Annotated in this window: 116 protein-coding genes and 1 tRNA gene (1 of these 117 only partly in view); 60 read left to right on the top strand and 57 right to left on the bottom strand. The window is 69.5% G+C overall.

Annotated elements, in window-relative coordinates:
- Window positions 1-150 precede the first annotated feature (150 nt).
- Both glgP and G6N60_RS19940 read left to right on the top strand, forming a co-directional pair.
- Window positions 151-2730, top strand: coding sequence for an alpha-glucan family phosphorylase (gene glgP / locus G6N60_RS19945; RefSeq protein ID WP_163740499.1), 2580 nt, complete (start codon window positions 151-153; stop codon window positions 2728-2730).
- A complete protein-coding gene (locus G6N60_RS19940; RefSeq protein WP_163740497.1) occupies window positions 2727-3575 on the top strand; it encodes a virginiamycin B lyase family protein in 849 nt (282 codons plus the stop codon). The genes glgP and G6N60_RS19940 overlap by 4 nt, the downstream gene beginning before the upstream one ends.
- Before the next feature lie 55 nt (window positions 3576-3630).
- On the opposite strand, the gene G6N60_RS19935 is transcribed toward G6N60_RS19940, so the two are convergent.
- Together G6N60_RS19935 and G6N60_RS19930 are read right to left on the bottom strand one after the other, a co-directional pair.
- A complete protein-coding gene (locus G6N60_RS19935; protein ID WP_276027851.1) occupies window positions 3631-5526 on the bottom strand; it encodes an ATP-dependent DNA helicase in 1896 nt (631 codons plus the stop codon).
- A gap of 84 nt (window positions 5527-5610) precedes the next feature.
- Window positions 5611-7422 (bottom strand): nicotinate phosphoribosyltransferase, encoded by a 1812-nt coding sequence (locus G6N60_RS19930; RefSeq protein ID WP_281355748.1) that lies wholly within the window; start codon window positions 7420-7422, stop codon window positions 5611-5613.
- Between G6N60_RS19930 and clpS the strand changes: the two genes are divergently transcribed.
- From clpS to rdgB, 7 genes are all read left to right on the top strand, one after another.
- A complete protein-coding gene (clpS, locus tag G6N60_RS19925) occupies window positions 7421-7723 on the top strand; it encodes an ATP-dependent Clp protease adapter ClpS (protein WP_163740495.1) in 303 nt (100 codons plus the stop codon). The genes G6N60_RS19930 and clpS overlap by 2 nt on opposite strands.
- Window positions 7724-7736: 13 nt before the next feature.
- The gene (aosR, locus tag G6N60_RS19920; RefSeq protein ID WP_163740493.1) at window positions 7737-8318 is read left to right on the top strand and encodes an oxidative stress transcriptional regulator AosR; all 582 of its coding nucleotides are present in this window, start codon (window positions 7737-7739) and stop codon (window positions 8316-8318) included.
- 5 nt (window positions 8319-8323) lie between these two features.
- Window positions 8324-9373 carry a P1 family peptidase gene (locus G6N60_RS19915; RefSeq protein ID WP_163740491.1) on the top strand — a complete coding sequence of 350 codons (1050 nt, stop codon included), beginning with the start codon at window positions 8324-8326 and terminating at the stop codon, window positions 9371-9373.
- A gap of 78 nt (window positions 9374-9451) precedes the next feature.
- Complete coding sequence (locus G6N60_RS19910) at window positions 9452-10102, top strand: rhomboid family intramembrane serine protease (protein ID WP_163740489.1); 651 nt, start codon at window positions 9452-9454, stop codon at window positions 10100-10102.
- A 159-nt stretch (window positions 10103-10261) separates the two neighbouring features.
- Window positions 10262-11035: a cyclic nucleotide-degrading phosphodiesterase gene (locus tag G6N60_RS19905; protein ID WP_163740487.1), complete on the top strand. Its 774-nt coding sequence runs from the start codon at window positions 10262-10264 to the stop codon at window positions 11033-11035.
- Between the two features lie 31 nt (window positions 11036-11066).
- Window positions 11067-11849, top strand: coding sequence for a ribonuclease PH (rph, locus tag G6N60_RS19900; RefSeq protein ID WP_163740485.1), 783 nt, complete (start codon window positions 11067-11069; stop codon window positions 11847-11849).
- On the top strand, window positions 11846-12445 hold the full coding sequence (rdgB, locus tag G6N60_RS19895; protein WP_163744257.1) for an RdgB/HAM1 family non-canonical purine NTP pyrophosphatase: 600 nt from the start codon (window positions 11846-11848) through the stop codon (window positions 12443-12445). The genes rph and rdgB overlap by 4 nt, the downstream gene beginning before the upstream one ends.
- A gap of 13 nt (window positions 12446-12458) precedes the next feature.
- On the opposite strand, the gene G6N60_RS19890 is transcribed toward rdgB, so the two are convergent.
- The 3 genes from G6N60_RS19890 to G6N60_RS19880 are packed head-to-tail and all read right to left on the bottom strand — an operon-like array spanning window position 12459 to window position 13958.
- Window positions 12459-12821: a DUF3817 domain-containing protein gene (locus G6N60_RS19890; protein WP_163740483.1), complete on the bottom strand. Its 363-nt coding sequence runs from the start codon at window positions 12819-12821 to the stop codon at window positions 12459-12461.
- Complete coding sequence (locus tag G6N60_RS19885; protein ID WP_163740481.1) at window positions 12818-13201, bottom strand: hypothetical protein; 384 nt, start codon at window positions 13199-13201, stop codon at window positions 12818-12820. Before G6N60_RS19885 ends, G6N60_RS19890 begins: the two co-directional genes overlap by 4 nt.
- Entirely contained in the window at window positions 13182-13958 is a 777-nt protein-coding gene (locus G6N60_RS19880) for a helix-turn-helix domain-containing protein (RefSeq protein WP_246240866.1), read from the bottom strand. Before G6N60_RS19880 ends, G6N60_RS19885 begins: the two co-directional genes overlap by 20 nt.
- A 72-nt stretch (window positions 13959-14030) precedes the next feature.
- Here G6N60_RS19880 and G6N60_RS19875 point away from each other — a divergent pair.
- Together G6N60_RS19875 and G6N60_RS19870 are read left to right on the top strand one after the other, a co-directional pair.
- A tRNA-Leu gene (locus G6N60_RS19875) sits at window positions 14031-14114 on the top strand.
- Between the two features lie 134 nt (window positions 14115-14248).
- Window positions 14249-15187 carry an NmrA family NAD(P)-binding protein gene (locus G6N60_RS19870; RefSeq protein ID WP_163740479.1) on the top strand — a complete coding sequence of 313 codons (939 nt, stop codon included), beginning with the start codon at window positions 14249-14251 and terminating at the stop codon, window positions 15185-15187.
- Here the strand turns inward: G6N60_RS19870 and G6N60_RS19865 are convergent.
- Window positions 15168-16160: a GlxA family transcriptional regulator gene (locus G6N60_RS19865; protein WP_197746955.1), complete on the bottom strand. Its 993-nt coding sequence runs from the start codon at window positions 16158-16160 to the stop codon at window positions 15168-15170. The two genes, G6N60_RS19870 and G6N60_RS19865, sit on opposite strands and share 20 nt — an antisense overlap.
- Before the next feature lie 77 nt (window positions 16161-16237).
- Between G6N60_RS19865 and G6N60_RS19860 the strand changes: the two genes are divergently transcribed.
- Window positions 16238-16876, top strand: a complete 639-nt coding sequence (locus G6N60_RS19860) for an HD domain-containing protein (RefSeq protein WP_163740477.1) — start codon at window positions 16238-16240, stop codon at window positions 16874-16876.
- Window positions 16877-16897: 21 nt separating this feature from the next.
- Here G6N60_RS19860 and G6N60_RS29115 read toward each other — a convergent pair whose 3' ends face one another.
- The 6 genes from G6N60_RS29115 to G6N60_RS19830 all read right to left on the bottom strand — a co-directional run bounded on the left by G6N60_RS29115 (window position 16898) and on the right by G6N60_RS19830 (window position 24693).
- Entirely contained in the window at window positions 16898-18673 is a 1776-nt protein-coding gene (locus G6N60_RS29115) for a sulfatase-like hydrolase/transferase (protein WP_163740475.1), read from the bottom strand.
- Complete coding sequence (locus G6N60_RS19850) at window positions 18666-19133, bottom strand: SRPBCC family protein (RefSeq protein ID WP_163740473.1); 468 nt, start codon at window positions 19131-19133, stop codon at window positions 18666-18668. Before G6N60_RS19850 ends, G6N60_RS29115 begins: the two co-directional genes overlap by 8 nt.
- Entirely contained in the window at window positions 19120-19860 is a 741-nt protein-coding gene (locus G6N60_RS19845) for a potassium channel family protein (RefSeq protein WP_163744251.1), read from the bottom strand. Before G6N60_RS19845 ends, G6N60_RS19850 begins: the two co-directional genes overlap by 14 nt.
- A 125-nt stretch (window positions 19861-19985) precedes the next feature.
- Window positions 19986-22406: a lysylphosphatidylglycerol synthase transmembrane domain-containing protein gene (locus G6N60_RS19840; RefSeq protein ID WP_163740471.1), complete on the bottom strand. Its 2421-nt coding sequence runs from the start codon at window positions 22404-22406 to the stop codon at window positions 19986-19988.
- 99 nt (window positions 22407-22505) lie between these two features.
- Entirely contained in the window at window positions 22506-23312 is an 807-nt protein-coding gene (locus G6N60_RS19835; RefSeq protein ID WP_163740469.1) for an SDR family NAD(P)-dependent oxidoreductase, read from the bottom strand.
- A gap of 76 nt (window positions 23313-23388) precedes the next feature.
- On the bottom strand, window positions 23389-24693 hold the full coding sequence (locus G6N60_RS19830) for a hypothetical protein (RefSeq protein ID WP_246241279.1): 1305 nt from the start codon (window positions 24691-24693) through the stop codon (window positions 23389-23391).
- Between the two features lie 355 nt (window positions 24694-25048).
- On the opposite strand from G6N60_RS19830, the gene G6N60_RS19825 reads away from it, so the two are divergent.
- Window positions 25049-26125: a YncE family protein gene (locus G6N60_RS19825; protein ID WP_246240864.1), complete on the top strand. Its 1077-nt coding sequence runs from the start codon at window positions 25049-25051 to the stop codon at window positions 26123-26125.
- A gap of 63 nt (window positions 26126-26188) precedes the next feature.
- Here G6N60_RS19825 and G6N60_RS19820 read toward each other — a convergent pair whose 3' ends face one another.
- Window positions 26189-26632, bottom strand: a complete 444-nt coding sequence (locus G6N60_RS19820) for a nuclear transport factor 2 family protein (protein WP_163740466.1) — start codon at window positions 26630-26632, stop codon at window positions 26189-26191.
- Window positions 26633-26705: 73 nt separating this feature from the next.
- Here G6N60_RS19820 and G6N60_RS19815 point away from each other — a divergent pair, with 73 nt between their 5' ends.
- Window positions 26706-27596 carry an SDR family NAD(P)-dependent oxidoreductase gene (locus tag G6N60_RS19815; RefSeq protein WP_163740463.1) on the top strand — a complete coding sequence of 297 codons (891 nt, stop codon included), beginning with the start codon at window positions 26706-26708 and terminating at the stop codon, window positions 27594-27596.
- 3 nt (window positions 27597-27599) lie between these two features.
- On the opposite strand, the gene G6N60_RS19810 is transcribed toward G6N60_RS19815, so the two are convergent.
- The 5 genes from G6N60_RS19810 to G6N60_RS19790 form a co-directional block, all read right to left on the bottom strand.
- Complete coding sequence (locus tag G6N60_RS19810) at window positions 27600-28397, bottom strand: oxygenase MpaB family protein (RefSeq protein ID WP_163744243.1); 798 nt, start codon at window positions 28395-28397, stop codon at window positions 27600-27602.
- 127 nt (window positions 28398-28524) lie between these two features.
- Complete coding sequence (locus G6N60_RS19805) at window positions 28525-29484, bottom strand: acyl-CoA dehydrogenase family protein (protein WP_163744242.1); 960 nt, start codon at window positions 29482-29484, stop codon at window positions 28525-28527.
- A gap of 26 nt (window positions 29485-29510) precedes the next feature.
- Window positions 29511-30701 carry an acyl-CoA dehydrogenase family protein gene (locus G6N60_RS19800; RefSeq protein WP_163740461.1) on the bottom strand — a complete coding sequence of 397 codons (1191 nt, stop codon included), beginning with the start codon at window positions 30699-30701 and terminating at the stop codon, window positions 29511-29513.
- Window positions 30698-31630, bottom strand: a complete 933-nt coding sequence (locus tag G6N60_RS19795; protein ID WP_163740459.1) for an acyl-CoA dehydrogenase family protein — start codon at window positions 31628-31630, stop codon at window positions 30698-30700. The genes G6N60_RS19800 and G6N60_RS19795 overlap by 4 nt, the downstream gene beginning before the upstream one ends.
- Window positions 31627-32757, bottom strand: a complete 1131-nt coding sequence (locus G6N60_RS19790; protein WP_179969805.1) for an acyl-CoA dehydrogenase family protein — start codon at window positions 32755-32757, stop codon at window positions 31627-31629. Before G6N60_RS19790 ends, G6N60_RS19795 begins: the two co-directional genes overlap by 4 nt.
- Before the next feature lie 59 nt (window positions 32758-32816).
- Here G6N60_RS19790 and G6N60_RS19785 point away from each other — a divergent pair, with 59 nt between their 5' ends.
- Window positions 32817-33599 (top strand): FadR/GntR family transcriptional regulator, encoded by a 783-nt coding sequence (locus G6N60_RS19785; protein WP_163740455.1) that lies wholly within the window; start codon window positions 32817-32819, stop codon window positions 33597-33599.
- Here G6N60_RS19785 and G6N60_RS19780 read toward each other — a convergent pair.
- From G6N60_RS19780 to G6N60_RS19765, 4 genes are all read right to left on the bottom strand, one after another.
- Window positions 33586-34239, bottom strand: a complete 654-nt coding sequence (locus tag G6N60_RS19780) for a DedA family protein (RefSeq protein WP_163740453.1) — start codon at window positions 34237-34239, stop codon at window positions 33586-33588. The genes G6N60_RS19785 and G6N60_RS19780 overlap by 14 nt on opposite strands.
- A gap of 114 nt (window positions 34240-34353) precedes the next feature.
- Window positions 34354-34656 (bottom strand): hypothetical protein, encoded by a 303-nt coding sequence (locus G6N60_RS19775; protein ID WP_163740451.1) that lies wholly within the window; start codon window positions 34654-34656, stop codon window positions 34354-34356.
- Complete coding sequence (locus tag G6N60_RS19770) at window positions 34653-36152, bottom strand: class I adenylate-forming enzyme family protein (protein WP_163740449.1); 1500 nt, start codon at window positions 36150-36152, stop codon at window positions 34653-34655. The genes G6N60_RS19775 and G6N60_RS19770 overlap by 4 nt, the downstream gene beginning before the upstream one ends.
- Window positions 36149-37000 carry an SDR family oxidoreductase gene (locus G6N60_RS19765; RefSeq protein WP_163740447.1) on the bottom strand — a complete coding sequence of 284 codons (852 nt, stop codon included), beginning with the start codon at window positions 36998-37000 and terminating at the stop codon, window positions 36149-36151. The genes G6N60_RS19770 and G6N60_RS19765 overlap by 4 nt, the downstream gene beginning before the upstream one ends.
- A gap of 217 nt (window positions 37001-37217) precedes the next feature.
- Here G6N60_RS19765 and G6N60_RS19760 point away from each other — a divergent pair, with 217 nt between their 5' ends.
- From G6N60_RS19760 to G6N60_RS19745, 4 genes are read left to right on the top strand one after another with little or no spacing between them, the layout of a single operon-like run.
- Window positions 37218-38807, top strand: coding sequence for a methylmalonyl-CoA mutase family protein (locus G6N60_RS19760; protein WP_163740445.1), 1590 nt, complete (start codon window positions 37218-37220; stop codon window positions 38805-38807).
- On the top strand, window positions 38807-39205 hold the full coding sequence (locus tag G6N60_RS19755) for a cobalamin B12-binding domain-containing protein (RefSeq protein ID WP_163740443.1): 399 nt from the start codon (window positions 38807-38809) through the stop codon (window positions 39203-39205). Before G6N60_RS19760 ends, G6N60_RS19755 begins: the two co-directional genes overlap by 1 nt.
- Complete coding sequence (locus G6N60_RS19750) at window positions 39202-40194, top strand: LLM class F420-dependent oxidoreductase (protein ID WP_163740440.1); 993 nt, start codon at window positions 39202-39204, stop codon at window positions 40192-40194. Before G6N60_RS19755 ends, G6N60_RS19750 begins: the two co-directional genes overlap by 4 nt.
- Before the next feature lie 29 nt (window positions 40195-40223).
- Window positions 40224-41282: a CaiB/BaiF CoA transferase family protein gene (locus tag G6N60_RS19745; RefSeq protein ID WP_163744240.1), complete on the top strand. Its 1059-nt coding sequence runs from the start codon at window positions 40224-40226 to the stop codon at window positions 41280-41282.
- On the opposite strand, the gene G6N60_RS19740 is transcribed toward G6N60_RS19745, so the two are convergent.
- The gene (locus G6N60_RS19740) at window positions 41270-41578 is read right to left on the bottom strand and encodes a 2Fe-2S iron-sulfur cluster-binding protein (RefSeq protein WP_163740438.1); all 309 of its coding nucleotides are present in this window, start codon (window positions 41576-41578) and stop codon (window positions 41270-41272) included. The two genes, G6N60_RS19745 and G6N60_RS19740, sit on opposite strands and share 13 nt — an antisense overlap.
- Before the next feature lie 100 nt (window positions 41579-41678).
- On the opposite strand from G6N60_RS19740, the gene G6N60_RS19735 reads away from it, so the two are divergent.
- From G6N60_RS19735 to G6N60_RS19720, 4 genes are read left to right on the top strand one after another with little or no spacing between them, the layout of a single operon-like run.
- Window positions 41679-43076: a class I adenylate-forming enzyme family protein gene (locus tag G6N60_RS19735; RefSeq protein WP_163740436.1), complete on the top strand. Its 1398-nt coding sequence runs from the start codon at window positions 41679-41681 to the stop codon at window positions 43074-43076.
- Window positions 43061-43876 carry an acyl-CoA dehydrogenase family protein gene (locus G6N60_RS19730; RefSeq protein ID WP_163740434.1) on the top strand — a complete coding sequence of 272 codons (816 nt, stop codon included), beginning with the start codon at window positions 43061-43063 and terminating at the stop codon, window positions 43874-43876. Before G6N60_RS19735 ends, G6N60_RS19730 begins: the two co-directional genes overlap by 16 nt.
- On the top strand, window positions 43863-44951 hold the full coding sequence (locus tag G6N60_RS19725) for an acyl-CoA dehydrogenase family protein (RefSeq protein ID WP_163740432.1): 1089 nt from the start codon (window positions 43863-43865) through the stop codon (window positions 44949-44951). Before G6N60_RS19730 ends, G6N60_RS19725 begins: the two co-directional genes overlap by 14 nt.
- Before the next feature lies 1 nt (window position 44952).
- On the top strand, window positions 44953-45717 hold the full coding sequence (locus G6N60_RS19720; protein WP_163740430.1) for an enoyl-CoA hydratase/isomerase family protein: 765 nt from the start codon (window positions 44953-44955) through the stop codon (window positions 45715-45717).
- A gap of 55 nt (window positions 45718-45772) precedes the next feature.
- On the opposite strand, the gene G6N60_RS19715 is transcribed toward G6N60_RS19720, so the two are convergent.
- Both G6N60_RS19715 and G6N60_RS19710 read right to left on the bottom strand, forming a co-directional pair.
- The gene (locus G6N60_RS19715; RefSeq protein ID WP_163740428.1) at window positions 45773-46531 is read right to left on the bottom strand and encodes an SDR family NAD(P)-dependent oxidoreductase; all 759 of its coding nucleotides are present in this window, start codon (window positions 46529-46531) and stop codon (window positions 45773-45775) included.
- Window positions 46528-47292, bottom strand: coding sequence for an SDR family NAD(P)-dependent oxidoreductase (locus G6N60_RS19710; RefSeq protein ID WP_163740426.1), 765 nt, complete (start codon window positions 47290-47292; stop codon window positions 46528-46530). Before G6N60_RS19710 ends, G6N60_RS19715 begins: the two co-directional genes overlap by 4 nt.
- 130 nt (window positions 47293-47422) lie before the next feature.
- Here G6N60_RS19710 and G6N60_RS19705 point away from each other — a divergent pair, with 130 nt between their 5' ends.
- The 4 genes from G6N60_RS19705 (at window position 47423) to G6N60_RS19690 (ending at window position 50962) form a co-directional block, all read left to right on the top strand.
- Window positions 47423-48295 carry an ArgK/MeaB family GTPase gene (locus tag G6N60_RS19705; protein WP_163740424.1) on the top strand — a complete coding sequence of 291 codons (873 nt, stop codon included), beginning with the start codon at window positions 47423-47425 and terminating at the stop codon, window positions 48293-48295.
- Window positions 48296-48370: 75 nt separating this feature from the next.
- Complete coding sequence (locus G6N60_RS19700; protein ID WP_179969713.1) at window positions 48371-48802, top strand: Zn-ribbon domain-containing OB-fold protein; 432 nt, start codon at window positions 48371-48373, stop codon at window positions 48800-48802.
- Window positions 48799-49944, top strand: coding sequence for a thiolase family protein (locus tag G6N60_RS19695; protein WP_163740421.1), 1146 nt, complete (start codon window positions 48799-48801; stop codon window positions 49942-49944). Before G6N60_RS19700 ends, G6N60_RS19695 begins: the two co-directional genes overlap by 4 nt.
- 121 nt (window positions 49945-50065) lie before the next feature.
- Window positions 50066-50962 (top strand): enoyl-CoA hydratase, encoded by an 897-nt coding sequence (locus tag G6N60_RS19690; protein WP_163740419.1) that lies wholly within the window; start codon window positions 50066-50068, stop codon window positions 50960-50962.
- Between the two features lie 46 nt (window positions 50963-51008).
- On the opposite strand, the gene G6N60_RS19685 is transcribed toward G6N60_RS19690, so the two are convergent.
- Together G6N60_RS19685 and G6N60_RS19680 are read right to left on the bottom strand one after the other, a co-directional pair.
- Window positions 51009-52622 (bottom strand): FAD-dependent oxidoreductase, encoded by a 1614-nt coding sequence (locus tag G6N60_RS19685; protein WP_372510962.1) that lies wholly within the window; start codon window positions 52620-52622, stop codon window positions 51009-51011.
- Window positions 52623-52636: 14 nt separating this feature from the next.
- Window positions 52637-53344, bottom strand: a complete 708-nt coding sequence (locus G6N60_RS19680; RefSeq protein WP_163740417.1) for an IclR family transcriptional regulator — start codon at window positions 53342-53344, stop codon at window positions 52637-52639.
- Window positions 53345-53451: 107 nt separating this feature from the next.
- Here G6N60_RS19680 and G6N60_RS19675 point away from each other — a divergent pair, with 107 nt between their 5' ends.
- The 16 genes from G6N60_RS19675 to G6N60_RS19600 all read left to right on the top strand — a co-directional run bounded on the left by G6N60_RS19675 (window position 53452) and on the right by G6N60_RS19600 (window position 71620).
- On the top strand, window positions 53452-54315 hold the full coding sequence (locus tag G6N60_RS19675) for an alpha/beta fold hydrolase (RefSeq protein ID WP_163740416.1): 864 nt from the start codon (window positions 53452-53454) through the stop codon (window positions 54313-54315).
- A complete protein-coding gene (locus G6N60_RS19670) occupies window positions 54315-55991 on the top strand; it encodes a bifunctional 3-(3-hydroxy-phenyl)propionate/3-hydroxycinnamic acid hydroxylase (RefSeq protein ID WP_163740414.1) in 1677 nt (558 codons plus the stop codon). Before G6N60_RS19675 ends, G6N60_RS19670 begins: the two co-directional genes overlap by 1 nt.
- Window positions 55948-56865, top strand: a complete 918-nt coding sequence (locus G6N60_RS19665) for a 3-carboxyethylcatechol 2,3-dioxygenase (protein ID WP_246241277.1) — start codon at window positions 55948-55950, stop codon at window positions 56863-56865. Before G6N60_RS19670 ends, G6N60_RS19665 begins: the two co-directional genes overlap by 44 nt.
- Window positions 56862-58604 carry an FAD-binding protein gene (locus G6N60_RS19660; protein ID WP_163740410.1) on the top strand — a complete coding sequence of 581 codons (1743 nt, stop codon included), beginning with the start codon at window positions 56862-56864 and terminating at the stop codon, window positions 58602-58604. The genes G6N60_RS19665 and G6N60_RS19660 overlap by 4 nt, the downstream gene beginning before the upstream one ends.
- 2 nt (window positions 58605-58606) lie before the next feature.
- Entirely contained in the window at window positions 58607-59917 is a 1311-nt protein-coding gene (locus tag G6N60_RS19655) for an LLM class flavin-dependent oxidoreductase (protein WP_163740408.1), read from the top strand.
- Between the two features lie 15 nt (window positions 59918-59932).
- Window positions 59933-60760, top strand: coding sequence for a coniferyl-alcohol dehydrogenase (locus G6N60_RS19650; protein WP_163740406.1), 828 nt, complete (start codon window positions 59933-59935; stop codon window positions 60758-60760).
- Complete coding sequence (locus G6N60_RS19645) at window positions 60748-61740, top strand: cyclase family protein (RefSeq protein WP_163740404.1); 993 nt, start codon at window positions 60748-60750, stop codon at window positions 61738-61740. Before G6N60_RS19650 ends, G6N60_RS19645 begins: the two co-directional genes overlap by 13 nt.
- 77 nt (window positions 61741-61817) lie before the next feature.
- The gene (locus G6N60_RS19640) at window positions 61818-62642 is read left to right on the top strand and encodes an alpha/beta fold hydrolase (protein WP_163740402.1); all 825 of its coding nucleotides are present in this window, start codon (window positions 61818-61820) and stop codon (window positions 62640-62642) included.
- Window positions 62635-63444 carry an SDR family NAD(P)-dependent oxidoreductase gene (locus G6N60_RS19635; protein WP_163740400.1) on the top strand — a complete coding sequence of 270 codons (810 nt, stop codon included), beginning with the start codon at window positions 62635-62637 and terminating at the stop codon, window positions 63442-63444. The genes G6N60_RS19640 and G6N60_RS19635 overlap by 8 nt, the downstream gene beginning before the upstream one ends.
- A 44-nt stretch (window positions 63445-63488) precedes the next feature.
- Window positions 63489-64151 (top strand): TetR/AcrR family transcriptional regulator, encoded by a 663-nt coding sequence (locus G6N60_RS19630; RefSeq protein ID WP_163740398.1) that lies wholly within the window; start codon window positions 63489-63491, stop codon window positions 64149-64151.
- On the top strand, window positions 64148-64348 hold the full coding sequence (locus G6N60_RS19625; protein WP_163740395.1) for a ferredoxin: 201 nt from the start codon (window positions 64148-64150) through the stop codon (window positions 64346-64348). Before G6N60_RS19630 ends, G6N60_RS19625 begins: the two co-directional genes overlap by 4 nt.
- Entirely contained in the window at window positions 64345-65571 is a 1227-nt protein-coding gene (locus G6N60_RS19620) for a cytochrome P450 (RefSeq protein WP_163740393.1), read from the top strand. The genes G6N60_RS19625 and G6N60_RS19620 overlap by 4 nt, the downstream gene beginning before the upstream one ends.
- Before the next feature lie 49 nt (window positions 65572-65620).
- Entirely contained in the window at window positions 65621-66805 is a 1185-nt protein-coding gene (locus G6N60_RS19615; protein ID WP_163740391.1) for an amidohydrolase family protein, read from the top strand.
- A 53-nt stretch (window positions 66806-66858) separates the two neighbouring features.
- Window positions 66859-68037, top strand: a complete 1179-nt coding sequence (locus G6N60_RS19610) for a M24 family metallopeptidase (protein ID WP_163744234.1) — start codon at window positions 66859-66861, stop codon at window positions 68035-68037.
- Entirely contained in the window at window positions 68034-69167 is a 1134-nt protein-coding gene (locus G6N60_RS19605) for a M24 family metallopeptidase (protein WP_163740389.1), read from the top strand. The genes G6N60_RS19610 and G6N60_RS19605 overlap by 4 nt, the downstream gene beginning before the upstream one ends.
- A gap of 32 nt (window positions 69168-69199) precedes the next feature.
- A complete protein-coding gene (locus tag G6N60_RS19600) occupies window positions 69200-71620 on the top strand; it encodes a CaiB/BaiF CoA transferase family protein (protein WP_163744232.1) in 2421 nt (806 codons plus the stop codon).
- Between the two features lie 179 nt (window positions 71621-71799).
- On the opposite strand, the gene G6N60_RS19595 is transcribed toward G6N60_RS19600, so the two are convergent.
- Window positions 71800-72639, bottom strand: a complete 840-nt coding sequence (locus G6N60_RS19595; protein WP_163740387.1) for a mycofactocin-coupled SDR family oxidoreductase — start codon at window positions 72637-72639, stop codon at window positions 71800-71802.
- Window positions 72640-72820: 181 nt separating this feature from the next.
- Window positions 72821-73540, bottom strand: a complete 720-nt coding sequence (locus tag G6N60_RS19590) for a TetR/AcrR family transcriptional regulator (RefSeq protein WP_163744230.1) — start codon at window positions 73538-73540, stop codon at window positions 72821-72823.
- Between the two features lie 108 nt (window positions 73541-73648).
- Here G6N60_RS19590 and G6N60_RS19585 point away from each other — a divergent pair, with 108 nt between their 5' ends.
- Window positions 73649-74824 carry an acyl-CoA dehydrogenase family protein gene (locus G6N60_RS19585; protein ID WP_163740385.1) on the top strand — a complete coding sequence of 392 codons (1176 nt, stop codon included), beginning with the start codon at window positions 73649-73651 and terminating at the stop codon, window positions 74822-74824.
- A gap of 95 nt (window positions 74825-74919) precedes the next feature.
- Here the strand turns inward: G6N60_RS19585 and G6N60_RS19580 are convergent, their stop codons facing one another.
- Genes G6N60_RS19580 through G6N60_RS19550 form a run of 7 tightly spaced genes read right to left on the bottom strand, consistent with a single transcriptional unit; the run spans window position 74920 to window position 80648 of the window.
- On the bottom strand, window positions 74920-75711 hold the full coding sequence (locus G6N60_RS19580; protein ID WP_246240861.1) for an acyl-CoA dehydrogenase family protein: 792 nt from the start codon (window positions 75709-75711) through the stop codon (window positions 74920-74922).
- 2 nt (window positions 75712-75713) lie between these two features.
- Window positions 75714-76835 carry an acyl-CoA dehydrogenase family protein gene (locus G6N60_RS19575; protein WP_163740383.1) on the bottom strand — a complete coding sequence of 374 codons (1122 nt, stop codon included), beginning with the start codon at window positions 76833-76835 and terminating at the stop codon, window positions 75714-75716.
- Window positions 76832-77260 carry a nuclear transport factor 2 family protein gene (locus tag G6N60_RS19570; protein WP_163740380.1) on the bottom strand — a complete coding sequence of 143 codons (429 nt, stop codon included), beginning with the start codon at window positions 77258-77260 and terminating at the stop codon, window positions 76832-76834. Before G6N60_RS19570 ends, G6N60_RS19575 begins: the two co-directional genes overlap by 4 nt.
- On the bottom strand, window positions 77247-78470 hold the full coding sequence (locus G6N60_RS19565; RefSeq protein WP_163740379.1) for a metal-dependent hydrolase family protein: 1224 nt from the start codon (window positions 78468-78470) through the stop codon (window positions 77247-77249). Before G6N60_RS19565 ends, G6N60_RS19570 begins: the two co-directional genes overlap by 14 nt.
- Before the next feature lies 1 nt (window position 78471).
- On the bottom strand, window positions 78472-78801 hold the full coding sequence (locus G6N60_RS19560) for a hypothetical protein (RefSeq protein WP_163740377.1): 330 nt from the start codon (window positions 78799-78801) through the stop codon (window positions 78472-78474).
- Complete coding sequence (locus G6N60_RS19555) at window positions 78794-80116, bottom strand: SRPBCC family protein (RefSeq protein WP_163740375.1); 1323 nt, start codon at window positions 80114-80116, stop codon at window positions 78794-78796. The genes G6N60_RS19560 and G6N60_RS19555 overlap by 8 nt, the downstream gene beginning before the upstream one ends.
- A gap of 4 nt (window positions 80117-80120) precedes the next feature.
- Window positions 80121-80648 (bottom strand): carboxymuconolactone decarboxylase family protein, encoded by a 528-nt coding sequence (locus G6N60_RS19550; RefSeq protein ID WP_163740373.1) that lies wholly within the window; start codon window positions 80646-80648, stop codon window positions 80121-80123.
- 247 nt (window positions 80649-80895) lie between these two features.
- On the opposite strand from G6N60_RS19550, the gene G6N60_RS19545 reads away from it, so the two are divergent.
- The 8 genes from G6N60_RS19545 (at window position 80896) to G6N60_RS19510 (ending at window position 88528) form a co-directional block, all read left to right on the top strand.
- Window positions 80896-82188 (top strand): amidohydrolase family protein, encoded by a 1293-nt coding sequence (locus G6N60_RS19545; RefSeq protein ID WP_163740371.1) that lies wholly within the window; start codon window positions 80896-80898, stop codon window positions 82186-82188.
- Between the two features lie 53 nt (window positions 82189-82241).
- On the top strand, window positions 82242-83408 hold the full coding sequence (locus tag G6N60_RS19540; protein ID WP_163744226.1) for an acyl-CoA dehydrogenase family protein: 1167 nt from the start codon (window positions 82242-82244) through the stop codon (window positions 83406-83408).
- Window positions 83408-84166 carry an SDR family NAD(P)-dependent oxidoreductase gene (locus G6N60_RS19535; RefSeq protein WP_163740368.1) on the top strand — a complete coding sequence of 253 codons (759 nt, stop codon included), beginning with the start codon at window positions 83408-83410 and terminating at the stop codon, window positions 84164-84166. Before G6N60_RS19540 ends, G6N60_RS19535 begins: the two co-directional genes overlap by 1 nt.
- On the top strand, window positions 84166-85374 hold the full coding sequence (locus G6N60_RS19530) for a CaiB/BaiF CoA transferase family protein (protein ID WP_163740367.1): 1209 nt from the start codon (window positions 84166-84168) through the stop codon (window positions 85372-85374). Before G6N60_RS19535 ends, G6N60_RS19530 begins: the two co-directional genes overlap by 1 nt.
- Window positions 85371-86168, top strand: a complete 798-nt coding sequence (locus G6N60_RS19525) for an enoyl-CoA hydratase/isomerase family protein (protein ID WP_163740364.1) — start codon at window positions 85371-85373, stop codon at window positions 86166-86168. The genes G6N60_RS19530 and G6N60_RS19525 overlap by 4 nt, the downstream gene beginning before the upstream one ends.
- A complete protein-coding gene (locus G6N60_RS19520; protein WP_163740362.1) occupies window positions 86168-87313 on the top strand; it encodes a thiolase family protein in 1146 nt (381 codons plus the stop codon). The genes G6N60_RS19525 and G6N60_RS19520 overlap by 1 nt, the downstream gene beginning before the upstream one ends.
- Before the next feature lie 82 nt (window positions 87314-87395).
- A complete protein-coding gene (locus tag G6N60_RS19515) occupies window positions 87396-88019 on the top strand; it encodes a TetR/AcrR family transcriptional regulator (protein ID WP_163740360.1) in 624 nt (207 codons plus the stop codon).
- Window positions 88016-88528 (top strand): hypothetical protein, encoded by a 513-nt coding sequence (locus G6N60_RS19510; protein ID WP_163740358.1) that lies wholly within the window; start codon window positions 88016-88018, stop codon window positions 88526-88528. The genes G6N60_RS19515 and G6N60_RS19510 overlap by 4 nt, the downstream gene beginning before the upstream one ends.
- On the opposite strand, the gene G6N60_RS19505 is transcribed toward G6N60_RS19510, so the two are convergent.
- From G6N60_RS19505 to G6N60_RS19490, 4 genes are read right to left on the bottom strand one after another with little or no spacing between them, the layout of a single operon-like run.
- Complete coding sequence (locus G6N60_RS19505; RefSeq protein ID WP_163740356.1) at window positions 88525-89487, bottom strand: NADPH:quinone oxidoreductase family protein; 963 nt, start codon at window positions 89485-89487, stop codon at window positions 88525-88527. The two genes, G6N60_RS19510 and G6N60_RS19505, sit on opposite strands and share 4 nt — an antisense overlap.
- Window positions 89487-90473 carry a phosphotransferase family protein gene (locus tag G6N60_RS19500; RefSeq protein WP_163744224.1) on the bottom strand — a complete coding sequence of 329 codons (987 nt, stop codon included), beginning with the start codon at window positions 90471-90473 and terminating at the stop codon, window positions 89487-89489. Before G6N60_RS19500 ends, G6N60_RS19505 begins: the two co-directional genes overlap by 1 nt.
- 35 nt (window positions 90474-90508) lie before the next feature.
- On the bottom strand, window positions 90509-91810 hold the full coding sequence (locus G6N60_RS19495) for an acyl-CoA dehydrogenase family protein (protein ID WP_163740354.1): 1302 nt from the start codon (window positions 91808-91810) through the stop codon (window positions 90509-90511).
- Entirely contained in the window at window positions 91810-92475 is a 666-nt protein-coding gene (locus G6N60_RS19490; RefSeq protein ID WP_163740351.1) for a TetR/AcrR family transcriptional regulator, read from the bottom strand. The genes G6N60_RS19495 and G6N60_RS19490 overlap by 1 nt, the downstream gene beginning before the upstream one ends.
- A gap of 82 nt (window positions 92476-92557) precedes the next feature.
- Here G6N60_RS19490 and G6N60_RS19485 point away from each other — a divergent pair, with 82 nt between their 5' ends.
- Complete coding sequence (locus G6N60_RS19485) at window positions 92558-92749, top strand: hypothetical protein (RefSeq protein ID WP_246240859.1); 192 nt, start codon at window positions 92558-92560, stop codon at window positions 92747-92749.
- Here the strand turns inward: G6N60_RS19485 and G6N60_RS19480 are convergent, their stop codons facing one another.
- Entirely contained in the window at window positions 92750-93550 is an 801-nt protein-coding gene (locus tag G6N60_RS19480; RefSeq protein ID WP_163740347.1) for an emopamil-binding protein, read from the bottom strand.
- A gap of 196 nt (window positions 93551-93746) precedes the next feature.
- On the opposite strand from G6N60_RS19480, the gene G6N60_RS19475 reads away from it, so the two are divergent.
- Genes G6N60_RS19475 through G6N60_RS19465 form a run of 3 tightly spaced genes read left to right on the top strand, consistent with a single transcriptional unit; the run spans window position 93747 to window position 95510 of the window.
- Complete coding sequence (locus G6N60_RS19475) at window positions 93747-95021, top strand: cytochrome P450 (protein ID WP_163740345.1); 1275 nt, start codon at window positions 93747-93749, stop codon at window positions 95019-95021.
- A complete protein-coding gene (locus G6N60_RS19470) occupies window positions 95018-95209 on the top strand; it encodes a ferredoxin (RefSeq protein ID WP_163740343.1) in 192 nt (63 codons plus the stop codon). The genes G6N60_RS19475 and G6N60_RS19470 overlap by 4 nt, the downstream gene beginning before the upstream one ends.
- Window positions 95210-95225: 16 nt before the next feature.
- Window positions 95226-95510, top strand: coding sequence for a DUF1330 domain-containing protein (locus G6N60_RS19465; protein WP_163740340.1), 285 nt, complete (start codon window positions 95226-95228; stop codon window positions 95508-95510).
- A 148-nt stretch (window positions 95511-95658) separates the two neighbouring features.
- Here G6N60_RS19465 and G6N60_RS19460 read toward each other — a convergent pair whose 3' ends face one another.
- The 8 genes from G6N60_RS19460 to G6N60_RS19425 all read right to left on the bottom strand — a co-directional run bounded on the left by G6N60_RS19460 (window position 95659) and on the right by G6N60_RS19425 (window position 102848).
- Window positions 95659-95859, bottom strand: a complete 201-nt coding sequence (locus tag G6N60_RS19460) for a ferredoxin (RefSeq protein WP_163740338.1) — start codon at window positions 95857-95859, stop codon at window positions 95659-95661.
- Window positions 95856-97058, bottom strand: coding sequence for a cytochrome P450 (locus G6N60_RS19455; RefSeq protein ID WP_163740336.1), 1203 nt, complete (start codon window positions 97056-97058; stop codon window positions 95856-95858). Before G6N60_RS19455 ends, G6N60_RS19460 begins: the two co-directional genes overlap by 4 nt.
- A 129-nt stretch (window positions 97059-97187) precedes the next feature.
- Window positions 97188-97985 carry an NAD(P)-dependent oxidoreductase gene (locus G6N60_RS19450; protein WP_163740335.1) on the bottom strand — a complete coding sequence of 266 codons (798 nt, stop codon included), beginning with the start codon at window positions 97983-97985 and terminating at the stop codon, window positions 97188-97190.
- On the bottom strand, window positions 97982-98803 hold the full coding sequence (locus G6N60_RS19445) for an NAD(P)-dependent oxidoreductase (protein WP_163740333.1): 822 nt from the start codon (window positions 98801-98803) through the stop codon (window positions 97982-97984). Before G6N60_RS19445 ends, G6N60_RS19450 begins: the two co-directional genes overlap by 4 nt.
- A complete protein-coding gene (locus tag G6N60_RS19440) occupies window positions 98803-99645 on the bottom strand; it encodes an alpha/beta hydrolase (protein ID WP_163744221.1) in 843 nt (280 codons plus the stop codon). The genes G6N60_RS19445 and G6N60_RS19440 overlap by 1 nt, the downstream gene beginning before the upstream one ends.
- Before the next feature lie 26 nt (window positions 99646-99671).
- Complete coding sequence (locus tag G6N60_RS19435; RefSeq protein ID WP_163740331.1) at window positions 99672-101330, bottom strand: thiolase C-terminal domain-containing protein; 1659 nt, start codon at window positions 101328-101330, stop codon at window positions 99672-99674.
- Between the two features lies 1 nt (window position 101331).
- A complete protein-coding gene (locus G6N60_RS19430) occupies window positions 101332-101559 on the bottom strand; it encodes a ferredoxin (RefSeq protein WP_163740329.1) in 228 nt (75 codons plus the stop codon).
- A complete protein-coding gene (locus G6N60_RS19425; protein ID WP_163740327.1) occupies window positions 101556-102848 on the bottom strand; it encodes an NADH-ubiquinone oxidoreductase-F iron-sulfur binding region domain-containing protein in 1293 nt (430 codons plus the stop codon). Before G6N60_RS19425 ends, G6N60_RS19430 begins: the two co-directional genes overlap by 4 nt.
- Window positions 102849-102887: 39 nt before the next feature.
- On the opposite strand from G6N60_RS19425, the gene G6N60_RS19420 reads away from it, so the two are divergent.
- Window positions 102888-103370 (top strand): hypothetical protein, encoded by a 483-nt coding sequence (locus G6N60_RS19420; RefSeq protein ID WP_163740326.1) that lies wholly within the window; start codon window positions 102888-102890, stop codon window positions 103368-103370.
- A 10-nt stretch (window positions 103371-103380) separates the two neighbouring features.
- On the opposite strand, the gene G6N60_RS19415 is transcribed toward G6N60_RS19420, so the two are convergent.
- From G6N60_RS19415 to G6N60_RS19400, 4 genes are read right to left on the bottom strand one after another with little or no spacing between them, the layout of a single operon-like run.
- Window positions 103381-104253, bottom strand: coding sequence for an alpha/beta fold hydrolase (locus tag G6N60_RS19415; RefSeq protein WP_163740324.1), 873 nt, complete (start codon window positions 104251-104253; stop codon window positions 103381-103383).
- A gap of 19 nt (window positions 104254-104272) precedes the next feature.
- Window positions 104273-104662, bottom strand: coding sequence for a Rieske (2Fe-2S) protein (locus tag G6N60_RS19410; RefSeq protein WP_163740322.1), 390 nt, complete (start codon window positions 104660-104662; stop codon window positions 104273-104275).
- Between the two features lie 3 nt (window positions 104663-104665).
- Window positions 104666-105808, bottom strand: coding sequence for an amidohydrolase family protein (locus tag G6N60_RS19405; RefSeq protein ID WP_163740320.1), 1143 nt, complete (start codon window positions 105806-105808; stop codon window positions 104666-104668).
- A gap of 12 nt (window positions 105809-105820) precedes the next feature.
- Window positions 105821-106921 (bottom strand): amidohydrolase family protein, encoded by a 1101-nt coding sequence (locus G6N60_RS19400; protein ID WP_163740317.1) that lies wholly within the window; start codon window positions 106919-106921, stop codon window positions 105821-105823.
- A 244-nt stretch (window positions 106922-107165) separates the two neighbouring features.
- Between G6N60_RS19400 and G6N60_RS19395 the strand changes: the two genes are divergently transcribed.
- The 3 genes from G6N60_RS19395 to G6N60_RS19385 all read left to right on the top strand — a co-directional run bounded on the left by G6N60_RS19395 (window position 107166) and on the right by G6N60_RS19385 (window position 110635).
- A complete protein-coding gene (locus tag G6N60_RS19395) occupies window positions 107166-108164 on the top strand; it encodes an acyl-CoA dehydrogenase family protein (RefSeq protein ID WP_163740315.1) in 999 nt (332 codons plus the stop codon).
- Entirely contained in the window at window positions 108148-109329 is a 1182-nt protein-coding gene (locus G6N60_RS19390; protein WP_163740313.1) for an acyl-CoA dehydrogenase family protein, read from the top strand. Before G6N60_RS19395 ends, G6N60_RS19390 begins: the two co-directional genes overlap by 17 nt.
- A 259-nt stretch (window positions 109330-109588) precedes the next feature.
- Window positions 109589-110635, top strand: a complete 1047-nt coding sequence (locus tag G6N60_RS19385) for a hypothetical protein (protein ID WP_163740311.1) — start codon at window positions 109589-109591, stop codon at window positions 110633-110635.
- Window positions 110636-110724: 89 nt separating this feature from the next.
- Here the strand turns inward: G6N60_RS19385 and G6N60_RS19380 are convergent, their stop codons facing one another.
- The 4 genes in view from G6N60_RS19380 to G6N60_RS19365 are tightly spaced (at most 41 nt apart) and all read right to left on the bottom strand, a layout consistent with a single transcriptional unit that may run on beyond the window.
- A complete protein-coding gene (locus G6N60_RS19380) occupies window positions 110725-112122 on the bottom strand; it encodes a cytochrome P450 (RefSeq protein WP_163740309.1) in 1398 nt (465 codons plus the stop codon).
- A complete protein-coding gene (locus G6N60_RS19375; RefSeq protein WP_163740307.1) occupies window positions 112119-112310 on the bottom strand; it encodes a ferredoxin in 192 nt (63 codons plus the stop codon). The genes G6N60_RS19380 and G6N60_RS19375 overlap by 4 nt, the downstream gene beginning before the upstream one ends.
- A 41-nt stretch (window positions 112311-112351) precedes the next feature.
- Complete coding sequence (locus G6N60_RS19370; RefSeq protein ID WP_163740305.1) at window positions 112352-113212, bottom strand: mycofactocin-coupled SDR family oxidoreductase; 861 nt, start codon at window positions 113210-113212, stop codon at window positions 112352-112354.
- Window positions 113213-113243: 31 nt separating this feature from the next.
- Window positions 113244-113303: the 3' end of an SDR family NAD(P)-dependent oxidoreductase gene (locus tag G6N60_RS19365; protein WP_163740303.1), read on the bottom strand. Its footprint extends 642 nt past the window's final position; only the last 60 of its 702 coding nucleotides appear in the window; its start codon lies beyond the right edge, outside the window; the stop codon is at window positions 113244-113246.

Below are 113303 nucleotides of genomic sequence, written 5' to 3'. Positions count from 1 at the left end.
GCTCCTTACGCCCGTGGCTGACCACGGACCGTCGTGCTTGATTACCGTCTGCTCTTCCCCTGCCGCGACCTATACCCACCGTAGTGCGCGACTCAACCCCATGGGCACGATGCAGTCGCCGGGGTCGGCGCGACAGTAAGGTGAATCCACGTGAAGGCCCTTCGTCGATTCACCGTCCGTGCCCACCTGCCCGATCGTCTCTCAGCCCTGGAGAGACTGTCGACGAACCTGCGGTGGTCATGGGACGAACCGACGCAAGAACTGTTCGCCACAATCGATTCCGCGCTCTGGGAACAGCTGGGACGGGACCCGGTCGCCCTGCTCGGTGGCGTGAGTCCCCGCCGCCTCGACGAGCTCGCCGTCGACGACGGGTTCCTGGCCAGGCTCGATGCGCTCGCCGATGCGCTCGACACCTACCTCACCCAGCCGATGTGGTATCAGGAGCAACGCGAGGCCCAGCCCTCGTGGCCCACCGGCATCGCCTACTTCTCCATGGAATTCGGTGTGGCGGAGGTGCTGCCGAACTACTCGGGCGGTCTCGGCATCCTGGCCGGTGACCACCTCAAGTCCGCCTCCGACCTGGGCCTGCCCCTGATCGCCGTCGGGTTGTACTACCGGTCGGGGTACTTTCGGCAGTCGCTGACCGCCGATGGCTGGCAGCACGAGGACTACCCCTCCCTCGATCCGCAGGGTCTGCCGTTGCGACTGCTGACCGACTCCGCGGGTGACCCCGTGCTGGTGAGCCTGGACATGCCCGACGACGCGCGGCTCAACGCGCAGGTGTGGATCGCCCAGGTGGGCCGAATTCCGTTGCTGCTCTTGGATTCCGACATACCGGACAACGACCACGACATGCGCTCGGTGACCGACCGGCTCTACGGCGGCGACCAGGAGCACCGCATTCGACAGGAACTCCTGGCCGGCATCGGCGGAGTGCGCGCGATCCGTGCGTTCACCGCCGTCGAGGGACTGCCGGAGCCGCAGGTGTTCCACATGAACGAGGGCCACGCCGGGTTCCTCGGCGTCGAGCGGATTCGCGAATTGGTCACCGACGGTGGTCTGGAGTTCGACACGGCCCTGACGGTGGTGCGTTCGAGCACGGTGTTCACCACGCACACGCCCGTGCCGGCGGGCATCGACCGGTTCCCGGTGGAGATGGTCGAGCGCTACCTCGGGTCCTCCCGATTGCTGCCGGGCGTCCCGCTGGAACGCATCCTCGGCTTCGGCGCCGAGGACGACCCCACCAAGTTCAACATGGCCCACATGGGTCTGCGCCTGGCCCAGCGCGCCAACGGGGTGTCGCTGCTGCACGGCCAGGTCAGCCGGGGCATGTTCAACGACCTATGGAAGGGCTTCGACCAGGACGAGGTGCCGATCGGGTCGATCACCAACGGCGTGCACGCGCCGACGTGGGCGGCCCCGCAGTGGGTGCAGCTGGCCCGCGAACTCGTCGGAGAGGACCTCGGCTCCCTCAGCGAGGCCGACACCTGGCAGCGGCTGCAGCAGGTCGATCCCGGCCACCTGTGGTGGATCCGTTCGCAACTGCGTGACCTGCTCGTCGCCGACGTGCGTCGCCGGCTCCGGCGATCCTGGCTCGAGCGGGGTGCGGCCGAGGCCGAATTGGGTTGGATCGCAAACGCTTTCGACCCCGGCGTCTTGACCGTCGGATTCGCGCGACGGGTGCCGACCTACAAGCGCCTCACCCTGATGCTGCGCGACCCCGACCGGTTGGAGAAGTTGCTCCTCGACGACGAGCGCCCCGTGCAGCTGATCGTGGCCGGCAAGTCTCATCCCGCCGACGACGGCGGCAAGGCGCTGATCCAGCAGATCGTCCGGTTCGCCGACCGGCCCGCGGTGCGGCACCGCATCGCGTTCCTTCCCGACTACGACATGTCGATGGCGCGCCTGCTGTACTGGGGCTGCGATGTCTGGCTGAACAACCCGCTGCGGCCGTTGGAGGCCTGCGGCACGTCGGGCATGAAGAGCGCGCTGAACGGCGGACTCAACCTGTCGATCCGCGACGGGTGGTGGGACGAGTGGTACGACGGGGAGAACGGCTGGGAGATCCCCACCGCCGACGGTCTGGCCGACGAGGCTCGTCGCGACGACCTGGAGGCCACCGCCCTCTACGACCTGCTCGAGAAGTCGGTGACGACGAGCTTCTACGAGCGCGACGAGAACGGCGTCCCGCAGCGATGGGTCGAGATGGTGCGGCACACGCTGCAGGTGCTCGGGCCCAAGGTGCTGGCCTCGCGGATGGTGCGTGACTACACCGAGAAGTACTACGCCCCTGCCGCACAGTCGCTGCACCGCACGATCGAGGAGGTCGACGGCGTGCCGTTCGGTGCGGCCATCGAACTCGCCGCGTACTGCGAACGGGCGCGACGGTCCTGGCCGCGGGTCGAGATCACCGACGTCGACAGCTACGGGCTGCCGGACACCCCGCTCCTGGGCTCGGAGCTGACCCTGACCGCGACGGTGCAGCTCGACGAGCTGGGGCCCGACGAGGTGGTGGTGGAGGCCGTCGTCGGCCGGGTCGACGCCAGCGACGTGCTGCTGGATCCGGTCACGGTGCGGATGGCCCATGCCGGGTCACCGGACGGCATCGAGCTCTTCACGGCGACGATCCCGCTGCCCGTCGCCGGTCCGGTCGGGTACACCGTGCGGGTCCTGCCGCATCACCGGTTGCTGGCCGCCGACAGCGAGCTGGGTCTCGTCGCACTCGCGTGAGCCGCATCTTCGAGGTCGCCGTCGACGGCGGGCCGTATGCGCTCGCAGCCGGTGCCGACGGCGCCATGTGGGTGACGCTGGTGCACCGCGGCGCGATCGCCCGGGTGACCGCGCCCGGTGACGTCGAGATCTACCCGGTGGCGCAGGACAGCAGGCCGTCGATCATCACCGCGGGGCCCGACGGCGCCCTGTGGTTCACCCGCGCGGGGGACGACCGCATCGGCAGGATCTCGACCGCCGGCCGGCTCGACGCGTTCGAACTCGGGTCGGGCAGCGCGCCGTACGGCATCACCGCCGGGCCCGACGGGGCGCTGTGGTTCACCGCTACGGGCACCGGCGTGATCGGCCGCATCGACGTCGACGGCGTGGTCAGCGAGGAGGCCGCCCCGGGCGGCATGCCGTCGATGATCACGACGGGACCCGATGGCGCGCTGTGGTTCACGTTGAATCGGGCGAACGCCATCGGGCGCCTGGACCGCGGCGCGGTCACCCTGCGCACGGTGCCGACCCCGGGTGCGGGTCCCGTCGGCATCGCCGGCACGCACGACGACGCGGTGTGGTTCACCGCGATCACCGCGGACAAGGTCGGCCGCATCCCGATGGACGAGGCGCTGCAGGAACTCGACCTGCCCGGCAAGCCGCACGCGGTCGTCGCCGACCCGGCGGGCGGGGTGTGGGTCAGCCTGTGGGGCGCCGACCAGATCGCGCGCGTGCACGCCGACGGCGAGGTCGCGACCATCGACCTGCCCGCGGGCAGCGAGCCCCACGGCCTGGCGATCGGGCCCGACGGCGCGCTGTGGGTGGCGCTCGAGGCGGGGTTCGTGATGCGCCTCCCCACCGTCTGAACGCGCGCGATTCGTGTCGTTCTAGGAGCGCCGGGCGCTCCGAGAACGACGCGAATCACGGGGTGCGGAGGCGTTCGAGGGCCTGGCGGACGCGGGCGGTGTCGGTGGTCGCCCAGAACGGCGGCAGGGAGGACCGCAGAAAGCCCGCGTAGCGCGCGGTCGCCATCCGCGAGTCGAGGACGGCGACGACACCGCGATCGTCGACGCTGCGCAACAGCCGGCCGGCGCCCTGGGCGAGCAGGAGCGCGGCGTGGGTCGCCGCCACGGCCATGAAGCCGTTGCCGCCGTGCGCCGTCACGGCCCGCTGCCTGGCCGTCACCAGCGGATCGTCGGGGCGGGGGAACGGGATGCGGTCGATCAGGACCAGCGACAGCGACGGGCCGGGCACGTCGACGCCCTGCCACAGCGACAGCGTGCCGAACAGCGTGGTCTCGTCGTCCTCGGCGAACCGCCGGACCAGTGCCGACGTGGTGTCCTCGCCCTGGCAGAGCACCGGCGTGTCCAGGCGCGCCCGCATCGCCTCGGCCGCCGCCCTGGCCGCGCGCATGGACGAGAAGAGTCCGAGGGTCCGCCCGCCCGCCGCGGCGACGAGGCCCTCGATCTCGTCGAGCTGCTCCGCCGAGCCGGTGCCGTCGCGCCCCGGCGGCGGTAGGTGCGCCGCGACGTAGAGGATGCCGGACTTGGCGTGCGCGAAGGGCGATCCGACGTCGATGCCCCGCCAGCCGGGTGCGTCGTCGCCGAGCAGCGTCAGGCCCCACGACCGGGCCATGGCGTCGAACGTGCCGCCGATGGTCAGCGTCGCCGAGGTCAGGATCACGGTCGACTGCTCGAAGAGCCTGTTGCGCAACAGGTTCGACACCGACAGCGGCGCGACGCGCAGAATCGCGCGCTTGGCGCCGCGGACCTCCTCGTGGTCGAGCCACACGACGTCGGTGCGGTCGGGGATGGCGGGGCCGTAGGAGTTGAGGATGCGCGATGCGGTGTCGCTGACGTCGTTGAGGGCGGTCACCGCCTCGTTGCGGGCGGCCGCCGCCTTCGGGTCGCCGGGCGCGGTGTCGATGGCCGCGCGCACCCGGTCCGCCGAGTCCCGCAGCACGGTCAGGTAGGTGGCGAGCTCGTCGTCGAGGACGTCCTTGCGGCCCGGCGGCTCGTCGTAGATCGCGGAGGTGAACACCGCGGTCGCGGCCTCGAACCGCTCGGCGAGTTCGGGGTCCACCAGCCGCGCCGAGCGGCGGTGCGCGACGCCGAGCATGGTGGCCGACAGCTCGCCGGTCGCCACGCTGGTCACCCGGTCGACCAGTTCGTGGGCCTCGTCGACCACCAGCAGCTGGTGCTCGGGCAGCACGTTGACGTCGGAGATCGCGTCGATGGCCAGCAGCGCGTGGTTGGTCACGACGACGTCCGCCGACCCGGCGCGCCCGCGTGCCTTCTCGGCGAAGCAATCGGTGCCGTAGGGGCACCGCGCGGCGCCGAGACACTCCCGTGCGGACACGCTGATCTGACTCCAGGATCGGTCGGGCACCCCGGGTGAGACCTCGTCGCGATCGCCGGTCTCGGTCTCCGACGACCACGCCAACAGGCGCTTGACGTCGCGCCCCAGCGCCGTCGATGCGACCGCGTCGAACAGCTCGTCCTGGGGCAGGTCGTCGGACTCGGCGGCGCCGTTGTGAATCTTGTTGAGGCACAAGTAGTTTCCGCGCCCCTTGAGGAGGGCGAACTCGGGGCGACGCGGCATCTCACCGGTGAGAGCGTCGGCCAGCCGCGGCAGATCCCGGTCGAAGAGCTGGCGCTGCAGGGCGATCGTCGCCGTCGAGATCACCACGGGCTCGGCGCGTTCCATGGCGCGCTTGATCGACGGCACCAGGTAGGCCAGGGACTTCCCCGTGCCGGTACCGGCCTGCACGGCGAGGTGCTCACCGGTCTCGAAGGCGTGGTCGACCGCCTCGGCCATCTCGATCTGACCGCTGCGCTCGGTCCCGCCGAGTGCGGTGACCGCCCTGTCCAGAAGATCCTTGACGCCGCCCGTGGCTCCTCCTCAGGCCTGGACCATGCGGGTGGGGATCGCCGGCTCGCCGCGCGAGAGCTTCAGCCCGTCCCACGGCAGACTGTGCAGACCCGCCGCGACGCGGGCCCGCGCCGACGCCAGGTCGAACTCGACGACGGGTCGACCGTCGCGCACCAACGGGTGGGACAGCGCCGTCGCGGTCAGGCCCGCGGTCTCCGGCGGCGGCCGATCGGCGGGGTGCACGATCTCCTCGACGACGGTGCCGGTCGGCTTGGCCAACCGGTGCGCCTGCTTGCGCCCGCCGTGAGACTCCTTGTGGCTGCTGCGTTTGGCGACGGGAACGCCGTCGACCTCGACGAGCTTGTAGACCATGCCCGCCGTCGGCGCGCCGGAGCCCGTGACGAGCGAGGTGCCGACGCCGTAGGAATCGACGGGCTCGGCGCGCAGGGCGGCGATGGCGAACTCGTCGAGGTCACTGGTCACGACGATGCGGGTGTCCGGCGCCCCCAGTCCGTCGAGCTGATCGCGCACCTGGCGGGCCAGCACGCCGAGATCACCGGAGTCGATGCGCACGGCCCCCAGCCCCGGGCCCGCGACGGCGACGGCGTTGGCGACGCCCGCGGTGATGTCGTAGGTGTCGACCAGCAGGGTGGTCCCCACGCCGAGCGCGTCCACCTGTGCCTGGAACGCGGCCCGCTCGTCGGGACCGTCCGCCGAGGTGTGCAGCAGCGTGAAGGCGTGCGCGCTGGTGCCCAGGGCGGGCACGCCGTACCGGCGCTGCGCCTCGAGGTTCGACGAGCCCGAGAACCCGGCGATGTACGCCGCCCGCGCCGCAGCGACCGCGGCCCGCTCGTGGGTGCGGCGCGACCCCATCTCGATGAGGGGCCGACCCTCCGCGGCGCTCACCATGCGCGCGGCCGCCGAGGCGATCGCGCAGTCGTGGTTGAGGATCGACAGCGCCAGGGTCTCCAGCAGCACGCACTCGGCGAACGTGCCGTGTACCGAGAGCACGGGGGAGCCGGGGAAGTAGAGCTCGCCCTCGGCATAACCGTCGACGTCCCCGGAGAACGCGTAGTCGGCGAGGTAGTGCAGGACGTCGGGGTCGAGGAAGTCGGCGAGCAGGGCCAGCGCGGTGTCGTCGAACCGGAACTGCGCCAACGCTTCCACGAAGCGGGCCGTGCCTGCGACGACGCCGTAGCGTCTGCCCTCGGGCAGGCGGCGCGCGAAGACCTCGAACGTCGTGCGCCGGTGCGCGGTGCCGTCCCGCAGCGCGGCCGCGAGCATCGTCAGCTCGTATTTGTCGGTGAGCAGTGCGGTACGTGCTTGCTCCTCGCGCAAGCGCTCGTCGGTGCTCGCCGGCTCCTCGCGCAAGCGCTCGTCGGTGCTCGCCGGCTCCTCGCGCAAGCGCTCGTCGGTGCTCGCCGGCTCCTCGCGCAAGCGCTCGTCGGTGCTCGCCGGCTCCTCGCGCAAGCGCTCGTCGGTGCTCGCCGGCTCCTCGCGCAAGCGCTCGTCGGTGCTCGCCGGCTCCTCGCGCAAGCGCTCGTCGGTGCTCGCCGGCTCCTCGCGCAAGCGCTCGTCGGTGCTCGCCGGCTCCTCGCGCAAGCGCTCGTCGGTGCTCGCCGGCTCCACGCGCAAGCGCTCGTCGGTGCTCGCCGGCTCCTCGCGCAAGCGCTCGTCGGTGCTCGCCGGCTCGATGCGCAAGCGCTCGTCGGTGCTCGCCGGCTCCTCGCGCAAGCGCTCGTCGGTGCTCGCCGGCTCCTCGCGTAAGCGCTCGTCGGTCCCCACAGCGCCAACCGTAGCGGTTCCCACCCCCCAACCCCGCCCGTCTATTCTTGGCGGCATGGTTACGCCGGCGCGGACCCAGCCAGGGACTCGCGAGGAACGCGATGTCGAAGTCACCGAGGCCACCGAGAGTCCGTGGGTGACGCTGGTGTGGGACGATCCGGTGAACCTCATGTCCTACGTCACCTACGTGTTCCAGAAGCTGTTCGGCTACAGCGAACCGCACGCCACCAAGCTCATGATGCAGGTCCACGAGGAGGGCAAGGCCGTGGTGTCCGCGGGAAGTCGGGAGTCGATGGAGATCGACGTGACGAAGCTGCACGCGGCGGGTCTATGGGCCACCATGCAGCAGGACCGCTGACCCGGTAGCCGGCGTGCGCAAATGGAAGCGAGTGGACACCGCTGAGGGAACCCGGTTTCGGTCTGCCCTGGCAGCTCACGAGGCGACGCTGCTGAAGAGCCTGGTCAACTCACTGGTGGACATGCTGGTCGACCGCGAAAGTTCTTCTCCCACAGACGAACTCGAAGAGTTGACGGGGATGCGCACGGGGCACACGGCACCCCCGGACGACGACACGATGGCGCGACTGCTGCCCGACTTCTTCCGGCCCCAGCACGATCATCCGGCCGGCTCGCGCACCGCCGAGAGCCTCAACAGTGCGCTGCGCAGCCTGCACGAGCCGGAGATCATCGACGCCAAACGCCATGCGTGCCAACGATTGCTGGACACGCTGCCGGCGGGCGGCGGCCGATTCGAGATCGCCGAGGACGACGCACACTGCTGGGCTGCGTGCGTCAACGACATCCGCCTGGCGCTGGGCACGATGCTCGAGATCGGCCCCGACGGGCCCGACCACCTGCCCGCCGAGCACCCGATGGCCGGACACCTCGACGTGTACCAGTGGCTGACCGTGCTGCAGGAGTACCTGGTGCTCGGGTTGATGGGCAAGCGGTAGCAGCGGTGTCGACGCGCGGGTCGATCACCGACGTGTCGGGCATCCTCGTGGGCAACCACCACCGGCTCGATCCCGACGCGACGCTGGGCACCGGATGGGCCTGCGGCACCACCGTCGTGCTGCTGCCCCCGGGCACCACCGGCGCCGTCGACGTCCGCGGCGGCGCCCCCGGCACGCGGGAGACCGATCTGCTGGACCCGGCGAACAGCGTGCGCTTCGTCGACGCCGTCGTGCTGACCGGAGGCAGCGCCTACGGCCTGGCCGCGGCGGACGGCGTGATGCAGTGGCTCGAGCAGCACGACCGCGGCCTCGCGATGGACGGCGGCCTGGTGCCGATCGTGCCCGCCGCGGTGATCTTCGACCTGCCCGTCGGCGGCTGGCACCTGCGGCCCACCGCCGAGTTCGGATTCGCCGCGGCCGAGGCGGCGGGTCTCGACGTGGCCGTCGGCACCGTCGGCGCGGGGGTCGGCGCCAGGGCGGGCGCGCTCAAGGGCGGACTCGGCACGGCGTCGGTGTCGCTGCCCGACATCGGGGTGACGGTCGGCGCCGTCGTGGCGGTCAACGCGGCGGGCAACGTCGTCGACCCCGCCACCGGGCTGCCGTGGATGGCCGACGCGATCGCCGAGCACGGGCTGACCGCGCCGCCCGGCGAGCAGATCGCCGCGCTGGCCGAACGCGATGCCGACCTGTCACCGCTGAACACGACGATCGCCGTCGTCGCCACCGACGCCGCGCTGAGCAAGGCGGCCTGCCGGCGAGTCGCCGTGGCCGCGCAGGACGGTCTCGCCCGCACCATCCGGCCGTCGCACACCCCGGTCGACGGCGACGCCGTGTTCGCCCTGTCGACCGGCGCGATCGAGATCTCGCCCGCCACGTGGAACAAGGCCACCCCGGCGGGAATGTCGCCGGAGACCAAGCTCGCGACCGTCGTCGGAGAGGCCGCGGCGGACTGTCTGGCGCGCGCGGTGCTGGTCGCGGTCCTCGCGGCGCAGCCCATCGCGGCGATACCCACCTACCGCGAGCTGCTGCCGGGGGCCTTCGCGGCAGTGCCGTAGGCGCATCGGGCCCCGCGGGGACGCGCCGCCCGCCGGTAGCCTCGACGGGGTGGCAGTCGTGTTGGAAGCGCAGCAGCGATGAGCAACGGCCTCGCGCCCACCCCCGCCGGCAAGAAGCGGCCGACGTGGGTCGTCGGCGGTGCCACGATCATCTGCTTCGTCGTGCTGCTCTACGTCGTCGAGGCGTGGGACGCGCTGCACCATCAGGAGCTCGACGCCGACGGCATCCGGCCGTGGACGGTCGACGGGCTGTGGGGAATCCTGTGGGCCCCGCTGCTGCACGCGAACTGGGAGCACCTCAACGGGAACGCGGGCTTCGCGCTCGTGCTGGGCTTCCTGATGACGTTGATCGGGATGGGGCGCTTCGTCTACGCGACCGCCATCGTGTGGGTGCTCGGCGGATTCGGCACGTGGCTCATCGGCAACGTCGGCTCGTCGTACGAGACCACCCACATCGGGGCGTCCGGCCTGATCTTCGGGTGGCTGACGTTCCTCGTCGTGTTCGGCTTCTTCACCCGCCACGCGTGGCAGATCGTCGTCGGCGTGGTGGTCCTGTTCCTGTACGGCGGGGTGCTGTGGGGCGCGCTGCCCGGCACGTTCGGGGTGTCCTGGCAGGGGCACCTCTGCGGCGGGATCGCCGGCGTCCTCGCGGCGTACGTCGTCTCCGGACCCGAACGCAAGGCTCGCGCCAAGCGTCCCGTCGGCACCGCTCCGCGGCTCTCGAGCTAAGCGTCGGCCTGATTTGCTAGCCCTGCTCCCGCGCGACGGTTTGGCGCGGTGGCGTGGGGTGATGGGGCACCAGTGCGGGGAACTGTCGCGGCCCGATCGGGAAACGCCGCGCAAAAGCGGTGATGTTTTCGTCACACCGGTATCGGGCATGGCAAGCTGGTGAGCGTGCGAATCACCGTACTGGGCTGTTCCGGTAGCGTCACCGGTCCGGATTCGCCTGCGTCGGGGTACCTGGTGACCGCTCCCGACACGCCACCGCTGGCGGTCGACTTCGGAGGCGGGGTGCTCGGCGCACTGCAGCGCCACGCCGATCCCGGCACGGTGAGCGTCCTGCTGTCGCACCTGCACGCCGACCACTGCCTCGACCTTCCGGGGCTGTTCGTGTGGCGCCGCTACCATCCGTCGCCACCCAAGGGGCGCGCGCTGATGTTCGGTCCCACCGACACCTGGGCTCGACTCGGTGCGGCGTCCTCGCCCGAGGGCGGCGAGATCGACGACTTCTCCGACATCTTCGACATCCACCGGTGGGTCGACCGCGAGGCCGTGCAGATCGGTGCGCTCACCGTGCTGCCACGGCTGGTGTGCCATCCGACCGAGTCCTACGGCATGCGCTTCACCGATCCGTCCGGGGCGACGCTGGTGTACAGCGGGGACACGGGCTACTGCGAGGAACTGGTCGAACTCGCCAGCGGGGCCGACGCCTTCCTGTGCGAGGCGTCGTGGACGGACGCGCCGGACCGTCCGCCCAACCTGCACATGTCGGGTGCCGAGGCGGGCCGCGTCGCCGCCAAGGCGGGCGTGCACGAGCTGCTGCTGACCCACATCCCGCCGTGGACGTCGCGCGAGGACGTCATCAGCGAGGCCAAGACCGAGTTCGACGGACCGGTGCACGCGGTGGTGTGCAACGAGACCTTCGAGGTCACGGCCCACTAGCCCGGTCGACCCCACCGGTTAGGGTTGGCGGGTGTCCAGACGAGAAGACGGACGGCTCGACGACGAGCTGCGACCGGTAGCCATCACCCGCGGTTTCACTCGGCATCCGGCGGGGTCCGTATTGGTCGAGTTCGGCCAGACCCGCGTGCTCTGCACGGCCAGCGTCACCGAGGGCGTGCCGCGCTGGCGGAAGGGTTCGGGGCTGGGGTGGCTGACCGCCGAGTACGCCATGCTGCCGTCGGCCACCCACACCCGCTCGGACCGCGAGTCGGTCAAGGGGCGCGTCGGTGGCCGCACGCAGGAGATCAGTCGGCTCGTCGGGCGGTCGCTGCGCGCCTGCATCGACCTCGGCGCGCTCGGCGAGAACACCATCGCCATTGACTGCGACGTCCTGCAGGCCGACGGCGGCACCCGCACCGCGGCGATCACCGGGGCGTACGTGGCGTTGGCCGACGCCGTGACGTATTTGTCTGCGGCACAACGGCTTTCGGACCCCAGGCCGCTCTCGTGTGCCATCGCGGCGGTGTCGGTCGGCGTCGTCGACGGACGGGTCCGCACCGACCTGCCCTACGAGGAGGACTCCCGCGCCGAGGTCGACATGAACGTCGTCGCCACCGACACCGGGACGCTGGTCGAGATTCAGGGCACCGGTGAGGGGGCGACGTTCCCGCGGTCGACGTTGGACAAGATGCTCGATGCCGCGCTGGCCGCGTGCGAGCAACTGTTCGTCCTGCAGCGCGAGGCGCTCGAACTGCCCTACCCCGGTGTGCTGCCGGAGCCGACCACGCCGCCCAAGAAGGCGTTCGGAAGCTGACGTCGATCCTGGTCGCCAGCCGCAACCCCAAGAAGCTGGCCGAACTGCGCCGCGTGCTCGACGGGGCGGGGGTGTCCGGGCTGCGGCTGCTGTCACTCGACGACGTCGCCCCGTTCGACGAGGCACCCGAGACGGGCGCGACGTTCGAGCAGAACGCGCTGGCCAAGGCGCGCGACGCGTTCACCGCGACGGGTCTGCCCGCGGTCGCCGACGACTCCGGCCTCGCGGTCGACGCGCTGAACGGCATGCCGGGCGTGCTGTCCGCGCGCTGGGCGGGGGCGCACGGCGACGACGACGCCAACCTCCGGCTGCTGCTGGGTCAGCTGGGCGACGTGCCCGACGAGCGGCGCGGGGCGGCGTTCGTGTCGGCGTGCGCGCTGGTGTCGGGGGCGGGGGAGACCGTGGTGCGCGGGGAGTGGGCGGGCCGCGTCATTCGCGCGCCGCGGGGCGACGGCGGGTTCGGCTACGACCCGATCTTCGTGCCCGAGGGGTCGGACCGGTCGGCCGCCGAACTCAGCCCGGCCGAGAAGGACGCCGCGTCGCATCGCGGGCGAGCGCTGGCACTGCTCGTACCTGCGCTGCGCGCGCTGGTCTAGATGGCGCGTTGGTCTAAATGCCGTAGGCGGCCTTGATCTGCTTGGTCTGGAAGTGCTCGACGATGACGCCCAGCAATGGAATGGTGCCCGCCAGCAAGACGCCGATGGTCTTGGCGATCGGCCAGCGCACCTTGGTCGCCAGGTTCGCCGCCGACAGCAGGTAGACGAAGTACACCCAGCCGTGGACGACGCCGATCCAGCTCGGCGGATTCTCGACCTGCACGACGTACTTCAGCACCACCTCGTAGCAGAGCGCGATCAGCCAGATGCCCGTCGTCCACGCCAGCAGCCGATAGGCGAAGAGAGCCTTGCGAATCGACTCCACGGGGGTGGCCCGTGGCGCGGCGGCGGGTGCCTCGTGGTCGGGACTGCTCATGTCGTGGTCCTGTCGTCGGTGTCGGGGCGACCGTCGGCCTTGGCGAGTTCGGCCAGGTAGGCGTTGTACTCGCGCAGGGTCGGATCGGCGTCGGGGGCGGCGGGCTTCGGTCGCTCGGGCAGCAGGCCCTCGGGGATCTCGGTGAGAGCGTTCTGGTTCGGCGTGGGCGGCGGCGCATCCTCGTAGCGGACGAACTTGTAGTACGCGTAGAAGCAGAAGCCGGCGAACATCGGCCACTGCAGGGCGTAGCCGAGGTTCTGGAACGAGCCCGTCGCGGACTCGAACCGGTTCCACTGCCACCACGCCAGGCCGAGGCAACCCACCGCAGCGACGGACACCAGCGCGATCAGCGCCGGCCTCCTACGCCGTGTAGTGGACATTCGTCCACGGTACCGCGACGGACTTGGGTCCGATGAACTTGTCCAGGCGCGCGGTGGCGGCCTTTCGATAGACGGAGACGATGTACTTCGTCGACCGGGTCCACGGGATGCCCAGGCTGTCGAGAGCGGTGGTGAACAGCCCGATGATGTCCTCCGACCGGTTGGAGAAGTGGTAGCGGATGCTCTCCACGCCGCGGTCGTTAGCGATGACGCGGCAGCCGTCGCTGTGGATCAGGCCGCAGACGAACTCCTCCGTAGCCTGGTCGACGAGCTTCTGCTGCCAGGGCTCTAGGACGATGCGTCTGTGGTGTTTTCGGCCGGGGCCGTGCTGGGGGAGGAGGCAGGGCCAGTGCTTCGAATAGAGACCGACCTCGAAGCAGTTGGAGGACTGTTTCGTGGCGGATGCACGCTGGCCGGGCATGACAGCGTCGATCGCTTGGCGGCAGCGATCGATGATTGCCGGGTATTTGGCGTCCAGCACGATTCGTAGGCGCCAGACGCGACGATCGCGCGAGAGACATCCATCGCCGAGATAGAGACCGAGAAGGTAGGAGTATTCCGCCGCCCCCAGGGCCGCAAAATCGTGAACGAATCCGCACCTAGACGATCGGCTCGGGCGGGGACGGCGACTGGGTGGTCTGCTGCGCCACTCACGCACGGTGGGTCTGGGTATGCCGGTCACGCGCGCAATTTGGCAGTCATTCATGCCGGCAGCGATCAGTCGCTGAACCTCGTCGAAGTCCTCCTGTGAGCGCACGATTGACAACGTAGAACGGCCGGACGACAGGTTTATCTCGCCAAGTTGTCGGGCGGTATCATCGAACGCGCTGCGGGCGTGGCGCAACTGGCTGACGCGATGGCTTTAGGTGCCATTGTTCGAAAGAACGTGTGGGTTCGAATCCCATCGCCCGCACTCAATGTGATCCCGGCGAGTGGCCAGTTGTTCTACCCCTCGAGGGTTCAGGCGCGCGGTAAGTGGCCAGTCGTCGCGGACGTGTTAGCTTGTCCACCTAGGTATACCAATGACTACTCAGGCGTGGAGGTCGCATGTCCGACGGCTCGAAGCCCACCGTTCTGGTGATCGGCGCGGGAGGCCACGGCGGGACCGGTGCCCGCGTCGTCGAGCAGCTCTTGGCGCACGACCGCGACGTCCGCCTGTTCCTCAGGTCCCGCGGCGCCCACGTCGACCGGCTCGTCGAGCAGGGCGTGCAGGTGGTGATCGGCGATCTGATGGACCGCCGGACGCTGGTCGAGGCGGTCCGTGGCGTCGACGCCGTGTACTTCGCCTATCCGATCGCCGCGGGAGCGGTCCCGGCGGCGGCGAACTTGGCGTCTGCGTTGCGCTCCGAGGGGGTCTCGCCGCACCTCGTGGTGATGTCGATGGGCCCCAGCGCCGCCGGGAGCCCCAGCGCACTGGGACGCGCCCAGTGGGTCGCCGAAGAGATATTCACCTGGGCCGGTTTCGAACCCACCATCCTGCGGGTGGCGGCGCTGTTCTATGAGAACGTCCTCGTCCTGCATGGGCACGAGATCCGGCAGACGGGACGCTTCGCCAACAGCTTCGGCACGGGCCCGGCGCCATGGATCAGTGGCCGCGATGCCGCCGACCTCGCGGTCGCGGCACTGGTGGACCCCGATCGTTTCGCCGACGCCAAGGTCAGCTATCCGCCGGGCTCGACGCTGCTGAGCCACGTGGAGGTCGCCGAGGTGATCAGCGCCGAGACGGGCCGGGCGGTCGAGTTCGAACCCGTCTCGCAACGGGATTGGCAGGCTCGACTCGAAGCCACGGCAAACGACTCACCCGGAGTGGTCAATACTGCCATGGCGCAACATATCTCGGCCGTCGGCGCCATGGCCGCCTCGCGTGCCGGTGCGGCGATCATGCCGAATCCCCAATGGCTGGAGGGAATCATCGGCCACCCACCGGTGTCGTTCGCCGACTTCGTCCGCGAGCACCGCGAGGAGTTCACCCCGTTGCAGGCGTGACCGTCTTGAACCGGTGTCGGTAGGCGCCGGGCGTGATGCCGAGTTCGCGTTGGAACAGCCGCCGCAGGGATTCACTCGAGCCGAGGCCCGTCTGCTCGGCGATCTGATCGAGCGTCGCGGAGCCTCCGGTCAGCCTGGCGCAGGCGGCTTCCAGGCGGGTGCGGTCGATGAAATGTTGTGGCGTATGGCCGGTTTCGGTGAGGAACAGCCGCGACAGGTGCCGCGCGCTGACACCGGCCTCGGCGGCCAGGCCGGTCAGGGTGAGGTGGCGACCGGGGTCGGCGGTGATGGCGTCCATGACGCCGCGTACGACCGAGTGGGTGGTCGGCAGCGCGTCGAGTCGCACGCTGAACTGTGACTGATCGCCCGGCCGCGCCATGAAGACGACGAGGTCGCGCGCGACGTCGAGTGCCAGCGCCGACCCGTGGTCGTGCTCGATGAGCGACAGCGTCAGGTCGATGCCCGCGGTCACCCCCGCCGACGTCGTGAAGGGGCCGTCGGTGACGAACAGCGACGCCGAGTCGACCACGACGTCGGGGAAGCGTGCGGCGAGCTGGCGCGCCAGCTTCCAGTGCGTGGCCACCCGGCGGCCGTCGAGCAGCCCCGTCGCCGCCAGCGGGAAGGCGCCCGCGCAGATCGACACCGTGCGGCTGCTGCGCTGGGCGAGCGTGCGGATCGCGTCGACGAGGTCGGCGTCGCCGATGGCGGCCTGCCAGTTCGGGGACCCGGGCACCAGCAGCGTGCCGACGTGCTCGGGCAGATCGGCGACGGCGGCGTCGGCTCCGTGGCGGGCACCCGAGCTGGCCACCACGTCGGCGCCGGTCAGCGACGCATGGGTGATGCGGTAGTCCGCACCGGAGGCGTTCGCGGAGGCGAACGCGTCGATCGGACCGGTGACGTCGAGCATCTGAACGCCGTCGTAGAGCAGCACGACGACGGTATGCGGTGCGATGTCCACATCTGAGGGTTTCACGTCCGCGACCGCAGCGCGACGCACAGGCCCGTCGGTCGATAGTCGAAGGAGCCACCCACGACGAGAGGACCACGGACATGGCCGAGAACATTGCAGGAGTGAGCATCCCCGACAGCGCGCTGGCGACGGCCGCGACGGAGCTGATCCGCGACACCACCAACGAGTTGATCTTTCACCACTCGCGGCGGGTGTTCCTCTTCGGCAGTCTGCAGTCGCGACAGCTCGATCTCGTGCCGGACGCCGAATTGCTCTACGTCGCCGCACTGTTCCACGACACCGGCCTGGTGCCGCCCTACCGGGGGACGGCGCAGCGGTTCGAGATGGACGGTGCCGACGCGGCGCGTAACTTCCTTGTCGCGCAGGGCTTTTCGCGCGCCGAGACCGACGTCGTGTGGACGGCGATCGCGCTGCACACCACCCCCGAAGTTCCCTACGGGATGGATGCCGTCATCGCGGCGACCACGGCCGGCGTGGAGACCGACGTGCTGGGCCTGCGGCTGGACGCGATCGCGCAGGCCGACCTCGACGCCGTGGTCACCGCGCATCCGCGACCGAACTTCAAGACCGAGATCCTGCAGGCCTTCACCCACGGTTTCAAGGACCGCCCGGACACCACCTTCGGGACGGTCAATGCCGATGTGCTGCAGCACTTCAGCCCGGGCTTCCGGCGCACCGACTTCGTCGACGTGATCAAGAATTCGGCGTGGCCGGAATGACGGCCCGCGGCGCATGGCCGGTCACGACCGCCCGCGGCCGAACGGTCGCCGCGCACCGGCCGGCGGCTGGCGGTCGGCATACGGCCAGGGGCGGTTGCGCTCGGGCACCGCGGCCGCGCGGGCCTGCTTGAGTCGAATCCGCAGGTGGGCCCGCAGGTCGTGCAGATCGGGGTCGTCCCAGCGGTTGTCGGCCTCGACGGGATCGGCCGTCAGGTCGTAGAGCTCCCACTGGTCGTCCAGCGGATCGGTGCGGTAGGTCTCACCGCCGAGGCCGTTGCTCGCCAGCTGGCGTATGCCGGGCTCGGTCCACGTCGACGGGTCGTCGAACGTGCGGACGAGCTTCCACAGGTGCTCGTCGACGCGCACGACGAGCCCCTCGAAGTTGGAGGCGACGTGGGCGGGCACCGTGATCCGAAGGGGGACGGGCGGATTGGCTGCGAAGCCGAGGCGTCTGGCTGCCGCCGACGCTCCGGTGTCGCCTTCGAGGACGTTGTCGCGGGTCATCAGATAGACGGCGCGGTCCTCGTCGGCGGCCGCTCCGTCGACGACGGGCATGAGGTCGCGACCGGGCAGCGGGTGCACCTCGGAGAACGCGTCCGTCAGCGCGTCCGCGACGACGTCCACGTCGACACCCGCGGCGCCGAGCAGCGTCGGCACCAGATCCACGTGCGACGTCGGGGCCGTGACGACGCGCGCCGCGGTGGCATCGGGTCCGATGCGGGCGATCACGAACGGCACGCGGGTGGCCTCGTCGTACAGGTTGAACCACTTCTGGTGCAGCCCGCCGTGGGCGCCGAGCAGGTCGCCGTGATCGGACGTGCGCACCAGGACGGCGTTGTCGGACCCGCCCTCGGTGACGGCGCGCCGCACCCGGTCCAGCGGTCCATCGACCTCGGCGTGCAGGCGGTAGTACAGGTCACGGTACTGCTGGGCATTGCGGGTGTAGCTGCGGCCGATCACCGGAGCCGGGCCGTAGCCGGAGTAGTACGCCTCGCGAAAGGCGATCTGCGCGGCGGGTTTCGAGCGCAGATCCTCCCGCGCGGTGGGCGCGGCGGGCACGTGCGGCGGGTCGAGGGACGGCGAGGGCCGCAGCGGACTGCGGCGCTGCCAGGCCGGGAAGAGCACGATGTCGTGCGGGTTGACGAAGCTGGCTACCAGCAGGAACGGGCGCAGCGCGGCCTCGTCGCCCGCGCGGCGACGGGCGTACCGGTCCAGCAGCCACGAGACGACCCGGTCGGCGACCAGCGGATCGCGGCGAAAGCCGCTGTTGGACATGGCCGCACCGTGCGGCTCGGGTCCCACCCAGCCGGAGAAGCCGTACGGGTCCAGGGGGTTGGCATCCAGATAGCGTTGCACCGCAACCGGATTCACGACGCCGTCGTCGTCGTTGGTGGCCAGCGGCTCGCCGGTGGCGGGGTCTTCGAGGTCGGCGTGGGAGATGTGCCACTTGCCGTCGTAGTGCGTGTCGTACCCCGCGGCGCGGAACCAGTTGCCCAGCGTCGGTACCTCGCCGGCGCGCAGCCACCGCAGCCGGGAGTCGTCGTAGCGCTTGCCGATGCCGTCGGTCTGGGTGACGCCGTGCAGATCCGGGTAGTGCCCGGTGAAGAGCGTCGGTCGGCTCGGCACGCACGCCAGCGACCCGGTGTAGTGGCGCGTGAAGCTCGTGCCGTGGTCGTCGAACCAGCGGCGACCGTCCAGGGCGCGTCGGCGCCAGGCCAGCACGTCGGCGGATTCGTAGGGCGGTATGGCACGCTCCTCGTCGGTCACGAGGATGACGATGTCGGGTCGTTCAGTCATGGGTGTCCTCCGTCGCTCGGGCCAGCCCGTCGAGCATCGAGTCCGACGCCGCGGCCATGCGGCGGCACACGACCCACTCCGCCGCCAGGGCGACCGGACCGCCGCCGATGTCGACCGTGCTCGTCAGGGTGACCGCGGTGGTCTCTCCGCGCGGTCGCAGCGTCCACCTGTTGGCGACGGTGCGCAGCCGCGGGGGAAGCCCCTCGACGTCGTAGCCGAGCGTCACGGGCGGAGTGCATTCGGTGATGCGCTCCACCAGCGCGCGGCGGCCCAGTTGGACTCGACGTGTGGTGCCGACCGCGGCACCGTCGGGTCCGTGGTGGAGCAGGCAGGAGTGATCGACGCCGTCGGCCCACGAACTCAAGGTGCCGAAGTCGGCGAGGACGTCCCAGATCGCCTGCGGCTGGGCCATGATCGTGCGGCTGCGGCTGATCTCTGCCACGGCCTCATCCAACACCATGACGGTCGGTGGCGTGGGGTGTCTCGGTGAGCGTGGCCAGTTGCTCCTGCAGTGCGGCCAGCCGCTGCTCGAGGTCGACGCGCAGGGCATCGATCTGCGCCGCCGTCGCGGCCTGCTGTGCGTCGTCCTCCTCGCTGACCCGCTGAACGATCCACGACGCCAGCGTCGCGGTGACGACACCCACCAGGCTGATCCCGCCGATCATCAGCGCGACGGCGATCAGCCGGCCCCGACCGGTCACCGGCGCGGCGTCTCCGTAGCCGACGGTGGTGACGGTCTCGATCGACGACCACACCGCGTCACCGAAGCTGTTGATGTGCGAATTCGGTTGGTGGCGTTCGGCTTCCAGCAGCGCGAGCGACGCCGCGTAGATGAGGAGGATGGCACCGGAGGCGGTGTAGACGATGATGCGGCCGCGGATGGCGCCGCCGATCGCCTTCTGGAACGCGATGATCAGCACGATCAACCGCAGCAGACGCAGCGGCCGCAGCAGCGGAAGCGCGACGACGGCCAGGTCGACGAGGTGTCGGAGGAACCAGCGGGCGCGATCCTCGGCGAGCATCAGACGCACGACGTAGTCGACGACGAACACCGCCCACGTGACGTTCATGACGACGTCCATCGCGGTGTCGAAGCGCGGGTGAGCCAGCACCTCGACGGAGTAGCCGGCGAGGAAGACGAGGGCGGCGATGGCCAGCGGCCACTCGGTGCGCTTCTCGAAGCGCATCAGCCGGGGCGACGGCGGCGGCGGTGCGAAGGCGCTCGCGACCGCGGCGCGCGCTCGCCGGACCCGCGCGTCGGCGACGGTCGATTCTGACGTCACTGGCCCCCCATGGCTATCGGTTCACTCCGTCAGATCATGTCGTTCTTGGTCAGCCAGCGCATCACGGGCCATCCGACGAACACCGGCAGCCAGCAGGTCAGCACGCGGTAGAGCAGCACCGAGGGGACGGCGACCGCGGCGGGCACCCCGAACGCCGCGAGTCCACCGATGAGGGCGGCCTCCACCGCGCCGACGCCGCCGGGGGTCGGCGCGGCCGACGCCAGCGTGCCGCCGATCATCGTGACGACCGTGACCGTGACGAACGTGGTGCCCCCGCCGAAGGCCTCGACGCTGGCCCACAGCGCCAGGGCGGCTCCGAGAGTCGTTGCGGCACAACCGGCGACGATGATCGCCAGGCGCTTGGGCTCGCGCATCAGCTCGACGAGTTCACCGCCGAGTTCCTTCAGCCGCGGCCGCACCGCGGTGCCGAGCCAGTGGCGCAGCGCGGGCACGAAGGTCACGATGCCGATGCTGCCGAGGGCGATGCCGCCGATGAGATACAGCACGGTGGTCTTCGGGACGAAGTGCGACAGGTTGGTGGAGGTGCCCGCGATGACGCTGAAGAAGATCAGCAGTGCGACGTGCGTGATGACCTGAACCGACTGCTGCAGTGCCACCGCGGCGGTGGCGCGCAGCGAGCCGAGGCCACCCTTCTGCAGGAACCGCGTGCTCAGCGCGAGACCGCCGACGCCGGCCGGCGTCGTGGTGGCGGCGAAGGTGTTGGCCACCTGCATGATCGCCAGGTGCGAGAACGAGACCAGACCCGACGCGCACGCCCAGAGTGCCGCTGCCGCACCGACGTACGTCAACGCCGACACCGTCAGGCCGAGCAGGGCCCACCACCAGTTCGCGGTGCGCAGCTCGGAGAAGAACGCGGGCACGGTGCTGATGAACGGGTAGGCGACGTACACCAGCGCCACCAGCAGGACGAGCTGGATGACCTGCGTCCTGGTGAACCGGGTGATGGTCTCGGCCTTGATGCGGTCGGTGCCCGTCTGGTGCATGACCTCGTCCCTGGCCGCCGTCATGACGACGCTCGCATCGGGGACCGAGTCGCGAATGTGCTTGGGCAGGGCCGCCTTCGTGAGACGGCGGGAGGCGTTGAGCACCGTCGTCTCGTCGAACTCCGCGATGGCCGCACCGACGGAGGCCTCCGCGCCGAAGATCGCCGTCGTCGACACCAGCAGAGCCGCGATGTCGGCCTGCAAAAGGACGTCGGTGGCGCCGTACTCGGCACTGCCGAACCCGCCGAAGAGGGCGGCCCCGTCGTCGATCGTGATCTCCTTGGCGCGCAGGTCGCCATGGGAGATCTGATGGCGGTGCAGCACGCCGAGCGCCTGCCAGACGGGGCCCACCAGGGAGACGTCGGCCGACGTCGCGTCGAGCGTCACGCCGCGGGGTTGGGTGTGCGCGTAGAGCGTCCACCCCCGTTCGAGCGCGGCGAGCGCGATCGTCGTGCTGTTGGCGACGCCCAGCTCGCCGATGGCGATCGCCATCAGCCCGCGATGCTCCACCGCGCGGCGCATCGACGCGTGCAGCGGCGCGGTCTCGCTGTTGCGCAACCGGACTCGTCGCCAGACCTGGCTCACGATGCCGCCGCTGCGCTGATTGGGCCCGTACATCTCGACGATCGCCTGGGGTGGTTCGGTGACAACCCTGGGGACGTGGGAGACGTCCGGGTCGTCGGCCACCTCGCAGGCCGCCCACAGCACCAGCGGACCGGCGCCGGCGGGCCGCACCACCGTCAGCGCCGTCACCGCGAAACCGCGTCGGATCAGCGCCCGCACGGCGCCGTCCAGCGGCACCTCCAGCGCGGGCGTCCCGACGACGAGCACCGTCAGCGCGCCGACGAACCAGCCGACGGACAACCCGAGCAGCGATCGCGCCGGCACGACGGCGCTGACCACGAGGTGAATCGGCACGAACGCCAGCAGCAGGGCCCACCACCAGCGCCGCCACCGCGCCTCCAGCCACGGCCCCGACACCGTGAGCACCGCCGCCAGCATGGCGATCCACCGCGGGTCGTCGAGGAACTGCGACAGCAGGGTGCGCAGACGGTCGTCGAGGTCGAAGTGCCAGCGCGGTGCGGAGAAGCCGCTGGAGTTGATCGACAGCGCCAGCACGGCGATCACGCCCGCCGCGGCGTAGGCGGCCAGCAGTCGCCACTGGCGCGCGGTGATCAACCCGATCAGGATCGCGAACGGCAGCGCCAGGATGGCCACGCCGTAGGCCAGGTAGACCAGGTTGGACTGGGTCGGGGTGAGCAGGGCGACGACCCCGGAGATCGACCGCTCCAGCGCCACCCAGTCCCGTCGCGTGACCAGCGAGCTGGTGACGACGGCGGCCAGGAACACGGTCGCCATCGAGAGCCGGAAGATGTCGTTGGTGCGGCGGACGAGCGGTTGCAGCAAGTTGCCGGAGACGGTGATCTCCCGCCCGTCTACTCGCATGCCCCAGATCTCTCGATTGGCCCAGTGCCGCGCGGTCGACGGCCCGGGGTCAACCTATCCCAGCCCGCCGCGACCACCTGGGATTGTCGCCGCCCGCGACTACATGTGGGTGCCGCCGTCGACGCGCACCTCGGTGCCGGTGATCCAGTACGCGTCGGGGGAGCCGAGCAGCGCGACCACGCTGGCCACCGCGTCGGGTTGGGCAAACATGGCGCCGCCGTCGAGGGGGAGCATCGAGGTGATCTTGCCGAGCAGGGAGAAGTCCATGTCGGCGGGCAGGCCGGGACCGATGCTCTGGCGCGACGCCCCGACGCCGTCGGTCATGCCGGAGGAGATCGAGCCCGGCTGGACGCTGTTGAACCGGATGCGCTCCTTGCTGAACTCCAGCGCGAGGGCGTGGGTCATCGCCTGGATGCCACCCTTGGAGGCGGCGTAGGCCGACATGTAGGGGTGGGCGAACGACGCCGACGTCGAGCTGAAGTTGACGACGGCGGCCGAATTGCCCTGGCGCAGAGCGGGTATCGACTCGCGCGTGACGAGGAACGTGCCGATCAGGTTGATGCGGACGATGGTCTCGAAGTCGGCGAGCGTGGTGTCGACGAAGTGCGCCGAACGCAGGATGCCCGCGGCGTTGACCAGTGTGTCGAGCCCGCCCGCGGCCGCGACCGCCTCGGCGACGCCGTCGCGGACCGACGCCTCGTCGCCGACGTCCATGCGCACCGTCGACAGGTGCTGGTGGCCGCCGGCCTTGGCCACGGTGTCCCGCAGCCCTGCGTCGCTGATGTCGGCGGCGACGACCCGGCCGCCCTCGGCGAGGATGCGCAGGACCGTGGCCTGCCCGATGCCGGAACCACCGCCGGTGATCAGGACGCGACGGTCGGTGTAGCGCGCAAGTGTCGACGACATGGCGCGAATGATGCCCCTCGGGTGCGGCCGTGTCCGGCGATCGGGTCAGGAACCGGCGCGCGAAGGACGTCGCGGCTCACCAGTTGGTGAGGATCAGGTGGTTGATGGCCAGCGCTCCGACGGCTTGCACGGCCAGCCAGAACCGGTGGTGGGCGGGCGGCAGCAGGGCGGGGGCCGCAACGATCCACGTCGCGAAGGGCAGCCAGATCCGTTCGGTCTCCGCCTTGCTCAACCCGGACAGGTCGGCGATCAGCACGGTGAGTAGGAACGCCACCACGATGACGTGCAGCGGGGCCAGGGCGCGCAGTTTCGGCCAGGAGAACACCCGCGCCAGGGCCGCCGAGGAGGCCAGCCCGACGGCGCACAGCAGCGAGCCGTAGTTGGCCCAGACCCAGTACGCGTAGGGCCGGTCGGCGGCGACTCCCTGGCCGTAGCGCACCTTGACCGCGGCGTAGCCGTCCAGCCACCAGAAGCCCCCCAGCGTGAACGCCACCGCCACCGCGAGCGCGCCGGCGACGACACCATAGAGCGGTGTGGCGGTGCGGGCGATCAGCAGCACGCCGACGGCGGGCACGACCATCAGGATCATGCCGTAGCTGAGGTACGTGCCGAACCCCAGCAGGGCCCCGGCGGCGACGGCCGTCGGCCACCGGGTGGCGGCGTTGCTCGCCACCGCCAGCAGCGCCACGCCCCAGCCGACCACGCCGGTGATGATCGCGTCGGCGGAGACCGCGATCCAGATCGCGGCCGGAGCCAGCGCCAGGAAGGGGGCGGCTCGGCGGGCCAGGTCGGCAGCGCGCAGGGCCCGCAGGGTGACCAGGACGGCGACGACGGTGCTCGTCCCGACCAGGGTGCTGACGATCGCGGCCCACGTCGGCCCCCCGAGACCGATGCGGTCGAGCGCTACGAACACCAGTGCCGCGCCGGGCGGATGACCCGCGACCTGGACGTTCCACGAGTCGGGTTGGTGGTCGGGGACGCGTCGGGCGAATTCGTGCAGCGCACGGGAGACGTCGGCGAAGGCGGGGACCTCGTGGGGGATCTCGTCGGGGCTGCGGAACTTGGAGGCGAAACCGCGATCCCACCCGTCGACCATGGCCAGCGCGAACGCCCACCCGAGCGCGGTCAGCCAGGTGCTCGCGAGCAGGGCGCGCCACGGGAGCCGCCGCGCGAGGGCGGGGCCCCACGTCACCGCGGCGATGGCGATCACCACCGCGCACGGGGTGCCCCACCCGAGATGCGGTAGCCGCCACCCGAATAGCGGTGCGGCGTCGGCGAAGTCGTAGTACCCCCACCGGTCGGGATCGACCACCGGCGTCACGGTGTCGTCGTGCAGGTGCGGCACCAGGAACGCCGCGGCCACCAGGACGGCACCCAGCAGAGCGCCGACCGCGTCGCGTCGGGCATCGGCGAGCGGACCGAGCCAGCGGCGCCGTACCGGCCCGGCCGGGCGCGCCGGGTCGTGGCGGTCGACGTCAGTCGGGAGCACGGTCACCCCTGAGCCGGTGCGTCGAAGGGGCTGTCATTCAACGTCTTTCACACCGCTGCTCCACGGTCCGACCCTAGCGCCGCCGCCCGGCCCGGCTGCGGGGGTTCGATCTGACCGAACGGTGACGGAGCCGCGCGCCGGCCGACGGCGCAAGGGCACCGCTGACCTGCGCGTTCACGCCGTTCAGCGGGTCCGGACAGCGCACGTCCGCTGGTTCGCGAGACGCCTCGGCGGGCACAGCTGGGAGATGAGTTCACCGAAGATGCCGGCGTTGGCACTGGCGTCGATGGTGCTGGTCGCCGGTTGTTCCAGTGCGTCGACACCGTCGCCGGCCGGCTCGTCGGCGCCCTCGACGGTGTCGACGGCGCCGATCACCCACGCCCCGGCCGCGGAGCCGGGGGTGGCCGGCGTGCCTGCCGTGCCCCCGGCGGGGCGGGTGGTGCCCCTGGGCAACGCACCCGAGGGCGTCGTCGTCGGCACCTCGGGGATCGGGGCGGCCGCGGTGCGCAGCCCCGATGGCGTGGTGCTGTTCGACGCCACCACCGGTGCGGTACGCCAGACCGTCGCCACTACGGGAGCTGCCCGTCATCTCGATCTGGCCGGTCCCGACGGTCCGGTGCTCGTCCCGCTGGAGCAGTCCAGTGAGTTGCTGCAGATGAATCTGGCCGACGGCACCGTGTCATCGACCGTCACCGGGGTCGGGCGCGGCCCGCACGACGCGGCCGCGACGGCCGACGGGACGATCGCGGTCACCAACGAACAGGGCGGCGGGGTGGTGTTCGTCCGGGACGGCGCGATCGCCGGTGCGCTGCCCGCGCCACCGCCGCAACCCGGCGGCGTGGCCGCGGTCGGCACGTACGCCGCGGTCGCCGACGTCCAGGGCAACGGGGTGTGGGTGTATGACGCCAGCACCCTGCAATTGGTGGCTCAGGCCCCGGTGGGACGGAAGCTGACGCACGCGGTCGCCCTGTCCGGAGACCTGGCCGCGTTCGCCGACACCGACGGGGGCGCGGTGTTCCTCGATCGCATCGATCCGCAGGTGACCCAGGTCGCGAGGATCGACGCGCCCGGCAACCCGATCGGCCTGGCCTACGACGGTCCCCGCCACCGGCTCTACGTCACCCTGACCGCATCGAACACGTTGCGCGTCGTCGACGTCTCCGATCCGAGCAAGCCCCGCACCCTGGGTGACCTGCCGACCGTGCAGCAGCCCAATTCCCTGGCGGTGGATCCGCGTTCGGGCGCGGTCCTCGTCACCGGAAGCGATCCCGGGGCCGCCAGCAGCCTGCAGATCATCACCCCCGATCTGCTGCCCCACGGCTGAGGGCCCAAAGCCCGTGTGCGCCTCCGTGTTTCGTTCGGTGAACCCGCGTCGTCGGGCGGCTCGTCAGAACTTCAGGTGGTGGCTGGTGTCCCCGGTCTGGTCGACGTACATGATCCTGGTGTCGAACCACCACGACCCGTCGACGCGGTGGAAGGTGTCGCGGTAGCGGCCCGTGACCACGACCTGCAGCGGCAGGTCGGGCGTAGCCTGCGTGACCAGGTAGTTCGCGGTGCTCGACGCGGTGCCCGCCGCATCGTCGACGTCGACGCGGACATTGGTGGTGAGGTGCTTGGTCTTGGGGGTGCCGTCGGCGTAGAGGTGGATCGCCATGTCGTACATCGCGCGGACGCCGGCGGCACCGGTGAACACCGTCTCGGGCGGGCCGTCCTCCATGCCGCGGATCCGGCCGTGGGCGAAGAGCGCAGCCACCCCGTCCAGGTCGCCGGCGTCGATGCGTTCGGCGTAGGTGTAGATGAGGTTCTCGATCTCGCGGGTGCTGTCGACCATGGCAGCAGCTTGGCTTCTCGGCGCGCCGAAGTCGATGGTTCCGACCGGGTGTCGACGTGGTAAATGTCAGACCGTGACGACACACTGGTCGCCGACCCGACTCGGCAATCTCACCGGCCAGCGCATCATCGTGACCGGAGCGACCAACGGCGTCGGGCTGGCGACCGCCGGTGCCCTGGCCCGCGCCGGCGCGCACGTGATCCTCGCGGTGCGCAACCTCGAGCTGGGTGCGCAGCGGGCCGCCGAGATCGGCGGTGACACCTCGGTCGTGAAGCTCGACCTCGCCGACCAGTCGTCGGTGCGCGCGTTCCCCGACCTCTTCGACGGCGACGTGGACGTCCTGATCAACAACGCGGGCGTCGTCGCGCAGCACCGGACCGAGACCGTCGACGGGTTCGAGTCGACGCTGGGCACGAACTTCCTCGGCCCGTTCGCGCTGACCAATCTGCTGTTCGACCGGGTGCGGTCGAAGATCGTCAACGTCGGCTCCGATGCGCACAAGGCGGCCACGTTCCCGCTCGACGATCCCCACCTGCGCTCCCGCGCGTGGCGGTCGTTCCCCGCCTACGGGAGGTCCAAGCTCGCGGTCATGCTGTGGGGTCTGGAACTCGATCGCCGGCTACGGGCCGCGAATTCGCCCGTGACGACCTACCTGACCCATCCCGGCTGGGTCGCGTCGAATCTGTCGAACGTGTCCGACACCCGCGTGATGTCGGCGTTCCACACCGTGGTGAAGGCGGCGGCCGGCGTGCTCGCCAACGACACCGACGCGGGCGCCGCGCCGACGCTGTACTGCCTGAGCGAACCGATTCCCCCGGGCAGCTACGTGGGCATCGACAGCAGGCTCGGGCTCAAGGGTGCGCCGACGCTGAGCGGTCGGTCCGCCGAGGCCAGCGACTACGGCATCGCCGCGCGGCTGATGGCCTTCGCGGAGAAGGAGACGGGCACGACGATCCCGGTCTGACCGTCAGGCCCGGTCCATCACCCAGCGGATGCCGCTGACCAGCGTCCCGCCGGCGAGGCGGACCGCGGTGGCCTCCAGCGGCGGGAGGTAGGGCAACCGCAGCGGCAGCCGAGCCCACGCCGGCAGCATGGCGACCGACGCCGACGAGAGCACCGCGTAGGGCGGTCTGGCCAGCAGCGGCAGCGGGGGAGTCAGCAACAGGAACCTGGCGGCCTCGCGCGCGGCGGCGGTGCCCATCAGCTCGGGCCGGTAGTCGGCGAGACGCTGCTTGAGTTCGGCTTCGGTGCGCGGCGGGTCGACGACGCCGAGGGCGCCGGCCACGCGGGCGGTGTCGGCGACGTAGCCGTCGCGGCCCTGCTGATCCAGCGGCCGGGCGCCGTAACGCTGGTGTGCCAGAAGGAAACTGTCGACCTCGGCGATGTGCACCCACTCCAGCAGATGCGGGTCGGACGCGGCGTAGGGCCGACCGTCGGGCGCGATGCCCTTCACCCGACGATGGATGCCGCGGACCTGATCGACCGCGCGCTGCGCGTCGTCGGCGGGGCCGAACGTCGTCACGGCGAGGAAGGTACTGGTGCGCTGCAGCCGCCCCCACGGATCGCCGCGGTAGTCCGAGTGCCCCGCGACGCCGGCCATCGCCAGCGGATGCAGCGACTGCAGCAGCAGGGCGCGCAGACCGCCGACGAACATCGACGCGTCGCCGTGCACGCGCCGGATGGGGCGGTCCTCGGCAAACCAGCGGGGGCCGGGGGTGTCATGGATGCGCGAACGGTTGGCCGGACCCTCGGGCCCCGCGACCATGCCGAACAGGCGATCGCCGATGCCGTCGCGAACGGTGGTCAATCCTGGTAGTGCCACGTTTTCGACCCTACGCCGGGGTACCGACGCGCCGAGACTACGGTTTCTGACGGATTCGTGGCCTCTGACGTCACATACCGTGGTCTCGGCGGTAGCGGGCGGCCAGCGACCGACGGTGCTGCGCCGGTGAGCCGTACAGCGCACGGTTCAGCATCGCGCGCTTGAGGTACACGTGCACGCCGCTCTCCCACGTGTAGCCGATGCCGCCGTGCAACTGCATGGCCTTGCCGACGACGTCGACCGCCGCGGCCGTGGCATGGGACTTGGCCATCGCGGCCACGACCCCGGCGTCCTCGCCGGCGGCGATCGCCTCGACGGCCGCGACGACCAGCTGCCGGGACACCGACAGCTGCACCAGCATGTCCGCGCACGCGTGCTTGACGGCCTGGAACGATCCGATCGGCCGGTCGAACTGCCTGCGCACCGAGGCGTAGTCGACGGTCGCGGCGAGCATCGCCTCCGCGGCGCCGAGACTGTCGCAGGCGATCGAGACGGCGGCGCGGTGCGTAAGTGCCGCCACACCGCTTGGCAGCGGCCAGGATTGGGCGACGTCGAGACCGTCGGCCATCACGGTGGCGAGCGATCGCGTCTCGTCGAGCACCGGTTGCGCGGCGACGAGGAGCCCCGGTGCCACGGCGACGACGGGCGTGCCGGCGGCCTCGGCGAGGAGCAGGACGACGTCGGCCCCGCCGGCGTCGGGCACGAACTCGGCGCACCCCGACACCCGACCGGCCGAGACGGTGAAGCCGGTGGCCACCGCCGCCGTCGCACCCGCACCGATGCGCTGCAGCAGCGCGTCGCGGGAATCGTTGGGCGCCAACGCCGTCAGGGCCCCGACGGCCAGCGTCGTGCCGAGGTAGGGGGTGGCCGCCGCGGCCCGGCCGAGCTCCTCGAGCACGATGGCCGTCTCGACGAAGGAGGCCCCCGCGCCGCCGAGTGCGTCGGGCACCTCCAGCGCCGACCAACCGGCGTCGACCACCTGCTGCCAGTGGGCGCCCTTGGCCAACACGTCGCGGGCCACCCCGCGCATGTCGTCGTGGAACTCCCGCAGATCGCTCACGCGCCCACCGGTTCCCGCGGCAGCCCCAGGCCCCGCTCGCCGATGATGGTGCGCTGGATCTCGCTGCTCCCACCGGGAATCGTCCACTCCCACGACCCGACGAAGTCCAGCGCCCACGCGCCGGACTCCCAGCCGCTGGACATCGGCTTGGCGAGCACGGTGTGGGCCCGCGGGCCGGAGACGTCGGTCGCGAAGTCCGTAAGTCGTTGCAGCAGTTCGCTGTAGAAGAGCTTGACGATCGACGGGTCCGCGGGCCCCACCGCACCCGAGTCATGACCCTCGACCACGTTGCGGCACAGCGCCCGCAGGCCCTCGATCTCGATCTCGAACTGGGCCAGCCGATCGGTGACCGCGGAGTCGTCGAGCGGGCGGGACCCGTCCGGCCGCGGGCGGGCGCACTCGCCCACCAGCCGGCGGAAGCCGACGTTGCGCAGTCGCTCGGCCAGTTCGAGCATCGTCATGCCGCGCTCGGCGCCGAGGGTCGACTGGGCCACCTGCCACCCCGCGTTCTCGGCGCCGATGAGGTGATCGGGAGGAATGACGACGTCGTTGAGGAACACCTCGCAGAAGTGGGATTCGCCGACGGCGTTGCGGATGGGGCGCACGTCGATGCCCGGCGAGGTCATGTCCAGCAGGAAGTAGGAGATGCCCTTGCGCTTCGGCGCGGTGGGGTCGGTGCGGGCCAGCAGCAGACACCAGTCGGCGTAGAGTCCGCCACTGGCCCAGAGCTTTTGGCCGTTGACGAGGTATCCGTCGTCGATCCTGCGGGCGGTCGTGCGCAGCGAGGCGAGATCGGAGCCCGCCTCGGGTTCGGAGAAGCCCTGCACCCAGATCTCCCCGTCGAGGATCGCCGGCAGGTGTCGTCGGCGCTGCGCCTCGGTGCCCGCGGCCAGCAGGGTCGACGCCGCGTGGTGGATGCCCACGAACGCCAGCACCAGTCGTGGCGCATCGTGGGCGGCGAGCTCCTGGTAGAGGACGATCTGCTCGGCCACCGACAGGCCGCCGCCCCACTCGCGCGGCCAGTGCGGCACCGCGAAGCCCGCGGAGTGCAGTTCGGCGAACCACGCCTTCTGGAAGGCGACGAACTCGTCGTCGGTCACCCCGGTCTGCTGGTCGCGCCAGTCGGCCGGGACGTGCTCCCCGCACCAGGCGCGCACGCGGTCGCGAAAGGCGGCGAGGTCCGTCACGACACGGCCTCGCGCGCCGCGCCGAAGAGGCCCGTCAACCCCTGGGCGCCAACGCCTTCGGTGAGCAGGGCCCGGGTCGCCGAGAGCCCGAGCGGCAGCCGTCGCAGCGGCTGGCTGTAGCGCGACAGCCACGACAGCGTGGTCTCGTCGCAGAAGCCGATCGCCCCGTGCAGCTGGTGGGTCACCCTGAAGACGAGCTCCGCTGCCTCCAGCGCGGCCATCCGCAGTGCCAGCGCGTCGTTCAGTGCGTCGTCGCTGCCCTGCGCCACGCTCCACGTCGTGTACTTGGCCAGCATCTCCAGTCCCGCCCGCTCGACTTCGCCGTCGGTCAGCTGGAACTGGACGCTCTGGAAGGCCGACAGCGGTTGACCGAACTGCTGGCGCATCCGCACGTGGGCGATGGTGAGTTCCATGGCCCGGTCCAGCATTCCGAGCAGCGTCCAGCACGGCAGTAGGAGCGCGAGTGGAAGGTCTGCGGTGCCGTCGCCGGCGGCAGGCGTCAGGTCGAGCCGCGTGACGAAGGCGGCGCCCGGCGCCCCGCTCGCGACCGCGGTGCTGCGACGACCCGCCAATGACACTGCGCCCCAGGCGATCTCGATTCCCGCGACGGCGGCCGACGGGCGTGTGTCGGCGACGACGAGCAACCCGTCGTCGGAAGCCGTGCGGGACAGGCGTTCGGCGACGGGGTAGGGCAGGGCCCAGTAGCCCGCGCTGCGGCACAGCGCGGCCGCCGCCTCGAGTTGGTCGGCGTCCCCGCGGGGTTCGAGCTCCCATGCCCCGAGGCCGGCGAGGACCGGGCCGACGAGCGCCTCGCGGGCGGCCGGATCGGCTTGCGCCTGCTGCACCAGCGCATCACCCCCGGCGGCCTCGAACGCCCGACGTGCCTGGCGCCCGAACTCCGTCGCCTCGGCGCCCAGATCGGTGATCACGTCGCCGCCAGCAGGGCGCGCGACAGCAGGATGCGCTGCATCTCGATGCTGCCCGAGGAGACGGTCGCGGCCTGCGAGTACCGCCAGTGGTCGTCGACCTCGCGGCGAAAGAGCTCCGTGCCGTCCTCGGGCGCCTCGGCCGCGATCTCCATCAACACCTCCGCGCTGTCCTGGTCGAGCTTGGTGACGGCGATGCGGTAGGCGGCGACGTCGGTGGGCCGGACGCGCCCCTCGCTCTGCAGCGACACCAGCCGATACGCGAGCAGCCGGGCGCGCCGGCAGTGGGTCAGCATGCGGGCCCAGCGGCCGCGCAGTTCGGCGGGCAGTTCGGCCCACCGCTCGCCGAGTTGATCGGGCGCCAGCTGCAGCAGCCGCTCGCAGCGGGCGTAGCGCGCGATGCCGAGCCGCTCGAAGGACAGCACGTCCGCGACGATCGACCACCCGTCGTCGACCGTGCCGAGCACGTCGGCCTCGGTGACGCGCAGGTCGTCGAGGAACACCTCGTTGAGATGGTGTGGGCCCAGCATCGTGCCGATCGGTCGCACGGTGATGGCGGGATCGTCCATCGGCACCAGGAAGATCGTCAGGCCGGCCTGCTTCTTGCCGCCGCGCGTCGTTCTGGCCAGCAGGAAGCACCACTGCGCCATCGTCGCGTAGGACGTCCAAATCTTCTGGCCGCTGATGCGCCAGCCGTCGCCGTCGCGCGTCGCGGTCGTGCGCAGCGACGCCAGGTCCGAACCCGCCTCGGGCTCGCTGAACCCCTGACACCAGATGACCTCGCCGCGCGCGATCGGGGGCAGGTGCGTGCGCTGCTGGGCGGGCGTGCCGTGGCGCATCAGCGTCGGCCCGACCCAATTGACGCCCATGTACTGCGCGCCGCGCGGTTCGTGGTGGGCCCACATCTCCTCGCGCACCACGGTCTGCTCCCAGACCGACGAGCCGCGCCCGCCGAACTCCTCGGGCCACGACATGCACAGCAGGCCACGCTCGGCCAGCAGGCGGCAGAAGCCCTGGGCGACCTCGAGATCGGCGGGGTCGGACGTGAAGGCACCCAGGAAGTCCTCTGGCACATGCGATTTCACCAGGTCGCGCAGCTCGTGGCGCAGCTCCGTCGCCGCATGACCCATCTCGAAGTCCACGCCACGATCGTAGAGCAATCCTTATAAGGATTGCTAGTATTCATTTCGTGCCTACCGGACGGACCCCGCAGCGCCGCATCGCCGAGACCGTCGCGGCCGAGCTGCGCGAGCGCATCCTGTCCGGCCGCGCCGCGGACCGACTGCCCACGCAGGACCAACTGGTGAACGACTTCGGCGTCAGCTACCCCTCGGTGCGGGAGGCGTTGCGCATCCTGGAGACCGAGGGACTGGTGACGGTGCGGCGGGGCAGTGTCGGGGGTGCCGAGGTGCATCGGCCCGATCAGGCCACCGGCGCCTACCACCTGGGGTTGCTGCTCCAGGGTTCGGGCGTCACGCTCGGCGATCTGGCCGGGGGATTGCTGCTGCTGGAGCCGATGTGCGCGGCCGAGGTGGCCCGGCGAGCGGACCGCGAGCGCACCGTCGTGCCCGCGCTGACCGCCAACGTCGACGCCTCGGCGGACGCGGTGTCCGACGGTGTCGCGTTCACCAGGATCGCCAGGGAGTTCCACGACCTCGTCGTCGCGTTCACCCCGAACGACACCATTCGCTACGTCGTGCGCAGCCTCGTTGCGCTGTGGTCGGCGCAGGAGCAGCAGTGGGCGGCGATCCGCACGACGCGCGGGGAGTACCCGTCGCCGAGTGGCGCGCGGGCCGCGGTGCGCACGCACCGCAGACTCGTCGAGGTGATCGCCGCGGGCCGGGCCGAGGAGGCCGCCGACATCACCCGGCGACACCTCAAGGCCACGCAGGCGCTGGTGCTGCAGCGCTTCACCGACGACGTCGTCAACGCGACGCCCGCACGCACGGGCCGCGTCGTCAGGACTCCTTGAGCGAGTCCCAGTCGTGTTCGTCGGAGAGCTCGGCGATGGCCTTGGACGTGCGGTCGCGCATGACCAGCGTGACGATCACGCCGACGACGACCGCGAGGACCAGGCCGATCCAGGAGAAGCGCGACAGCCACTTCTCCGCGGCCAGGCCGAGGTAGTAGACGATCGCGGTGGTGCCGCCCGCCCAGATCAGGCCACCGGATGCGTTGGCGGCCAGGAAGTGTGAGTACGGCATCTTGAGTGCGCCCGCGAGCGGACCCGCGAAGATCCGCAGCAGCGCGATGAAGCGTCCGAAGAACACCGCCCACATGCCCCAGCGCGTGAAGAAGCGCTTGGCCAGCGCGACGTGCCCCGGCCCGAAGTGGTTGGGGAAGCGGCGGCCGAGACGTTCGAAGAGGGTCATGCCGTAGCGACGGCCGATGGTGTAGCCAATCGAATCGCCGACGACGGCGCCGATGGTTGCTGCGGCGCCGACGCCGATCGGGTCGATGGCGAGGGTGTGGTGCGACGCCAGCAGGGCCGCGCTGACGAGCGCGATCTCACCCGGCAGCGGGACCCCGAGGCTCTCCAGCCCGATCACCAGACCGACGACCACGTACACCGCGAAGGGCGGGATGGTCTGCAGCAGCGCGTCGACGTTCACGCGCCAAGGATGCCTGATGCGGTTCGCCCGCGCGCCCAACCCTGGCGAGACTGCTGCCAGATCGCTCGTCGGCGGAAGATCGCGATCTCCCCGCAGTCTCGGCGGGGGCGTGGGCTAGTCGCTGGCGGGCAGCGGCTTGGCCTCCTTGATCGACAGCGGGGTGGCACCGATGCTGAGCGTGCCCTGGCCGGCCTTGGTGACGAGCACCTCGGCGCCGGCGTCGTCGACGTAGCGTTTGCCCATCAGGGTGCCGTCGGCGAGCGCGGGGTCGAGCGTCAGATCGGCGGCGGCGTCGGAGCCGACCGGCACCATGGGAGCCCCGCCCGCGCGCAGGTCGTCGAGGCTGTCGGCACTGCGCACGACGATGACCTGGGTGTCGCAGACCTGGCTCTGCAGGCGGGTGCCGTTCTTGATCATGCTGACTCCTTGCTCGATTCGTTCAGCTCGGCGACGAGTTCCCGGCGCAGGACCTTGCCGGTGGCGTTGCTGGGGAGTTCGTCGCGGAACACTACGCGGTCGGGCGTGCGCGATCCGCGAAGCTGCGCGCGCACGTAGGCGCGCAGGTCTTCGGCGTCGGGTTCGGTGCCGGGGGTGGGGACCACGACGGCCACGATGATCTGCCCCCATTCGGGGTCCTCCGGTCCGACGACGGCGCAGTCGCGCACGTGCGGATGTTCGACGAGGACGTCCTCGATCTCGGCGGGGGCGATGTTCTCGCCACCGCGGATGATGGTGTCGTCGGAGCGTCCGCCGAGGAAGAGGTAGCCGTCCTCGTCGAGCATGGCGACGTCGCGGGTGGGAAACCAGCCCTGGTCGTCGAGCACCGAGCCGATGTCGGTGTAGCGGCCCGACACCTGTTCGCCCCGGACGAACAGCTCGCCGATCTCGCCGGGGGAGAGGACGGTGCCGTCCTCCGCGCGGATCTGCACCTCGATGCCCGGGACGGGTTGGCCGACCGACCCGAGTCGGCGCAGGCCCGCGGCGTCGGTGGCGGCCAGCGCGGCGCGGTGGTCGTCGGGGGTGAGGACGGCGATCGTCGAGCTGGTCTCGGTGAGGCCGTAGGCGTTGACGAAGCCGACGTCCGGCAGCAGGGACAGCGCCCGCCGCACCAGCGGCAGGGCCACCTTCGACCCGCCGTAGGCCAGTGTCCGAAGCGACGGCAGCGTGGCCTTGGTGTCGTCGAGCACGCCGACGATGCGGTCGAGCATCGTCGGCACGACCGTGGCCGAGGTGACGTTCTCGGTGCCGACCAGCCTGACCCACTCACCGGCGTCGAAATTGGTCAGGTACACCATCTTTCGGCCCGCATAGAGGTTGGACAGCGCGGCCGACACCCCGGCGATGTGATAGGGCGGAACGCAGATCAACGCGGCGTCACCGGGTTCGGCGGACGCGTACTCCACGGTGCCGGTGATGTAGCTCGTCAGGTTGTTGTGCGTCAGCTCGACGGCCTTGGGCTTCGACGTGGTGCCCGAGGTGAACAGCACGACCGCCACCGCGTCCGGGTCGGCGAACTCGGCGACCGGATCGGCCGTGCGCGCGGCGGCGACGAACTCGCCCGACTCCATGACGCGGTAGCCGGTTCCGACGGCGTCGCGGTACTCGTCGTCGACGACGACGAGCGGATCGGGCAACCGGTCGAGCAGGGCGCGCAGTCCGTCGGCGGAGAGCCGGTAGTTCAGCGGCGTCAGGGGCACCGCGGCGCGCGCGGCGGAGAACAGCAGCAGCGGCAGCAGTGCCCCGCCCGTGCCGACGTAGGCGACGTGCTGGGCGCCGGAGGCCGCGATCACGCCGGCCCCGCCGTCGGCGAGCGCGCTCAATTCCGTTGCGGTGAGTCGCATCTCGCCGGAGACCACCGCCGTCCTGTCGGGTTCGCCCGACACCGCCATCTCCAGCAGCAGCGAGATGCTCACGATGCGACCACCGGAGCGTCGACGAAGATGTCCCACGTGGGGTGGTCCCCGCCGCCGTAGCGCGACGCCAGGTCGGTGACACCGGACTCGGCGAGGACGTCGGCGTCGATGAGGCACTTCCCGTTGACCTCGGCCGCCGATCTGGTGAGGATGGCGACCGCGGCGTCGGCCATGATCTGCGGACTGCGCGACGTCGAGAGGAGGGCGGCGCCGTCGGCGAGGTTCGTCACCGCCGACGTCGCGATGTAAGTCTGGGGCCACAGGCAGCTGAATCCGATTCCGGCGTCGGCATATTCGGCCGCCCAGCCCAGTGACAGCAGCGTCATGCCGTACTTGGACAGGGTGTACGACGGGTGCGCGCCCAGCCACCGCGGGGTCAGGTTGAGCGGCGGCGCCAGGGTCACGACGTGGGCGTTGGGCGAGTTTCGCAGGTGCGGCAGCGCGGCCTTGGTCAGCAGGAACGTGCCCCGGACGTTGACGTCCATCATCAGGCCGAACTTCTTGGCCGACAGCCGTTCGGTCGGGTCCGTGGCGATGGCGCTGGCGTTGTTGACGACGACGTCGATGCCACCGAAGCGCTCGACGGCCGCGTCCACCGCGCGTTGCACGTCCTCTTCGTTGCGGACGTCGCCCACGACCGCCAGGCCCTTGCCGCCGGCGGCCTCGACCTCGGCGACCGCGGTGTGCACCGTGCCGGGCAGCTTCGGGTGTGGCTCGCTCGTCTTGGCCAGGAGGACGGCATTGGCGCCGAGCCTGGCCGCCCCGACGGCGATCGCGAGCCCGATGCCGCGGCTACCGCCCGACACCACCAGCGTGCGGTCGGCGAGCGGGTGCTGCTGGCCTGCCATGGTCTCTCCTCGTGATTGCTGCCCCGATGGTAGTCGAACGATAGGGCCATTCTCCTTTTATGCAAGTGTCATGCTCGCACATCGCCGAACCGGCCTGGCGAGCGTCGACGGCGCGGCCGGAGGCACCGCGGGTGACATGCTGCGGGACGTGGAACCCGTTGTCGATTTCCATTAAGCGGTATTGGCATTCTCATTTTCAGCAAGTACGTTATCCTCGATGAGCGACGACGTCACAACGCGGGTGCAGACCCCCTCGGGCATACCGTTGGAGCCGGTGTACGGACCGGGCGACCGCGCGACCGAACCGCCGCCGCCCGGCCACTACCCGTTCACGCGCGGCAACTTCGCCTCCGGTTACCGCGGCAAGACCTGGACGTTCCGGCAGTACTCTGGCTTCGGCACCGCTGAGGAATCCAACCAGCGCTACCGCTACCTGCTGGGCCAGGGCGGCACCGGCCTGTCGGTCGCACTCGATCTGCCGACCCAGTGCGGGTATGACTCCGACGACGCCGAGTACGGCGACGAGGTCGGTCGCGTCGGCGTGGCCGTCGACACGCTCGCCGACGCCGAGATCCTCTTCGACGGCATCGCGCTGGACCAGATCAGCACCAGCTTCACCATCAACGGCACCGCGGCGATCCTGCTGGCCTTTTACGTCGCGGCCGCCGAGAAGAAGGGCGTACCGCGGGAGAAGCTCAGGGGCACCATTCAGAACGACATCCTCAAGGAGTACGCGTCGCGCGGCACGTGGATCTGGCCGCCCGAGCCGTCGCTGCGGCTGATCGCCGACACCATCGAGTTCTGTGCGGCCGAGGTGCCGCGGTTCAACGCAATCTCCGTGGCGGGCGCGCACTTTCGCGATGCCGGCGCCAATGCGGTGCAGGAGATGGCCTTCACCCTCGCCGACGGAGTGACCTACTGCGACACCGTCGTCGAGCGCGGCAGGATGACCATCGACGAGTTCGCACCGCAGATCTCGTTCTTCTTCTACACCCACGGCGACTTCTTCGAGGAGATCGCCAAGTACCGGGCGGGCCGACGCCGCTGGGCGACGATCGTGCGCGAGCGCTACGGCGCCGCGACCGACAAGGCGTCGATGTTCCGCTTCGGCTGCGTCGCCGGCGGTGCGTCCCTGTATGCGCCACAGGCCCAGAACAACCTGGTGCGCGTGGCGTATGAATCCATGGCCGCCGTCCTCGGGGGCGTGCAGTCGATGTTCACCGCGGCGTGGGACGAGCCCTTCGCGCTGCCGAGCGAGGAGTCCGCCACGCTCGCGCTGCGCACCCAGCAGATCCTCGCCTACGAGACCGGCGTGACCAAGGTGGCCGACCCGCTCGGCGGCTCGTACTTCGTCGAGGCGCTCACCGACGCGACCGAGGCCAGGATCGTCGAGATCATGGACGACCTCGACGCGCACGGCGGCATGGTCGCCGCGATCGAGGACGGCTACCTGCAGGGCCTGATCGCCGACGAGGCCTTCAAGATCCACCACGAGGTGGAGTCCGGCGAGCGCCCCGTCGTCGGCGTCAACAGGTTCGTCACCGACGAACCGGCACCCGACATCGACACCTACGAGCTGAACGCCGAGGGCCGTGACGTCCAACTGAAACGCCTGGCCAGGGTGAAGGCCGACCGCAACGACCTGGCGGTCGAGGAGAGTCTGGCGGCGCTGTCCTCGGCGGCGGAGGGGGACGAGAACCTGATGCACCGACTGATCGACTGCGCCAACGCCTACTGCACCGTGGGGGAGATGGTCAGTGCCCTGAAGGCCGTGTGGGGCGAATTCCAGCAGCCGGTGGTGTTCTGATGGGCACGCGCGTGCTGGTGGCCAAGCCCGGCCTCGACGGTCACGACCGCGGCGCCAAGATCGTCGCCCGCACCCTGCGCGACGCGGGCTTCGAGGTCGTCTACACCGGCATCCGCCAGCGCATCGAGGACATCGTCTCGATCGCCCTGCAGGAAGACGTCAGTCTCGTGGGTCTTTCGATTCTGTCCGGCGCCCACGTCGCCCTGACGGCTCGCGTGGTGGACGCCCTGCGCGCCGCCGACGCGGGTGACATCGCCGTGGTGGTGGGGGGCACCATCCCGCAGGCCGACGTGGCGAAACTGCTGAACGTCGGTGCGGCCGCGGTCTTTCCGACGGGCACGCCGCTGGAGGACCTGGTGACCGGGGTACGGGCGCTGACGGACGAGGTGGACGCATGAGACTCGGCGTGATGATCGGGGCCGAGCGCGGGGACTCGGCCAAGAAGGTCGCCAAGCTGGTCAAGGACGTCGAGTGGGCCGAGTCGGCCGGGCTGGACACCGCGTGGATGCCGCAGGTGCCCAACGACTTCGACTGCCTGACGATGGTCGCGCTGATGGCCGCGCACACGTCGCGGATCGAACTCGGCACGGCCGTGGTGCCCCTGCAGGCACAGCATCCCATCGCGCTGGCCCGTCAGGCGTTGTCGGTGCACGCCGTCGCGAACGGCCGATTGGCGCTCGGGGTCGGACCGTCGCACCACTGGATCATCGAGGACATGCTGGGCCTGCCCTATGAGAAGCCGGCGGCCTACACGCGCGATTACCTGGAGGTGCTGCACGTTGCGCTGGGGAACCCGGGACCCTCGGAGGGCAGGAGCGGAGCGACCCGGGAAATCATGATCGACGTGGAGAACGACAGCTTCACCGTGCACAATCCGCTGGACCTGCCGCCGGTGGCGCCGCTGCCGATCCTGGTGGCCGCGCTCGGTCCGGTCATGCTCAAGCTGGCCGGCGAGCACGCCGACGGCACCGTGCTGTGGATGGCCGACGAGCGCGCCATCGGCGAGCACATCGCACCGCGCATCACCAAGGCCGCCGCCGACGCGGGACGGCCGGCGCCGCGCATCGTGGCGGGCATCCCGGTCTGCCTGTGCGCCAACTCCGAGATCGACGCTGCCAAGGAGCGCGCCAATCGCATTCTCGCCGAAGCGGAGACGTCGCCGAACTACCAGAAGCTGCTCGACCGCGGCGATGCCCGCAACGTCGGGGACCTCCTGGCCGCGGGTGACGTCGAATCGATCCTGCGGCGTTTCCGGGGTTTCGCCGATGCGGGGGTGACGGATCTGTCGGTGCGGCTGCTGCCGATCGGCGACACCCGCGACGAGCTCATCGCCTCGAAGTACCGGACGCGGGAGATCATCGGGGAGCTCGCCAAGGCGGTGCGGTGACCCGGCCGGAGCCCCCGGTCGCTCCGCTGCTGCCCGCCGGTCCGCTGGCGGGGATCCGCGTCCTCGAGGTCGGGCACATGCTGGCGGGGCCGTACGCCACCATGATGTTGGCCGATCTCGGCGCCGAGGTGACGAAGATCGAGCCACCCGGCGGCGACATCTCCCGACAGGTCAGCGCCAGCTACTTCGCGAGCCTGAACCGCGGAAAGCGCAGTGTGGTAATGGAACTCGCGACGCCGGAGGGTCAGCGTCGGCTCGGCGAGCTGGTGGCGCAGTCACACGCGCTGCTGGTGAACCTGAAGCCGTCGGGCATCCACCGGCTCGGCCTGACCTATCAGGCGCTGCGGAAGCACAACGAGAAGATCGTCTGCGTGGCGCTGACGGGATACGGCCTGGAGGCCGGCGATGACCCCGCGTTCGACTACGTCATCCAGGCGGCCACCGGAATCGCCGCGCTGACGGGCGATCCCGACGCGGCGCCGACGCTTCCGGGGTACTCGTCGGCCGACAACTCGACCGGATTGACCGCGGCCATCGGGCTGTTGGCGATGATCGTCTCCGGCCGCGGTGGTCAAGTCGACGTCTCGCTGCGCGACGTCATGCTCTCGCAGTTGAACTACCGGGCGTCGGCCTACCTCAACGACGGCGTCGAGCCGCGGCGCTACCCGAACGGCGCGCACTCGTATTACGTTCCTGCGCAACTGTTTTCGACCGGAGACGGGTATCTGGCGCTGTTCATCACCCACGACGGGTTCTGGCGGTCGTTCTGCGCCGAGGCGGGCGTCACCGGCTGGCCGACGATGGCCGAGCGGGCCGCCCACCGCGACGACGTGCTCGCGACGGTGTCGGCGGTGCTGGCCGGGGACACCGCGCTGGGGTGGGAGGCGCGGTTGCGTCCGCTCGGCATCCCGGCGGCCGCGGTGCGGACGCTGCCCGAGGCGCTGGCCGACACCCCGGAGGTCGTGGTGTCGGCAGGGGACTACCGGCTGGTGCGCAGCTCGATCCGCGTCGTCGGCGCCCGGCCCGCCTACGGGGCGCCGCCGTCGCTCGGCGAGCACTCCCTCGCCGCGGAGGTTCAGTCCTCGTAGTCGACGACCACGTTCCCCGCATCCGGAACCGCTTGGCAGGTCAGCACGTAACCCTCGTCGACCTCATCGTCCATCAGGGCGTCGTTGACGCGCATCGTCGCGGTACCCTCGGTGAGCTTGGCCATGCACGTGCCGCAGTTGCCCGCCTCGCAGGAGAACGGCGGCGTCAGACCGGCCCGACGCGCGGTCTCCAGGATGGTCTCCCCGGCGCGGCGCGGGACGGTCGTCGTCGCGCGGTCGAGGAGAATCGTCACGTCGGCGCCGGCCTCGGTGGTCGGACGGGGTGCGGCGGTCATCGAATCTCCTGGCATAGGCATTCTGTCTTGAAGAGAATACTATTCTCCATAAGCGATAGGATATTCTCAACCGGTCGAGGGAAGGCGGGGGTTCGGTGTCATGACTGACGTACCCGTCCTCGCCTTCGACGACCGGCAGTACACGCGGGCCGAACTCGACGCACTGATCAGCGGCATGGCGACCGCGCTCGAACACCGCGGTGTGCGTGCGGGTGGCCGCGTCGCCCTCGGCTCGTCGAACCGGCCGGAGTTCGTCGTTGCGGTACACGCCATCTGGGCGCTCGGGGCCGCGGTCGTCCTGGTGAGTACGGCGTGGAAGCGCGCCGAGGTCGAGCACGCGCTGGCGTTGACGGCACCGACGCACGCGGTCGGGGACAGCCCGGTCCTCGCCGAGTCGATGCCGATGCTGCACCTCGACGAGCCCGTCACCCCCGGCCGTCGGGAGTTCGCGCCCGTCGATCCGGCCGCCGACGCGGTGTTCGTGTTCAGCTCCGGTACGACGGGAATGCCGAAGGCGGTCAGGCACACCCACGGCGCATTCGCGACGGCGATCACGCATTGGCGTGCGGCGCTGGCACTCTCGTCGAGTGACCGCTTGCAAATCATGACCCCGCCGTCGCACATCCTCGGCCTGCTCAACATCGCCACCGCGCTCGACGCCGGTGCCTGGGTGCGGCTGCACCCCCGCTTCGACGTCGAGAAGATGCTGCGCCACGTGGAATCCGATCGCATCACCATCGAGATGGCCGTCGCGCCGATCGCACTGGCGCTGGCCGCGCACCCGTCCCTGGAGTCCTACGACCTGTCCTCGCTGCGGTACGTCATGTGGTGCGCCACGCCGGTGACCCAGAGCGTCGCCGCCGAGGTGACGCGGCGGTCGGGGGTGAGGTGGGCGAGTGCGTACGGCGCCAGTGAGCTGCCGGTGATCGCGTGCACCGCGCTGGACGGCAGCCATCTGGACACCGTGGGCCGCGCCGTGCCCGGTGTCGAGATCCGCGTCGTGTCCCTCGACGACGGACGACCGTTGGCCGCCAACGCTTCCGGTGAAGTTCAGGTCCGGTCCGCGTCGGCGATGGCGGGATATCTGCCCGAAGAGGCGACGGGGGACGCGTTCGACGACGGGTGGTACCGCACGGGCGACGTCGGCCACCTCGACGACGAGGGCTGGCTCCGCATCACCGACCGCGCGAAGGAGATGATCAAGGTCCGCGGGTTCCAGGTGGCGCCTGCCGAGATCGAGGCGGTGCTGCACGGGCACCCGGCGGTCGCCGACTGCGCGGTGTTCGGGGTGCCGGACCATGCCGACGGCGAGGCCATCGTCGCGGCGGTCGCTTGCCGCAGCGGGGTGGCGGCCGAGGAACTCATCGGCCTCGTCGCCGACCGGCTGGCCACCTACAAGAGGCCGAGCCACGTGGTGTTCGTCCCCGAAATCCCCCGTCTGCCTTCCGGAAAGGTGTTGCGCCGAGTGCTCAAGGAGCGACTGTGGACGTCCGTCTGACCTCCGAACAACGACAACTGCGCGAGGCCGCGGCCAAACTGGCCGACGACCTCGGGCCGGGATCGGTCGCCGATCTCGACGACGACGGGCGCTTGGCGCGTCTGGAGAAGACCGTCGACTCGACGGGCTGGCGGTCGCTGCGCTCCGACGACGCGTCGGGCGTCGACGTCGCCCTCGTCGCCGAGGAATTCGCCCGCGGGCTCGTCGACGTGCCCTTCCTCGGGCCCGTCCTGCACGACGACCTGACCCGTCGCCTCGGTCGCGCGGTGGCCGCGCCCGACGTGGAGCCGCAGTCGGTCGACCTGACCAGAAGCCTTGCCGGAGTGGTCGAGTCACCCGCCGAGCTGACGGAGCTGTCCCACGACGACGCCGCGCGCTGGTATGCGCTCGCGCTGACCGCGACGACGGCAGACGTCGTCGGCGCCGCTCGCGGCACGCTGACCCTGGCCACCGAGTACGCCAAGATACGCGAGCAGTACGGCGCCTCGATCGGCTCCTATCAGGCGGTGCGACACCTGCTGGCCGAAGGTCTCGCGCTCGTCGAAGGGTGCGTCAGCGTGCTGCGGCACGCCGCGTGGGCCGTCGACGAGCTGCCGCCCGCCGAGGCCGTCGAGGCCGCCCGCATCGCGAAGATCTACTGCGCCAGGTCGGCCCGGACGGTGTGCGAGACGTCGATTCAGGTGCACGGTGGCATCGGCAATACCTGGGAATGCCTCGCGCACGTGTACCTGCGCCGGGTGCTCGCGGCCACCGAGGCGTGGCCGGTCACGTTGGAGGAGTTGACCATTGGACTTTCGTGATTCTCCAGAGGAAGCCGACTTCCGCAGCAGACTGCGCGGCTGGCTGCTCGAACAGAAGGGCCGGTTCCCCACCTCCGGTGACGAGTACTGGGCGAAGGCGGGGGAGTGGCACCAGGCGCTCTACGCCGCCGGCTTCTTCGGCACGTCGTGGCCCAAGGCCTATGGGGGACAGGATCTTCCACCGGTGTACGACGTCATCGTCGACGAGGAGATCGCCAAGGCGGGCGCCCCCGCTCGGCCCAGCCTCGGGTATCTCGTCGTCGGCCTCAGCCACCACGGTGACGCGGCCCTCGCACAGAAGTTCCTGCCCGGCATGATCAACGGGACCGAACGCTGGTGTCAGGGGTTCAGCGAGCCCGGCGCCGGGTCCGATCTGGCGTCGCTGACGACGACGGCCGTCCGCGACGGGGACGCGTACGTGATCCACGGCCACAAGATCTGGACGAGTTACTCCGACGTCGCCGACTGGTGTCTGCTGTTGGCGCGCACCGACAGGGACGTGCCCAAGCACAGGGGGATCTCGGCGTTCATCGTGCCCATGCATCAGGACGGCGTCGTGCAGCGGCCGCTGAAGATGATCAGCGGGGTCACCAAGGAATTCGGCCAGGTCGAGTTCGACGGGGCGCGGGTGCCGGCCGATCACATGGTCGGGGCGCCCGGCGACGGCTGGAAGCTGGCGATGACGGTGGTCAGCCACGAACGCGAGCCGTCGACGCTGGGCTTCTCGGCCCGGTACGGAAAGCTGGTGCGGCAGTTGGCGGCTCGCGTCGACGGACCCCCACCGGAGGAGTTGTCATGGGCGTGGGTGCAGACCGAGATGCTGCGGTTGCACGTGCGGCGGCGACTGTCCGAACAACTCGACGGACTCGTGCACGGACCGCAGGGGTCGTTGGACAAGTTGTTGATGACGTGGGTCGAGCAGTCCGTCGGGCACGCCGCGCTCGCCACCGCGGGCACCGGTGACAAAGACCTGTTCGAGGCCTACATGTACAGCCGCGCCCAGAGCGTCATGGGCGGCACCAGCCAAATTCAGAAGAACATCATCGCGCAGCGGATCCTGGGACTGGGGGCCTGAAATGTATGACATGCCAGCCGAAATCGACGTCAGGGCCGAGGGCGGTCTGCGGATCATCACCCTCAACCGACCCGATGCGCTGAATGCCGTCAACGATGCCCTGCACGTCGGGCTGGCCACGATCTGGGCCGCGCTCGACGAGGACGCCGATGCGCGCGCCGCCGTGATCACCGGTGCGGGCCGGGCGTTCTCGGCGGGCGGGGACTTCACCTACCTCGACGAGCTGCGGCACGACGAGGCGTTGCGGCAGAAGACGATCAAGCACGGCAGGGAACTCGTCATCGGGATGGTGCGCTGCCGCATCCCGGTGATCGCCGCGGTCAATGGTCCCGCGGTCGGGTTGGGCTGCAGCCTCGCTGCGCTCTCAGACGTGGTCTACATCGCCGAGACCGCGCACTTCGCCGACCCGCACGTGCAGATCGGTCTGGTCGCCGCCGACGGCGGCCCGCTGGTGTGGCCGTCGCAGATCAGCCTGTTGCAGGCCAAGGAGTTCGCGCTGACCGGCGTTCGGATCAAGGCGCATCGGGCCGTCGAGCTGGGGTTGGCCAACCACGTCGTCGCCGATCCGCTCGCCGAGGCCATCGCGTGCGCGAAGAAGATGATGGCCCTGCCGCAGCAGGCCGTCGAGGCCACCAAGCGGCTGATGAACATTCAGCTGGAGAAGAACGTCATGGCGTCGCTGGACTACGCCAATCTCGCGGAGTACGTGTCGTTCGGCACGCCGGACTTCAACCGGATCGTCGACGGCCTGGTGGCCAAGCGCTGACTTCTTCCCCGCGAACAGACGCAAATGGCCCTCAATGACGGCAATTCAGGGCCCTTTACGTCTGCTCGCCGGAGAGATCGAGGGATTCGGAGCGCTGAACGGTGCCCGTGACGCCCGTCGCGTCCTGCCGGGCCAACCACACCGCCGCGTTCGCCATCGCCTCGGGCGGCTCGACCATGTCGGGGGGGATCTCGACGCCACCGCCACTGGCCTGCCAGCCCTCGGTCAGCACCACCCGCGACGGGCTCAGGCAGTTGACGGCGACGTTGTCCGGTCGCAGGTCGGCCGCCAGTCCGAGGTAGAGCCGTTCGGCGGCGGCCTTGGACACCCAGTAGGCGTTGGCTCCGTGGTCGACCATCGTCACGCCGGTGGTCGTCACGGCGATCAGCGAGCCGCCGCCGCGGGCGCGCACGTGCGGGATGACGGCCCTGGTGACGAGGAAGACGCCCGTGAGGTTGACGTCGAGACACAGCTGCCATCGCTTCAGCGGCGTGGATTCGATTGCGCCGAGCCACAATACGCCCGCATTGGCGACGAGCACGTCGATGCCGCCGAATTCGGTGACCGCGGCGTCGACCGCGTGGTTCACCGACGCTTCGCTGGTGACGTCGCACGCGACGGGCAGCGCCCGGCCGCCCGCGGCGACGATCCGGTCGGCCACCGCGCCGATGGTGCCGGGCAGCCTGCCCTGCCGTTCGGAGCGCGCCGCGACGACGACGGCGGCCCCCGCGGCGGCAAGCGCCTCGGCGACCGTCGCGCCGATGCCGCGGCTGGCCCCGGCGACGAACGCGACCTTGCCGTCGAGCGCCGTCATCTGGGTGGGAAGCGCAGGGCACCGTCCAGGCGGATGATCTCGCCGTTGAGGTAGTCGTTCTCGATGATGCTCTGCGCCAGCTGGGCGTACTCGGTGGAGCGGCCCATGCGCTTGGGGAACGGCACCTGCGGGCCCCAATACTGCTCGAGCTGGTCGGCGGCCTTGCCGTAGGCGGGCGTGTTGATGGTGCCGGGGGCGATGGTCACCACGCGGATGCCGAGCGGCGACAGGTCGCGCGCGGCGACCAGCGTCATGCCCAACACGCCACCCTTGGCGGCCGCGTAGGGAAGCTGGCCGACCTGGCCCTCGTAGCCGGCGATCGACGCGGTGTTGACGATGACGCCGCGACCGCCCTCCTCCAGGGGGTCGGACTGTGCGATCGCCGCCGCGGACAGCCGCATGACGTTGAAGACGGCCGTCAGGTAGAACTCGATCGTGGTCTTGAACCCGTCGAGCGCCAGCGCGGAGCCGTCCTTGCCGACGAGGCGGCCACCGCTGGCAGGCCCACCGTGCGTGTCCACCGAGATGCGCAGTGGCCCAAGGGCTACCGCCTCGGCGATGGCCGCCTGCACCGATTCCTCGGACGTGGCGTCGGTTTGGACGTAGCGGACGCCCAGCTCGCTCTCGAGGGCCTTGCCCTTGTCGTCGGCCATGTCGGCGACGACGACCTTGGCGCCCGCGGCGTGCAGGCGGCGCACGGTCGCCTCGCCCAATCCGCCGGCACCGCCGACGACGATGGCGGAATTGCCCTCGATATCCACGTAGCTCCCCTTCGTGCGACTATTCCTCTCGGATCTGGAGAATAACATTCTCCGCAGCGGTCGTCGGAAGGTCCAGCCGTGGTCCCGATGCGGGGATACAGTCGCCGCGACGCGAGGAGCTGATCAGTCGATGACCATCGAGGAGCTCGTCGCCGCGGCGCGCAACGGATCGACTCGCGCGGTGGGTCGGCTGCTGAGCCTGATCGAGAGTGACCGGCGCAGCGAGGTTCTCGCGGTCGTCGGCCACCACCCGGTGCGCACGATCGGCATCACGGGTCCGCCGGGGGCGGGCAAGTCGACGACGATCGCCGTGCTGGTGGCGGCCTACCGCGGACAGGGCAAACGGGTGGCCGTGCTGGCGGTGGATCCTTCGTCGCCGTACAGCGGCGGCGCGCTCCTCGGTGATCGCATCCGGATGGCCGCGCACGTCGACGACCCCGACGTGCTGATCCGGTCGGTCGCGACCCGCGGCCATCTCGGTGGCCTGGCCGAGGGCGTGCCCGCCGCGATCCGGGTGCTCGGCGCGCTGTCCTACGACGTCGTCCTCATCGAGACCGTCGGGGTCGGACAGTCCGAGATCGAGATCGCGGCCGTCGCGGATCCTGCCGTCGTCGTGCTCAATCCCGGTGCCGGCGATGCCATCCAGGCGGCCAAGGCCGGGCTTCTGGAGGTCGCCGACATCGTCGCGATCAACAAGGCCGACCGCGACGGCGCCGACCAAACCGCGCGCGATCTGCACGCCGAGACCAGCGCGCCGATCCTCAAGATCGTGGCCACGCGCAACGAGGGCATCGCCGAACTCGTCGAGGCCATCGACGCCCACCTGCGTGCCGACGACCCCGAACGACGGGCCGCGCGGGCCCGCGCGCAGGTGCTCTCACTGGCGCAGAGCGCGCTGCGCGTCCATCCCGGTCTCGACGGGCTGGCGAAGCGGGTGGCCGACGGCGAACTCGACGTCTACTCCGCGACGAGGGCGCTGCTGGGCGGGCCCGACCCCGGATGAGAACGGGCTTACCGCTTTGCGGAAAGCGTGTTGTACGATCTCGCCAACGTATTCTTCCCGCGTTGAGGAGGCCGTGTGCAGAAGGCGATGGATGCCAGCATCTCGACGTGGCCGGAGGAGGACGCTCGGCTCGTCGGCAGCGGATGCGGCGCGTGCGGGGCAACGGTGTTCCCCCGGCAGTCGCACTGCCCCAAGTGCAGTAGGGCGCAGATGAGCGATGTGCTGCTGCCGCGGCGGGGCACCGTGATCGCGTGGACGACGCAGGGCTTCGCGCCCGGGGCACCCTACATCGGCCCCACCGGCAAGGACTTCGTGCCGTTCGGCGTCGGCCTGGTGCAACTCGACGACGTCGTGCGCGTCGAGGGTCGGCTGACGGAGAACGACCCGGCCAAGCTGTCGTTCGGAATGGAGGTCGAGCTGACGTTCATCCCGTTCGCCACCGACGCCGAGGGCAACGAGATCGTCACCTTTGCGTTCCAGCCGGTTCAGACAGGGAGCCCGCAATGAGCAATGACGTAGCCATCATCGGCGTCGGCATCCACCCGTTCGGCCGCTTCGACACGTCGGCCGTGGAGATGGGCGCGCAGGCCATCCGCGCCGCGCTCGGCGATGCCGGAATCGCCTGGGAAGACGTGCAGTTCGGCTTCGGCGGGAGTTACGAGGTGTCCAACCCCGACTCCGTGACGCGGCTCGTCGGCCTCACCGGCATCACCTTCACCAACGTCTTCAACGCCTGCGCGACCTCGGCCAGCGCCATCCAGCAGACCGCCGACACCATCCGGCTGGGCAAGTACGACATCGGCGTCGCGGTCGGCCTGGACAAGCACCCCCGCGGTGCGTTCACCGACGACCCGGCCAAACTCGCCCTGCCGCAGTGGTATGCGCAGAACGGGCAGTTCGTCACCACCAAGTTCTTCGGCATGAAGGCCAATCACTACCTGCACCAGCACGGTATCTCCGAGGAGACCCTGGCGCGGGTGGCCAACAAGAACTTCCGCAACGGCGTGAAGAATCCCAACGCCTTTCGCCGCAAGGAGATCTCGGTCGAGGAGATCATGGCGTCCCCGGTGCTCAACTACCCGTTGCGCCAGTACATGTTCTGCGCGCCCGACGAGGGTGCGGCGGCGGTGATCATGTGCCGCGCCGACATCGCGCACCGCTACACCGACAAGCCGGTGTTCGTGCGCGCCAGCGAGATTCGCACCCGTCGCTTCGGCGCGTACGAGGTCCACGCCACGTCGGCGCCGCTCGACGAGGATCTCTCGCCGACGGTGTACGCCGCGCGCGCCGCCTACGAGATCGCCGGCATCGGACCCGAGGACGTCGACGTCGCGCAGCTGCAGGACACCGACGCCGGCGCCGAGGTCATCCACATGGCCGAGACGGGACTGTGCGCCCACGGCGACCAGGAGAAGCTGATCGCCGACGGCGCCACCGAGATCGGCGGCTCGATACCGGTCAACACCGACGGCGGCCTGATCGCCAACGGCGAACCCATCGGCGCATCGGGACTGCGACAGATGCACGAGCTGGTGCGCCAGCTGCGCGGCGAAGCCGGTGAACGCCAGGTGCCGGGTGCGCCCCGGGTCGGCCTGGCCCAGGTCTACGGCGCGCCGGGCACGGCGTCGGCCACCCTCCTGTCGCTCTGACACCCCGCGAGCAGCCGTGAACATGCCCCTGATACGGCGTGTCGCGGCACGTGTGCGGCTGCTCGCGAGGGCGACGCGACCCCCGGCGGTAACGCCCTTCTCAGAGGAATAGAGTCCGAACATGGCCGACTACCGCTACGTCACGTACGAGACCCTCGACGAGGGCACGATCGCCAGGATCATGCTCAATCGCCCCGACCAGCGCAACGCCCAACAGCGCGGTCTGCTCGTCGAATTGAACGAGGCCTTCCTCGAGGCGGAGGCCGACGACAGGGTCCGCGTCGTCATCCTCGGTGGCAACGGGCCGATGTTCTCCTCCGGCCACGACCTCGGGTCCAAGACCATGATGTCGGAGTATCAGCCTGGGCCCGACCAGCATCCGAGCTTCAGCGTCAACGGCGCGACGCGCGCGGGCGCCGAGAAACTCATGCTGCAGGAGTGGCACTACTTCTTCGAGAACACCCGCCGCTGGCGCAATCTCCGCAAGATCACCGTCGCCCAGGTGCACGGTGACGTCTATGCGGCCGCGCTGATGCTGATGTGGGCGTGTGACCTGATCGTCGCCGCCGACGACACCACCTTCGCCGACGTCGTCGGGACGCGGTTGGGCATGTGCGGTGTCGAGTACTTCGCCCACCCGTGGGAGTTCGGCGCGCGAAAGACCAAGGAGCTCATGCTCACTGGCGATTCGCTGTCGGTGGAGGAGGCCTACGCGCTCGGCATGGTGTCCAAGGTGTTCCCGGCCGATGAACTCGCAGACAAGACGCTGGAGTTCGCCAGGCGCATCGCCAAGGTGCCGACGATGGCCGCGCTGCTGATCAAGGAGTCGGTCAACCAGACGCAGGACAACCAGGGCTTCTACAACTCCCTCAACGCGTGCTTCACCATGCACCAGCTCAACCACGGCCACTGGGTCCAGGTGCACAACGGGGGCTTCCCCGTCGCCAACGAAACCGACGGCCTACCCAACTGGCGAGAGGCCCCGCCGGTTCAGCCGACGGCCAAGACCGAACCGTAGGCGCAAGACGGCGCGAATCCCTCATCGCCGCCGTGTCGGCGCACGGTCACCGGCTGAGCGCCAGCCCCGCGCGGTAGCCGAACACCATGGCGGGGCCGATGGTTCCGCCCGCGCCGCCGTAGGCCTTGCCCGTCACGCCCGCCATCGCATTGCCCACGGCGTAGAGACCCGGGATCGTGTCGCCGTCGACGTGCAACACCCGAGCGTCGGCATCGGTGCGCGGGCCACCCTTGGTGCCCATGGCACCGACGGTGACGGGGACGGCGAAGAACGGCGCGGTGTCGACCGGACCCAGCGTCTTCGATGCGGGCGTCGCGGCCGAGTCGTCACCCCAGTACCCGTCGTACGCGCTCGAGCCGCGGCCGAAGTCGGGATCGGTCTCGTTCTCCACGTTGGCATTCCACGCGTCGACGGTGCGGGCCAGCCCGTCGGGGTCGATGCCCGTCTTCTCGCCGAGCTCGGCGAGATCGGCGGACTGGCAGAACCATTCGGGCACGACGCCGTCGGGATCGATGCCGAGGAAGCCGTACTTCTTCAGGTGCAGCGAGTCGAACACGATCCACGCCGGATCGTTGAGGTAACCGAACCGCGGATCCAGGTGGTGGAATGGACCCGCCATCGAGTTGTACTCACCCGCCTCGTTGAGGAACCGCTTGCCCGCCCGGTTGACGATGATGCTGCGGGGACGCGTGCGCTCCAGGCGCACGCTGCGGCTGCGCTGATGCCCGTCGATGGTGTCGCCGGGGATCTGGACGATGGGCACCCACCACGCCTCGCCCATGTTGGCCAGATCGGCGCCGTGGGCCATCGCCATGCGCAGGCCGTCGCCCGTGTTGTTCGGTGGCGAGACGGGACCGTGCATGGGGCCGCGCAGATAGGCGTCGACGAGCGTGGGGTCCCATTCGAAGCCCCCGGTGCCGAGCACCACGCCACGGCGGGCGCCGACGCGAACGTCCATGCCGTCCATGCTGATTCGCACTCCGACGATCCTGCCGTCACGGGCGACCAGCTCGCGTGCGCGGGCCCCGGTGGTCGGCACGACGCCGAGGTCGAGCAGTCCCTTCAGCAAGCCGGCGACCAGTGCGGTGCCCGCGACGCAGAAGTCGCCGTCGACGTCGTCGACCGAGGCGTGGATCCTGGCCCGCGTCTCGGCGTCGATGCCCACGTTGCTCCAGTCGGCGGGAAACGACGTGATGCGATCGCTCCACTCCCCGAGCCGGGCGAGGTCGAACGGCTTGGCGTTGAGCGACCTGCCGCCCGAGGGCCTGCCGCCGGGCAGTTCGGGCTTGTAGTCGGGAAAGCCTGCGGCGACCTCGAATTGGAGCTCACTGTGGGCCTCGACGAAGTCGAGCATCTCGGGTCCGGTGCGCACGAACGTCTCGACGAGCGCGGTGTCCATCGCGCCGAGGGACTGCGCCTCCAGATACCGCATGGCGTCGTCCACCGTGAGTTCGCCGTCGGGGGAGCGATCGTGGGCGGGGATCCAGACGATGCCGCCGGAGACCGCGGTGGTGCCCCCGACGGTGTCGGCCTTCTCGTACACCGCAACCGAGGCGCCGCCGGCCGCTGCGGTCAGCGCCGCCGTCAGGCCGGCACCGCCGGTGCCGAGCACGACGACGTCGGTCTCGACGTCGAATTCCAGGTCCGCTCCGCTACTCACCACTCACTCCTTCGTCAGCCCAGGATTTCCGAAAGCCGTTGGGCGGCTTCGATGACCGCGTCGCGCCCGCCGATCAGCGCATCCTCGCGGTGGGAGATCAGATTGATGCACGTGGGCGGTGACGGCGGTCGACGCCTGACCGGCACGGCGAGTCCGTAGGTGTCGGGCTCGACCTCGCCGTGGGTCATGACCCAACCCCGCTCGCGGGTCAGCGGCACCAGATCCCGCTCGCCGGGCCGCGGCGGCATGCTCGACAGCAGCGCGATGCCCGCGGCGCCGCGGTCCAGCGGGTGACGGCTGCCCTCGTGGAACGACAGTTGGTAGAAGACCAGGGTCGGCACGATGACCGCCACGGCCACCTGCTGATCGCCCTCGGCGACGAGCAACGACACCGTCGTGCCGAGGTCGTCGGCGAGCGTGCGCAGGGTCGGCACGCTCAGCTGCCGGAGGTTGTTGTCGAACGACGCGCCGAGCGCGGCCAGCATCGCCGCCGGACGGTAGCGGCCGTCCTCACCCTTCACCAGGTAGCGGTTCTGCGACAGCGTGGACAGCAGTCGATAGGCGATCGTCCGGTGCACGCCCACGTGGTCGGCCACTTGCTGGGCGGTCATCCCGGCGGGTGAGTTCGCGACCGCCTGCAGCGCGGTGAGGCCCCTGGCCAGCGTTTGCGAGCCGGCGGCGAGTCGATCGGCGGCCAGGCCCGGTTGCTTGACAGACGTCATCGCGAGAGTGATGCTCTATGGATAGTGCACGTCACTGTGCGATATTAGCACAGAATGATTGCAATAAAAGAGAACGGCATTTCCATCCGAACGTGGGGAGAGATCACGTGAGCGAGTTCGAGAGCATCTGGAGTGACCTCCAGGGTGTCCCGTTCTCCCAGGGCTATCTCGACGCGGGCGGGGTGCGCACGCGCTACCTCCATGCCGGCGACACGAATCAGCGAACGCTGGTGCTGCTGCACGGCTCCGGTGGCCACGCCGAGGCCTACGTGCGCAACCTCGAGGCCCACGCCGAACACTTCTCGACGTGGTCGATCGACATGCTCGGCCACGGCTACACCGACAAACCGGGTCACCCACTGGAGATCTCGCACTACGTCGAGCACCTGTTGGCGGTGCTCGACGCCATCGACGTCGAGCGCGTCCACCTCTCGGGGGAGTCCCTCGGCGGTTGGGTCGCCGCGCGCGCCGCCTCCGATCATCCCGACCGCTTCGACCGACTGGTCCTCAACACCGCGGGCGGATCGCAGGCCGACCCCGAGGTCATGAAGCGCATCATCACGCTGTCCATGGCCGCGGCCGAGAACCCCTCCTGGGAGACGGTGCAGGCCAGGATCAAGTGGTTGATGGCCGACAAGTCCAAGGACTACGACGACATCGTCGCCAGCCGGCAGCGCATCTACCGTCAGCCCGGATTCGTCGCCGCGATGAGCGACATCATGGCGCTGCAGGACCCGGAGATCAGGGCGCGAAACCTGCTGGGCCCCAAGGAGTACGGCGCCATCACCGCACCCACGATGGTGCTGTGGACCAGCGACGACCCGACCGCCGACGTCAGCGAGGGCAGCCGCATCGCCTCGATGATCCCCGGCGCACGGTTCGACGTGATGGCCGGCTGTGGCCACTGGCCGCAGTACGAGGACGCCAAGACGTTCAACGCCTTGCACATCGACTTCCTGCTGGGGCGTTGATGGCAGACGACGCCGACGTCCTGATCGTCGGGGCGGGGCCCGTCGGCCTCACCCTGGCCAACATCCTTGGACAGCAGGGGGTCCGGACCCTCGTCGTCGACGAGCGTGCCACCCTCATCGACTACCCGCGCGGTGTCGGACTCGACGACGAGGCGCTGCGGACGTTCCAGTCGATCGGCGTCGTCGAGCACGTCCTGCCGCACACGGTGCCCAACCAGATCCTGCGGTTCTACGACGGTCGCCGCCGCCTGCTGGCCGAGATGGCGCCGCCCGACGCGAGATTCGGCTGGCCCAAGCGCAATGGCTTCGTCCAGCCGATGGTCGACGCGGAACTGCTTAGGGGTATCGACCGCTTCGACTGCGTCGAGGTGGGCTGGGGTCGTGCCATGGAGTCGTGCGAGGAGACGCGCGACGGCGTGCGGGTCGCCATCGCCGGTGAGGCCGATCCCGTCACCGCGCGCTACGTCGTCGGGTGCGATGGCGGCCGCAGTGCGACGCGCCGGCTGATGGGCGTGACGTTCGAGGGCACCACCTCGGCGACGCGCTGGCTCGTCGTCGATCTGGCCAGCGATCCGCTCGGACACCCCAACAGCGAGGTCGGCGCCGACCCGGTGCGGCCCTACGCCTCGATCTCGATCGCACACGGAATTCGCCGCTTCGAGTTCATGATTCACGCCGACGAGACCGACGAGCAGGTCGAGCGCCCGGAGTTCATCACGCGCATGCTCGCCCCGTTCGTGCCCCATCCCGACCGCGTCGAGGTGATCCGGCACCGCGTGTACACGCACCACTCGCGCATCGCCGACGCCTTCCGCAAGGGTCGGATGCTGATCGCCGGTGACGCCGCCCACCTCATGCCCGTGTGGCAGGGGCAGGGCTACAACAGCGGCATCCGTGACGCGGCCAACCTGGGCTGGAAGTTGGCGGCCGTCGTCAAGGGCGAGGCCGGGGACGGGCTGCTGGACACCTACGACGCCGAGAGACGCAAGCATGCGCGCGCGATGATCGACCTGTCGACCATGGTCGGCCGGGTCATCTCGCCGACCAACGCGCGCGTTGCGAGCCTGCGCGACGGGCTGATTCGGGCCGCGTCGGCGGTGCCGACCCTCAAGCGCTACGTCCTGGAGATGCGGTTCAAGCCGATGCCGCGCTACGAGTCCGGCGCCATCGCCCATCTCGCGGCGCCGTCGGACACCTCGCCCACCGGCACGCTGTTCATCCAGCCGCGCGTCGACACCCGCGACGCGCAGAACGTCCTCCTCGACGACGTGATCGGTCCCGGGTTCGCCGTGCTCGCGTGGAACAACGATCCGCGCGCGCTCCTCGGTGACGAGGCGATCGCGCAGTGGAAGGCGCTCGGCGCAACGTTTCTCGCGCTGCGGCCGTCGACCCAGCTGCACTGGACCGGCCACGACGACTCCGAGGTCACCGTCGTCGGGGACCGCACCGGTGCGCTCAAGGGCTTCTTCGACGCCCACGCCGAGTCGGTGCTGTTCCTACGGCCCGACCGGTGCATCGCCGGTGCCTGCATCGCCCAACTGGCGCCCGAGCTGAGTGCTGCACTGTTCGACGTCCTCCACCTCGTGAAGGGAGGCAAGGAAGTTCATGACCACGTCACTCGCCCTGTGCTGCATGTCGCACAGCCCGCTGCTGAATCTGCCAGGACCGCCACCTGAACTGCTCGACGACATCGACTCCGCGGTCGCAGCGGCGGCCGAGTTCGTCCGGGCCTTCGATCCCGAACTGGTCGTGACGTTCTCACCGGATCACTACAACGGGTTCTTCTACCGGCTCATGCCACCGTTCTGCATCGGCACTGCGGCCGTCGGCGTCGGTGACTACGGCACCTACGCGGGTCCGCTCAACGTGCCCGCCGACGTCGCCACCGCGTGCGCCGAAGCACTGTGGGACGCCGGCGTCGACATCGCGGTCTCGGCGAGCATGGACGTCGACCATGGCACCGTCCAACCGCTGCAGGCCCTCTTCGGCGACGTCGCCGACGTGCCGGTGCTGCCGGTCTTCGTCAACTCCGTCGCCACGCCGCTCGGTCCGCTCAGGCGGACGAGGGCACTGGGCACGGCCATCGGCCACTTCGCGGCCTCCCTCGGAAGGCGGGTCCTCGTCGTGGGTTCGGGTGGGCTGTCGCATGATCCGCCGGTGCCGACCTTGGCGACCGCACCGCCGGCGGCGCTGGCCCGCATCGTGCACGGCGAGCCGATGACCGCCGAGCAGCGCAGCGCGCGACAGAGCGCGGTGATGACGGCTGCGCACGACTTCGCCGCCGGCGGCAGCGCGCTGCGACCGCTGAACCCCGACTGGGACAGGGCGCTGCTCGAGCTGCTCGACACCAACCGGGGCGCGGAGGTCGACGCCTGGTCCAACGCGTGGGTCGCCGCCGAGGCGGGCAACTCCGCACACGAAGTCCGTACGTGGTTGGCCGCTTTCGCGGCGATGGCGAGCCAGGGCCCCTACGAGACCCGGCTGCGCTACTACCGCGCCGCGCCCGAGTTGATCGCCGGCTTCGCGATCCGGACGGCGGTGACCGCATGACCACCCCCGGCTTCGACCACGAGGTCGACGTGCTCGTCGTCGGTTCCGGTGGGGGCGGCATGACCGCCGCACTCGCGGCCACGGCGGAGGGTCTCGACACCCTCGTCGTCGAGAAGTCCGCGCAGTTCGGTGGTTCCACGGCGCTATCGGGCGGCGGCATCTGGGTCCCCGGCGCCCCGTCGCAGCGTCGCGCCGGCTACGAGCCCTCGCCCGACGACGTGTTCACCTACCTCAAGGAGATCACCGGCGGCCTCGTCAGCGACGCGCGCCTGCGCCAGTACGTCGACGCGGCCCCGGAGATGATGGAATTCCTGGAGAAGTCGAGCCGGTGGTTCGAATTCGTCTGGAAGCCCGGGTATGCCGACTACTACCCCGAACTGCCCGGCGGTTCGGAACGCGGGAGCACGATCAACGTGCCCGAGATCGACCTGCGCGTGCTGGGCGACGAGGAGCGCAACCTGTTGACGCCGCTGGCCCTGGCACCGAGGGGAATCTGGTTCGCGCCCAAGGACTTGCGGCTGTTCTATCAGGTGCGGCAGAACTGGCGCGGCAAGGCGGTGCTGCTGAAGCTCATCTGGCGGATGGTCCGGGCCCACGTGTTCGGTGACCGGATGGCCGCCATCGGACAGTCCCTGATGGCGCGGATGCGCCTGGCGCTGGCCGAGCACGACGTCCCGCTGTGGCTGGACGCACCCATGACCGAGCTGATCACCGACCTCGACGGTCACGTCGTCGGAGCCGTCGTGGAACGCCACGGCGTCGCGCAGCGCATCGGCACCCGCCGCGGCGTGATCCTGGCCTCCGGCGGTTTCGATCACGACATGGAATGGCGTCGCGAACACCTCCCCGAACTCGAGAAGGACTGGAGCTTCGGCAATCCCGCCGCCATGGGTGACGGCATCCGCGCGGGGGAGAAGGTCGGCGGGTCACTGGACCTGCTCGACGAGGCGTGGTGGTTTCCCGCCATCTGCTGGCCGGATGGACGTCTGCAGTTCATGCTCAACGAACGGATGATGCCGTCGCAGTTCGTCGTCAACGGCGACGGGAAGCGGTTCGTCAACGAGGCCGCGCCGTACATGGACTTCGCCCACGCGATGATCGACGGCCAGCGCACCGGCGTCGCACACGTGCCGTGCTGGCTCGTCACCGACATCGGCTCCTTCCACCGCTACGTCGTCGCGGGCCATCTCCCCATCCCGAAGGTGCCGTTCGCGCCGGTACCGACCGGACGCAAGGTACCGCAGGCCTGGCTGGATTCGGGTGTCGTCAGGACGGGCAACACCTTCGAGGAGCTGGCCCGCGAGATCGGCGTCCCGCCGGCGCAGTTGCGTCAGACCGCCGAACGCTTCAACGCCCTCGCCCGCACCGGCCACGACGACGACTTCCGTCGCGGTGACAGCGCCTACGACAACTACTACGGCGATCCGACACTGCCCAATCCCAACCTGCGCCCGCTGGGGAAGGGGCCGTACTACGCCTTCCAGATCATCCTCGGCGACCTGGGCACCTCCGGCGGACTGCGCACCGACGAGTTCGCCCGCGTCCTGCGCGAGGACGACACCGTCATCGCCGGGCTCTACGCCACCGGCAATGCGACCGCCGCGGTGATGGGACGCAGTTACGCGGGGGCCGGCGCGACCATCGGCCCGGCGATGACGTTCGGCTACGTGGCCGCCAAACACCTTGCCTCGCACGACCGCACACCAAGCCAATCCACGATCGAAAGCCCTCGGAGGTAACCATGAAGATCTCACTGTTCTACGAGTTCGCCCTGCCACGGCCCTGGGTGCAGGACGACGAGCACCAGATGTTCATCGACGGTCTCGACGAAGTCGAAGCGGCCGACAAGGCGGGGTTCTCGACGGTCTGGCTGACCGAGCACCACTTCCTCGAGGAGTACTGCCACTCGACCGCCCCGGAGATGTTCCTCGCCGCAGCGAGCCAGCGCACCAAGGACATTCGCCTGGGCTTCGGCATCATGCACCTGCCGCCCGCGGTCAACCATCCGGCCCGCGTCGCCGAGCGGGTCTCCACCCTGGACCTGATCTCCAACGGCCGCGTCGAATTCGGCACCGGCGAATCGTCGTCGGTCGGCGAACTCGGCGGCTTCAACATCGATCCCGCCGACAAGCGCGGGCAGTGGGAGGAGGCGCTCGAGGTCTCCATCCGGTGCATGACCGAGGAACCGTTCACCGGTTTCAAGGGCCAGCACATCGAGATGCCCGCCCGCAACGTGGTCCCCAAGCCGCTGCAGCGTCCACACCCGCCGGTCTGGGTGGCGTGTACCCGGCCGGCGTCGGTGCAGATGGCCGCCCAAAAGGCCATCGGCGCACTGAGTTTCGCCTACACCGGGCCCGGTCCGCTCAGGGACCGCGTCGACGGCTACTACCGCGAGCTCGAGGAGAAGGGCTCACCCGTCACGCCGCTGATGAACCCCAACATCCTGGCCATCGGCGGTGACCTGTCGATGATGGTCGCCAAGACCGACGAGCAGGCCGTGCAGCGGCTCGGCGTCGGCGGCGGGTTCTTCTCCTTCGGCATCATGCACTACTACATGACCGGCATGCACACCCCCGGCCGGACCGGCGTGTGGGAGCGCTATCTCGAGGAGGTCGAGGCGGACCCGTCGCTCGCCTACGGTCCCGGCCGCGGCGCCATCGGGTCGCCGGACACCGTGCGCGAGTTCCTGCGTGGGTACGAGGAGAGCGGCGTCGACGAGATCATCCTGCTGCTCAACCCGCGCAGCCACGAGGGCACGATGGAGTCGATCGAGCTGATGGGCAAGGAGATCCTGCCCGAGTTCATCGAACGCGACGAGAAGCACGTCGCCGAGAAGAACGCGCGGCTCGCTCCGGTCCTGGAGAAGCTCGAGGCCCGGCGCGAGGCGTCCACGGCCCCCGGTTTCGACGAGAATTACTCATTTGGAGGACTTCCCACCGGTCAGGGTGGCAAGTTCACCTCCAGTGAGATCCCCGAGGCGATGGCGGAGATCAACGAGGGCAGGGTCCAGGCGGCGCAGCTGGAGAAGCAGGCACGCGAGGCGGCACACTGAACGACGGGACGGGCCGTGGGTGAGTTCGGCAATCTCATCGGCTATGCCGGGCGACGTGTCGTCGTCACCGGGTGTGCATCGGGCATCGGCGCGGCGCTGGTGGGCCAGCTCGTCGAACTGGGTGCCGACGTCGTCGGTCTCGACGTGCGCCCACCGGCGTTCGAGCTCACCGAGTTTCACGCCGTCGACCTGTCGGACCCGACGTCGATCGACGCCGCCGTCGCCGCGCTCGACGGTCGGGTCGATGCGTTGTTCAACGTGGCGGGTGTGTCCTCGGGCATCGGTGACCCCCTGCTGGTGGTCCAGATCGACTTCCTCGGTACGCGCCATCTCACCGAGGCGCTGATCCCGCGCATGCCGCCGGGTTCGGCCATCGTCAGTGTCTCGTCGCTGGCGGCGTCGGGATACGCCGAGAACCAGGGCGAGGTGGCGTCGCTGCTGCGCACCGCATCGTTCGAGGACGGCGTGCAGTGGTGTCACGATCACCCCGATGCGCTCGCCGACGGCGGGTACCGGATCGCCAAGGAGGCGGTCATCCTGCACGCCATGGCCAACGCGGTACCGCTGGGCGCCAAGGGAATTCGGATCAACTGCACCGGGCCCGGGGTGACCGCGACGCCCATCCTCGATCAGCTGCGGTCCCGCTACGGTGAGGACTACCTCGACGGCTTCCCGAAACCCCTTGGTCGAGTGTCGAATCCCGCCGAGCAGGCCGCCGCGCTGATCTTCCTCAACAGCCAGGCGGCAGGTTTCGTGACCGGGCAGGTGCTCTGGGTCGACGGGGGCATCCTCGCCGGGCGCGTCGCCGCGACGATGGAGGGATCCGCGCTATGGCCGGCATGACGGACTTCCGGCGCGTCGCCGACGACGTCCGCAACTGGGGCCGCTGGGGCGAGCACGACGAGATCGGCACGCTGAACTTCATCACCGCCGAGAAGGTCGCCGAGGCCGCATCTCTGGTGACGCGCGGCGAGGTGTTCGCACTCGGCGTCGACTTCGGTTCGTCGGGCCCCCAGGGGGCGTTCCACTACCGGCAGAACCCGATGCACGTGATGACCGTCGACGGCGGTGACGCCACGACCCTGTTGGAGTACGGGCCGACGTGGCTGCAGAACCCGACCGCGGTGCAGCTGAGCGGCTACTCCGAGGCCGGCCCCATGCGCTTCAACGACGACCTCATCATCATGCCGCTGCAGGCCGCCACGCAGTGGGATGCGCTGTCGCACGTCTACTACGACGACACGCTCTACAACGGATTTCCCGCCAGTTCGGTGACGAGTCTCGGGGCGCGGCACTGCGGCATCGACAAGGTCGACGTCAAGGGCATCACCTCGCGCGGCGTGCTGCTCGACCTGGTGCGGCTGCGCGGTGAGGCCGTCTACTGCGCCGACGTGGACGCACCGATCATGCCCGCCGAGCTCGACGCGGCAGCCGCGGCGCAGGGCGTCTCCGTGACACCCGGTGACATCGTGCTGATCCGAACCGGTTGGTGGGCACGGTTTCTGGAGACCGGCGACGGGGCCGAGCCGGGTGCCGGTCTCGATTGGACGTGCGCGTCGTGGCTGCACGACCACCGGGTCGCCGCGGTGGCGGCCGACAACCTGATGGTGGAGAACCCGGTGTCCGGGGTGGACGGCACCATCCTGCCGATGCACATGCTGTGCCTGCGCGACATGGGCATGATGTTCGGCGAGTACTGGGACCTGACCGCGCTGGCCGCCGACTGCGCCGCCGACGGCACCTATGCCTTTCAGCTCGTCGCCCCGCCGCTGCGCGTGACCGGTGGCGTGGGCTCTCCGCTGAACCCGATCGCGATCAAGTGACGTCTCCCCGCGAGCAGCCGCAAATACGCGCGACACGCCGGGATTCTCGGCAGGTTTGCGGCTGCTCGGCGGGGGAGGTGACGTACCGGTCGGTGGTGGTCGACGGGCTCGTCACGGGTTATCTCGAGGCCGGGGCGGGCGAGCCTGTCGTCCTGCTGCACGGCGGTGAGTTCGGCGCCAGCGCCGAGCTCGGGTGGGAACGCACGATCGCCGACCTCGCGACGCGGTATCGCGTGCTGGCACCCGACATGCTGGGCTACGGCAACTCGGCGAAGGTGATCGACTTCGTCGACGGCCGCGGGATGCGCATCCGCCACGTCGCGCGATTCTGCGAGGTGATGGGCGTCGGCCCGGCGCACTTCGTCGGCAACTCGATGGGCGCAATCAATCTGCTGACCGACGCCACCGCGCCGGCGCCGGTCCTGTCGGCGAAGAGCCTCACCCTGATCTGTGGCGGCGGGGCGATTCAGCCCAACGAGCACGCCGCCGCCCTCTACGACTACGACGGCACGCTGGAGGCCATGCGCCGGATCGTGACGGCGCTGTTCCACGACCCCGCCTACGCGAAGGACGACGACTACGTGCGGCGCCGGCATGCCTCCAGTACGGCGCCCGGTGCGTGGGAGGCCATCGCCGCCGCGCGCTTTCGCAGGCCGGGCGCCAGCCCGCCGCCGACGCCGTCGACCACCCGCGCCTACGAGCGCATCGCGGTGCCCACACTGGTCGTCGAGGGCGCGGCCGACAAGCTCCTGCCGACGGGGTGGGCGGCCGAGATCGCGAGCCAGATAGCCTCTGCCCGTGGGGAAGTGGTCGACGCGGCGGGCCACTGTCCGCAGCTCGAACGGCCCGACGTCGTCACCCCACTGCTGCTCGAATTCCTCGAAGGGATCGTCGATGTCTGAAGAACTGGCCGGCATGGTCGCGATCGTCACCGGTGGCGCGTCGGGGATCGGCCGGGGAATCGTCGAGCGCTTCCTCGCCGAGGGCGCGAAGGTGATGATCGGTGACGTTCAGGACGAACTCGGGTCGAGCGTCGCCGACGCCGGGGGCGACGACGCGCTCTTCTGCCACACCGACGTCGGTGATCAGGCGCAGGTGTGCGCGCTCGTCGGCGCGGCGGTCGAGCGGTTCGGGGGCCTGCACGTGATGGTCAACAACGCGGGCCGGTCGAGTCCGCTGAAGAAGGGCCTCTTCGACGAGGACTTCGCGGAATTCGACAGCGTCATGCGCACCAACGTCCTCGGCGTCATGGCGGGGACCCGCGATGCGGCCCGGCACATGGCGCAGCACGGGGGCGGCTCGATCATCAACATCTCCTCCATCGGCGGCATCCTCGCCGGCGGCGGGGTCGCCACGTATCGGGCCTCCAAGGCCGCCGTCATCCAGTTCTCCAAGTCCGCCGCGATCGAGTTGGCCCACTACGGGGTGCGGGTCAATTGCCTTGCGCCAGGCAACATCCCGACGCCGATCCTGCGGTCGTCGGCGACCGAGGAGGACCGCGAGAAGTTGGACCGGTTCGAGGCGCGCATCCGCCAGACGATGCGCGACGACCGCCCGCTCAAACGCGAGGGCACCGCCGACGACGTCGCGGAGGCGGCGCTCTACTTCGCGACCGACCGGTCGCGCTACGTCACCGGAACCGTACTGCCAGTCGACGGCGGCACGGTGGCGGGCAAGGTCATGGCGCCCCGCACGCCCCGTTAAATCAATCGCTTGACTTAAAGAGGGAGCGCGCGTTGACTGGAACGGTGACCGCAGCACGGACCCTGCGCACCGAGCGTGCCAGCACCACCCGCGACGCCATCCTCAGCGCCGCCGAGCGGCTCTACGCCGAGCACGGCGTGTTCGCGGTGTCCAACCGGCAGGTGAGCGAGGCTGCGGGACAAGGTAACAACGCGGCCGTCGGCTACCACTTCGGCACCAAGACCGACCTGGTGCGCGCCATCGAGCAGCGCCACCGCGCCCCGATCGAGGCGCTGCGCGAGACCATGGTCGCGGCCGCGGGTGACTCCGCCGACCTGAGGGACTGGGTGGCGTGCCTGGTGCGTCCGCTCACCGACCACCTGGCCGACCTCGGCAACCCCACCTGGTACGCCCGGTTCGCCGCCCAGGCCATGACCGACCCGGCCTATCACGGCATCGTGGTCAGGGACGCGTTGAGTTCACCGTCGCTCGTCGAGGTCGTGGACGGCATCAACCGGTGCCTCCCCGAACTCGCCATCGACATTCGGTACGAGCGCAACATCATGGCTCGAAACCTGTTGATGCACAGCTGCGCCGACCGCGAACGCGCCCTCGCCACGGGTGCCACGGTGGCCCGCACGTCGTGGCAGGCGGCCGGGTCCGGTCTGATCGACGCGATCGTCGGCATGTGGTGCGCACCCGTGACCCGGGTCGGCGGACGCTCGTGAGGGTCACCGTCGATCAGGACAGGTGCGTGTCCTCGGGCATGTGCGTGATGAACGCCGCGGACGTCTTCGACCAGCGCGACGATGACGGCGTCGTCGAACTGCTCGTCGACGAGCTCGCGCCCGACCAGTACGAGAGCACGCAGCGCGCCGCCGCGGCGTGCCCCGCACTAGCCATCCACGTCGAGGAGGCGCGATGACCGACACGCTGACGCAGGAGGCCGTCTCCCAGGACGTCCCCGAGTACCCCATGGAGCGCGAGGCGTCCTGCCCGTTCGCGCCGCCACGGCGCATGCTCGAGATGAGTCCCCTGGCGCGGGTGCGGATCTGGAACGGCACCACGCCCTGGCTCGTCACCGGTCACGAGGTGGCCCGCGCGTTGTTCTCCGACGCGCGCGTCAGCGTTGACGATCGCATCGAGGGCTTTCCGCACTGGAACGAACACATGCTGTCCACGGTCGACAAACGGCCGCGGTCGGTGTTCACCTCGGATGCCGAGGAGCACACCAGGTTTCGCAGGATGCTGTCCAAGCCGTTCACGTTCAAGCGGGTAGAAGGCCTGCGTCCGGCGATCCAGAAGATCACCGACGAGTGCATCGACGGCATCCTCGCGGGACCTCGACCGGCCGATCTGGTCGCCACCCTCGCGCTGCCGGTGCCGACCGTGGTCATCAGCGAGATGCTCGGTGTGCCCTACGAGGACCACGAATTCTTCCAGCACCACGCCAACGTCGGGCTGGCCCGCTACGCCAGCGCGCAGGACGGGCAGAAGGGCGCGATGAGCCTGGCCCAGTACCTCATCGACCTCGTCGAGAAGAAGAGGACGGAGCCCGGCGAGGACGCCGTGTCGGATCTGGCCGAGCGCGTCAACGCCGGCGAGATCACCGTCAAGGAGGCCGCGCAGCTGGGGACCGGACTGCTGATCGCCGGCCACGAGACCACCGCCAACATGATCGGCATCGGCATCCTGGCACTGCTGGAGAACCCTGAACAGGCTGCGCTGCTTCGTGATTCGGATGACCCGAAGTTCATCGCGAACGCCTGCGAGGAGCTGATGCGGTACCTGTCGATCATCCAGAACGGTCAGCGCCGAGTGGCCATCGAGGACATCGAGATCGCCGGTGAGACGATCCGGGCCGGCGAGGGCATCATCCTCGACCTCGCCCCCGCGAACTGGGATGCCACCGCCTACCCGGAGCCCGACAGGCTCGATCTGAGCCGCGACGCCGGACAGCAGCTGGGTTTCGGTTACGGCCGCCACCAGTGCGTCGGGCAACAGCTGGCGCGCGCCGAATTGCAGATCGTCTTTCACACCCTGCTGCGCCGCATCCCCACGATGCGCCTGGCCATTCCGTTCGACGAGGTGCCGTTCAAGCACGACCGCCTCGCCTACGGCGTCTACGAACTTCCGGTGACCTGGTAGTCGACCGGACCAGAAACCACTGCAGAACAGCCCGATTGGAGTGCCAACGATGTCCACCCCGACAGCGAATCCCCCCACCACGCTCTACCCGCCGCAAGGGTGGGGCGCCCCCAAGAACCGGCACGGTCACGCCTCCAAGGAGGGCCTCGCCGGACTTCCCCAGGGCACGGAGATCTTCTCCGCCGACAACCACATCTCGGTGGCCGAGGACATCTTCTACGAACGCTTCCCCGAGGAGCTGAAGGGCGCGGCGCCGCGCATCTGGTACGAGGACGGCGCGTACATGGTCGGGATGAAGGGCAAGGCCTGGACCGGCGGCGACTTCGGGCGGGTGCTGATGCAGTACGACGATCTGGCCGGCGCCGCGTCGAACGACATCGCGGCCCGCAAGCGCGAACTCAAGGAAGACGGCATCGACAAGGAACTGGCGTTCCCGAACGCCGTCCTCGCCCTGTTCCACTACCCGGACAAGTCGTTGCGCGAGCGCGTGTTCCGGATCTACAACGAACACATCGCCGGACTGCAGGAGCAGAGCCAGGGGAGTTTCCACGGCGTCGGTCTCATCAACTGGTGGGATCCGAAGGGCACCAGGAGCACGCTGGAGGAACTGAAGGCGTTGGGGCTCAAGACGTTCCTGCTGCCGCTCAACCCCGGCAAGGACGACGAGGGCAACATCTACGACTACGGCGCCACGTCGATGGACGCGGTGTGGGACGAGATCGAGGCAGCGGGCCTGCCGGTCAGCCACCACATCGGCGAGACCCCGCCCAAGACGCCGTGCCAGCACAACAGCGTCGTGGTCGGCATGATGGTCAACGTCGACTCGTTCCGGGAACAGTTCGCGAAGTACGTGTTCTCCGGCATCCTGGACCGCCACCCGTCGCTCAAGATCGGGTGGTTCGAGGGCGGGATCGCCTGGGTGCCGACGGCGCTGCAGGATGCCGAGCACATGCTGGCGTCCTACCGGCACATGTTCAATCACGAACTGTCCCATGACGTTCGGCACTACTGGGACCGGCACATGAGCGCGTCGTTCATGGTCGATCCGCTCGGGCTTCGGCTCATCGACGACATCGGCGTCGACAACGTCATGTGGTCGAGCGACTACCCCCACAACGAGAGCACGTTCGGCTACTCGGAGCGCTCCCTGGCCTCGGTCGTCGAGGCCGTCGGACCGGAGGCGGCCACCAAGATCGTCAGCACCAACGTCAAGACGTTCCTGGGGGTCTCGTGACGACGCTCGCCGTCGAGCGGGACGCGATCCCCGACCTCCCGGACACCGCGAGGATGTACCGGGAGTGCGGCGCGCGGCTGCGACAGTCCATGCGGGACAGGGGCATCGACGCACTGGTGCTCCTCGGCAACGGCAACGTCGTCTACGCGACCGGCGCGAGCTGGCCGCTGCTCGACGCCGGACTGTCACACGTCGAGCGTCCCGTCGCCGTCGTGCTCGCCGACGACGAACACCCGCACCTGTTCATGCCGTTCCGCGAGGGCAGTGCCTTCGAGTCCGAGGTGCCCGTCGACCACGTCCACGGGCCGCTGTACCTCGAATTCGACGAGGGCGTGGCAGCTTTCGCGAAGGTGCTCGCGGGTCTGGTGCCGCCGGGAGCGTCGATCGCGGTCGACGAGCTCACCGGCGCGATGCGCCGTGCCGGCAGTCGCCTGTTCCCCGCCGGGCCGCCGACGGACGCGGCCCTGGTGGTCGGGCCGGCCAAGCTGGTGAAGACCATCGACCAGATCGCCAGCATCCGCAAGGCGTGTCGCATCACCGAGCAGGCCGCCGCCGAGGTCCAGCAGTCGCTGGCCCCCGGGGTACGCCAGATCGATCTGTCCGCGACGTTCGTCGGCCGTGCGTTCGAACTCGGGGCGACGGCCAACATGCTCGAGGCCATCTGGCAGGTGATGCCGACCAGCAGGGCCGGCGGCAACGTCTGGACGACGACGGGTGATCTCGCGCTTCCACTCCTCACCACCGAGAAGGAACTCGAGTCCGGCGACGTGCTCTGGACCGACGTCAGCATCACCTATCAGGGGTACTGCTCGGACTTCGGCCGCACCTGGCTGGTCGGCGAAGAACCCTCGGCGCGGCAGCAGGCACAATTCGACAGATGGCGCGAGATCCTCGACGCGGTACTGGCGGTGACGAAGGCGGGCGCCACCTCCGGTGATCTCGCGCGCGCGGCGATCGCCGCCAACGGCGGGACCAAGCCATGGCTGCCGCACTTCTACCTCGGCCACAGCATCGGGACCAACGCCGCCGAGATGCCCATGATCGGAACCGATCTTGGCGAGAAGTTCGACGACGAGTTCGTGTTCCCCGCCGGCATGGTCCTGGTGCTGGAGCCCGTCGTCTGGGAGGACGGCACGGGCGGTTACCGAAGCGAGGAGATCGTGGTCATCGACGACGACGGCACGACGTCCATCACCGACTACCCGTACGCGCCCTATGGGGCGGCCCGGTGAGCACCGAGATCCTCGCCGACGACCCCGCGCTGCGCCACGGCAGACGCGAGCGCGCCCTGGCCCAGATGGCCGCCGAGGACCTCGACGTCCTGGTGCTGGGCAGGCAGGCCAACGTCCGCTACGTCACCGGCGCCCCGCAGCTGTGGGTGGCGGGCACGCGGCCGTTCGCGCCGATCTGCGTACTGGTGCGCGCCACCGGCGAGATCCACCTCAACAGCAGCTGGGACGAGGGCATCCCGGAGGAGATCGGGCACGATCACCTCTACGGGCTGGCGTGGAATCCAATGACGAACATCGACGTGCTCAAGCACATCGACGGCGCCGCCACCGCGCGCCGCGTCGGCACGGACGCGATGTCACCGTCGTTCGCACAGCTGTTGCCGATCGCGTTTCCCCACGCCGAGCTCGTCGACGGCGAGGCGGCGATGCGGGCGGCACGCCGCGTCAAGACCGACGAGGAGATCGCCGCCCTGCGCCACGCGCTCGCGGTGGCGGAAACCGGTATGGCAGCGGCAGTGTCGCGGCTGTCGGTCGGCGTCACCGAGCAGGCGCTCACGGGCGCCATGCTGGAGGCGATGGCCGCGGGCGGGGTGAGCACCTCGGCCACCCAGGACGGCGCGTGGATCACCTCGCGCGAACACGCGTGGCGGGTCGGCCGCCGGGACCGGCGCGTGGCGCCCGGCGACCTGGTCGCGCTGTCCTCCGGCGCACTGGCCGACGGGTACGTCGGCGAGGTGGGCCGCACCCTGGCGGTGGGGGACGTGCCCGGGGCCGACGGGCTCTACCGGCGCTCCCGCGAGCTGTCGGACCGACTGTTCGACGCCTGCCGCGCCGGCGCACCGGCGAGCGACCTGCTCGCCGCGTACGAGGCTGCGGGAGAGGCACTTCCGCCGATGCCGGTGGCCCACGGCCTCGGTCTCGGCTTCGATCCGCCGGTGATCTCGCCGGACCTTCCGCAGACCTCTGCCACCGAGCGGCTCGAGCCCGGCATGGTGCTCGCGGTGACGTCCTACGTGTGGGAGGCGGGCGTCGGAGCGGTGTACGGACGCGACGCCGTGCTCGTGACCGCCGACGGCGCCGAGGTGCTGACGACCAGTCCGGCGGTGCCCGCTGGGGCGGGAACGAGCTGAGCGCGAGTGCCGACGACGAACCCCGAGACGGGATAGTGGCGCCACTCTCGGACTACCGCGTCGTGGACCTGTCCTCGGGCATCGCCGGCGCGTACTGCACCAAGATCCTCACCGACGGTGGTGCCGACGTCGTCAAGGTCGAAGCGCCGCAGGGCGATCCGCTGCGTCGCTGGTCGGCCTCGGGTGCGGCGATCGCACCCGGGGAGGACGGCGCGTTGTTCGGCTTCCTCGCCGGGTCCAAGCGCAGCGTCGTGGCCGAACCCGACGACGTGGAGCCGCTGCTCGCCGCGGCCGACGTCGTGGTGTGGTCGCGGGGGTCGGCGGTGGCCGAGTCGACGTGGTTGGCGCCCAACGCGATTCACGACCGGCACCCGCACCTCGTCGTCACCGCGATCACACCCTTCGGCCTGCACGGCCCGTGGCGCGACCGGCCCGCCACCGAGTTCACCCTGCAGGCCTGGTCGGGTGGCGCCATCGGCATCGGCAGGGGTACCCAGGACCGGGCGCCGGTGCACGTCGGCGGTCAGGTGGGGGAGTGGCTGGCCGGCGCCTATGCCGCCGCGATGACGATGGCATTCCTGGCCAGGGTCCGGCGCAACGGGCAGGGCGAGCTCGTCGACCTGTCCATGCTGGAGACCGACGTCCTCTGTCTCACCTACTATCCCGTGACCTACTTCGAGATGCTCGGACGACCGTGGCGTACCGAGCGCAGACCGACCGTTCCCGGAATCGCCCAGGCCGCAGACGGTTTGGTCGCCCTGGGCTGTGGCACCGCGCAGCAGTGGCACGACCTCTGCGCGATGTCGGGACACGACGAATGGATCGACGAGCGTACGGATCTGACCATCACCCAGCAGGCCAACCTGCATGCCGACGAGCTCTACGCCTGGCTGCGCGACCAACGCGTCGACGACGTACGGGATCTGGCGTCGGCCTTCCGCATCCCCAATTCGCCGGTCGGCGATGGCGCGAACGTGACGACGATGGACCACTTCGTCGAGCGCGGGGCGTTCACCGTCAACCCGTGCAACGGCGTCGTGCAGCCGGGCCACCCGTACCGGCTGAGCGGTGTCGCACTGCGCGGGCCGGGGCCCGCGCCGCGGCTCGGTGAGCACACCGCAGAGGTCCTCGCGGAAGCGCCTGCGCCACGGCCTGTTCCACGCGGCGCGGCCGTCTCGGATCGACTGCCGCTGAGCGGACTTCGGGTGCTCGACATGACGACGTTCTGGGCGGGCCCGTCGTGCACCCACGCGCTCGGGATGCTCGGCGCCGAACTGATCCACCTGGAGTCGACACCGCACCCCGATGGCACGCGCCTGATCGCGGGCATCCCCGCCTCCGAACCGCAGTGGTGGGAGCGCTCGCCGATCTTCTCGGCGCTCAACACCAACAAGAAGGGGCTGACCCTCGACTTCCAGACCGACGCGGGACGAGACCTGTTGCGCAGGCTCATTGCGACGTGCGACGTCGTCGTGGAGAACTTCACCCCGAGGGTGATCGAGCAGCTCGGCCTGGACTTCGCGTCCGTACGGGCCCTGCGCGACGACGTGATCATGCTGCGCATGCCGGGTTTCGGGCTCGACGGGCCGTGGCGGGACAACCCGGCGTTCGCCTACGTCATCGAAGACGCGTCGGGGCTCAGCTGGCTGACCGGGTACCCCGATCGAAATCCCTACGAGCCGTACTCGGTCGGTGACCCCAACGCCGGCGTGCACGCGCTCAACGCGCTGCTGCTGGCGCTGGAACACCGGCGCCGCACCGGCGAGGGCGTACTCGTCGAGGCGGCCATGGTGGACGCCGCGCTGAGCGTCGCCGCCGAGCAGGTCATCGAATACTCGGCCTACGGCGCGCTCCTGGAACGCGCGGGCAATCGTGGACCCGCGGCCGCCCCGCAGAACCTCTACCGCTGCCGCGACGTCGACGAGTTCGGCCGTGACGATTCGTGGGTGGCGATCGCGGTGGCCACCGATGACCAGTGGATTGCGTTGCGGCAGGCGCTCGGTCGCCCCGACTGGGCGATGGAACCCCGGCTCGCCGATGCCGACGGCCGCCGCGCCGCCCACGACCACCTCGACCGGCACCTCGCCGCGTGGTGCCAGCCGCGCACCGGTGACGAGATCGTCGAAACCCTCTGGGGCGCAGGCGTTCCGGTCGCGAAGGTCATGCAACCGCACCGGCAGGCCGAGTTACCCCAGCTGCAGCATCGCGGCTTCTTCGAGCAGGTCGACCATCCGCTCAACCCCACGGCGTCGCACAGCACGCTGCCCGTCGGACTGGCGCACGGTCCCCGCCGATTCCATCGCAGCCCGGCACCCCTGCTCGGCGAGCACAACCACGAGCTCCTGCGCGAACTGGGGCTCGACGACGCCGAGATCGCCGCTCTGGAGGAGGACGGCGTCATCGGTACCGCACCTGCCGTCGGGGGCCGCAGGAAGGCCGGTCGAGGGAGCTAGGCGGGAGGCGTCGGCCTCCGGGAAAGTGTGCCAATATCGCGACTAACGCAGCGTCGCACACCAGGGTCGCGGATTCGAGCTAGAAGCCCGCCCGGACGACCGTGGTGTGCGGCCCGTCCTTAGCATCGCATTCGGCACCGTGCCGGAGACAGCGCTCCGGCACGGGGTAACGACTCCCGCTACTTCAGGCAGCTGCCGCCGTCGACGGGCAGCGTCACTCCGGTGATGAAGCGCGCCTCGTCGGAGGCGAGGAACAGCACCGCGTTGGCGATGTCCTCCGGCTCGACCCAGCCGATCGGGAGCGTGTGCATCAGCTGCCCGATGACCTTCATGTCGTCGGGTCCCGGGTTCTCCAGGTCGGGGCGGAAGAGCTTCATCGTGCCCTCGTTCATGAACAGCGGCGTGTTCACGTTCGTCGGGTGCACGGAGTTGACCCGGATGTTCTGCGCGCCGAGCTCGACGGCGAACGTCCGCATCAACCCGACGACGCCGTGCTTGGCGGCGACGTAGTGGCCCGTGTGCGGGTAGGCCTTGAGGCCACCCACCGAGCTGGTGAGGATGATGGACCCGCCGCGGCCGCCCGCCAGCAGATGCGGCACGCCGGCCTTGACCGTCTTCCAGACCCCGCCGAGGTTGATGTCGATCATTGCGGTCCAGTCGGTCTCGCTGGTCTTGTCCAACGTCTGACCGCCGTTGCCGATGCCGGCGTTGGCGACGATGACGTCGAGGTGCCCCAGCTGTTCGACACCGCTGTCCACGGCCGCCTTCAGCGCGTCGTAGTCACGCACGTCGACCTCGGCGGTGACGATCCGGCGATCGTGCGCCTTCACGAGGTCGGCGGTCTCGGCGAGATCCTCGGGGGTGGAGGCGGCAATCAGCTCCACGGTGTCGATCTTCTTGCAGATGTCGACGGCGATGATGTCGGCGCCCTCCTGGGCCATCCGCACCGCATGCGCGCGGCCCTGGCCGCGTGCCGCACCCGTGATGAATGCGACCTTGCCCTCCAACCGACCTGCCATGAGACCTCGACTCCTCGCTCCGCGCGTGTGCTGTGCAGTTGCTCAGCACTCTGTCACCGACGAGTCCATTGTGTCAACGCGATGTTCGTAGCGGAGCATTTGTACTCTCCGCTTAGCAGAACGTGACTCTCACAACGGACGAAGGCACTCGTGAGAGCGCCGAACGGGAGGGTGGTTCTCGCTATTCGGCGGCGAAGCCGTGGGAGACGAACTCCCACACCTCGTCGGCCGAGATGGGCTTCGTCGCGACGTCCTCGGACCCGCTGGATTGCGCGACGAACATCACCGTCTGCATGGTCATGGCGGCGACGCGCTTGGGGTTGACCGTCGACCGCAGTTTGCCGGCTGCGGCCGCTTCCTCCATCAGCTCGGTCAGCAGCACCAGCAGGGGCGCGTGCGCGACCTTGACCTCGGACGGATGCGACACCAGCAGCCGCGGCGCAAAGTCAGTGAAGAGCGGACGCTTTGCTGCCGGGTCCGGGCGGGAGGATTCGAACAGCAGTTGGATGGCCACCTTCAGGCGTTCGAGGGGCTCCATCTGCCCGGAGGTGGCCGCGCGAATCTGGTCGGCCGAGCGGCTCAGCGCGTCTTCGAAGAGCGCGAGCAACAATTCGTGCTTACCGTCGAACTGCAGGTAGAAGCTCCGCAAGGACTGCCGCGAGCGGTCGACGACCTCCTGCACGGTGAAGTCGGTACTGCCCTTTTCGATGATGATGGCCTGCGCGGCGTCGAGGAATCGCTGCACCCGCTGCGCCGCGCGGAGCTTCGCCGTCTTGATGGAGCGCTCGACCGCGCGCTGCTTCCAGGCGGGCTCTTCGCTAGGGCTGGTGGTCATCGACGCCTCTGACGTGGGTCGATCGGGGAGAACATGCATGAACTGTACCGGAGAACGCCTCTGCATAGTGCGGTAGACCCCCTCGGCCGCTACGTGTCTGAGATTGTAACTTCCCCATCGTGAGAATAGTATTCTCATTCTTGTGATGAGAAAAGACATGAGTCACCGGGCGCCGTGCAGCTGACGTTCGACGACGAGGTCGCCGCCTACCTGGCCGAGCTGGTGGCCTTCCTCGACGACAACGCCCCGACCGACGCCGCGGCACTGGAGCGGCCACGGTCGTCGTCGCACGTGCCGCCGTGGGCGCGCGCCTGGCAGCGGATGCAGTTCGACAACGGGTGGCTGGTGCCCGGCAACCCGCCGGAGTTCGGCGGCCGCAACGCCACGATCCTCCAGCAGTACGCGCACCAACTCGAGCTGGCGCGGCGACGGATGGTGCCGAGCTTCAACTCTCAGGGCGTCGGCATCGTCGCCGCCTCGCTGATCACCTACGGCACTCCCGAGCAGCAACGGACGTGGGCGATACCGATCCTGCGCGCGGAGATGACCGCCGCGCTGGGCATGAGCGAACCGGGCGCCGGCTCGGACCTGGCATCGCTGCGCACCACGGCCGTGCGCGACGGCGACCACTTCGTCGTCAACGGGCAGAAGGTGTGGACGTCCGGCGCGCACGACGCCGACGTGATCCTCACGTTCGTCCGCACCGACCCCGATGCCCCCAAGCACCAGGGCATCAGCGTGCTGGTGATTCCGACCGACGCGCCGGGGCTGGTGCGTCGGCCGTTCGCCGCGGTCGCCGATCGCACCGATCTCGACTTCAACGAGGTCTTCTTCACCGACGTCCGGGTGCCGGTGGGGAACCTCGTCGGCGAGCTGAACCAGGGCTGGTCGGTCGCGAGCGGCTCACTCGGTCACGAGCGAAACATGCTGTGGCTCAGCTACGCCGACCGGTTGCAGGACCTGATCGGTGACTGGCACCCGGCCACCGTCCTGGAACGCGACCGGTTCGCCACGCTGGTGATGGACGATCAGGCGCTGCGTCTGCTGGGCTCGGCCGCCCTCGCGAAGGCCGCCCGTGGCGAGGACGACGTCGCCGCGCTGTCGGTGCTCAAGCTCCTCGGCGCCGAAACCGTCCAGGCCGCAAGCGAATACGCCCTCGAAGCCTGCGGTCCCGCCGGGCTCAGACACCCCGACACGACGACGCGCTATGTTCCGCTCAACCTCGACGCCTACGCGGGCAGCTGGGCCGACCGCTACTTTCGCTCGTTCGCGGGCACCATCGCCGGCGGCACGTCGGAGATCCAGCGCAACATCATCGCCCAGCGCGTGCTGGGACTGCCGCGTCGCTGACACGCATTCGCCCCGCCGAGACTGCTGCCAGATTCAGGAATCCGCCGGAAACTGGATCTCACAGCAGGCTCGGCGGGACGGGGCGGGTGGCGCTGCTAGAGGTTGGCCAGCCGCGGGGCCGAGCCGCGGGCGCGCAGTCCGGCGCCGGCCTTCTTGGTGAGTTCCTTTGCGCTGCCGAGCAATCCGTCGAGCACCAGCACGCGCTTCACGTGGTGGTGCAGGTCGTGCTCGGCGGTGAAGCCGATGCCGGCCAACACCTGCTGACAGTGCTTGGCCGTGGTCAGCGCCGCCTTGCCCGCCGCAGCCTTGGCCAGCAGCGCCGTCAGGTCGGGGTTGTCGACGCCGGGGAGGCCCAGCGTGGCCTCGGCGCCCTCGATGGCGACCAGCGACTCGGCCAGCCGGTGCCGCACGGCCTGGAACCCCGCGATGGGTCGGCCGAACTGCTGGCGGTCCAGTGCGTGTCGGCGGGCCAGCGCCAGCATGGCGCGGGAGCTGCCCACCAGCCACCAGCTCACCGCGCGACGGGCTTCGGCGAGGCGGATCGCCTCGCCTTCCTCCACCCAGCGCAGCGGCAGCCCGCCGAGCGCGGTGTGTTCGGCGGTGGGCGCGGAATCCCAGACCACCCAGGCATTGCCGGCATAGGGCAGCGGCGGCGTCGAATCCAGTTCGCGGCCGCCGGTTCTGAGCACCAGGTCGTTGAGTATCGAGGCTTGCGAACCGGTTTCGCCGAGCAGCCGGAACACCAGCGGGACGGCCTGCTCGGGCATCTCGGACACCATCTCGATCCAGCCCAACTCGACCAGCGCGGCGTCCAGCTCCGCACCGGTCGCGGCGAGCATGGTCTTGCGCAGGGTGTCCTCGAGCATGGCCAGCGAATCGTGGTCCACGGTCACTCCTTCCCGAGGTCCAGCAGGCGCCGGGCGATGATGTTGCGCTGCACCTCGGCGGTGCCGCCGTAGATGGTGGCCGCCCGCGAGTACAGGTACTCGGTGCGCCAGGCGGTGTCGTCGAGTTCGATGGTGCCCGGCAGCAGATCGCGGACGGTGTCGTAGAGGCGTTGCTCGGCATCGGCCAGCAGCACCTTGTCGATCGACGTGTCCGGGCCCAGCTTCTGCCCCTCGGCCAGCCGCAGCTGGGTGTCCCGCGAGCGACAGCGCAGCGTGTGCAGGGCCAGATACGCCGCGCCCATGTCGGCGTCGGCGGCCTGGCCGACGCCCTTGACGTCGTCGATCAGCGCGTCGAACCGCGAGTAGAGGTAGGCGATGCGCTGCCAGAAGCATGTCGACCGTTCATAGGGCAGCAGATCCATCGCCAGTTTCCAGCCGTCGCCGGGCGCGCCGAGCAGGCGGCTGCCGTCGATGGCGACGTCGTCGAAGTACACCTCGCAGAATTCGTCGACGCCGTGCATGGTGTGCAGGGGACGCACGGTGATGCCCAGCGTGTCGACGTCGACGAAGAACGCCGTGATCGCCTGATGCGCAGGGGTGTTGGCGTCACCGGTGCGGGCGAGCAGGATGCACCGCTTGGAGAACTGGGCGAAGCTGGTCCACACCTTCTGGCCGTTGACGATCCACTGGTCACCGCGCGGCACGGCCCGGGTGCTCAGCGAGGCGAGGTCGCTGCCGGACCCGGGCTCGGAGAATCCCTGGCACCACTGTTCCTCGCCGCTGAGCAGCTTCGGCAGCATCTCGGCGGCCAGTTCCGGTGTGGCGTAGTCGATCATCGTCGGTGCGAGCACCTCGAGCATCGAGTACGGGCCCGGTTCGGCGAGCCGGCGACCCACCACCTCCTCGCCGACGATCGCGCGCAGCAGCGCCGGACCGCCAAGGCCGCCCGCCGCCTCCGGCCAGCCGTAGCGGCCCCAGCCGGCGTCGTAGAGGGCGCGCTGCACGCGGAAGAACTGCGCCAGGTGAGCGGCCAGGGAGTGGTCGTCGGTCGGGGTGAGGTCGTTGTCGTCCAACCACTTTCGCAGCTCGACCCGGAACGTGGCGGGGTCGGACAGGTCGGTCATCCCGCCTCCGGCCGTCCGATGGCGTGCGGGCGTCCCGAGTCGTGGTCGCCGTTGCGCCGAATGAACGTCATGGCACGGGCCTTCAGGCGCCACCCGTCGTCGGTGCGGACGTAGGTGTCCCGGTAGTAGCCGATGCGCATGTCGTGGGTGGAGTGTTCGACGAAGCACAGCGGCTGGGTGCCGGTGGCGGTGTCGGGATCGTGGGGGTCGAGGTCGACCAGCGAGGTGCCCGTCATGAACAGCCCGCTCGGCGCCGCGGCGACCAGCTCGGGAAAACGGGCCAGGGTGTAGGTCGAGCCGAACGCGCTGTAGGTGCCGTCGGGGGTGAAGACCGTCACCAGCCCGTCGACGTCGCCCTGGGTGATGGTGACGGCGTACTTCGCCAGCAGCTGCTGGATCTCGACGAGGTCGTCAGTTCGCGTCATGTCGGTAGACCTTACCGCCCTTCATTACAAAGTTGACATGCTGTGTAACGGTGATGTCGGTGAGCGGATCACCCGGCACGGCGATGACGTCGGCGACCTGCCCCTTGGCCAGCCGGCCGCGGTCGGTCACGCCGATCAGGTCGGCGGCGACGGTCGTCGCGGCGCGCAGTACCGCGGCGGCGGGCATGCCCCAGTCGACGAGGGTGACGAGTTCGTCGGCGTTCTTGCCATGGGGGATGGCCGGCGCATCGGTTCCGACGGCGATCTTCACCCCCGCCTCGTAGGCCGCCTTGAGCGACGTGCGGGCCTTGGGGAACATCTCGGCGGCCTTGTCCTGCAATTCCTTTGGCGCCCTCGAGACGTCCATCGCCTCGGCGAGGCGCCGCGTGGTCACCAGGAAACGGTCGTGGTCGACGAGCATCTGGATGGCCTCGTCGTCCATCAGGAAGCCGTGCTCGATGCAGTCGATGCCGACCGCGACCGCGTGCTTGACGGCTTCGGCGCCGTGGGTGTGCGCGGCGACGCGCAGTCCGCGGCGGTGCGCCTCGTCGACGATCGCCGACAGTTCCTCGTCCGAATAGTGTTGCGCCCCAGCCTCTCCGGTCAGCGACATCACTCCGCCGGACACGCACACCTTGATGAGCTGGGCGCCGTGCTTGATCTGGTAGCGCACGGCCTTGCGGATCTCGTCGACGCCGTTGGCGATGCCCTCCTCGACCGTCAACTCCAGTGCGCCGGGCATGAACGCGGCGAACATCGTCGGGTCGAGGTGCCCGCCCGTGGGCGTGATGGCATGCCCCGCAGGCACGATGCGCGGACCGTCGATCCACCCCGCGTCGATGGCCTTGGCCAGCGCCACGTCGAGCAGGTAGCCGCCGGTCTTGACGAACAGCCCGAGGTTGCGGACGGTGGTGAAGCCCGCGCGCAGGGTGCGGCGGGCGTTGCCGACCGAGCGCAGGACCCTGGTCGCGGGGTCGTCCTGCACCTGGGACAGGCCGGGGTTCTCACCGCGCCCGCCCATGAGGAGGTTGACCTCCATGTCCATCAGGCCGGGCAGCAGGATCGCGTCGCCGAGGTCGATGACCTCCGAGCCCTCGGGCACGTCGCCGCCGACGCCGACGATGCGGTCGCCGTCGACGTGCAGGAGGCCCGGGCGGACGACCTCGCCGGCGTCGACGTCGACGTAACCCGCGGCCTTGAGGGTCAGCACGTTAGACCACCGGCTCCTTGACGAGTTGGATGTAGGCCGCCCCGCTGTCGAGTACCCGCGGCTGCTTCCACACCTCGACGGGGAAGCTGACCATGACGATCGACTGGCCGAGGTGCACCAGCGCCTTGGCGTCCTCGGGCATGCCGGCCAGCGGGAAGCGGGCGTCGACGTAGACCATGATGTCCTCCAGGCGCGCCATGCCCGCGTCGTAGAGATCCTGCATCTCGGCCATCGAGGAGTTCAGGCGCTTGGCGTAGCGCTCCTCTTCGGTCGGCAGACACCAGTCGGCGAACCGCTCGAGATCGGCGAATTCCGCGGGCAGCTTAGACATTGACGGCGTCCTTCTCGTGGGCCTGGCCGTTGGTCGACGCCGCCTGCGACGCCGTGTACCGGTCGACGTACTCGTGGGCGGTCTTGTGCAGGTGGCGCAGCAGGATTTCCTGGTCGCACAGCGGGAAGTCGGTGACGACCCTGGTGCCGATCTGCGTCTGGGTGGCCTCCAGGGTGTTGGCATCCTGGAACGCGTACTCCTTGAACGTCACCGCGGCCAATTCCTGAGATAGCCGCTGACGCAGGTTCTTCGGCGGCACGAAGTAGAGATCTGCCTCGAAGACGTGCTTGTCCACCGCGGTCGGCCAGTAGTTGTAGGTCAGGTACCAGCCCGGCGCCCAGAACAGCAGCGTGAAGTTGGGGAAGAACTCGAAGGAGTCGGTGCCCCAGGACTTGTGACGACCGGGATTGATGGCGGGCGGCAGTTCGTCGGGCAGGATGCCCTTGATGTCGGGACGGTCCCACGGCCCGAACAGACCACTGTGCAGGATGCGTTCGATGGGCTTGACCATGTTGAGGTCCTTGGGCGGGCTCATCCCGCCCCACGACGACACCATGGAGTGGTCGCCCTTGATGTCGTAGGCCAGCGCCTCGAAGCCGAACTTGGCCAGCTTCTCGGCCTCCTCCTTCTCCGCCTGCTTCATGTGCAGGATCGGAGCGTGGTAGAACTCGGTGAACGCGTCGATGAACAACTTCCAGTTGGCGTTGACCTCCGACCGGTAGGAGTAGTGCTCCGTCATCTCGTGGAATGGGTAGCCCTGCAAGCCCTTTCCGAAGTCTCCGAGATAGTCGGCCAGCGGTGCCGCGTCGTCGTCGTAGTTGAGGAAGATGAAGCCCTCCCACACCTCGCAGCGGATCGGCACCAGGCCGTAGTCGCTCTTGTCGAGGTCGAAGAACTCACCCTCCTGCTGGACGAAGGTGAGGTCGCCATTGAGGCCGTAGCGCCAGGCGTGGTACTTGCAGGTGAATTGGCGGCACACCCCGGACACCTCCTCGCCGGGGAAGTCGCTCCACACCAGCTTGTTTCCGCGGTGGCGGCACATGTTGTGGAAGGCGCGCACGACGTCGTCGCGGTCCTTGACGATGATCGCCGAGGTGCCGGGGCCGACGGAGGGCATCTCACGGGTGAAGTAGCTGCCCTTCTTCGGCAGCTGTTCGACGCGGCCGACCTTCAGCCAGGTCTTCTTGAAGATGGCCTGCTGTTCGAGCAGCCAGTGCTCGGGGTCGATCGAGTCGGTGTAATCGACTGGTGCCGTGCCCAATTCGGGCCAGTTCTCCGTCCAGCTGCCGACGGCGGGCTTGGGAAAGAATGCCATGCGTTCAGTTCTCCTTCTTGGGTTCGACGCCGAACGTGTTGAGTGCCATCGCCAGGAGGTGGTAGCCGCCGACGGTGAAGACGAAGTCCATCAGCTGCCGGGTGTCCATCCGCTCGCCCAGCGCGGTCCAGCTCCGGTCCGACATCCTGGTGTCCTCGACGAGTTCGTCCACCGCGGTCAGCACCGCGGCGTCGAAGTCGTCGGCCGCGGTACCGCGCCGGAGGGCGTCGATGTCGTCGTCCGTCAGACCGGCCTGCCTGCCGATCTCCTCGTGTTCGTCTGACTCGTAGGCGCACGACGTGAGGTGGGCGACCCGCAGGATGGCCAGCTCCCGCAGCCGGGGTGGCAGAGTCGACCGCATCAGCAGATAGAAGCTGAACGCCAGGTACGAGCGGGTCAGGTCGGGATGGTTGACGAAGGTCGAGATGGCGTTGCCGGCGCCGGTCGGGTTGCGGCGCTCCTCGGGAATCATGCGCAACGCGCCGAGGACGGCGTCATCCCACTGGTCGGCGGGCAGCGGTGGCAGACGCACGCGGTGCTCCCTTCGGTCGTCGTCACATGCTCTCACGGACGAGAATCATATTCTCACTTTTGCCTAACAGATTTCCAGTCGGTACCTCGAACGTCAAAGCCGACGCGTCGGCGACGGGCCCGCGCCCGCCGGCCGAGAGGGCCAAAGGTGCAGCGTCCGACGTGTTCCAACGGTCGGGCGCGGTTGATTCTCGCTATCGGAGAGGCTAGTTTTCTCTAGTAGAGAACGTACATCCGAAGGGACGATCGTGAACAAAGACGACATGATTCTGATCAGCGTCGACGACCACATCATCGAGCCGCCCGACATGTTCAAGAACCACCTGCCCGCGAAGTACCTCGACGACGCGCCGCGACTGGTGCACAACCCGGACGGGTCGGACACGTGGCAGTTCCGCGAGACGGTCATCCCGAACGTGGCGCTCAACGCCGTGGCCGGGCGGCCGAAGGAGGAGTACGGGCTCGAGCCGCAGGGCCTCGACGAGATCCGCAAGGGCTGCTTCGACGCCGCCGAGCGGGTCAAGGACATGAACGCCGGCGGCGTGCTCGCGACGATGAACTTCCCGTCCTTCCCCGGCTTTGCCGGTCGACTGTTCGCCACCGACGACTCGGACTTCTCGCTGGCGCTGGTTCGGGCCTACAACGACTGGCACATCGACGAGTGGTGCGCCGCCCATCCCGGCCGGTTCATCCCCATGGCGCTGCCGGTGATCTGGGACGCCGAGCTGTGCGCGGCCGAGGTGCGGCGGGTGTCGGAGAAGGGCGTGCACTCCCTGACCTTCACCGAGAACCCGGCCACGCTGGGCTACCCGTCGTTCCACGACGACTACTGGACGCCGCTGTGGCAGGCGCTGGTGGAGACCGAGACCGTGATGAACGTCCACATCGGCTCATCGGGCAAGCTCAGCATCCCGGCGCCGGACTCCCCGATGGACGTCATGATCACGCTGCAGCCGATGAACATCGTGCAGGCGGCCGCGGATCTGCTGTGGTCGGCGCCGATCAAGAAGTACCCGACGCTGAAGATCGCGCTGTCCGAGGGCGGCACCGGGTGGATCCCGTACTTCCTCGAACGCGTCGACCGCACCTATGACATGCACTCGACGTGGACGCACCAGGACTTCGGCGGCAAGCTGCCCAGCGAGGTGTTCCGCGAGCACTTCATGACGTGCTTCATCTCCGACCCCGTCGGGGTCAAGCTGCGCCACGAGATCGGGGTCGACAACATCTGCTGGGAGATGGACTATCCGCACTCGGACTCGATGTGGCCCGGTGCGCCAGAGGAATTGGACGCGGTCTTCACGACCTACGACGTGCCCGACGACGAGATCGACAAGATGACCCACCTCAACGCGATGAAGCTCTACCACTTCGAACCGTTCGCCCACGTGCCCAGGGAGCAGGCCACCGTCGGCGCCCTGCGCGCGGCCGCCGGGGACCACGACGTCACCATCCAGGCGTTGAGCAAGCACGAGAAGGGTGGCACGAGCTTCGCGGACTTCCAGGCCAGTGCCAAGGAGATCGCGGGCAGCAAGAGCTGATCTACGGTGTACGAAAGACTTTCGACGTGTGGGAGAGAGCCATGACCGGCGGGATGAGCTTCGAGCTGACAGAGGATCAACAGCTGATCCGCAAGTCCGTCGCCGAGCTGTCGTCGAAGTTCGACGACGACTACTGGATGGACAAGGACCAGGGCCACGAATTCCCCAGGGAGTTCTACGACGCCATCGCCACCGGTGGCTGGCTCGGCATGACGATCCCCGAGGAGTACGGCGGTCATGGGCTCGGCATCACCGAGGCGACGATCCTCGCCGAGGAGGTGGCCCGCTCCGGTGGTGGCATGAACGCGGCCAGCGCCATCCACCTGTCGATCTTCGGCATGCAGCCCGTCGTCGTCTTCGGCTCCGAGGAGATGAAGGCGGCGACGCTGCCCAGAATCGTCGACGGCAGCCTGCACGTCTGCTTCGGCGTCACCGAACCCGGTGCGGGACTGGACACGTCGCGCATCACCACCTTCGCCAAGCGCGACGGCGACAGCTACGTGGTCAACGGCCGCAAGGTGTGGATCTCCAAGGCGCTCGAATCCGAGAAGATCCTGCTGCTGACGCGCACCACGCCCTACGACCAGGTCACCAAGAAGACCGACGGCCTGTCGCTGTTCCTCACCGACCTCGACCGCGACCACGTCGACATCCGTCCGATCAAGAAGATGGGTCGCAACGCGGTCAGCTCCAACGAGCTGTTCATCGACGACCTGCGCATCCCCGTCGAGGATCGGATCGGCGAGGAGGGCAAGGGTTTCAGCTACATCCTGCACGGCCTCAACCCGGAGCGGATGCTGATCGCGGCGGAGGCGCTCGGCATCGGCCGGGTCGCACTGGACCGTGCAGTCAAGTACGCCAACGAGCGCGTGGTGTTCGACCGGCCGATCGGCATGAACCAGGGCATCCAGTTCCCGCTGGCCGACTCGCTGGCCCGCCTCGACGCCGCGGAGCTGATCCTGCGCAAGGCCACCTGGCTCTACGACAACGGCCAGCCCTGCGGGCGCGAGGCCAACATGGCCAAATACCTCTGTGCCGATGCGGGTTTCGCCGCGGCGGACCGGGCCCTGCAGACCCACGGCGGCATGGGGTACTCGGAGGAGTACCACATCTCGCGCTTCTTCCGCGAGTCCCGGCTGATGAAGATCGCCCCGGTGAGTCAGGAGATGATCCTCAACTTCCTGGGCTCGCACGTCCTCGGCCTGCCCAGGAGTTACTGATGAATCCGCTGTTCGACCTCACCGGTCGCTCAGCCCTGGTGACGGGAGCGGCCGGCGGCATCGGCTCCGCGGTCGCGCGAGCGTTCGCCGTCGCCGGTGCCGACGTGTTGGTCACCGATCTCGACAAGGACGCGGCAGCCGCTGTGGCGCAGGGCATTACGGCCAATGGCGGCCGGGCGCAGAGCGCGGCGCTCGACGTCGCCGATCGCGGCTCGGCCGATGCCGCGGCGGCCCAGGCGGCGGCGATGACCGGCGGCACGCTCCACATCGTGGTGAACAACGCCGGTGTGACCGCGCCCGCGATGTTCGCCGACATCACCGAGGACAACGTCGAGCGCCTCATCGACATCCACGTGATGGGCGCCTTCCGCGTGACGCAGGCGGCGCTGCCGTTCCTGGCGACCGACGGCACCGGGCGCGTCATCAACGTCACGTCGGCGGCGGGCATCACCGGGACCCTCGGACAGGTGAACTACTCGATGGCCAAGGCGGGCATCATCGGATTCACCAAGTCGCTCGCCCGCGAATTGGCGCGCACGAACATCCTCGTCAACGCGCTGGCCCCGCTCGCAGCCACGCCGATGACCGAGACGATCCGCACCAACGAGAAGTTCTCGGCGAACATGATGCGGCGAATCCCCTTGCAGCGCTGGGCCGATCCCGACGAGATCGCGGGCGCGTTCGTCTTCCTGGCCTCCAACGCCGCGTCCTACGTCACCGGCCAGGTGCTGCCGGTCGACGGCGGTATGGTCATGTGATGCATGGACCCCTCGCCGGTGTCACGATCGTCGCGATGGAGCAGGCGGTCGCCGCGCCGATGTGCACCAGGGTCCTGGCCGACTTCGGCGCCCGTGTCATCAAGGTGGAGAACCCCACCGGGGGTGACTTCGCCCGCGACTACGACGACGTCGTCAACGGGCCGGGCGGGCTGGCCGCTCACTTCGTCTGGTGCAACCGGGGCAAGGAATCGGTCACCCTCAACCTGAAGTCCCCGGCCGGTCTCGACGTCCTGCACCGGTTGCTCGACGGTGCGGACGCGTTCGTGTCCAATCTCGCGCCGGGTGCCACGGCGCGCCTCGGGCTCGGCCGGGCCGACCTCGCCGAGCGGCATCCGAACGTCATCCCCGTCGAGATCGACGGCTACGGGCCCGGCGGGCCCATCTCCCACAAGCGCGCGTACGACCTTCTGGTGCAAGCGGAATCGGGTTCGTGCGCGGTGACCGGCCACCCGGGGATGCCCGCCAAGCCGGGTCCCGCGATGGCCGACTTCACGACCGGTCTCTATGCCGCGCTGTCCATCCTGGCGCTGCTGCACGGCCGCGCCGAACGGCCGGGCCCGGCGCCCGGCGTCGAACTGAGCCTGTTCGACGTGATGACCGACATCATGGGCTACCAGCTGACCTACACCCAGCACACCGGGGTCGACCAGCAACCGCTCGGCGTCAGCGCGCCCGCCGTGGCGCCCTACGGAGCCTTCCCCACCGGGGACGGTCAGACCGTGGTGCTGGGCACCACGAACGACCGCGAGTGGCAGCGGCTGGCCCGGGAGATCATCCGCAGGCCCGACCTCGCCGACGACGCGCGATTGCGCACCAACGCCGACCGCTGCGCCCACCGCGACGAGATCAATGCCGCCATCGAATCCTGGTGTGCCGAGCGCGATCTCGACGAGATCCAGAAGACCGCCGACGCCGCGGGCATCGGCAACTCCCGCTACAACCTGCCGAGCGAGGTCGTCGAACACCCGCAGCTGACGGCCCGCGACCGATGGCGCACGGTGGGCTCGCCGAAGGGCGACATCCCCACCCTGTTGCCGCCGCCGGTCATCAGTGGCTTCGAGGCGCCGATGGGTGCGGTCCCCGGCCTCGGCGAGCACACCGACGCGGTGCTCGCCGAACTCGGTCTGACCGCGCACGACATCGCCCGGCTGCGCGACGAGGGCGCGATCGGACCGGCGTATCCATGACGTCCCTGCTGACCGATGACCGCGACGGCGTGCGCACCCTGACGCTGAACCGGCCGCATCGCCGGAACGCGATCGACGGCCCGCTCTGGGAGGCCCTGGCCGCCGCCCTACGCGCGATCCAGCGCGACGAGGGCGTGCGCGCGGTGGTGCTCACCGGCGCGGGCGGCGCCTTCTGCTCCGGCGCCGACATCGGCACGGGCGAGGACGTCCACCCGCGCTACAAGTTGCAGCGACTGACCGACGTCGCCATGGCCCTGCACGAGCTGGCGGTGCCGACCGTGGCGAAGGTGACCGGCGTCGCCGTCGGCGCCGGGTGGAACCTCGCCCTCGGCTGCGATCTGGTGGTCGCCACGCCCGAGTCGACGTTCTGCCAGATCTTCGCCAAGCGCGGGCTGTCGGTCGACCTCGGCGGCTCCTGGCTGTTGCCGCGACTCGTCGGGTTGCAGCAGGCCAAGCGGCTGGTGCTGCTCGCCGACACGATCGACGCCGCCGAGGCGCACGCGCTCGGGCTGGTCACCTGGGTGCGCGCCGCCGACGAGATCGACGCCTTCGTCGAGGACCTGACCGGGCGGCTGGCCGCCGGTCCGCCGTTCGCGCTGGCGCAGAGCAAGGCGTTGCTCCACGACGGCGCGACGACCACCCTGGCGCAGGCGTTGGCGAACGAGGCGCGCGCCCAACCGGGCAACTTCGCCACGCGGGACGCGGGGGAGGCCTACGCTGCGTTCGCCGCCAAGCGGCAGACCGAGTTCACGGGGCGATGGGCGGTGCCCGCCGCCGGATCGGAGCGAAGCTGATGCGCGAGACCGTCATCGTCGGGGCCGTGCGGACGCCCGTCGGCAAGCGCAACGGCGGGCTGTCCGCGCAGCACGCGGCCGATCTGTCGGCGGTCGTGCTGACCGAGCTGAGCGAGCGCACCGGCGTCGACCCGGCCGTGATCGACGACGTCGTGTGGGGCTGCGTCTCGCAGATCGGGGATCAGTCGAGCAACATCGGGCGGTGGGCCGTGCTCGCCGCGGGCTGGCCCGAACACATCCCCGGCACCACGGTGAACCGCGCCTGCGGGTCCAGTCAGCAGGCCCTCGACTTCGCCGTGCACGCGGTGATGTCGGGCCAGCAGGACGTCGTCGTCGCCGGAGGCGTCGAGGTGATGAGCCGCGTGCCGCTGGGGTCCGCGCGTGCCACCGGTATGCCGTACGGGCCGAAAGTGCTTGCGCGCTATGACGACTTCGCGTTCAACCAGGGCATCTCGGCCGAGCTGATCGCGGCCAAGTGGAACCTGTCGCGCACCCGGCTCGACGAGTACTCCGCGCGGTCGCACGAGCGGGCCGCAGCGGCCCGCGACGCCGGCGCGTTCACCGATCAGATCGTCCCGGTGTTCACCGGCGACGGGGTCGTGACGGCCGACGAGGGAATCCGCCCCGGCACCACCGCTGAACGGCTCGCCGGCCTCAAGCCCGCGTTCAGAGACGACGGCGTCATCCACGCGGGCAACTCGTCACAGATCTCCGACGGCGCGGCGGCCCTGCTGGTGACCACGGCCGAGAACGCCGTCGCCATGGGGCTGACGCCGCTGGTGCGCTACCGCGCCGGGGCCGTCACCGGCGCCGACCCGGTGCTGATGCTGACGGGTCCGATCCCCGCCACCGACAAGGTGCTGCGCAAGGCCGGCGTCGGTCTCGACGAGGTCGGCGTCTTCGAGGTCAACGAGGCGTTCGCACCCGTTCCGCTGGCGTGGCTGGCCGAGACCGGGGCCGACGAGGAGCGGCTCAACCCCCTCGGCGGCGCGATCGCGCTCGGGCATCCGCTCGGCGCGTCGGGGGCGGTGCTGATGACCCGGATGATTCACCACATGCGCGACAACGGGCTGCGCTACGGGCTGCAGACCATGTGCGAGGGCGGCGGCACCGCCAACGCGACGCTCGTCGAGCTCATCGCCTAGCTCGCTCCAAAAGAGACCCTTGTCACAGCGCGCAAACCTACCTACTGTGTGTTCACTAGGTTGGTTCGAACATAGGGGTTCGGTGTCTGCAGTCGGAGCATCTTCGCGACCGTATGCGTCGTTGCTCGCCAAGGGCGACGACCGCAAGCTCCGCATCTTGGAGGTCGCCGAGCGCCTGCTGGCGCGCAACGGGTGGCGCAATACGTCGCTGGCCCAGATCGCCAAGGCGGCGGGGGTCAGCCCCGCCGGGCTGCTGCACCACTACGAATCCAAGGAACAGCTGCTCAACGCCGTACTCGACGCCCGAGACGACGACGACGACGAACACGCCGACCGCACCGGTGACCTCGTCACCGAGATCTGCAAGGTAGCCGAACGGTTCGACCGCGCCCCGGAACTGGTGGGCACGTTCACCGTGCTGCTGGTGGAGAACATCGCCCCCGACGCCCCGCTGCACGACCGGCTGCTCAAGCGCCAGCGCGCCGCCGTCGACATCGTCGCCGACCTGATTGGGCGAGCGCAGCGCGCGGGGCGGTACCGCAACGACTTCGACCCGGCCATCAAGGCCGTGGAGATTCTCGCCTTCACGAATGGAATGGAGACCGCATGGCTGCTCGATCCTTCGATACCCCTGGTCGACGTCTTCAAGGGGTACGCCGAAATGCTGGCCCGAGACTTCGAACCGGTGGACAGGAGCACGACATGAGGTACCGGCTCGACGTGGTGTCACCCGGCGTCGCGGACGCCGTGACGTTCGCCGGCGGCTGGCTCGTCGACCGGGTGATGGCCGGCTGGGACGTCACCGTGCTCATCGACGGCGCCCAGGACGTGCGGCCGTTGGAGATCCTTGGCGTGCAGACCGCGGACCTGCAGGATGCACTCGAGATGTGGGCCGATCGGCCCCACCCGCAGACCGTCGCCGTCGCCTCGGAGCTGTTCGCCACCAACGCCCGGATCCGCGAGGGGGTGCTGAACGCCCTCGACCACGGGCTCACCGAGGTGACGCTGTGGGGTGAGCACTGTCCCGCCGAACTCGACTCCACCGTCGGTTGGGTGCGCCACCACCTCAGCGCCGCGGCCCGCGCGTTCAAGGCCCAGGCGCTCGCCGCGATCGAACCGGTGGTTGCCAACGGCACGATCGGCGACGCGGAGATCTTCCGCTGCGGAATGATGATCCGGCCGTCGGTGGCGGCGGACCTCATCCCCGCGAGCTAGGGCTCGATCAGCACCTTTCCGATCGCCTGACCGTCGGCGACCAACCGCAGCGCCGCCGCGGTGTCGGCCAGGGCGAAGGTCGCACCGACGTGCGGCGTCACCCGGCCCGACGTCAGCAGCGCCGCGAGTTCGTCCTCGTTGCGGTCGAACTCGTCGGCGGGCACGTCCTGGAACTGGAAGCCGACGATCTCGATTCCCTTGACCAGCACCAGGTTCAGCGGTATCCGCGGGATGTCTCCCGACGCGTAGCCCACGGTGACGAAGCGGCCACCGCGTCGCAGCGACCGCAGCGCGGGCTCGGACAGCGCGCCGCCGACCGGGTCGACGACGGCCTGCGCGCCGTCCGGCACGGCGTCGCGGAGCGCGGCGCGCAGGTCGGCCTCGCGGTGGTTCACCAGATGGGCGGCACCGTAATGGGCTGCCGCCGAGAGCTTTTCGCGCGTCGAGGCGACCGCGGTGATCGTCGCGCCCAGCGCGGCGCCCAGTTGGACGGCGGCCAGGCCGACGCCGCCGCCCGCCCCCAGCACGACCACGTCGTCACCGGATCGGATCCGGGCCACCGACCGCAGGGTGTGGTACGCCGTCCGGTATGCCACGCCGAACGCCGCCGCGGTGGTGGCGTCGACACCGGCCGGGATGCGCCGCAATGCCGCCGTGGGGACGGAGACGCAGTCGGCGAACGCACCGTGCAGCAGGGTGCCCGTGACGCGGTCACCGACGGTGAATCCCGCTGTCGCCGAGCCACATTCGACCACGACTCCGGCGAACTCGCTGCCGGGGACGAAGGGCGTCGCCACGCTGAGCTGGTACCGGTCGGCCACCAGGAGCACGTCGGGGAAGTTGACCGCCGCGGCGCGCACCCGCACGACCACCTCGCCGGGCTCCGGCGTCGGCTCCGCCCGCTCGTCGATCACGACCACCTCGGGCGGCCCGTAGGCGGGGCAGACGGCGGCGCGCATCAGCCGCGGTAGTCGGTGGACTCGGCGAGCTCGGCCGCCGAGGTCATCAGATCGACGACCACCGGCCCGAACGCCAGGAGCTTCTCGTCGTCGCCGGCGCGCTGGAAGCCCTGCTCCAGCACGATGGCCAGCTTCCACTTGGCCAGCACCAGGTAGTAGTCGAGGTCGTCGACCTGGCGGCCCGACACCTCGGCGTAGTGCTGGACCACCTGGTCGCGCGACGGCATGCCCCGCATGTCGACGTAGCTCATCGCCGCGGTGTCGTCGGGTCCCGACGGCCAGGACTGCACCATCCAGCCCAGGTCGAGTTTCGGGTCACCGACGGTGCCCATCTCCCAGTCGACCAGCGCGGCGAGTCGTGCCGGGGCGCCGTGGGAGTACATGACGTTCGCGAATTGGTAGTCACCGTGCATGATGCCGGGGACGAAGTCGAGTGGCTGGTGGGAGCGCAGCCACGCGGTGGCGGTGTCGAGGCCCGCGACGTCACGTGTCCTGATGCGTTCGAAGAAGCCGATCCACCGGTCGACCTGCCGCTCGTGGAAGCCGTCGGGACGGCCCAGATCGGCCAGCCCCCTGGCCCTCCAGTCCACCTTCGACAGCAGCGCAATGCCTTCGGCCAGTTGATAACTCAGCCCCGGGCGCAGGTCGAGGTCGCTCTGGAACGGCTCGGCCCACTCGCCGTACCGATCCATCGGGGACCAGCCGTCGACGAAGCCCATGAGGTAGAACGGACGGCCCAGCACGTCTGCGTCGTAGCACAGGGCGACGGCCGTCGTGTGCGGCACGTCGGTGCCGTCGAGGGCTTCGATGATGCGCCACTCGCGCACGATGCCCCCGTTCCGATCCGGGGGTGCCCCTGGCGGGGGCATCCGCAGCACGCAGCGCTCGTCGCCGCGGGTGAGTTCGTAGATGACGTTCTGGGTGCCGCCGGACAGGAAGCGCACCTGCAGCGGCGCCCCCGCTCCCGGCAGGCCGGCGTCGTCCATCCAGTCGGCGAGCCGGGCCAGGTCGAGCGGCTCGCTCACAGGTTCCCGCCGTCGAGTTCGAGGTACTCGGCGAAGCGGGCGCGCGCGGCATCCCGCTTGCGCGGCAACCACTCCGAGGGCCAGACGTCCGTACTGGCCGTGTGATCGCGCAGCACCTGCTTGGCCACCGTCGTCTTGTGCACCTCGGTCGGTCCGTCGGCGAGCCCCATCACCGCGGCGCCGGTGACCATGCCGAGGAACGGCATCTCGTTGGACACCCCGAGTGCGCCGTGCACCTGCATGGCCCGCCAGGCGATGTCGTGCAGCACCGTCGGCATGGCGACCTTGACCGCGGCGATGTCCTTGCGGACCCGCTTGTAGTCGTTGAATTCGTCGATCTCCCAGGCGGTGTGGAGCACCATCAGCCGGAACTGCAGGAGCTGGGCGTAGGAGTCGGCGATGTATCCCTGGACGGCCTGCTTGTCGGCGAGCGGACTACCCGCGGTCTGGCGGCTCAGCGCCCGTTCGCACATCATGTCGATTGCCTTCTGCGCCAATCCGATCGTGCGCATGGCGTGGTGGATGCGCCCGCCGCCGAGCCGGGTCTGCGCGATGACGAAGGCCTGGCCCTCCCCGCCCAGGAGTGCGGAGTCCGGCACCCGGACGTCCTCGTAGTGGATCAGCGCATGCGAGCCCTGGCCCTCGGCCTCGCCGTAGAGGCCGACGTTGCGCACGATGTTCACCCCGGGGGTGTCGGTGGGCAGCAGGAACATCGACATCCCCTGATAGGGGCTGACGTCGGGGTTGGTGACCACCATGACGATGAGGAACGAGGCCGTATTGGCGTTGGAGGAGAAGTACTTCCAGCCGTTGATGACCCAGTGGTCACCGTCGCGGACGGCACGCGTGGTGAACTGGGTCGGGTCAGCGCCGCCCTGCGGCTCTGTCATCGAGTAGCTGGAGAACAGTTCGCCGTCCAGCAGCGGCCGGAGGTACCGTTCCTTCTGCTCGGGCGTGCCGTAGTGCGCGATGATCTCGGCGTTGCCGGTGTCGGGGGCCTGGCAACCGAACACGACCGGCGCCCACTGCGACCGCCCCAGGATCTCGTTGAGCAGTGCGAGCTTGAGCTGGCCGTACCCCTGCCCGCCGAGTTCGGGCCCGAGATGAGTTGCCCACAAACCTCTTTCGCGAACCTGCTGCTTCAGCGGGTCGACGACCTTGCGCCGGGCGTCGGTCAGCGGCGTGAACTGCAGATGCGGCCAGATGAGATCCAGCGGCTCGACCTCGTCGCGCACGAACGCATCGGCCCAGTCCAGGAGTTCCTGATACTGCGGATCGGTCGCGAAGTCCCATGCCATTACGGCCTCCTCGTGCTCGTGGCCCGCGCGTTCGCACCGGCGATGAGGGTCATGACGTCCTCGGTGACGACGTCGGAGAACGCACGGTCGCCGAAACTGCCCGCCGCCCAATGCCTGGCGCCCTCACTGACCATCGTCGAGGCGAGATGGGCGAGGTGTGCGGTGTCGACCCCGGCGTCGAGGACGCCGTCGGATCGCGCCCGGGAGAACAGCTCGGTGAACATGTCGGCGTCCACGTCGCCCGCCCCCGTGGCGAGGATCCGATGTTCGTGCCGGTACCCCTCGAGGATCGTCTCGATGACGAGCTCACGGGGGTTGCGCCGCATCGACTTCTCCAGCGTCCGAAGCGCTGTGGAGATGACCTCGCCGATCTCGTAGGGCCCGGCGAGTTGGGCGCGGATGTCGCGCTGAGCCGCCTGCGTCGACATGACGCCGACCTCGAACAGCACGTCCTCCTTGCGGGGGAAGTAGAAGTAGAACAGCGCCTTGGACACCCCGGCCGCCGCGCAGATCTCGGCGACGGTGGTGGTCGCGTACCCCTTGGTGCGCCACAGCGCCATGGCGCCCTGCACCAGCGTCCGCTTGGTCTCGTGCGACTTCGCCCGCTGGAACGTGGCGCGGCGCTGACCCTGGTCGACGGGGGTGTCGCGCTCAATCATGGGCATCGGCCGACCATAGCGCGATCCGGCGAAGCTGACCAGAGTCAAATTAGACGCTCGCCGTACGGGTCGACGGCAGACTGGGGTGATGACGACGAGGCTGCGGGTGTGCGCGGTGGCCTTCGGTCTGCTGGCCGCCGTAGCGGGTGGATTGCAGCTGTGGGCGTATGCGGTCGCCGGCGGTCCCCGCCACGTGGTGCTCGGAATCTTCGCGATCGCGGTGGGCGCGAGCGTGCTGGTGGCGGTCGCCTCCGAGTTTCGTGCCCGCCCGCGGCGGTGACTACGCGAGATGCGCTGTGGCGTCGAGCGCCCCGGCCCGGCGCGTCAGGTAGTCCACCTGACGATGAATGCCCCACAGCACGAAGAACGGGAGCACGGCGAACGGGACGTTCTCCGCGATGAACTTGAACCACAGTCCGAACGCGCCCTGCCCGACGTCGGAGAAGCCGGCCCGCACCTCCGACAGGAAGTAGACGCCGGTGGTGCCGATCAGGATCGAGCACCCGGCGAACGCGAGCCAGAGGCAGCGAATCCGTGACTCGATCGCCAGGGTGGGGCGCAGCAACCGGGTCCACAGCACGAACAGCGTGATGCCCGTGGCGACCCCCACGAATTCGAGGCCGAAGATCCAATCGTTGCCGCTGGTGTACCGGGTGTCGGTCAGCCCCCACTGCCACCACAGCCACTTCCACCCGGGATCGCTCGTCGGGGTCCACAGGTCGAACGGGTGCCCGATCAGGAAGATGAGCTCGTAGCCGAGCTGGCTGCCCGCGGTGTAGGGCAGGTAGATCATCGTCAGCTCGGCGGCGCGCTCCAGCGGCGGCCGGTGCTCACCGCGTCCGGTCCAGAAGTACACCAGCGGAAGCAGGATGACCGGCACGCCGAAGAGCAGGTTGGCGACCACGTCGACGGTGAATGTGGGTGGTAGCCAATGCAATCCGACACCCAGCACGACGCCGGTGAAGGCGACGCCGGTGAGGGCGGTCAGGGCGAGGTACGTCCGCCTGCGGTGCGGTGCCCACGGCCTCGCCAGGTTCGGCATGGGATCCGATGGGGTGGGCGTCTCGACGTCCGACGTCATGGGGGTGCCTCGGTTTCGTCGTGGTGGTGTCGCAGCCGACGATAGGGGGTCGGCGCCCAGCTTGTTGGGCGAATGCTCAGCATTGGCCCGGTCGCCCGTCGGCGTCGTCGTTGACGGCGGTAGCCTGGTGTGGAAACCTGCTAGTCGTATCTGAGAATCGCATTCTCATCAGCTGACGCGTCACACAGGAGTGGGTATGACGATCGACCCCGCCGGCATCGACTGGTTCAGGGATCCGCGGCTCGTCGCCGACCCGTATCCGTACTTCAACGCGCTGCGCGACAAGTGCCCCGTCGAGCCGGAGGACCACTACGGCGTCACCATGGTGACCGGGTGGGAAGAGGCCGTCGCCGTCTACAACGACGAGAAGACCTTTTCGTCGTGCCTGTCGGTGACCGGTCCGTTCCCCGGCTTCCCGGTCCCGCTGGAGGGTGACGACGTCACCGAACTGATCGAGGAACACCGCGACGAACTGCCGTTCAGCGACCAGTTGCCGACCCTCGACCCGCCGGTGCACACGAACCACCGCTCGCTGATGATGCGGCTCATCACCCCCAAGCGCCTCAAGGAGAACGAGGACGCGATGTGGCAGCTCGCCGACGAAGTGCTCGACGAATACCTCGCGCCGGGCAAGGGGGAGTTCATCAAGGGCTTCGCCAGTCCGTTCACGCTGCTCGTCATCGCCGACCTGCTCGGCATCCCGGCCGAGGACCGCAACGCCTTCGTCGACGGCATCTCGCAGCACTCCGGCGGCGGGGTCGGCAGCACCAGCAAGGAGTCGTTGTCGCACTCGCCGCTGGAGTTCCTCTACGGCCAGTTCGAGGAGTACGTCGTCGATCGTCGCAGCCACCCGCGCGACGACATCCTGACCGGGTTGGCCACGGCGAACTTCCCCGACGGCACGACGCCGACGCCCGGCGACGTCGCCCGGGTCGCCACGAACGTCTTCTCGGCTGGCCAGGAGACGACGGTCCGCCTGCTCGGCACCGCACTGAAGGTGCTGGGCGACCGCCCGGACATTCAGGCGCAGGTGCGCGCCGACCGCAGCCTGCTGCCCAACTTCATCGAGGAGGCGCTGCGCTACGAGAGCCCGGTGAAGGGCGACTTCCGGCTCTCGCGCACGCCCGTCACCGTCGGCGACCACGAATTGCGCGCCGGCACGACGGTCATGGTGCTCAACGGCGCGGCCAACCGCGACCCGCGGCGCTTCGAGGACCCCGACGAGTTCGACACCACGCGCAAGAACGCCCGGCAGCATCTCGCGTTCGGTCGCGGCATCCACAGCTGCCCGGGCGCGCCGCTGGCGAGGGCCGAGACGCGGGTCGGGCTGGAACGACTCCTCGACCGCACCACCGACATTCGGATCTCCGAGGAGCACCACGGCCCCGCCGGACGGCGCGACTACCGCTACATTCCGACGTTCATCCTGCGCGGGATCATCGACCTGCACCTGGAATTCGACGTCAAGTGAGGGTCAGCGTCGACGAAGACCGCTGCGCGGGTCACGGGATGTGCCTGACGCTGTGCCCGGAGGTCTTCGACCTGTCCGACGACGGCTGGGCCGTCGCCCGTCCCGACGAGGTGCCCGCCGGGCTGGAGGACGCCGCCCGCGCGGCGATCGAGAACTGCCCGGAACGGGCCATCAGCGAAATCGATTGACGACGAAGGAGATTCAGTGGCCAAGGGTTACGTCATCATCACCGAGGACATCAAGGATCCCGAGGGGATGGCCGAGTACGGCAAGCTGGCGATGAAGGCCATGGGCGGCGCGACCATACTGGCCGTCGACACCGCGCCGACCGTCATCGAGGGCGAGTGGCCCGCCACCCAGACCGTCGTGCTGGAGTTCGAATCCGTCGCCGCGGCCAGCGAGTGGTACTACTCCGAGGCCTACCAGCAGGCCGCGACGATCAGGAACCGCGCCGCCGTGTGCAACGGCGTCATCGTGTCCGGCTTCTGACCCACCCGCGAGCAGCCGCAAACATGCCGCAATCCCCGGCGTGTCGCGCACATTTGCGGCTGTTCGCTTTCTGTCATCCCCGGCGAGCAGCCGCAAACATGCTGCAATCTTCGGCGTGTCGCGCATGTTTGCGGCTGTTCGCGGGAGGTCATTCCTCGCTGATCGAGATCGCCTGACGCGGGCACTGGCGGACCGCCTCCCGCACGGCCGCTTCGTTCTGCGGCGTCAGCTCCTCCTGGAGCACGTGCAGATAGTCCTGATCGTCGAGGTCGAACACCTCCGGGATGATGCCCATGCACACCCCATTGCTCTCACACAGGCCGAAGTCGACCTCGATCTTCTGGCTCACGAAAGCACCTTCACCGGAACATGACTGAAGCCCGCGACGTTCTGCATGTTGACCCGTCGCAGCCCGCTGAAGTCGACCTCGTAGCGCGGCATGAAGTCCAGCAGATGCTCCAGCGCGACGGCGCTCTCCATGCGCGCCAGCGCGGCGCCGAGGCAGCTGTGAATGCCGTAGCCCAGGCCGAGGTTCTGCGCCTGCAGCCGGTCGCGGTCGATGTCGAACGTCTCACCGTCGGTGAAGGCCTCGGGGTCGCGGTTGGCCGAGGCGCCCATCAGGAACACCGGCTTGCCCGCGGGGATCGTGCCGCTGGGCACCGTCACCTCGCGCAGCGTGTAGCGGACGTTGTACTGCACGGGTCCGACGTAGCGCAGCAGTTCCTCCACCGCGGCGGGGATCTTGCTGCGATCGTCGAGCAGCTTTTGCCACTGCTCGGGATGCTTGGCGAAGACCACCACGGCGCTGCCGACCAACTTCGTCACCGTCTCGGCGCCGGCGCCACCCAAAAGCGTGGTGAAACCGGTGATCTCGATGTCGTCGAGCCGTCGCATGGTGCCGTCGGGCCCCGGGATCTCGGCCGCGATGAGGCGGCTGATCATGTCATCCTGCGGGTCCTGCCGACGCTGCTGCACCAGGCCGTAGTAGTAGATGCCGGAGTCGATGTTGGCCTGCATGTTGTCGTCGTCGAGATCGATCTGACCCGGCTTGCGATGCAGGCTCTTGTCGATCCAGTGCCGTACCTGCTGACGGAACTCCTCGGGCACGCCCGCCATGCGGGTGATCACCTCGACGGGGAAGGGGCCCGAGAAGTCTTGCACCACATCGAAGTTCTCGGGGTCGGCCTGTGCGAGATAGTGCTCGACGAGCTCGACGACGGTGTCCTTCTGCGCCTGGATCGCCCGCGGAGTGAACGCCTTGTTGAGCAGGCTGCGCATGTGCCGGTGGTCGGGCGGGTCCATGAAGATGATGGACTTCGGGGGATCCTCGGGGCTGCGCACCATGCCGAGGTCGCAGCCGCGGGCCGAGGAGAAAGACTCGTGATCCTTGAACGCCGCCGCGACGTCCTCGTGCCGGGTCAGGGCGTAGAAGTCCTCGGCCTCGTCGTAGTAGAGCGGCGCTTCCTCGCGCATCCGCGCGTAGACGTCGTAGGGATTGTCGAAGTAATCCTGAGAGCACGGGTGGAACACCAGGTTGGGCTTGGTCAATTGATCCTCCTCGCCGCCTGAGCGCGCGGCCGGAAACGTTACGGAAGGCTGTGGGACTGTAACGCCATCAGTATGCGCCACAGGTGCCCGCGACGTCAGCGAAAACGCGGGTTCCGCCGCGATGGATCGCTACCTCGCGCCCGGTCGGCCCGCGTCGATCAACGCGTCGAGAAGGCCCAGGTCACCGGCCAGTTCGCCGATCGTTCGCCGCACGACGGCGACGTCCTTGCCGACGAATTCCGCGACGGCCCGGGCGAACCCCTCCGTGGAGCCGGCCGATGCCACCATGTCGAGCACGCGACTGCGCGCGCTGCCGTGCGTCAGGGCCGCCAGCAACACGCTCTCCTCGAGGCCGAACCGGACCCCCAGCCGGACACCCTCGCCCACGAGTCCGATCTGGGCCGCGAACATCGCGTTGTTGACGAGCTTCACCAGCTGACCCGCGCCGGTGGCGCCGACGTGCAGGACCGGGTCGCCGTAGGCGCTCAGCACCGGCCGGACCCGCTCGACCGCCGCCTCGTCACCGCCGACGAACAGCGTCACCCGTCCCGCCGCGACGTCGTGCGGACCGCCGCTGACCGGTGCGTCCACGACGGCGACGTCGGCGGCCGCGTCGGCCAACCGCCGTGCGGTGTCGGCACTGCCCGTGGTGTGCAGGACGAGTACCGCGCCGGCGGGCATCGCGGCCAACAGGCCGTCGTCGAGGCAGACCCGCGACACCTGGTCGTCGGTGAAGACGCACACGGCGACGACGTCGGCCCGGTCGGTGACGTCCGCGGGATCCGCACCGGGACGGGCACCCAAATCCTCCAGGGCCGAACGTTTCTCGTCGGTCCTGGCGAGCACGGTGACGTCGTGGCCCGCCTCGACGAGGCGACGCACCATCGGCGCACCCATCCGTCCGGCGCCGACGAACCCGACCCTCACGACCGGGGGTGGTCCATGCGCTGCAGGGCGGTGTCGGCGACGGTGAACACCGCACCCTCGGGCGCGTGCGCGTCGTCGGCCAGACTCGCGGCGTGCCGAACGTCCTTCTGCAGCAGGGCGCCCGCAATGGGCGCCAACCCGTCGAGCGTGCCGCCGAACATCGTGATGCTGTTGACGGCCTTGCTGGTGGCCGACCCGCGGGCGAGCACCTCGCAGAGCTCCTTGCGGGGAACGCCGAGCGACTCGCCGAGTTCCAGCGTGCTGATCGCCGCACCGAGATTGGCGCTGAACAACAGGTTGTTGAGGATCTTGGTGACCTGACCGCTGCCCACCGGGCCGAGGTGCACGATGGGGTCGGCGTAGGTGGCGAAGACGGGTCGCACACGGGCGACGACCTCCTCGTCACCGCCCACCATGACCAGCAGCGTGCCCTCCGACGCGGCCGGGGACCCACCGCTGACCGGCGCGTCGATCACCGAAATGCCCTGTCGGGCAGCCTGTTCAGCGATCTGACGACAGGTGTCGGGGTGCACGGTGCTGTGGATGGCGATGATGCCGCCGGGCGCGAGGCCGGCCAGCACGCCGTCGTCTCCCTCCAGCACCTGACGCACGTCGTCGTCGCCGACGACGCACAGGCAGACCAGATCACTGGCGGCAGCGAGTTCGCGTGGCGTGGCTGCCGTTTTCGCCGCGGTGTCGGCATACGGTTCGGTCGACGCCGGCCGGCGCGCCCAGAGCGTCAGCTCGTACCCGCCGTCGACGATGCGCCGCGCCATCGGCGCGCCCTGACTGCCCAATCCAATGAAACCGACCCGCATCACAGTGCTCTTCTCTGGAGTTCGTGGCTCTCGACGCAGGCGCCGGCGAACGACAGCACCCGCTGGTGGTATTCCTGCGCGGTCAGCCCGACGCTGAGATTGTGGCCGCTGTCGGGCATCTCGTCGACAACCACCCGCGGCGCCGCGGTGAACAGCGCGGCGACCCCGGCGCTGGACTCGGGCCCCGTCTCCCACACGGCCTCGTGGTCGGCCACGGTGAAGTGAACGGGCACCCGCACGCGGGCGGCGACCTCGGCGAAGTCGCGTCGCGGCCAGTTCGCCGTCACCTCGCCCTCGTAGGCCGCGCCCCCCGCGGCCAGCGCGCCCGTCAGCACCTCGGGTGGATACAACGCAACGGGTTCCCACAGCAGCGCGCGCAGTCCGGCCGGGCGCGTGGTCATGGTGGCCTGGTCGATGATGGCCAGCGCGTCGGCGCGGTAGCGCAGGCCGGTGCCGGCCAGGGCGACGCCGATGGCGCCGGCACCGTCGTCGGCCGCCATTCGGAGGCCGAGCTCGCAGCCCGCCGAGTGGGCCATGACGAATGTCCCTGCGCCGCAGTCGTTCTCACCAAGGATGGCGGCCACGGCGCGCAACGCGAGCTCGACGCGTCGGTCGGCCGACCCCATCTCGTCCTGATACAGCGCCGAGGCCCCGTACCCCGGCCGGTCGAGGGCGATCGCGGTGAACCCGTGTGCGGCGGCCGCCCTCAGCAGCGAGAGCCGCGGATGCCCGGGACAGTCGAAGTACGCCGACGACGTCGCCCCGCCGTGGAGCGCGATGAGCACCGCGCGCGGCTCGTCGACCGCCGCGACGAGCGACGACATCGGCACCGCGTCGACCATCACGACGCGCGGTCGGGGAGCGGTGCTCACGACTCGGCCCGCAGTAGCATCACACCGCTGGGCGTCAGCCCGCCGCTGCTGGTGACGGCGACGCGCGCACCCGCGACCTGGCGGTCACCCGCCTCACCCCGCAATTGCGCGACCGCCTCGTGGATCAGGCCCATGCCGTGCGTGCGACCGTGCGAGAGCTGCCCGCCGTGCGTGTTGAGCGGGATGACGCCGTCACGCGCGATGGTGTGTCCGCCGTCGAGGAAGTCCTTGGCCTCACCGATGCCGCAGAATCCGAGCCCCTCCAGCCAGGACAGGCAGTTGAACGTGAAGCCGTCGTAGAGCTCGGCGACGTCGACGTCGTTGGGCCGCAACGACGTTCGCGACCACATGTGCGCGCTCTGGCCGAGCACCTGCGGTTCGTGGGTGAGGGTCGTCTGGTCCCAGTCCAGGCGCTCGATGATCTGCGTGCCGACGGCCTCGAACAGGACGGGCGGCTTGGCGAGATCGCGCGCCGCGTCGACCGACGACACGATCACCGCGACGGCGCCGTCACACGGCACGTCGCAGTCGTAGAGGCCGAACGGCGTGGTGATCATGCGGGCCGACAGATAGTCGTCCATCGTCATCGGATCGCGGTAGATGGCGGTCGGATTCAGCGCGGCGTTCGCCCGCTGGTTCAGCGCGATCCACCCCAGGGTCTCGCGCGTGGTGCCGTACCGGTGGAAGTGCCGACTCGCGTTCTGCGCCAACACGTGTGCCGCCGACACCGCCCCGAACGGATGCTGGAAGCTGGTCGAGCGCCCGCCCATCGGCGGAGCCGCCTTCCCCTCCTTCATCAACTGTTGGAACGTCGCCTCCCACAGCGTCCGGAAGCACAGCACGTGCCGCGCCATCCCGGTCGCGATCGCCATCATCGCCGCGATCACCGAACCGCCGGGACCGAAGGTGTCCATGCCGCCGTTGATCCACGTCGGACGCAGGCCGAGCGCGCCCTCCAGCGCGCTGACACCGCCCTCGCCCATGCCCGCCACGTCGAGGCCGGGATAGGTGGACAGACCGTCGACGTCGTCGAACGTCAAACCCGCATCGGCGACGGCCCTTTCGCATGCGTCGATCGTCAGCGACAGCGGGGGCACCATCTGTCGGCGCCCGATCGTGGACATGCCGATGCCGGTGATGGCCGAACGATCCTCGAACTTCTGCGTCGTCAGCATGGGCCGGACGTAGCGGCCGAACTGCTCGGGCGGGATCAGATCGGTCGGCATCTCGGTGCGCGCCGACGGGTCGGCGGTCGGGGTGAACAGCGGCAGCCAGACGTCCTGCACCTGCTGGAACGTCACCTCGACGGGCTGACCGATCTCCAGGTCGTCGGGATCGGCGCCGATGATGTTGGTGGTCAACCGAACTCGCGGGTCTTCTGCGATCGCGACCTCGGCGACGACGTACGGAGGAGGCAGGTCGGGGAAGCCGAAGCGGTGGTTGACCGAGAGCCCGGCGAGTGTGGCCCGCCCGGAGACCTCGCGGACGCCCATCTTGGTCTGGCGGCAGTACCGGCAGATCGGTGCGGGCGGGTGAATCAGCGACTGGCAGTTCAGACATTCCTGGATGCGCAGCCGGCCGTCGGCGCCGGAGGTCCAGAAGAACTCGTTCTGCGCGGTCAGCTGCGGCAGCGGCCGGCGCGGCACGTCGGCCACCTCAGCCGCCTGCCGCGGTCACGTCGGAGGCCGGCACGCACATCTCGATGATCGCGTGCACCGGACAGTCCAGCAGCGCGCGCGTGACGGCGGCGCGATCCTCTTGTGGCACATCACCATTGCCGACGAGCGTGGCGTAACCCCAGTCGTCCAGGGAGAAGTACCCGGGGGCGTGCCTGGCGCAGATGCCGAAGCCGTCGCAGAGCGTTCGGTCGAGCCGGATCTTCACAGCAGGGCCTCCACCTCGTAGGGTCGCGTCGCCGTGAAGGCGCCCGACCGGCAGGGGTCGCAGCCGCCCTCCAGATGGCGCGCGACGACCTGGGGAAACTGTCGAATGAGCGTGGCCGCCACGTTCGTCGCGGCATCTAGCGTCGCGCACGCCCCCCGGCCGCGCAGGACCACCGACCACCGCTCCAGTCGGGTCAGGTCCTCGGCGGTGGCGACGCCGTCACGCAGCGCACCCGTCACGGCCGACATCGCCGCGGTGCCGTTGAAGCAGGAGCCGCACTGGCCGGCGTTCTCGCGGTCGAAGTACGCCATCACCGCCGCGGCGACGGCCACCGGGCAGTCGTCGGTCAGGATGGCCACCGCGCCGCAGCCCAGGTTGCTACCCAGCCGTCGCAACGACTCGTGGTCCAGCGTCGCGTCGAGCACGTCACTGTTGAGCAGCCCGGTGAAGTAGCCGCCCATCAGCACCCCGGCGACCCGGTCGGACGGCACGCCGTGTCGGGTCAACAGGTCGGTGACGGGCAGGCCGTGCGGGAGCTCGTAGAGCGCCGGGGGCAGGCCCGCACCGGTGATCGTGGCCAGGAACGTGCCCGGTGACGCCGACGTGCCCACCGAGCGGTAGGCCTGCGCGCCGTGGCGCAGGACGAACGGGAGGTTGGCAAGCGTCTCGACGTTGCTCACCATCGTCGGATGGCCGTCGACGCCCTGCTCGAACGGGCGCGGCGGCTTGTCCGTCGGCTTGGCCGGGCCGCCGTTCACCGCCCGGACGGCGGCGGTCTCCTCACCGGCCACGTAACCCGGGGCCACCGTGACGACGCAAAGGTCGAGGCCGAAGTCGACTGCGGCGATGGCTGATTCGACGGCCGCGGCCGAGCGCGCATCGGAGACGTAGACGTAGGCCTGGTCGGCGCCGACCATGCGGGCCGCCAGCCGGACGCCGTCGAGCACGAGGTGCGGCCGGTGCCGCAGCAGCCACCGGTCCTTCACCGACGCGGGTTCACCCTCCTCGCCGTTGGCGAGGACCACGGTCGACCGTCCGCGGCGACCGGCGTCGCGCACCGTGCGCAACTTCACGGCGAGGGGGAACGCTGCGCCGCCGCGCCCGAGCAACCCGCTGCGGTCGACCTCCTCGAGCAGGGCGTCGGGATCGTCGAGGTCGCCGTACCCACCCGCGTCGACGTAGTCGGCGTGCTCCTCGACGCCGGGGGCGGAGCGCAGCAGCCGCGGCTCGGTGCCGGGCCAGGCCGCGACGGCGAGTTCGGCGGCGTCGGGGGAGAGGCCCGCGGTCACCGGTCGGCCCGCCCGTCGTCGGTGGATAGTCTGGGACGCATGAGAACTGCGGTGGTCCGGGTCGACGTCGACCCGGCGGGTGCGCTCGCCGCCCACCAGCTGACCGAGGGCATGCGGACGCTGACCGAGCTGGCCGCCGGGCACGGGGCCCAGGTGGTCGACACGGATCTGGCCGCGCTGCCGCCGAGCCGGCGCCAGGTCGAGATCCTCGTCGCCGGCGACGATGCCGACGCGCAGCGGTCGTGGGCAATGAGCCTGTGCGACAGAGCGTTTGGCGTTCTCGGCGCACACCCCACCATGGGTGTGCTCACGTACGTCAGCCGCGGCACCGACGACGACGCGCACGGCGTGCTCGCGGGCCTCGGGCTGCGGGGCGAGGTCGCGCGCAGACCGACCGACGCGGGTTGGGACGTCGTGACCGTCACGCTGCGCAGGGCCGACCTGACGCGGGTGCCGGAGAGCCGGGTGCACACCGCGCTGGAGGCCTCACTGAACTGCGAGGTCGTCATCGTCGTCGTCTGAGGCGCGGCCACTAGCGGTCCAGGAAGTCGAGGATGGGCGGTGCGGCCTGCACCCAGGTGTCGAACATGTTGAAGCGCTTCACCTTTCCCGTCGCCCGCTTTTCGGCGGCCCGCTCCCAGGCGTCCTCGGGCCAGGGCGGGTCGATGATCTCGCTGCCCTTGATCAGGCAGCTCACCTCCAGGGACGTGCGCTTGGGATGGTCGAGGTCGTTCTCGCCGCCACGAATGATGAGCGTGGGCACGGTGATGCGATCGAACATCTCGTCCTCGACGCCGGGGATGGTCTGGCCGGGCTTGGAGACGAAGGCGTTGAGCCAGCGCAACATCAGCGTGAGGAACTCGTCGGGGTCCTGGCCCAGGATGCGTGCCTCGTTGTCCGGGTTCTCGGCGATGCGCTCCTGCCATTCGCCGATGCGCGCCACGGCCTTCATCCCCGCGCCGCGGACGGCGAGGATGCTCGGCACGACGTAGTAGGACCCGAGGACGAACGAACCGTAGATGCCGCCGACGATGTTCCACACGACGAGCTTGGTGACCAGTTCTGGGTAGAGCATCGTGGTCAGCATCGAATCGCGGGCCCCCCCGGAGCCGCCGGCCAGGATGCACGGCCCCACGTCGAGCTTGGTGATGAGCTGCTGCAGCGTCTCCGCGCGCATGTGCGACTCGCTATACCCGTAGAACTGCACGTCGGACTTGCCGCAGTTGGGCCGGTCCCACAGCAGGACCCGGTAGCCGCCGTCGACCAGTGCGCGGGCGAGTGGTTTGAGGCCCGGAATGTCCTTGCTGAACCGGCCGCCCGGGGTCAGCGCGATGAAATCCCCGGTCTTGCCCAGGATTTCGTAGACGACGTTGCCGCCGTTGATCTCGATCGACTTGTTGGGCAACGCTGCTCCACTTTCGCTGTCAGGCTTGGACGACGACGTCGTCACCGACGACCCGCACGGGATAGGTCCGGATGCTCCACTCCGGCTTGACGGCGGTGGTGCCGGTCGCGAGCTCGAAACCCCATTGATGCCAGGGGCAGAAGATGAACTCCATGTCGCGGACCATGACGGCGTCACCGGGCACGTCGGCATCGACGACGTTGCGGCCGCGGGCACGTCCCGAGCACAGCGGACCGCCCTCGTGCGGGCAGTAGTTGGCGATCGCGTAGTACGTGCCGTTGACGTTGTAGACGCCCACCCCGTGACGACCGATCGGGACGAGTTTGTGTGTCCCCGGCGGGATCTCGTCGACGGTGGCGACGACGTGCTCACGCCCCTGCGCGAGCCGGGGCGGCTGCTGGTCGGTCACTGGCTAGAAGACCCTGACCTGACCTTCGAGCACCGGAACGGTGTCCGGCAGCTTGTAGGTCTCGATCCCGTTGCGGAACATGATGGCCTCGCGGGCGTGCTCGGGCAGGTGCTTGACCAGCCAACGCGGGTCGTCGAACGTCCAGTGCGGGTAATCGCTGCTGTAGAGCAGGATCTTCTCGCACTCCATCCACTCCAGCGCCCGCGACAACTCCGTCTTGTCCTCGGGGTAGTCCAGCGGTTGAGTGCTGAACTTGATGTGGTCCTTGACGTACTCACTGGGCTTGCGCTTGATGTCGAGCCACGACTTGCGCTGCGCGTAGATGGCGTCCATCCGCCACATCAGCGGCAGGATCCAGGTGAACGCGTGCTCGATGAACACGACCCGCATCGTCGGGAAGCGGTCGAAGACGCCGTCGAAGATCAGGCTCATCACCTGGTTGGCGGCCAGCAGCGAGTACGTGACCATGAAGTCGTGGTTGTAGCTGGGCAATCCCACCGGAGGGATCGGCAGCGTCTCGTACACGCCGCGGGACAGGTGGCAGCTCACCGGCATGTCGTACTTGGTGGCGGCCTGCCAGATGGGGTCATAGCTCGGGTCGCCCCACGACGGGCGCGGTTCGGCCTTGATCAAGAGCTGTGACATGTAGGGGTGTTCGGCCCACTTCTCGATCTCGACGACCGACGCCGCCGGATCCTCGATGGCCAGGCAAATCGACCCGCGCCAGCGCTCGTGCCAGTTGTTGTGGCCGTCGAGCCAGTTGTCGGCGAGCCAGGCGTTGGTGGCCGTGCAGTAGGCCGCGGTGGCGCCGGGGAGACGGGACTCGCCGTGGGTCGGCTCGAGGATGGCGATGTCGGAACCGGCCTCCATGATCAGTTGCCGCAGCGCCATGTCGGGGTCGCTGCAGGCGAATTCACCGTCGGGGGGAAAGCTGTCCACCCGCATGGCGTAGGAGTGCGCATAGTCGGGGGCGTCGTAGTAGATCTGGTCGCCCACTGCATGATTGGTGAAGTACTGGCTACGCCACGGTTCGGGGATGTACTCCAGCAGCGCGCCGCGCTTGGGCATGGGGTGGACGTCGGAGTCGACGCAGCGGACGGCGATGCGTTCGGCGGCCGGTACCCGTGGGTTGGCGGTGACGGTCATGGTGGCCTCCCTCTAGCGTGCGGCCGCGACGGCCGGAACGTCGATGCCGTATAGCTCTGCGGCAGTGCGCCAGCAGAGTCCGTCGCGCTGCTCGGCGGTGTAGCTGCCGGGCACCTTCAGGTCGTGACAATTCCAGTGCGGGTAGCTCGACCCGAACATCGTCATGTGGTCCTTGCCGGTGAAACCTGCCCACTCGCCGGCGAATTCGGTGTCACCCGGGCCGTCCAGGCTGCCCTGGACGAAGTAGACGTGGCCGGGCAGGTAGTCGCTGGGCATCTTCGGCGCCCACGGGGTCTGCTCCAGGTGCGGTCTGCCGAAGCAGTCCATCCGCCACATGAACGGCGTCAGCAGGTCGGCGGCGCCGTCGGCCCAGACGAACTTGAGCTCGGGGGTGCGCTCGAAGACGCCCTCGGCGATCATGTTCATCAGGTGATACAGGTAGTTCAGCGACATGAACGACAGGTACTGCTCGTAGGTCCGCGTCTTGCCCGAAGGCGTTGGCGGAAAGGCGATTCCGGCCCCGACCTCGATGTGCACGGCGACGGGCAGCCCGGCCGCGGCCGCAGCGTCCCACAGCGGCCAGAACTGCGGCTTGCCGTACAGCTCGCGCGATTGCAGGGGGATCCCGATCTGAACGACGCGCGGATGGTCGGCGTACCTGGCGATCTCGCGCAGCGCGCCCGCGACGTCGTCGGGGTTGACGCGAATGGTGCCGCGGAAGCGATCGCCGAATTCACCGTCGAGCCAACGGCTCACCATCATGTCGTTGTGGGCCGAGGCGATCGCCGTGCCGAGATGGCGGTCGGGCATGATCCCACGCGTCATCGGGTGCAGGATCGCGACGTCGACCCCGCGGCGGTCGAACAGCTCCTGCGCCACCAGCTCAGGTGCCGACCCCGGGTACTGCCGGTCCGGTCCGCGGCTGCCCGAGACGTATTCGCCGCCCGGTGCGCCGTACCAGTCCATCTCGTAGTCGGGAAAGCCGCGGCTGCGGAACGGTTCCCGCATGAAGTTCTGGCGAAGATCCGCGTTGGACTGGCAGAAGACGTGCACGCTGGCGTCGATGACGGGCGTGCGCACGGTGCCGCCGGCCCCGTCGGGCAGTTCCTTCACGCGATCCGTCCTTTCGTCCAGCCACCATCGCCGCCGGACCTCGAACCCCAGTGTAGATCCTTGTTCTTCGAAGGCAAGAACAATGTTCTCCAGCCGTTCGCGCCGATCTGCGCTGGTCGGAGTGTGTGCAGGTCAGTAAGTCGACGCCGACCCAGTGGAACGCGATGACTTCTGCAGGAGAACGTATAGTCCGTTAGTGAGAATGATATTCTCACGCCATTCGACCACGCGAGGAGGCGGCCACATGCTGTTGGAGTTCGACGCCGATCAGCGGCTCTGGCAGGAGACCGTCCGCGACGCCGTCGCCAAGCAATGCCCCGCCTCCCTCGTGCGCGGCATCGCCGAGGACGGCGCGGACGCGTCGCCGCTGTGGAAGCTCTACGTCGACGCGGGCTGGACCGAGCTGACCGATGCCGAGAACGCCGTCGAGCTGGCGATCGTGCTCGAAGAACTGGGCCGCGCCACCGACCCGACCCCGTTCCTGGCGACGCTCAGCCAGTTCGCGCCCCTCGTCGGCGACCGCTTCGACCCGCAGCAGGCCGGCGCGGTCCTCTACGACGGCATCTCGGCCTACCGCGACGCCGACGGCTGGGTCCTCGACGGGACGGCCCGATTCGTCCTCGACGGCGACCGGGCCGACCGCCTCGCCGTGGTGACGGCCGCCGGAGTCTTCCTCGTCGACGCCGACGCGGTGACCACCCGTCGCGTCGGAGTCTTCGATCCGGTGCTGCACGTCGCCGACGTGACCCTGCCCGGCGTCCACGTCGCCGACGGTGAACGCATCGTCGCCAACGTGCAGAACGCGCGCCACGTGGCGCTGATGGGCATGTCCATGACGATGGTCGGGGCCTGCCAGCGGATCCTGGACCTGGCGATCGAGCACGCCAAGAGCCGCTACCAGTTCGGCGTTCCCATCGGCTCCTTCCAGGCGATTCAGCACAAGGCCGTCGACATGCACGTCGCGATCGAACGGGCTCGGGCGCTGGGGTACTTCGCCGCGCTGACGATCGCGGCCGACGATCCGCGCCGTCGTCTCGCGGCGGCCATGGCCAAGGCCTCGGCGGGGGAGTGCCAGTCGGTCGTCTTCCGGCACGGCCTGCAGACGTTCGGCGCCATGGGCTTCACGTGGGAGAACGACCTGCAGTTCGCGTTGAAGCGGGCCAAGGCAGGGGAATTGATGCTGGGTGGGGCTGCCGAGCACCGGGCCATGATCGCGGAGGAATACGATGCAGCTCTCGTTTGACGCCGACGTCGAGGAGTTTCGCGCCGAGTTCTCCGCGTTCCTCGACGAGCACTTGCCCACGGCCGCAACGACTCTCGAGCGTCCCCGCTCGGTGTCGCACATGCCGCAGTGGGCGCGCGACTGGCAGCGGCTGCTCTTCGACAGCGGCTGGCTGCTGCCGGCCCAGCCGCCGGAGTTCGGTGGCCGCAACGCGACCGTCCTGCAGACCTACGTGCACCTCGAGGAGCTGTGCCGGCGGCGCATCTACCACAGCTTCAACCCGCAGGGCGTGAACATCGTTGCGGCGTCGCTCATTACGTTCGGCAGTGACGAGCAGAAGCAGCAGTGGGCGGTTCCGGTCCTGCGGGGCGAACGCACCGCGTCACTGGGCATGAGCGAACCCAGCGCCGGCTCGGACCTGGCGTCGCTGCGCACGCGCGCCGTGCTCGACGGGGACCACTTCGTCGTCAATGGTCAGAAGGTGTGGACCTCGGGCGCCCACGACGCCGACTTCCTGCTGACGTTCGTGCGCACCGACGCCGATGCGCCCAAGCACAAGGGCATCAGCGCGCTGATCATCCCGACCGACCTACCCGGCGTGGTGCGCCGACCGTTCGCCGACCTCTGCGGCCAGGAGCACGACGACTTCAACGAGGTGTTCTTCACCGACGTCGAGGTACCCGCAGAGAACCTCGTCGGCCCGCTCAACGGCGGCTGGGGGGTGGCGAACGGCTCGCTCGGCCACGAGCGCACGATGATGTGGCTGGGCTTCGCCGACCGCATCGCCAACTCGATCGGGGACTTCCGGCCGTCGACCCCGCTGGAGCGAGATCAGTTGGCCAGCACCATCATGGACTACCAGGCGTTGCGACTGATGGGCTCCGTCGGCTTGGCGAAGGCGGCGCGCGGCGAGGTCGACGTCGCATCGGTGTCGATCCCCAAGCTGTTCGGCGCGGAGGCCGAGATGCGTGCGGCCGAGCATGCGTTGACGTCGATGGGGCCCGCGGGTCTCGTCCACCCGGGCACGTCCGGTGACTATGCGCACATGAACCTCGACCACTACTTCGCCAGCTGGTTCGAGCGGTACGCCAGGAGCTTCTCGGGCACCATCGCCGGTGGCACGTCGGAGATCCAGCGCAACATCATCGCCCAGCAGGTGCTGGGGCTGCCGCGCCCGCCGAAGTAGTTTTCTACCCCGAGATTGCAGTCAGTCGAACGACGTTCGAGTGGCGGGTCGACTGAGTGCAATCTCGCGGTGACCGCTGGCGAGAGTGCGTGTCTGCGGGTGACGCGCCGGGCTGGTGGCCATCGATGCGCTCGCTCGCCGGGTCGGTCTGTGGTGCGTTGGTGTGCAACCGCGTTCGCGCGTCGCCTAGGCCGTGTTGAGGCTGCTAGGTTCCCGCGCGGCGCCAGGTCGGCGCCGGGTGCAGTGAGGAGTGGTGGCGATGACGCGGGATCAGGTGAGTCGGGCCCGGGTGGTCGTGGTGGGTGCGGTGGCGGCGGGGACGTTGGTGGCTGCCGGTGGGGGTGTGGCGCCGGTGGCGAACGCGTCGTGCCTGTCGATCTCGGGGGTGAACTTCGGATCGGGTTGTTACAGTGCGCCTTTCAGCGTCGCGATCGGGTTGGGTTCTGGGGCTCAGGCGCGGGCCGTGCACCCGTTCAGTGTCAGCTGGGAGGTGACCTCCGGTGGCAAGCGGATGCGCGCGGGTGTCTTCCCGGGTCTGCACCCGCTGCAGGAGTTCGGCGAAGCGGTTCGACGGGCTTTGGCGTCGTTGCTCCCGCACCCACCCGCGCCCAAGGCCGGGGGCGAGAAGGGGGCCGACGAGAAGGGGGCAGGCGAGAAGGGGGCAGGGGATAAGCAGGCCGGGGACAAGCAGGGTGCGGAGGACAAGAAGGCCGCCGAGGACAAGAAGGCCGCGGAGGACAAGAAGGCGGCGGAGGCGAAGTTGACGCCCAAGGAGCGGCTCGCAAAGGCGGAGGCGAATTTGGAGAAGGCGAAGAAGGCCTACGCCGACGCTACCGCCGTATCAGTGGACGCAATTCATCGGAACGACAGTATCGCGTACGGGCCGGCCCATCAACGAGAGTATGAAGCCAAGCTTGCCGCGGAGGCCGCCAAGGCCGAATACGATGCGGCCCTTCGTGAGGTGAACAAACCTGCAGCCAGTCCCGACACCGGTACACCGCCCGAGGCGAGGACAGAAGCGCCGACTCCCCGCTCCGCGAAGACGGTCGACGTCCCGCACTCGGTGGGGAAGTCACCCGAGGACTCCGCCCCAAAACCGGCCGACGACCGTAGTCGGGCCGACGCGAGACTCGACGAGGACGATCCGTCACCCGACCGCCCCACCGCGAGGCGACACGCTCAGGACAGGTCGACGACGACTGAACCGGTGACCGAGCCGCGGGACGCCGAACAGGGCGCATCCGATGGGGAGACCATCGGTGCCGACCCGACCAAGGTCGCCGACGCGGAACCCGACCGCCCGTAGGGCACCCCAGCGAGATTGCACTCAGTCGAACGACGTTCGAGTGGCGCGTCGACTGAGTGCAATCTCGCGGTGACCGCTGGAGCCAGGAACTACCAGTCGATGACGACGGGGTCCTTGTGCTCGGTGATCGGCCTGGCGGACTGCTGCTCGTCGATGACCACCTGCAGCTTCTCCAACGTCTCGTCGAGACCGGGGCCGAGCCGCTTGCCGGGGGTGAAGTCCGCGGGCAGGTGCTTCATGCCCTGGATGACGCCGATGGTCTCGTAGTGCTCGGTGCCGGCGGGATCGCACACGTAGTCGGGCATCCGGTCGAGCACGGCGGTGAGCATGGCCTTGAAGACGGTCCGGGCGACGTTGGAGCCGACGCAGCGGTGCACGCCGATGCCGAAGCTGAAGTGGCGGTTGCCCTTTCGGTCCAGGATGATCTCGTTCGGGTCCTCGAAGACCGACGGGTCCCGGTTGGCCATCGCCCAGGAAATCCAGAGCCGCTCGCCCTGCTTGAACCGGTGGCCCTCGACCTCGACGTCCTCGGCGAACGTCCGGCCGTCGCCGGGTGCGGGGGTGAAGAAGCGCAGGAACTCCTCCGTCGCCGGGTTGAGCAGGCTGTCGCGCTCGCGGCTGAGCAACGCGCGCTGGTCCGGATGCTCCGACAACCACTCCAGGGAGTGCGCGGTCAGCGCGGTCGTGGTGTCGAACCCGCCGCCGATGATCAAGCCGAGGTTGCCGACGATCTCCAGATCGGGGGCGGGCTCACCGTCGATGCGCAACTTCAGCAGTGCGTCGATCAACCCGGGGCGGGGGTTCTCCTTCATGGCGAACATCGTGGTGAGCATGTCGATGCCCATCTGCCGACTCATCTCGGCGACGCGCGGGGCGTCCGGTGAATGTTCCGGTGTGGACACCGACAGATGCGCGGGCTCGCTGTAGACGGGCCACTTCTTCAGCTCGATGCCCATCATCGCCAACGTCAGCACGGCGGGCACGATGTTGGCGAGGTCGTCGACGAAGTCGATGTGGCCCGTCTCGATGCGGTCGTCGAGCGAGGCGCGGACCACCTCGTCGACGAAGGGCTGCCAGCGCTTGATTGCGGCGGGGGACAGGTACGGGTTGAGCGCACCGCGGTACGTGCTGTGCTCGGGCTCGTCCATCTCCAGGATGCCGCCGCGAACGACGGTGGCGCGCTGCGCCTTCGGGATCGTGATGCCCTTGAAGGGCGTCTCGCCGCTGAGGTCGTGGTGGTTGGACACGACGGGGCAGCGCGCCAGTTCGAACACGTGCTTGCTGTCGGCGGCGACCCAGTGTCCGTCGTAGGTGTCCGACCACGCCACGGGGCACTTGGCCTGCATCTCCGCGGTGATGGCACCGAACTGCTCGCGGTATTCCGGGGTGTGCCGGTCGAAGTGAAAGACGTTCTTCTTGCGCTCGTCGTCGGTGACGTCGTCGATGGTCACGGCGGTGTCTCCTAATGCCTTGGGGGAGATCGTCATTCGATGACGATGGCCTGTTCGGGGCAGGAGTGCGCGGCTTCGGCGACGGCGGCCTCCTGATCGGCGGGCACCACGTCGGACGACGGCGAGGCGTGCCCGTCGACGTCGTCGAGCACGAACGAGTCCGGTGCGATCATCGCGCACAGGGTGTGGCCTTGGCAGCGTTGGCCGTCAACCGAAACCTTCACGTACGCAGTCCTTTCCGATGTTCGAGGTCAGCCGTTGGAGATCAGACGTGGTAGTCGTACCACTTGAGATAGCCGCCGGCGTCGACCCGCAGCTGCGTACCGGTCACGTACCTGGCCTCGTCGGAGACCAGCCACAGGATCGCGTTGCTGATGTCCTCCGGCTCGATGAAGTTGACCTTCATCGCCTGCTGGACGCCGAACACCGGCTCGGCGTCGGCGCGGGTCGGGTTCTCCAGATCGGGGCGGAAGGACTTGTACATCGGCGGGCTCTGCAGCATGTCGGTGTTGCAGTTGGTCGGATGCACGACGTTGGCCCGGATGCCGCGGACGGCGAGTTCGGTGGCGAGGTCGTGGACGTACTGCGACAGCAGGCGCTTGGACGTCATGTAGGCCATGCCGCCGGGATCGCCACCGGGTTTGGGCTTGTCGTGGGCGTCCATGAGCGCGGCGGTGGAGCCCGTCGCGACGATCGCCGCGCCCTCCTTCAGGTGCGGCAGCGCGACCTGGATGGCGTTGATGGTCCCGATCAGGTTGGTGTTGATGACGTCGGTCCAGGCGCGCATGGGTGGCTCGCCCTTCATGCCCGCGATGCCTGCCTGGGCGACGACGATGTCGAGGTGGCCCAACTCGGCGATGCCGTCCTCGAGTGCCTTCTTGAGTTGGGCGGCGTCGCGGACGTCGGCCTTGGCGGTCACGATCCGCTGACCGGTCTTCTCGACGAACGCGGCCGTCTCCTCGAGGTCGTCGGGGGTGGCCAGCGGGTAGCCGATGGTGTCGACGTCCTCGCACAGATCGACGGCGATGATGTCGGCGCCCTCTTCGGCGAGCCGGATGGCGTGGCTGCGCCCCTGACCGCGGGCGGCTCCGGTGATGAATGCGACCTTGCCCTCAACGCGTCCCATCGGGATGTCCTCTCGTAGTGCCTGACCGGTCTTAGGTGTTGCGGCCGCCGTTGACGCCCAGGATCTGTCCGGTGATGTAACCGGCTTCGTC

The sequence above is a fragment of the Mycolicibacterium madagascariense genome, assembly GCF_010729665.1.
In the GTDB taxonomy this organism is placed as follows: domain Bacteria; phylum Actinomycetota; class Actinomycetes; order Mycobacteriales; family Mycobacteriaceae; genus Mycobacterium; species Mycobacterium madagascariense.
The sequence above is the reverse complement of the archived record's forward strand: the minus strand, read 5'-3'. Positions and strand labels throughout refer to the sequence as shown.

Bases quoted from the DNA above. Each gene is read 5' to 3' on its own strand.
- G6N60_RS19935 (WP_276027851.1), bottom strand. From the start codon at position 5,526: ATGGCCGAGGCGGTCGACCACGCCTTCGAGACCGGTGAGCACCTCGCC.
- clpS (WP_163740495.1), top strand. From the start codon at position 7,421: ATGGTTACGCCGGCGCGGACCCAGCCAGGGACTCGCGAGGAACGCGAT.
- G6N60_RS19930 (WP_281355748.1), bottom strand. From the start codon at position 7,422: ATGCCGCCAAGAATAGACGGGCGGGGTTGGGGGGTGGGAACCGCTACG.
- G6N60_RS19910 (WP_163740489.1), top strand. From the start codon at position 9,452: ATGAGCAACGGCCTCGCGCCCACCCCCGCCGGCAAGAAGCGGCCGACG.
- G6N60_RS19890 (WP_163740483.1), bottom strand. From the start codon at position 12,821: ATGAGCAGTCCCGACCACGAGGCACCCGCCGCCGCGCCACGGGCCACC.
- G6N60_RS19885 (WP_163740481.1), bottom strand. From the start codon at position 13,201: ATGTCCACTACACGGCGTAGGAGGCCGGCGCTGATCGCGCTGGTGTCC.
- G6N60_RS19870 (WP_163740479.1), top strand. From the start codon at position 14,249: ATGTCCGACGGCTCGAAGCCCACCGTTCTGGTGATCGGCGCGGGAGGC.
- G6N60_RS19860 (WP_163740477.1), top strand. From the start codon at position 16,238: ATGGCCGAGAACATTGCAGGAGTGAGCATCCCCGACAGCGCGCTGGCG.
- G6N60_RS29115 (WP_163740475.1), bottom strand. From the start codon at position 18,673: ATGACTGAACGACCCGACATCGTCATCCTCGTGACCGACGAGGAGCGT.
- G6N60_RS19850 (WP_163740473.1), bottom strand. From the start codon at position 19,133: ATGGTGTTGGATGAGGCCGTGGCAGAGATCAGCCGCAGCCGCACGATC.
- G6N60_RS19845 (WP_163744251.1), bottom strand. From the start codon at position 19,860: ATGCGCTTCGAGAAGCGCACCGAGTGGCCGCTGGCCATCGCCGCCCTC.
- G6N60_RS19840 (WP_163740471.1), bottom strand. From the start codon at position 22,406: ATGCGAGTAGACGGGCGGGAGATCACCGTCTCCGGCAACTTGCTGCAA.
- G6N60_RS19835 (WP_163740469.1), bottom strand. From the start codon at position 23,312: ATGTCGTCGACACTTGCGCGCTACACCGACCGTCGCGTCCTGATCACC.
- G6N60_RS19825 (WP_246240864.1), top strand. From the start codon at position 25,049: ATGAGTTCACCGAAGATGCCGGCGTTGGCACTGGCGTCGATGGTGCTG.
- G6N60_RS19820 (WP_163740466.1), bottom strand. From the start codon at position 26,632: ATGGTCGACAGCACCCGCGAGATCGAGAACCTCATCTACACCTACGCC.
- G6N60_RS19810 (WP_163744243.1), bottom strand. From the start codon at position 28,397: ATGGTCGCGGGGCCCGAGGGTCCGGCCAACCGTTCGCGCATCCATGAC.
- G6N60_RS19805 (WP_163744242.1), bottom strand. From the start codon at position 29,484: ATGCGCGGGGTGGCCCGCGACGTGTTGGCCAAGGGCGCCCACTGGCAG.
- G6N60_RS19790 (WP_179969805.1), bottom strand. From the start codon at position 32,757: ATGGGTCATGCGGCGACGGAGCTGCGCCACGAGCTGCGCGACCTGGTG.
- G6N60_RS19775 (WP_163740451.1), bottom strand. From the start codon at position 34,656: ATGATCAAGAACGGCACCCGCCTGCAGAGCCAGGTCTGCGACACCCAG.
- G6N60_RS19765 (WP_163740447.1), bottom strand. From the start codon at position 37,000: ATGGCAGGCCAGCAGCACCCGCTCGCCGACCGCACGCTGGTGGTGTCG.
- G6N60_RS19760 (WP_163740445.1), top strand. From the start codon at position 37,218: ATGAGCGACGACGTCACAACGCGGGTGCAGACCCCCTCGGGCATACCG.
- G6N60_RS19755 (WP_163740443.1), top strand. From the start codon at position 38,807: ATGGGCACGCGCGTGCTGGTGGCCAAGCCCGGCCTCGACGGTCACGAC.
- G6N60_RS19750 (WP_163740440.1), top strand. From the start codon at position 39,202: ATGAGACTCGGCGTGATGATCGGGGCCGAGCGCGGGGACTCGGCCAAG.
- G6N60_RS19740 (WP_163740438.1), bottom strand. From the start codon at position 41,578: ATGACCGCCGCACCCCGTCCGACCACCGAGGCCGGCGCCGACGTGACG.
- G6N60_RS19735 (WP_163740436.1), top strand. From the start codon at position 41,679: ATGACTGACGTACCCGTCCTCGCCTTCGACGACCGGCAGTACACGCGG.
- G6N60_RS19720 (WP_163740430.1), top strand. From the start codon at position 44,953: ATGTATGACATGCCAGCCGAAATCGACGTCAGGGCCGAGGGCGGTCTG.
- G6N60_RS19715 (WP_163740428.1), bottom strand. From the start codon at position 46,531: ATGACGGCGCTCGACGGCAAGGTCGCGTTCGTCGCCGGGGCCAGCCGC.
- G6N60_RS19705 (WP_163740424.1), top strand. From the start codon at position 47,423: ATGACCATCGAGGAGCTCGTCGCCGCGGCGCGCAACGGATCGACTCGC.
- G6N60_RS19695 (WP_163740421.1), top strand. From the start codon at position 48,799: ATGAGCAATGACGTAGCCATCATCGGCGTCGGCATCCACCCGTTCGGC.
- G6N60_RS19690 (WP_163740419.1), top strand. From the start codon at position 50,066: ATGGCCGACTACCGCTACGTCACGTACGAGACCCTCGACGAGGGCACG.
- G6N60_RS19680 (WP_163740417.1), bottom strand. From the start codon at position 53,344: ATGACGTCTGTCAAGCAACCGGGCCTGGCCGCCGATCGACTCGCCGCC.
- G6N60_RS19670 (WP_163740414.1), top strand. From the start codon at position 54,315: ATGGCAGACGACGCCGACGTCCTGATCGTCGGGGCGGGGCCCGTCGGC.
- G6N60_RS19665 (WP_246241277.1), top strand. From the start codon at position 55,948: ATGTCGCACAGCCCGCTGCTGAATCTGCCAGGACCGCCACCTGAACTG.
- G6N60_RS19660 (WP_163740410.1), top strand. From the start codon at position 56,862: ATGACCACCCCCGGCTTCGACCACGAGGTCGACGTGCTCGTCGTCGGT.
- G6N60_RS19655 (WP_163740408.1), top strand. From the start codon at position 58,607: ATGAAGATCTCACTGTTCTACGAGTTCGCCCTGCCACGGCCCTGGGTG.
- G6N60_RS19645 (WP_163740404.1), top strand. From the start codon at position 60,748: ATGGCCGGCATGACGGACTTCCGGCGCGTCGCCGACGACGTCCGCAAC.
- G6N60_RS19635 (WP_163740400.1), top strand. From the start codon at position 62,635: ATGTCTGAAGAACTGGCCGGCATGGTCGCGATCGTCACCGGTGGCGCG.
- G6N60_RS19620 (WP_163740393.1), top strand. From the start codon at position 64,345: ATGACCGACACGCTGACGCAGGAGGCCGTCTCCCAGGACGTCCCCGAG.
- G6N60_RS19615 (WP_163740391.1), top strand. From the start codon at position 65,621: ATGTCCACCCCGACAGCGAATCCCCCCACCACGCTCTACCCGCCGCAA.
- G6N60_RS19610 (WP_163744234.1), top strand. From the start codon at position 66,859: ATGTACCGGGAGTGCGGCGCGCGGCTGCGACAGTCCATGCGGGACAGG.
- G6N60_RS19595 (WP_163740387.1), bottom strand. From the start codon at position 72,639: ATGGCAGGTCGGTTGGAGGGCAAGGTCGCATTCATCACGGGTGCGGCA.
- G6N60_RS19590 (WP_163744230.1), bottom strand. From the start codon at position 73,540: ATGCAGAGGCGTTCTCCGGTACAGTTCATGCATGTTCTCCCCGATCGA.
- G6N60_RS19575 (WP_163740383.1), bottom strand. From the start codon at position 76,835: ATGACCGACCTGTCCGACCCCGCCACGTTCCGGGTCGAGCTGCGAAAG.
- G6N60_RS19570 (WP_163740380.1), bottom strand. From the start codon at position 77,260: ATGACGCGAACTGACGACCTCGTCGAGATCCAGCAGCTGCTGGCGAAG.
- G6N60_RS19560 (WP_163740377.1), bottom strand. From the start codon at position 78,801: ATGTCTAAGCTGCCCGCGGAATTCGCCGATCTCGAGCGGTTCGCCGAC.
- G6N60_RS19555 (WP_163740375.1), bottom strand. From the start codon at position 80,116: ATGGCATTCTTTCCCAAGCCCGCCGTCGGCAGCTGGACGGAGAACTGG.
- G6N60_RS19540 (WP_163744226.1), top strand. From the start codon at position 82,242: ATGAGCTTCGAGCTGACAGAGGATCAACAGCTGATCCGCAAGTCCGTC.
- G6N60_RS19535 (WP_163740368.1), top strand. From the start codon at position 83,408: ATGAATCCGCTGTTCGACCTCACCGGTCGCTCAGCCCTGGTGACGGGA.
- G6N60_RS19530 (WP_163740367.1), top strand. From the start codon at position 84,166: ATGCATGGACCCCTCGCCGGTGTCACGATCGTCGCGATGGAGCAGGCG.
- G6N60_RS19525 (WP_163740364.1), top strand. From the start codon at position 85,371: ATGACGTCCCTGCTGACCGATGACCGCGACGGCGTGCGCACCCTGACG.
- G6N60_RS19520 (WP_163740362.1), top strand. From the start codon at position 86,168: ATGCGCGAGACCGTCATCGTCGGGGCCGTGCGGACGCCCGTCGGCAAG.
- G6N60_RS19510 (WP_163740358.1), top strand. From the start codon at position 88,016: ATGAGGTACCGGCTCGACGTGGTGTCACCCGGCGTCGCGGACGCCGTG.
- G6N60_RS19505 (WP_163740356.1), bottom strand. From the start codon at position 89,487: ATGCGCGCCGCCGTCTGCCCCGCCTACGGGCCGCCCGAGGTGGTCGTG.
- G6N60_RS19500 (WP_163744224.1), bottom strand. From the start codon at position 90,473: ATGGACGACGCCGGCCTGCCGGGAGCGGGGGCGCCGCTGCAGGTGCGC.
- G6N60_RS19495 (WP_163740354.1), bottom strand. From the start codon at position 91,810: ATGGCATGGGACTTCGCGACCGATCCGCAGTATCAGGAACTCCTGGAC.
- G6N60_RS19490 (WP_163740351.1), bottom strand. From the start codon at position 92,475: ATGCCCATGATTGAGCGCGACACCCCCGTCGACCAGGGTCAGCGCCGC.
- G6N60_RS19485 (WP_246240859.1), top strand. From the start codon at position 92,558: ATGACGACGAGGCTGCGGGTGTGCGCGGTGGCCTTCGGTCTGCTGGCC.
- G6N60_RS19480 (WP_163740347.1), bottom strand. From the start codon at position 93,550: ATGACGTCGGACGTCGAGACGCCCACCCCATCGGATCCCATGCCGAAC.
- G6N60_RS19475 (WP_163740345.1), top strand. From the start codon at position 93,747: ATGACGATCGACCCCGCCGGCATCGACTGGTTCAGGGATCCGCGGCTC.
- G6N60_RS19445 (WP_163740333.1), bottom strand. From the start codon at position 98,803: ATGCGGGTCGGTTTCATTGGATTGGGCAGTCAGGGCGCGCCGATGGCG.
- G6N60_RS19440 (WP_163744221.1), bottom strand. From the start codon at position 99,645: ATGGTCGACGCGGTGCCGATGTCGTCGCTCGTCGCGGCGGTCGACGAG.
- G6N60_RS19420 (WP_163740326.1), top strand. From the start codon at position 102,888: ATGAGAACTGCGGTGGTCCGGGTCGACGTCGACCCGGCGGGTGCGCTC.
- G6N60_RS19405 (WP_163740320.1), bottom strand. From the start codon at position 105,808: ATGACCGTCACCGCCAACCCACGGGTACCGGCCGCCGAACGCATCGCC.
- G6N60_RS19395 (WP_163740315.1), top strand. From the start codon at position 107,166: ATGCTGTTGGAGTTCGACGCCGATCAGCGGCTCTGGCAGGAGACCGTC.
- G6N60_RS19390 (WP_163740313.1), top strand. From the start codon at position 108,148: ATGCAGCTCTCGTTTGACGCCGACGTCGAGGAGTTTCGCGCCGAGTTC.
- G6N60_RS19385 (WP_163740311.1), top strand. From the start codon at position 109,589: ATGACGCGGGATCAGGTGAGTCGGGCCCGGGTGGTCGTGGTGGGTGCG.
- G6N60_RS19380 (WP_163740309.1), bottom strand. From the start codon at position 112,122: ATGACGATCTCCCCCAAGGCATTAGGAGACACCGCCGTGACCATCGAC.
- G6N60_RS19370 (WP_163740305.1), bottom strand. From the start codon at position 113,212: ATGGGACGCGTTGAGGGCAAGGTCGCATTCATCACCGGAGCCGCCCGC.